This window comes from Sphingomonas sp. (assembly GCF_036269755.1).
Taxonomy (GTDB): Bacteria; Pseudomonadota; Alphaproteobacteria; order Sphingomonadales; family Sphingomonadaceae; genus Sphingomonas.
Window position 1 is genome coordinate 1 of sequence record NZ_DATBDV010000005.1, and the last position, 80,922, is coordinate 80,922.

The 80,922-nt window shown below is 66.6% G+C and carries 88 protein-coding genes and 1 tRNA gene; 30 read left to right on the plus strand and 59 right to left on the minus strand.

Annotation, left to right across the window (positions count from 1 at the left end; genetic code table 11):
- The 3 genes from VH326_RS05540 to VH326_RS05550 form a co-directional block, all read right to left on the minus strand.
- A partial coding sequence (locus tag VH326_RS05540; protein ID WP_329630807.1) for a terminase large subunit domain-containing protein occupies nucleotides 1–871 on the minus strand: 871 nt, incomplete at its 3' end.
- Entirely contained in the window at nucleotides 861–1,388 is a 528-nt protein-coding gene (locus tag VH326_RS05545) for a hypothetical protein (RefSeq protein WP_329630808.1), read from the minus strand. The genes VH326_RS05545 and VH326_RS05540, both read right to left, overlap by 11 nt.
- Nucleotides 1,389–1,507: 119 nt before the next feature.
- The gene (locus VH326_RS05550; protein ID WP_329630809.1) at nucleotides 1,508–3,205 is read right to left on the minus strand and encodes a M20/M25/M40 family metallo-hydrolase; all 1,698 of its coding nucleotides are present in this window, start codon (nucleotides 3,203–3,205) and stop codon (nucleotides 1,508–1,510) included.
- 118 nt (nucleotides 3,206–3,323) lie between these two features.
- On the opposite strand from VH326_RS05550, the gene VH326_RS05555 reads away from it, so the two are divergent.
- The 5 genes from VH326_RS05555 (at nucleotide 3,324) to VH326_RS05575 (ending at nucleotide 8,408) form a co-directional block, all read left to right on the plus strand.
- On the plus strand, nucleotides 3,324–4,202 hold the full coding sequence (locus VH326_RS05555; RefSeq protein ID WP_329630810.1) for a hypothetical protein: 879 nt from the start codon (nucleotides 3,324–3,326) through the stop codon (nucleotides 4,200–4,202).
- Nucleotides 4,203–4,458: 256 nt separating this feature from the next.
- A complete protein-coding gene (locus VH326_RS05560; protein WP_329630811.1) occupies nucleotides 4,459–5,088 on the plus strand; it encodes a hypothetical protein in 630 nt (209 codons plus the stop codon).
- A 170-nt stretch (nucleotides 5,089–5,258) separates the two neighbouring features.
- Nucleotides 5,259–5,645 (plus strand): hypothetical protein, encoded by a 387-nt coding sequence (locus VH326_RS05565; RefSeq protein ID WP_329630812.1) that lies wholly within the window; start codon nucleotides 5,259–5,261, stop codon nucleotides 5,643–5,645.
- Nucleotides 5,629–6,885 (plus strand): hypothetical protein, encoded by a 1,257-nt coding sequence (locus tag VH326_RS05570; protein WP_329630813.1) that lies wholly within the window; start codon nucleotides 5,629–5,631, stop codon nucleotides 6,883–6,885. Before VH326_RS05565 ends, VH326_RS05570 begins: the two co-directional genes overlap by 17 nt.
- A gap of 857 nt (nucleotides 6,886–7,742) precedes the next feature.
- Complete coding sequence (locus VH326_RS05575) at nucleotides 7,743–8,408, plus strand: DUF6975 family protein (protein ID WP_329630814.1); 666 nt, start codon at nucleotides 7,743–7,745, stop codon at nucleotides 8,406–8,408.
- A 9-nt stretch (nucleotides 8,409–8,417) separates the two neighbouring features.
- On the opposite strand, the gene VH326_RS05580 is transcribed toward VH326_RS05575, so the two are convergent.
- Nucleotides 8,418–9,215, minus strand: a complete 798-nt coding sequence (locus VH326_RS05580) for a class I SAM-dependent methyltransferase (protein ID WP_329630815.1) — start codon at nucleotides 9,213–9,215, stop codon at nucleotides 8,418–8,420.
- 162 nt (nucleotides 9,216–9,377) lie between these two features.
- On the opposite strand from VH326_RS05580, the gene VH326_RS05585 reads away from it, so the two are divergent.
- A complete protein-coding gene (locus tag VH326_RS05585; RefSeq protein ID WP_329630890.1) occupies nucleotides 9,378–10,238 on the plus strand; it encodes a MoxR family ATPase in 861 nt (286 codons plus the stop codon).
- Between the two features lie 63 nt (nucleotides 10,239–10,301).
- Here VH326_RS05585 and VH326_RS05590 read toward each other — a convergent pair whose 3' ends face one another.
- Nucleotides 10,302–11,786 carry a hypothetical protein gene (locus VH326_RS05590; protein ID WP_329630816.1) on the minus strand — a complete coding sequence of 495 codons (1,485 nt, stop codon included), beginning with the start codon at nucleotides 11,784–11,786 and terminating at the stop codon, nucleotides 10,302–10,304.
- A gap of 233 nt (nucleotides 11,787–12,019) precedes the next feature.
- Between VH326_RS05590 and VH326_RS05595 the strand changes: the two genes are divergently transcribed.
- Together VH326_RS05595 and VH326_RS05600 are read left to right on the plus strand one after the other, a co-directional pair.
- Nucleotides 12,020–12,583: a CHAP domain-containing protein gene (locus tag VH326_RS05595; protein WP_329630817.1), complete on the plus strand. Its 564-nt coding sequence runs from the start codon at nucleotides 12,020–12,022 to the stop codon at nucleotides 12,581–12,583.
- A 113-nt stretch (nucleotides 12,584–12,696) separates the two neighbouring features.
- On the plus strand, nucleotides 12,697–13,875 hold the full coding sequence (locus VH326_RS05600; RefSeq protein ID WP_329630818.1) for a vWA domain-containing protein: 1,179 nt from the start codon (nucleotides 12,697–12,699) through the stop codon (nucleotides 13,873–13,875).
- A 3-nt stretch (nucleotides 13,876–13,878) separates the two neighbouring features.
- Here the strand turns inward: VH326_RS05600 and VH326_RS05605 are convergent, their stop codons facing one another.
- From VH326_RS05605 to VH326_RS05625, 5 genes are all read right to left on the minus strand, one after another.
- The gene (locus VH326_RS05605; RefSeq protein ID WP_329630819.1) at nucleotides 13,879–14,022 is read right to left on the minus strand and encodes a hypothetical protein; all 144 of its coding nucleotides are present in this window, start codon (nucleotides 14,020–14,022) and stop codon (nucleotides 13,879–13,881) included.
- A gap of 124 nt (nucleotides 14,023–14,146) precedes the next feature.
- The gene (locus tag VH326_RS05610) at nucleotides 14,147–15,013 is read right to left on the minus strand and encodes a hypothetical protein (protein WP_329630820.1); all 867 of its coding nucleotides are present in this window, start codon (nucleotides 15,011–15,013) and stop codon (nucleotides 14,147–14,149) included.
- A gap of 7 nt (nucleotides 15,014–15,020) precedes the next feature.
- Entirely contained in the window at nucleotides 15,021–16,217 is a 1,197-nt protein-coding gene (locus tag VH326_RS05615; protein ID WP_329630821.1) for a DUF1343 domain-containing protein, read from the minus strand.
- Nucleotides 16,218–16,321: 104 nt separating this feature from the next.
- Nucleotides 16,322–16,735: a DOMON-like domain-containing protein gene (locus VH326_RS05620; RefSeq protein ID WP_329630822.1), complete on the minus strand. Its 414-nt coding sequence runs from the start codon at nucleotides 16,733–16,735 to the stop codon at nucleotides 16,322–16,324.
- Nucleotides 16,736–16,937: 202 nt separating this feature from the next.
- Nucleotides 16,938–17,234, minus strand: coding sequence for a GIY-YIG nuclease family protein (locus tag VH326_RS05625; protein WP_329630823.1), 297 nt, complete (start codon nucleotides 17,232–17,234; stop codon nucleotides 16,938–16,940).
- Nucleotides 17,235–17,332: 98 nt separating this feature from the next.
- Here VH326_RS05625 and rimO point away from each other — a divergent pair, with 98 nt between their 5' ends.
- Entirely contained in the window at nucleotides 17,333–18,661 is a 1,329-nt protein-coding gene (gene rimO / locus VH326_RS05630; protein ID WP_329630824.1) for a 30S ribosomal protein S12 methylthiotransferase RimO, read from the plus strand.
- Between the two features lie 12 nt (nucleotides 18,662–18,673).
- On the opposite strand, the gene VH326_RS05635 is transcribed toward rimO, so the two are convergent.
- Nucleotides 18,674–18,943: a hypothetical protein gene (locus VH326_RS05635; protein WP_329630825.1), complete on the minus strand. Its 270-nt coding sequence runs from the start codon at nucleotides 18,941–18,943 to the stop codon at nucleotides 18,674–18,676.
- Nucleotides 18,944–19,183: 240 nt separating this feature from the next.
- On the opposite strand from VH326_RS05635, the gene VH326_RS05640 reads away from it, so the two are divergent.
- The 3 genes from VH326_RS05640 to VH326_RS05650 all read left to right on the plus strand — a co-directional run bounded on the left by VH326_RS05640 (nucleotide 19,184) and on the right by VH326_RS05650 (nucleotide 23,127).
- Nucleotides 19,184–20,176 (plus strand): hypothetical protein, encoded by a 993-nt coding sequence (locus tag VH326_RS05640; RefSeq protein WP_329630826.1) that lies wholly within the window; start codon nucleotides 19,184–19,186, stop codon nucleotides 20,174–20,176.
- A gap of 162 nt (nucleotides 20,177–20,338) precedes the next feature.
- Nucleotides 20,339–21,742, plus strand: a complete 1,404-nt coding sequence (locus tag VH326_RS05645) for a serine hydrolase domain-containing protein (protein ID WP_329630827.1) — start codon at nucleotides 20,339–20,341, stop codon at nucleotides 21,740–21,742.
- On the plus strand, nucleotides 21,739–23,127 hold the full coding sequence (locus VH326_RS05650) for a leucyl aminopeptidase family protein (protein WP_329630828.1): 1,389 nt from the start codon (nucleotides 21,739–21,741) through the stop codon (nucleotides 23,125–23,127). Before VH326_RS05645 ends, VH326_RS05650 begins: the two co-directional genes overlap by 4 nt.
- Nucleotides 23,128–23,226: 99 nt before the next feature.
- Here VH326_RS05650 and VH326_RS05655 read toward each other — a convergent pair whose 3' ends face one another.
- Both VH326_RS05655 and tpiA read right to left on the minus strand, forming a co-directional pair.
- A complete protein-coding gene (locus VH326_RS05655; RefSeq protein ID WP_329630829.1) occupies nucleotides 23,227–23,769 on the minus strand; it encodes a cupin domain-containing protein in 543 nt (180 codons plus the stop codon).
- Nucleotides 23,766–24,512: a triose-phosphate isomerase gene (gene tpiA, locus VH326_RS05660; RefSeq protein ID WP_329630830.1), complete on the minus strand. Its 747-nt coding sequence runs from the start codon at nucleotides 24,510–24,512 to the stop codon at nucleotides 23,766–23,768. The genes VH326_RS05655 and tpiA overlap by 4 nt, the downstream gene beginning before the upstream one ends.
- Before the next feature lie 122 nt (nucleotides 24,513–24,634).
- On the opposite strand from tpiA, the gene VH326_RS05665 reads away from it, so the two are divergent.
- Together VH326_RS05665 and VH326_RS05670 are read left to right on the plus strand one after the other, a co-directional pair.
- Nucleotides 24,635–26,620, plus strand: a complete 1,986-nt coding sequence (locus VH326_RS05665; RefSeq protein WP_329630831.1) for a peptidylprolyl isomerase — start codon at nucleotides 24,635–24,637, stop codon at nucleotides 26,618–26,620.
- Entirely contained in the window at nucleotides 26,617–28,131 is a 1,515-nt protein-coding gene (locus VH326_RS05670) for an anthranilate synthase component I family protein (RefSeq protein ID WP_329630832.1), read from the plus strand. The genes VH326_RS05665 and VH326_RS05670 overlap by 4 nt, the downstream gene beginning before the upstream one ends.
- A gap of 79 nt (nucleotides 28,132–28,210) precedes the next feature.
- Here VH326_RS05670 and VH326_RS05675 read toward each other — a convergent pair whose 3' ends face one another.
- Nucleotides 28,211–28,639, minus strand: a complete 429-nt coding sequence (locus VH326_RS05675; protein ID WP_329630833.1) for a hypothetical protein — start codon at nucleotides 28,637–28,639, stop codon at nucleotides 28,211–28,213.
- 147 nt (nucleotides 28,640–28,786) lie between these two features.
- Between VH326_RS05675 and VH326_RS05680 the strand changes: the two genes are divergently transcribed.
- Genes VH326_RS05680 through moaC form a run of 4 tightly spaced genes read left to right on the plus strand, consistent with a single transcriptional unit; the run spans nucleotide 28,787 to nucleotide 31,718 of the window.
- Nucleotides 28,787–29,371 (plus strand): aminodeoxychorismate/anthranilate synthase component II, encoded by a 585-nt coding sequence (locus VH326_RS05680; protein ID WP_329630834.1) that lies wholly within the window; start codon nucleotides 28,787–28,789, stop codon nucleotides 29,369–29,371.
- Complete coding sequence (trpD, locus tag VH326_RS05685; RefSeq protein WP_329630835.1) at nucleotides 29,368–30,363, plus strand: anthranilate phosphoribosyltransferase; 996 nt, start codon at nucleotides 29,368–29,370, stop codon at nucleotides 30,361–30,363. The genes VH326_RS05680 and trpD overlap by 4 nt, the downstream gene beginning before the upstream one ends.
- Nucleotides 30,360–31,151, plus strand: a complete 792-nt coding sequence (gene trpC, locus VH326_RS05690; protein ID WP_329630836.1) for an indole-3-glycerol phosphate synthase TrpC — start codon at nucleotides 30,360–30,362, stop codon at nucleotides 31,149–31,151. The genes trpD and trpC overlap by 4 nt, the downstream gene beginning before the upstream one ends.
- A gap of 48 nt (nucleotides 31,152–31,199) precedes the next feature.
- A complete protein-coding gene (moaC, locus tag VH326_RS05695) occupies nucleotides 31,200–31,718 on the plus strand; it encodes a cyclic pyranopterin monophosphate synthase MoaC (RefSeq protein ID WP_329630837.1) in 519 nt (172 codons plus the stop codon).
- Here the strand turns inward: moaC and VH326_RS05700 are convergent.
- Nucleotides 31,715–32,359, minus strand: a complete 645-nt coding sequence (locus VH326_RS05700; RefSeq protein ID WP_329630838.1) for a hypothetical protein — start codon at nucleotides 32,357–32,359, stop codon at nucleotides 31,715–31,717. The two genes, moaC and VH326_RS05700, sit on opposite strands and share 4 nt — an antisense overlap.
- A 58-nt stretch (nucleotides 32,360–32,417) precedes the next feature.
- Nucleotides 32,418–32,810, minus strand: a complete 393-nt coding sequence (locus tag VH326_RS05705; RefSeq protein WP_329630839.1) for a (R)-mandelonitrile lyase — start codon at nucleotides 32,808–32,810, stop codon at nucleotides 32,418–32,420.
- 94 nt (nucleotides 32,811–32,904) lie between these two features.
- On the opposite strand from VH326_RS05705, the gene glp reads away from it, so the two are divergent.
- Together glp and lexA are read left to right on the plus strand one after the other, a co-directional pair.
- Nucleotides 32,905–34,095, plus strand: coding sequence for a gephyrin-like molybdotransferase Glp (gene glp / locus VH326_RS05710; protein WP_329630840.1), 1,191 nt, complete (start codon nucleotides 32,905–32,907; stop codon nucleotides 34,093–34,095).
- Nucleotides 34,096–34,152: 57 nt separating this feature from the next.
- On the plus strand, nucleotides 34,153–34,821 hold the full coding sequence (gene lexA / locus VH326_RS05715; protein ID WP_329630841.1) for a transcriptional repressor LexA: 669 nt from the start codon (nucleotides 34,153–34,155) through the stop codon (nucleotides 34,819–34,821).
- Here lexA and VH326_RS05720 read toward each other — a convergent pair.
- Nucleotides 34,712–37,129, minus strand: coding sequence for a ComEC/Rec2 family competence protein (locus tag VH326_RS05720; protein ID WP_329630842.1), 2,418 nt, complete (start codon nucleotides 37,127–37,129; stop codon nucleotides 34,712–34,714). The genes lexA and VH326_RS05720 overlap by 110 nt on opposite strands.
- A gap of 26 nt (nucleotides 37,130–37,155) precedes the next feature.
- Here VH326_RS05720 and gltX point away from each other — a divergent pair, with 26 nt between their 5' ends.
- Genes gltX through VH326_RS05735 form a run of 3 tightly spaced genes read left to right on the plus strand, consistent with a single transcriptional unit; the run spans nucleotide 37,156 to nucleotide 40,077 of the window.
- Nucleotides 37,156–38,589, plus strand: a complete 1,434-nt coding sequence (gene gltX / locus VH326_RS05725) for a glutamate--tRNA ligase (protein ID WP_329630843.1) — start codon at nucleotides 37,156–37,158, stop codon at nucleotides 38,587–38,589.
- A gap of 22 nt (nucleotides 38,590–38,611) precedes the next feature.
- Nucleotides 38,612–39,889 (plus strand): citrate synthase, encoded by a 1,278-nt coding sequence (locus tag VH326_RS05730; RefSeq protein WP_329630844.1) that lies wholly within the window; start codon nucleotides 38,612–38,614, stop codon nucleotides 39,887–39,889.
- Nucleotides 39,889–40,077, plus strand: coding sequence for a hypothetical protein (locus VH326_RS05735; protein ID WP_329630845.1), 189 nt, complete (start codon nucleotides 39,889–39,891; stop codon nucleotides 40,075–40,077). Before VH326_RS05730 ends, VH326_RS05735 begins: the two co-directional genes overlap by 1 nt.
- Before the next feature lie 159 nt (nucleotides 40,078–40,236).
- Here the strand turns inward: VH326_RS05735 and VH326_RS05740 are convergent, their stop codons facing one another.
- Genes VH326_RS05740 through VH326_RS05755 form a run of 4 tightly spaced genes read right to left on the minus strand, consistent with a single transcriptional unit; the run spans nucleotide 40,237 to nucleotide 44,190 of the window.
- Nucleotides 40,237–41,586: a HAMP domain-containing sensor histidine kinase gene (locus VH326_RS05740; RefSeq protein ID WP_329630846.1), complete on the minus strand. Its 1,350-nt coding sequence runs from the start codon at nucleotides 41,584–41,586 to the stop codon at nucleotides 40,237–40,239.
- Nucleotides 41,583–42,647 (minus strand): hypothetical protein, encoded by a 1,065-nt coding sequence (locus VH326_RS05745; RefSeq protein ID WP_329630847.1) that lies wholly within the window; start codon nucleotides 42,645–42,647, stop codon nucleotides 41,583–41,585. Before VH326_RS05745 ends, VH326_RS05740 begins: the two co-directional genes overlap by 4 nt.
- 35 nt (nucleotides 42,648–42,682) lie before the next feature.
- A complete protein-coding gene (locus VH326_RS05750; RefSeq protein WP_329630848.1) occupies nucleotides 42,683–43,861 on the minus strand; it encodes a hypothetical protein in 1,179 nt (392 codons plus the stop codon).
- 38 nt (nucleotides 43,862–43,899) lie between these two features.
- Nucleotides 43,900–44,190, minus strand: a complete 291-nt coding sequence (locus tag VH326_RS05755) for an Hpt domain-containing protein (RefSeq protein ID WP_329630849.1) — start codon at nucleotides 44,188–44,190, stop codon at nucleotides 43,900–43,902.
- An 82-nt stretch (nucleotides 44,191–44,272) separates the two neighbouring features.
- Here VH326_RS05755 and VH326_RS05760 point away from each other — a divergent pair, with 82 nt between their 5' ends.
- The gene (locus VH326_RS05760; protein ID WP_329630850.1) at nucleotides 44,273–46,048 is read left to right on the plus strand and encodes a hypothetical protein; all 1,776 of its coding nucleotides are present in this window, start codon (nucleotides 44,273–44,275) and stop codon (nucleotides 46,046–46,048) included.
- 2 nt (nucleotides 46,049–46,050) lie between these two features.
- Here VH326_RS05760 and VH326_RS05765 read toward each other — a convergent pair whose 3' ends face one another.
- From VH326_RS05765 to thiE, 32 genes are all read right to left on the minus strand, one after another.
- On the minus strand, nucleotides 46,051–46,338 hold the full coding sequence (locus VH326_RS05765) for a DUF1467 family protein (protein WP_329630851.1): 288 nt from the start codon (nucleotides 46,336–46,338) through the stop codon (nucleotides 46,051–46,053).
- 10 nt (nucleotides 46,339–46,348) lie between these two features.
- Nucleotides 46,349–47,989 (minus strand): ribonuclease J, encoded by a 1,641-nt coding sequence (locus VH326_RS05770; RefSeq protein ID WP_329630852.1) that lies wholly within the window; start codon nucleotides 47,987–47,989, stop codon nucleotides 46,349–46,351.
- A gap of 102 nt (nucleotides 47,990–48,091) precedes the next feature.
- Nucleotides 48,092–48,868, minus strand: coding sequence for a type III pantothenate kinase (locus VH326_RS05775; RefSeq protein ID WP_329630891.1), 777 nt, complete (start codon nucleotides 48,866–48,868; stop codon nucleotides 48,092–48,094).
- Nucleotides 48,869–48,971: 103 nt separating this feature from the next.
- Entirely contained in the window at nucleotides 48,972–49,703 is a 732-nt protein-coding gene (locus tag VH326_RS05780; RefSeq protein ID WP_329630892.1) for a biotin--[acetyl-CoA-carboxylase] ligase, read from the minus strand.
- Nucleotides 49,704–49,750: 47 nt separating this feature from the next.
- A complete protein-coding gene (gene nuoN, locus VH326_RS05785) occupies nucleotides 49,751–51,199 on the minus strand; it encodes an NADH-quinone oxidoreductase subunit NuoN (RefSeq protein WP_329630853.1) in 1,449 nt (482 codons plus the stop codon).
- The gene (locus tag VH326_RS05790) at nucleotides 51,199–52,719 is read right to left on the minus strand and encodes an NADH-quinone oxidoreductase subunit M (RefSeq protein WP_329630854.1); all 1,521 of its coding nucleotides are present in this window, start codon (nucleotides 52,717–52,719) and stop codon (nucleotides 51,199–51,201) included. The genes nuoN and VH326_RS05790 overlap by 1 nt, the downstream gene beginning before the upstream one ends.
- A gap of 109 nt (nucleotides 52,720–52,828) precedes the next feature.
- Nucleotides 52,829–54,943 (minus strand): NADH-quinone oxidoreductase subunit L, encoded by a 2,115-nt coding sequence (nuoL, locus tag VH326_RS05795; protein WP_329630855.1) that lies wholly within the window; start codon nucleotides 54,941–54,943, stop codon nucleotides 52,829–52,831.
- A gap of 106 nt (nucleotides 54,944–55,049) precedes the next feature.
- Nucleotides 55,050–55,355, minus strand: coding sequence for an NADH-quinone oxidoreductase subunit NuoK (nuoK, locus tag VH326_RS05800; RefSeq protein ID WP_329630856.1), 306 nt, complete (start codon nucleotides 55,353–55,355; stop codon nucleotides 55,050–55,052).
- Nucleotides 55,356–55,458: 103 nt separating this feature from the next.
- Nucleotides 55,459–56,070: an NADH-quinone oxidoreductase subunit J gene (locus VH326_RS05805; protein WP_329630857.1), complete on the minus strand. Its 612-nt coding sequence runs from the start codon at nucleotides 56,068–56,070 to the stop codon at nucleotides 55,459–55,461.
- A 132-nt stretch (nucleotides 56,071–56,202) separates the two neighbouring features.
- Nucleotides 56,203–56,688 carry an NADH-quinone oxidoreductase subunit NuoI gene (nuoI, locus tag VH326_RS05810; protein WP_329630858.1) on the minus strand — a complete coding sequence of 162 codons (486 nt, stop codon included), beginning with the start codon at nucleotides 56,686–56,688 and terminating at the stop codon, nucleotides 56,203–56,205.
- A gap of 1 nt (nucleotide 56,689) precedes the next feature.
- The gene (locus VH326_RS05815) at nucleotides 56,690–57,160 is read right to left on the minus strand and encodes a hypothetical protein (protein ID WP_329630859.1); all 471 of its coding nucleotides are present in this window, start codon (nucleotides 57,158–57,160) and stop codon (nucleotides 56,690–56,692) included.
- Nucleotides 57,157–58,203, minus strand: a complete 1,047-nt coding sequence (gene nuoH / locus VH326_RS05820; RefSeq protein ID WP_329630860.1) for an NADH-quinone oxidoreductase subunit NuoH — start codon at nucleotides 58,201–58,203, stop codon at nucleotides 57,157–57,159. Before nuoH ends, VH326_RS05815 begins: the two co-directional genes overlap by 4 nt.
- A gap of 124 nt (nucleotides 58,204–58,327) precedes the next feature.
- Complete coding sequence (gene nuoG / locus VH326_RS05825) at nucleotides 58,328–60,343, minus strand: NADH-quinone oxidoreductase subunit NuoG (protein WP_329630861.1); 2,016 nt, start codon at nucleotides 60,341–60,343, stop codon at nucleotides 58,328–58,330.
- Entirely contained in the window at nucleotides 60,343–61,020 is a 678-nt protein-coding gene (locus VH326_RS05830) for a hypothetical protein (protein ID WP_329630862.1), read from the minus strand. The genes nuoG and VH326_RS05830 overlap by 1 nt, the downstream gene beginning before the upstream one ends.
- Before the next feature lie 68 nt (nucleotides 61,021–61,088).
- Nucleotides 61,089–61,685 (minus strand): hypothetical protein, encoded by a 597-nt coding sequence (locus tag VH326_RS05835; protein WP_329630863.1) that lies wholly within the window; start codon nucleotides 61,683–61,685, stop codon nucleotides 61,089–61,091.
- A 63-nt stretch (nucleotides 61,686–61,748) separates the two neighbouring features.
- On the minus strand, nucleotides 61,749–62,447 hold the full coding sequence (locus tag VH326_RS05840; RefSeq protein WP_329630864.1) for a hypothetical protein: 699 nt from the start codon (nucleotides 62,445–62,447) through the stop codon (nucleotides 61,749–61,751).
- Nucleotides 62,444–63,748 (minus strand): NADH-quinone oxidoreductase subunit NuoF, encoded by a 1,305-nt coding sequence (gene nuoF, locus VH326_RS05845; protein ID WP_329630865.1) that lies wholly within the window; start codon nucleotides 63,746–63,748, stop codon nucleotides 62,444–62,446. The genes VH326_RS05840 and nuoF overlap by 4 nt, the downstream gene beginning before the upstream one ends.
- A gap of 1 nt (nucleotide 63,749) precedes the next feature.
- Nucleotides 63,750–63,914 (minus strand): hypothetical protein, encoded by a 165-nt coding sequence (locus VH326_RS05850; protein ID WP_329630866.1) that lies wholly within the window; start codon nucleotides 63,912–63,914, stop codon nucleotides 63,750–63,752.
- Nucleotides 63,914–64,579, minus strand: a complete 666-nt coding sequence (locus VH326_RS05855; protein ID WP_329630867.1) for an NAD(P)H-dependent oxidoreductase subunit E — start codon at nucleotides 64,577–64,579, stop codon at nucleotides 63,914–63,916. Before VH326_RS05855 ends, VH326_RS05850 begins: the two co-directional genes overlap by 1 nt.
- A complete protein-coding gene (locus VH326_RS05860) occupies nucleotides 64,572–64,787 on the minus strand; it encodes a hypothetical protein (RefSeq protein ID WP_329630868.1) in 216 nt (71 codons plus the stop codon). Before VH326_RS05860 ends, VH326_RS05855 begins: the two co-directional genes overlap by 8 nt.
- Complete coding sequence (locus tag VH326_RS05865) at nucleotides 64,784–64,963, minus strand: hypothetical protein (protein ID WP_329630869.1); 180 nt, start codon at nucleotides 64,961–64,963, stop codon at nucleotides 64,784–64,786. Before VH326_RS05865 ends, VH326_RS05860 begins: the two co-directional genes overlap by 4 nt.
- A complete protein-coding gene (locus VH326_RS05870; protein ID WP_414714252.1) occupies nucleotides 64,960–66,207 on the minus strand; it encodes an NADH-quinone oxidoreductase subunit D in 1,248 nt (415 codons plus the stop codon). The genes VH326_RS05865 and VH326_RS05870 overlap by 4 nt, the downstream gene beginning before the upstream one ends.
- Before the next feature lie 23 nt (nucleotides 66,208–66,230).
- Nucleotides 66,231–67,136, minus strand: a complete 906-nt coding sequence (locus VH326_RS05875) for an NADH-quinone oxidoreductase subunit C (RefSeq protein WP_329630871.1) — start codon at nucleotides 67,134–67,136, stop codon at nucleotides 66,231–66,233.
- Nucleotides 67,133–67,618, minus strand: a complete 486-nt coding sequence (locus VH326_RS05880) for a hypothetical protein (protein ID WP_329630872.1) — start codon at nucleotides 67,616–67,618, stop codon at nucleotides 67,133–67,135. The genes VH326_RS05875 and VH326_RS05880 overlap by 4 nt, the downstream gene beginning before the upstream one ends.
- Before the next feature lie 82 nt (nucleotides 67,619–67,700).
- Nucleotides 67,701–67,928 carry a hypothetical protein gene (locus tag VH326_RS05885; protein ID WP_329630873.1) on the minus strand — a complete coding sequence of 76 codons (228 nt, stop codon included), beginning with the start codon at nucleotides 67,926–67,928 and terminating at the stop codon, nucleotides 67,701–67,703.
- A complete protein-coding gene (locus VH326_RS05890; RefSeq protein WP_329630874.1) occupies nucleotides 67,925–68,449 on the minus strand; it encodes an NADH-quinone oxidoreductase subunit B family protein in 525 nt (174 codons plus the stop codon). Before VH326_RS05890 ends, VH326_RS05885 begins: the two co-directional genes overlap by 4 nt.
- A gap of 29 nt (nucleotides 68,450–68,478) precedes the next feature.
- Nucleotides 68,479–68,853 carry an NADH-quinone oxidoreductase subunit A gene (ndhC, locus tag VH326_RS05895; RefSeq protein ID WP_329630893.1) on the minus strand — a complete coding sequence of 125 codons (375 nt, stop codon included), beginning with the start codon at nucleotides 68,851–68,853 and terminating at the stop codon, nucleotides 68,479–68,481.
- Nucleotides 68,854–68,967: 114 nt separating this feature from the next.
- The gene (locus VH326_RS05900) at nucleotides 68,968–70,164 is read right to left on the minus strand and encodes a diguanylate cyclase (RefSeq protein WP_329630875.1); all 1,197 of its coding nucleotides are present in this window, start codon (nucleotides 70,162–70,164) and stop codon (nucleotides 68,968–68,970) included.
- A gap of 50 nt (nucleotides 70,165–70,214) precedes the next feature.
- On the minus strand, nucleotides 70,215–71,093 hold the full coding sequence (locus tag VH326_RS05905) for a hypothetical protein (protein ID WP_329630876.1): 879 nt from the start codon (nucleotides 71,091–71,093) through the stop codon (nucleotides 70,215–70,217).
- Entirely contained in the window at nucleotides 71,093–71,905 is an 813-nt protein-coding gene (locus tag VH326_RS05910) for an inositol monophosphatase family protein (protein ID WP_329630877.1), read from the minus strand. Before VH326_RS05910 ends, VH326_RS05905 begins: the two co-directional genes overlap by 1 nt.
- Nucleotides 71,906–71,911: 6 nt before the next feature.
- Nucleotides 71,912–72,475, minus strand: a complete 564-nt coding sequence (efp, locus tag VH326_RS05915) for an elongation factor P (protein ID WP_329630878.1) — start codon at nucleotides 72,473–72,475, stop codon at nucleotides 71,912–71,914.
- 36 nt (nucleotides 72,476–72,511) lie between these two features.
- Entirely contained in the window at nucleotides 72,512–73,225 is a 714-nt protein-coding gene (thiE, locus tag VH326_RS05920) for a thiamine phosphate synthase (protein WP_329630879.1), read from the minus strand.
- Here thiE and VH326_RS05925 point away from each other — a divergent pair.
- The gene (locus VH326_RS05925; protein WP_329630880.1) at nucleotides 73,225–73,974 is read left to right on the plus strand and encodes a DUF72 domain-containing protein; all 750 of its coding nucleotides are present in this window, start codon (nucleotides 73,225–73,227) and stop codon (nucleotides 73,972–73,974) included. The two genes, thiE and VH326_RS05925, sit on opposite strands and share 1 nt — an antisense overlap.
- Here VH326_RS05925 and VH326_RS05930 read toward each other — a convergent pair.
- Both VH326_RS05930 and VH326_RS05935 read right to left on the minus strand, forming a co-directional pair.
- On the minus strand, nucleotides 73,971–74,645 hold the full coding sequence (locus VH326_RS05930) for an O-methyltransferase (RefSeq protein WP_329630881.1): 675 nt from the start codon (nucleotides 74,643–74,645) through the stop codon (nucleotides 73,971–73,973). The two genes, VH326_RS05925 and VH326_RS05930, sit on opposite strands and share 4 nt — an antisense overlap.
- A complete protein-coding gene (locus VH326_RS05935) occupies nucleotides 74,645–75,550 on the minus strand; it encodes a fructose bisphosphate aldolase (protein WP_329630882.1) in 906 nt (301 codons plus the stop codon). The genes VH326_RS05930 and VH326_RS05935 overlap by 1 nt, the downstream gene beginning before the upstream one ends.
- 124 nt (nucleotides 75,551–75,674) lie before the next feature.
- Here VH326_RS05935 and VH326_RS05940 point away from each other — a divergent pair, with 124 nt between their 5' ends.
- Nucleotides 75,675–76,169 carry a TlpA disulfide reductase family protein gene (locus VH326_RS05940; RefSeq protein WP_329630883.1) on the plus strand — a complete coding sequence of 165 codons (495 nt, stop codon included), beginning with the start codon at nucleotides 75,675–75,677 and terminating at the stop codon, nucleotides 76,167–76,169.
- On the opposite strand, the gene VH326_RS05945 is transcribed toward VH326_RS05940, so the two are convergent.
- The 3 genes from VH326_RS05945 to gap are packed head-to-tail and all read right to left on the minus strand — an operon-like array spanning nucleotide 76,170 to nucleotide 78,822.
- Entirely contained in the window at nucleotides 76,170–77,363 is a 1,194-nt protein-coding gene (locus tag VH326_RS05945; protein ID WP_329630884.1) for a phosphoglycerate kinase, read from the minus strand.
- Nucleotides 77,360–77,815: an MOSC domain-containing protein gene (locus VH326_RS05950; RefSeq protein ID WP_329630885.1), complete on the minus strand. Its 456-nt coding sequence runs from the start codon at nucleotides 77,813–77,815 to the stop codon at nucleotides 77,360–77,362. The genes VH326_RS05945 and VH326_RS05950 overlap by 4 nt, the downstream gene beginning before the upstream one ends.
- Entirely contained in the window at nucleotides 77,815–78,822 is a 1,008-nt protein-coding gene (gene gap / locus VH326_RS05955) for a type I glyceraldehyde-3-phosphate dehydrogenase (RefSeq protein WP_329630886.1), read from the minus strand. The genes VH326_RS05950 and gap overlap by 1 nt, the downstream gene beginning before the upstream one ends.
- Before the next feature lie 146 nt (nucleotides 78,823–78,968).
- Between gap and VH326_RS05960 the strand changes: the two genes are divergently transcribed.
- The 4 genes from VH326_RS05960 (at nucleotide 78,969) to VH326_RS05975 (ending at nucleotide 80,495) form a co-directional block, all read left to right on the plus strand.
- Nucleotides 78,969–79,142, plus strand: coding sequence for a hypothetical protein (locus VH326_RS05960; protein ID WP_329630887.1), 174 nt, complete (start codon nucleotides 78,969–78,971; stop codon nucleotides 79,140–79,142).
- Nucleotides 79,135–79,443 (plus strand): cell division protein ZapA, encoded by a 309-nt coding sequence (locus VH326_RS05965; protein WP_329630888.1) that lies wholly within the window; start codon nucleotides 79,135–79,137, stop codon nucleotides 79,441–79,443. The genes VH326_RS05960 and VH326_RS05965 overlap by 8 nt, the downstream gene beginning before the upstream one ends.
- A gap of 285 nt (nucleotides 79,444–79,728) precedes the next feature.
- Entirely contained in the window at nucleotides 79,729–80,271 is a 543-nt protein-coding gene (locus VH326_RS05970; protein WP_329630894.1) for a 5-formyltetrahydrofolate cyclo-ligase, read from the plus strand.
- On the plus strand, nucleotides 80,268–80,495 hold the full coding sequence (locus tag VH326_RS05975; protein ID WP_329630889.1) for a DUF2842 domain-containing protein: 228 nt from the start codon (nucleotides 80,268–80,270) through the stop codon (nucleotides 80,493–80,495). The genes VH326_RS05970 and VH326_RS05975 overlap by 4 nt, the downstream gene beginning before the upstream one ends.
- A gap of 103 nt (nucleotides 80,496–80,598) precedes the next feature.
- On the opposite strand, the gene VH326_RS05980 is transcribed toward VH326_RS05975, so the two are convergent.
- A tRNA-Asp gene (locus VH326_RS05980) sits at nucleotides 80,599–80,676 on the minus strand.
- Between the last annotated feature and the right edge of the window lie 246 nt (nucleotides 80,677–80,922).

Genomic DNA, 80,922 nt, shown 5'->3' on the forward strand with positions numbered 1-80,922 from the left:
GGGGCGCCCCCACCACCGCTTCGCGGTCCCCCTCCCCGTCCCGGGGAGGATTTAGGCGGCATCTCGCGATCAGTTCCACGCTCCACAACGCGCCGGCCGCATCCGGCAGCAGCTCGCCATCGAGCTCCTGACGCCCGAGCCGCGAGCCTTCGTAGAGCTCGGTCACGCGCTGCTTGTACGCGGCCGAGATGTGCGGGTTGGCGCGGGTCGGGCCGCCGGTGACGACCGAGCTCTTCTCGGCCATGATCGCGCTCAGCACCGGGCCGGGGCGCGGGGTGGTGGTGACGAGCGTTTGCGGAGCGAGGCCGAGGCGCAGGCCGAGCTGGAGCATGTCCCAGCTGTCCTGCGGCTTTTCCCACTTGGCGAGTTCGTCGCACCACGCGGCGTGATGCTCCGGGCCGCGCAGCATTTCGGGCGACGCGCCGGAGAACAGGATCGCCTCCGCGCCGGTGCGGAACTTGAGGCGGCGAAGGCTCGGGTGCCATTCGGTCAGCCAGGCATCGGCGACGGTGAGCAGCCCGCTGCGCCCCTCGACCATCACGCGGCGCGCATCCTCCAGCGTCGCGCCGATCAACGCGATGCGCAGGTCGGCGGGGCCGAGCGCGATCAGCCGGGTCACCCAATGCGCACCAGTCAGCGTCTTGCCGAACCCGCGCCCGGCCTTGAGCACCCAGGTCGACCAGGGGGTGCCGTCGGGAAGGCCTTCGGGCGGGTGCTGGCCGTGATGCGCCCAGCTCGTCCAGTCGCGGTCGAGCGAATCGCCCTCCTGCTCGCCGAGCATCCGCACCGCCTGCTCGCGCAGATGCGGCGGGAGCGAGCCGAGATACGCGGCGATGTCGAGGTCGGGCGGGAGCAGGCGCTCAGGCTTCATCGGGCACCGGTGCGGGGAGCGCGCGGCGCGCCGCCTCGATCGCTTCGAGCTTGGTGAGGATCGATTCGCGGACCTGGTCGAGGCTGCGCGGGCGCGCGCGCCAGCCGGGGCGGCGCCCTTCGCCCTTGACGCTGGCGCGGTGCAGCCCGAGCACCGCGATGGCGTCGCGCACGGTCATTTCGGGGATCGGCGTGTCGGGATCGGGCACGAGGCCCTCCATCGCGTCGGCGGCGCGGCCGACCAGCGCCATTTCGATGCGGGCATAGCCTTGCGCGAGCGCGGCCTGCCAGCGTTCGGCGAACACCGGGTCGGCGCTGCGGCGGCGGTAGATCGCTTCCTTGCTGAACCCGCAGGCGGCGGCGGCGGCGGTGACGTTGCAGCTGGCGGCGAGGTGATCGAGGAATTTCGCCTCGGCCTCGTCGGTCCAGCGGTGGCCGGTGATGGTGACGACCTGCGGCCCGTCCTTGCCGTGTTTGACTCGCGTGCTGCCGCTGCGTCCGTCGCTCGCCGAGCCCATTGCATTCTCCCGTCAGGCGGTTATGTGTTCTCCTTTTGTTTCACGCGAAATCCTACATTGCAAGGATTCCGTGGGGCGTGGGCGTGGGCGTGGGCGTGCGCTTGGGGGCGGGGCGCGGCTCAGTGATCGCTGCTGTACACCGCGATGCTCGGCGCGACCGGATCGAGCAGCACCCAGAGCGCGATGCCGAGCGCTGCGGCGAGCAGGAGTGCTGCGGCGAGGTCGCTGCGGCGGCGTGCCACCGGCGGGGTCAGCGGGAGCAGGAGCAGCGCGCTGACGCCGAGCGGGAGCGCCGCGATCATCGGCGTCTTGGGCCCGACCGCCTCGAGCAGGAAGAAGCCGAAGCCGAGCATGTAGCCGACCCCGAGCATCGCCGCGACGGCGCTGGCGATCACGCCGGTGGTCGTGCCGAACCAGCGCCAGCTCGCCGCCGCCAGCCCGCCGAGCATCAGCGGCACCGCGAGCGGGTACGCCGCGGTCGGCGCGGTCGCCTGGGCGAGGATCGCGAGCAGCACGAGCGGTAAGGCCGCCCCCGCAATGCTTCCCGCGTTCGGCCGCAGCCACCGCCCGCGCGCCACCACCAACGCCGCGAGGCAGACGAGCAGCGCCTGCGCCTCGAGCCGCGGGATCGCCGCGAGCCGGTCGTAATAATTGACCGCACCGCCCGCGCCCGAGACGAGGTTGACCAGCCACAGCAGCAGCCCCGCGCCGAGGATCAGCGCGAGCATCGCCCCCGCGCCGGTCGCGACCTCGCCCAGCGTCCCGCGCCGCCACGCCGCGCCCGCATAGCCCGCGACGCCGACCAGCAGGATCAGCCAGCCGACCCATGCCGCATAGCTCACGAACACCAGCCCGAATGCGTCGAAGAACACGCGATCGGGCGCCGCACCCGGCAGCGCCGGCGCCGCGAGCAGCCCGCGAGTCAGATCGAGCACTTGCCGCCCCATGTCCTGCAACGCGCCGTGGTCGAGCGCATCCGGAGTCGCGGTCGGCGAATGATATTGCGACGGGCGGCCGATGAACGCGTAGTTGAACCCCGGCACACCGAGCCGCTTCGCCACCGTGTAATCGGTCGAATTGGGCAGCTTCTTGTAGATGAACACGCTGAGCGAGGTCGCGACCGGCCGCGCGACGCTGCGCCGCATCAGGTCGATCATCGCGCCATTGTCCGCGCCGGTCTCGAACATCTGCGCGCGGCCGCCGCCGCCGCGAGTCTCGAGGTTGACGATCACCCCGACATGCCCGCGGCGCGGGTCGCTCGCGAAGAACGCCTTCACCCCCTCCAGCCCCAGTTCCTCGCCGTCGGTCAGCAGCACCATCAAGTCGCGCGCCGGCTGATGCCCGCCGGCGCGGATCGCACGCACCGTCTCGAGCAGCGACACCACACCCGCGGCGTCGTCCGCAGCGCCCGGCGATCCCCACACGCTGTCGTGATGCGCCATCAGCAGCACCGCCGGCGCCGAGCGGTCGCGTCCGGGCAGGACCGCAACGATGTTGGTCAGCGGCGGCGTGGCGTCGGACTTGCTCCAGTTCGCCAGCCGCTTGGCGCCTTCGTCGTCCATCGTGCCGGTCGCCTCGGCAACCTCCATCCCCATGCCGCGCAGACGCTGGATCAGGTAGGCGCGCACCGCGGCGTCCTCGGCGCTGCCGGTCGGGTGCGGCGCTCGGCCGATCACGCGGTCGTCGGTCATCGCGCGTGCAGCGGAGAAGTCGGTCGCGGGCGCATCCGTCCCGGCCGGCCCCGGCGGCGTCGTCGCCACCACCGCCAGGATCACCGCGCCGACGATCGCCGCCAGCAACGCCCACCAGTTCCGCATCCGCCCGCTCCTCTATTTTCGGCGCACGCTAGGGGCGCACGCGGCGGCGCACAACAATCGTCTCCGCTTCGGTCGCATCGCCTTGTCGCGCCCGCGCGCTTGTGCCGATGACGGCGGCATGGATGTGCCCCAGTCCCCTGCCCCCGGTGACGTCGTCACCGCGTCCGAACTCGTCCGCCGGTTCGGATGGTGGCGCGAGCGCGCGCTCGTATCGCCCGTCTACGTCCTCCACCGCGGCAAGCCGCGGCTGGTGCTCGCTTCGGTCGAGCTGATCGAACGGCTGTGCCGGACGCACCAGCCCGAAGGCGACGAGGACCGCCGACTCACCGCCCTGCTCGACGGTTCGCCCGACATGATCGTGATCGCCCACCCAACGGGCGCGATCGTCGCTGCCAGCCGATCGGTCCGCGCGCGGTTCGGCGACGATGCCGCGCCCGGTGCCCCCGTCGCAGCGCTGGTCGCAGCCGATGCAGCGGCGGCCTTGCTCCAGTCGATCGGCCGCGTCGCCGAATTCGCGCTGGCGGAGACGGTCGAACTGACCCTCGCCGGCGAACCGGCGCGCCCGGTAACGCTGGCGATCGCGCCGCATCCCGACGGGGTCGCGCTGTTCGGACGCGACGCCGCGCATGCCGTGGAGGATCGCGATTCGTTCGACCAGACTTTTGCCATGTCCTCCGGCGCCGCGGTCGCGCGGATCGACGAGCACGGCTTCCTCGACGGCCCGCACACCACGCTGTCGGCGCTGACCGGCGTCCCGGGCCCGATGCTGTCGTCGATGCGGCTGGTCTCGCTGTTCGCGCTTCCCGCGCGCGCCGAAGTCGCCGCCGTCATCGCCGCGGTCGCCACCGACGGCACCCCCCGAGCGGTCTCGGCGCCGTTGCTCACGCAGGACGAACCGCGCCAAGTCACCGCTTCGTTCGCCCCGCGCCGCCGCGGCGACTGGATCCGAGGCGTCGTCGCGCTGATCGTAGCCAGCGCTCAGGCGGACGACTCTTAGTCGCAGCGCTTTACCCGACGCCCAACCGGGGTCATGCGAACCACGTCTGCTTTGCGCCCCAATGCCGGTCGTACAGCTCTGCCTTGAGCGATCCCGAAAGCGGTCGTTGAACTAACACCGATTGCTTATGTCCTAGCGAAGATCGGCAGCGAACCGAATCCTGGAGAATGGAGCGTTCTCTGATCGATTGATGGTGGTCGGAAGCAGGCTGCATACCACCTTTTAGAATATTGTTGACGAAGGAGAATGATCAACAATGGCGAGGCGCGGAAGAGAGCAACATCCGTGGACGAACCAGCCGGGCAGGCTGGTGATTCATGATAACCCCTACGACATTCTTGCGAAGCTGAACTGGGAGGCGAACGAGTTCGAGCTCAAGCGCGCCGATCCCGAAAAGCCGATCGACGTTGATGGTATGGTCTATCTTCTGCAGAACGCCTGCATCTCGACCGCATCACTCGTCGAATGGCTTGAGAAAGCCGCGCACGCCGAGGCGCGCAGTCAAGGAAGACAAATTGACATAGCGCTGTTCGATAAAGAGGTCCTGACCTGGTTACCGGACCTCGCGTTGGCAAGGGCGATCGCCAACACGTTCAAGCATGCGACCTACCGAGACGAGGGATGGGGTGACGCCGAAGTCAGGCTGGAAGTTCTCTTCTCGGCCGAGCAACTCCAACGGCTGAAGGTTGCGGAAGGCACCGAGGGCTTTGCCGCTCTCTATGAGGAAGAGGCCGCCGAAGTAGATTTCGCGCTTACGTTCGTGCGCAACCACGACAAGCACCAGCTTGCTGCCGGCGTTTTTGTGGTCGGTCTTGCCCATGGGGGGCTTCGACTTCTCGACCACACCTTCCAGGAGTTCGATCGCTTCTTCGCCAGCAAGACGTGACGGCAAGCGCGGGCGATTGAATGCGACGCCATCACCGGAGCTAATTTTTGGTGGGTTACCGTGGTCGCCAGTCCCTGCCGCTCATAGACATCCCATATTCTCGGCCGACGTCTTGTTGCAGGGTGGGCGTTTTAATCGCTATCCTCGGGACGATGCCCAGGCCGAAACAAATGCCTCCACGCGCCCCTCTCACCAAGGAGCAGATCGAGCTAGCAAGCTACCTCGGCAGCCCCGAGCATAAGGTGAAGCGCTTCTGGGGCGGATTGCCGCAGGCGTGGATCGGTCCCGATGGCAAGGCAAAGCGGCCAAAAAAGCAGAAGACCAATATTTGCCACCGGACGACCGAGGAAGAGCGGGATGAAGCAAGCGGCTGGGTGCAGGCAGCGCTGAGCGCGGGACAGCTTCGCTTTTGCGACGGCGATGGTACTTTTCCGAAACATATCTGGTATCGAGACAAGGAAGGGCAGTTCTGGTTCGGATTCGCTGTCAATCAGACGGCAGGAACATATAAGGGCTGGCCCATCACTGAGGCTGAGAAACTTGAAGCATTCGATTGAATGGCTGGACGATGCGGAGAACGCCGTGCCCGAGGAGCGCGCGACGGTTGGAGACCTGCGTCTTTGGCTCAACGGGCAGAATGTCACCACCCATATCAGCGGCAGCGATCTTGATGACCATGTGACGGTCGCGCTGTTCGGGTTGGTCAACGGCTTGGCTCATGACTGGTGGACGATCTTCGGATCGCGCGACCGAGAGTTTTCGCTGCGCCGCTATCGCACTGGCTACCTATTGCCCGATGTCCGCTTCTATTTCGACGGCGCCGCCTTTGAAGTGAGTGCGCATGAATGCGCCTATGTCGATCCAGATCTCCGGTTCCTGAGCGGGACGCAGGAGGTCCTCAGCCGGGCGGATGGTGAAGCCTGGCTGGGTGGACTGATTACCGACACGCTGGCGCGATTAAAGGATCGCGGCCTGCCAACGAACAGCGCGGCGATCCGGTGGGAGCGGGTCCAGTCCTCGCGCCGCTCCCGGGAGCGGTTCTTCTGCGAGGCGGCCGGGAGCCTCGGCCTCGATCCTTATAATATCGCCGACAAGCTCGCCGGATTTATCGAAAGCGCGGAATTGGTCTTCGACGATGAGCCGCTTATCGAGTTCGTTAGCGACGCCGCGAATGTCGATCAGGCCCGGCTCATCGGCTGGGTCGAGAGGATGATGCGGATCAAGGGGCACCAATATCGGCTCGCCGAACTTCGCCCGATCGTCGACCAGCTCGCCAGAAACGCGCAGCCGCACGCGAGCGGGCAGGCCTGGGCTATAGGCTATCGGCGCGCCCGCGCGATGCGCCGCGCGCTCCACCTCAAACCGTCCCAGGCATTTGCTAGCTTCATCGAGTTGGCCGAGAAGCTTGGGTCGAAGAACTTTACGCTTGCACCCAAGGTCGACGGGATTAATGCCCTGCGGCGGGAAGGTGCGCACGGAATCAATGTCCATATCCGGAACCACGGCGAGCGCGATTTCGCACCGTCGATGCACCTTTTTGCACTGGCTCGGGCGGTCGGCGACGCTGCCTGTTTTCCGTCTGAGGAAGCCGCGCCGATCAACAGCCTGCAGAATGCCTATCGTCAGGCAGCCGGTCGCGCTTTCGCCGCTGAATTCCTCGCGCCCATCGACGAGATTCAGTCGATGCGGGCGGACGACAAGGACCAATATACGATCGCCAGCACCTTCAGCGTGGCTCCGCAGGTCGTCTATCACCAGCTCGAGAATAAAAAGCGCATCGCCCAAGCCTGCGCCTGAGCAATAGACCTCACGCAGCGATTGCGGTTACCCGCCCGAAATGCCTGGATCACGGCCATTAGCCCCGCGGAGATATATCGGCGCGTTGGGTAGCTGCCCGGCCGCTATCAGCCTTGCAATGGCCGGTTTTGGTGGGAGCGGACTTCCCACAGCCCAAACGGAAAGGCGTGAGTTGGTCGGGACCTCCCGGTGTGAACCATCAGCCAGCAGCGGCAGCAATTACATCAATCGTCTGAAAGCCGCCTGTCTGAAAGCGGCCCAGAATTCCGCCTAATTACGAAGAGCTTCTATTGTGGCAGCTTTCGGGCGCGCCTCACACCATCGTCGACGACACTGTGAGGCCGATGCTCTTAGGACCTTGCATTGGATTCATTAGCTCCCCAAATGCCGCAATGCGCGGATGCAAGCTCGATCGCCAACGCGCCTTGAATCTCTCGCCCGATGGGATCGTTGGGTGGCCGGTGCATTTATTAGATGCGCCAGCATCGAGCCGCTCAACGCTCCGGATTCGGAGCCGAAAAATGAGCAAATTGAGCTCTTTTGCGTTCAAAATCGGACATGACGTTCTCGTGTCCGTGGTTGTTGTACTTATCTTGAGCATCTTTAAATAAGTGGTGGAGCCCCGCTCGCCTATGCCAGCGGGGCTTTTCACGTGCTAGGCTTATAAAGCAGGTTGTTTGCCCTAGTCCGCTTCCTACGCCGGGCCACCGAAAGCCGTCAGACCGCAACCGGCCCACGAGCCGACCCGAAGCCACGACCCTTGCGACATGCTTAAGCTCGCATAAACCGGGTCTTTACGCGCTTCGGTATAGTCCTTGCCCCACAAAGCCCGAAATCCGTTGGGCAGATGGGGAAGCATGCCAGTCGAAACCGTCCCGTTCGATCGCCGTCCTGGCAGCTGGAGCGTGCTTGCCACGCTCGCCGATGCCGACGGCAGCGCGCATCACCCGTACGTCCAGGCGATGTGTGCGCCCAAGGCGACGACTCGCGACCTCGCCGATGCGATCCACTTGCTGTGCGCGTTGCACGGCCGCCATCCTGGGGTGATCGATCATGCCCTGTCGCATGGCCCCGGCGCGGTTGCCGAATCGTGGCTCGAGGAAGCCGCGTCGGCGTTTGCCGAGGAGCGCGCGTTGCTCGCGCGGCTGACCGCCGCCGCCGGCCCGATCCCTTCCACCCCCGGCCAGGCCGAATCCGAAGCCGCGGTCACCGCGCAATGCCGCGCGCTGGACATGCTCGCGCAATCCGACCGCACCGGCTGCGCGATGGGCGCGACGATCGCGCTGGCGCTCGATTGGCGCGCGGTCCGGCGCTTGCTCGACGCGGCAGCCGAGCGTGCGGGGTTCGGCGCGCTGCCGTCGACGCTGCCGCTCGACGCCGAGACCGAGACTCTCGCCGCTGCGCTCGCGGCCGATCCCGCAGTCGAGCGCGCGATGAGTTTCGGCGCGCAGCAATTGCTCGCGCAGCACCGCGCGCTGTGGGACTTGGCCGACGCCAGGAAGAGCGCGCGCGACCGCCACTGAGCGCCGCCTTCAGGTAAGCGAGAGCACGCGGCCGGTCACGGCGTTGGCGCGCGATGCGTAGGTGACCTGGCCCGACGCGTCGGCGGGCATGCGGGCGCGCAGATGCCGCTGGATCGCGGCGCGATCGTCCGCGCCCAACGGGCTGCCTGCCGAGATCATGCCGAGCGCGATCTGGACCGACGCCCAGAAATCGTCGAAATCCGCGAAGCTGCGCGACACGGTGATCTCGCGCGTGGCGACATCGCTCAGCCCCGCTGCGACCCAGCAGGCACGCAACGCGTCCATCCGCGAAACCTCCGCGCTCGGCGGCAGCATCGGCGAAACGCCGAGCGCGCGCAGCTCGTCCTGGAGCGGCGCCATCGGGAAGCCTTCGGGCTCGAGCAGATCCCAGACATAGGCCGAGATCGTCCCGCCGGGCTTCACCACGCGCCGCATTTCGGCGACGCCCTGCGCGGGATCGGGGACGAAGAACAGCACCAGCGCCATGACCGCGGCGTCGAAACTGTCGTCGTCGAACGGCAAAGCGGTGGCCCCGCCGCACCGGAACTCGGCCACGCCCGCCGTGTGCCGCGAGCGCGCGAAGTCGAGCTGGCCTTCGGAAGGGTCGACGCCGACCACCCTGGCGGGGGCGCAGCGTTCGACCAGCAGCTCGGTGAACGCGCCGTTGCCGCACCCGACGTCGATCCAGCTTTGGCCCGCCGGCGGCGCCAGCCAGGCGAGGAATTGCTCGCCGACGAGGCGGCTCCACACCCCCATCATGCGCTCGTACGCCGCGCCGTCGTCGAACCGTATCTGGTTTTCGCTCATTGCGAACTCCCCTCTTTGCCATGGAGGATCGCCGATATCCCGGTGCGAGGCAATCGCGCTCGACGCTCGGCGTCGCGAATCGGCGCACACGGCTAGGGCTTGCGCGCGCTCGACCCCCTGCCTAACCAAACCCGACATTCGAAAAAGCCGGGACCGTCCATGATTCGCTTTGCAGGCACCGAAAGTTACGTCGCGACCGAGGACCTCAAGGTCGCGGTCAACGCCGCGGTGACGCTGCGCCGGCCGCTGCTGGTCAAGGGCGAGCCTGGGACGGGCAAGACCGTGCTCGCCTACGAGATCGCCAAGGCGGTCGGCGCGCCGCTGATCGAGTGGAACGTCAAGTCGACCACCAAGGCGCAGCAGGGCCTGTACGAATATGACGCGGTGGCGCGGTTGCGCGACGGCCAGCTCGGCGACGAGCGCGTGCACGACATTTCGAACTATATCCGCCGCGGCAAATTGTGGGAGGCGTTCACCGCGCCGGAGGTCCCCGTCCTGCTGATCGACGAGATCGACAAGGCCGACATCGAGTTCCCCAACGATCTGCTCCAGGAACTCGATCGCATGGAATTCCATGTCTACGAGACCAAGCAGACGGTGCGTGCCGTGGAACGCCCGATCGTCGTGATCACCTCGAACAACGAAAAGGAACTGCCCGACGCGTTCCTGCGCCGCTGTTTCTTCCACTATATCAAGTTCCCCGACCGCGAGACGATGCAGGCGATCGTCGACGTGCATTTCCCGGGCATCCAGAAGATCCTGGTGTCGAAGGCGATGGACATTTTCTACGACGTTCGCGACGTGCCGGGGCTCAAGAAGAAGCCGTCGACCAGCGAATTGCTCGACTGGCTCAAGCTGCTGCTCCACGAGGACATGCCGCTCGACGTGCTCCAGAACCGCGACCCGACCAAGGCGATCCCCCCCTTGCACGGCGCGCTGCTCAAGAACGAGCAGGACGTGATGCTGTTCGAGCGGCTGGCGTTCATGGCCAAGCGCCAGCAGGGCGGCGGAGTGCGGCCCTAAGGTCGGGCGGCGCCGCAACCGCCGCGCCGGATCCCTATTCCCCCCAAGCGGCTCGCCGCGCGCTTACTCGCGCGCGGGCGCGCCCGAATATTGGTTGGTACGCCGGCCGGTGAACTGGATTCGAGTCAGCATCGGCATCGGCTGGTTCTTCGGCCCGACCGCACTCCACCACAAAGGCAGCGACTTGAACGCGAACACCTCGTCGAAATCGGTCGCCGTAGCGCCGGCGTCCATCGCTTGCGTCCCGAGCCGGTTCTGGAACCACTTCATCCACAGCGCCGATCCCGGCGCCGGCGAACAGATATTGGGGGCGCCGCCCTTGACCGGCTTGCCGTCATTCCCGCAGGCGAGGAACGGCGGGTTCGACTGTCCCTTGGGCGGCGGGAAAGACGGCAGCAGGAAGGTCGGGAACGCATGGTTAGCGGCGTTCCATTGCGACGTGCTGTGGCAGCTCATGCAGCCCGAATCGGGCGCGTTGGGCAAGACCTTCCCGTTGACCGCGATGGCGTTGGTCGCGCCGTCGTTCGGGCCCGACAGCCGACCGCCGAACCCCAGGGTTTGAGTCGCGTAAAGCGGCGCGGCGGGGTTGATCCAGTTCTCGGTCAGCGTCGCGGTCGACGAGGTCGCCTGCGGATCGTTGCCCCATTGCGCGCCGAGCGGCACCATCTTGTCCCAGATATCGCCCGGACGCGTCGAATCGTAGACCAGGGTCATGAACACCCAGCCGGTCTTCGGCGCCGACTGGCTGTCCTTCACGACGATGTCGAACTGCGCGATATAGCCTGGAACGACGGTCGGGGCGGCAGGGACGTCGGCGTTGCAGTCGATCGGAATGAACATGTTCCATTGCTGCGCGCCGGTCATCGCGTCCCACCAGCCGGTCGGTTGGTTCGGGTCGATCGACTGGAACAGCGCCGCCTTGACGACGATCGCGCCCTCGGCGAACTGGAAATTGGCGGTCTGGACGTTGGGCCGCATCGCGGTTTTGCCCCACACGCTGTACAAGGATGCCGCCGCGCGCTTGTCGTAATAGGTCAGCACGCGCGTATCGAACGACGCGCGCAACCCGGTATTGGGAAAGAAGCTGGGGCCGAACGCGCCCGCGCAATAGGTGCCTTGCAACGGATCGCGCAGGCTGCCGACCCATGGCTCGTTATACCAGCCCGCGGCGGCGGCATCGAAGCCGCTGCCCTGGGCGATCAGCGCGCGCGCGTTGGTGGCGACGGCGGCCTTGAGCGCTTCGGCATAAGCCGGCGCGTTCTTGGTGGTGATCAGCCCGTTGCCGATCGCCGTCCGCCATGGCGCATTGGTGATCGGCGGCAGCGGCGCCGTCGGCCAGTCGTGGCTCAGCGTGAAGGTGGTCATCCCCGGCGGCGGCACGCTGCCGTCGCTGTTCTGGAACGGCGTGGCACCGCGCAGCGCCGCCATCCGCACATTGGCGGCGGCGCCCAGCGACTTGCTCGCGGTCTGCGAATACGTCGCGTGCCAGGCAACGAACGATCCCGAAACCAGCATCGACGCGACCAGATATTTGCTGAACCTGCCCATGATCTGCCTCCCTGTCTTCACAGTCGTACTTCGTCACGACTTAGAGGCACAGCATCACGACGATGATCAGAAAAGATAAGCGCGCAAACTCTATTTGGTCAAGCTTGGATTTTACCTCATCATCCATTGCCGATCCATCGGCAGCCCTCGCCGCCCGCGAAACCCGGTCAACGCCGCGTTAGGGATATCCGCCAACGCTATCGTCAACCATGCCGCCTTATCCGGGTCGCGGCATGAGGGGCGGGACCATCCTTTTCTGTGTGACGACGGCGATCCTTGCTGGGATCGCGACGCTCCCCGCGCAAGCCAGCTCGCTGCTCGATTATGTCGGCCAGTGCGTCCCGTTCGCGCGCGCGGCTTCGGGCATCCAGATCTATGGCGACGCCTGGACGTGGTGGGACCAGGCGGAGGGCCGTTACAAGCGCGGCGATGCGCCCCGGGTCGGTGCCGTCGCGGTGTTCCGCAAGACCAGCCGGCTGCCGCTCGGCCATGTCGCGGTGATCAGCCGCGTGATCGACAGCCGCGTCGTGATGGTGACCCACGCCAATTGGTCGCGCCAGAACGGCGAGCGTGGGCATGCCGAGCAGGACGTGACGCTGACCGACGTCAGCCCCGACAATGACTGGAGCGAAGTCCGCGTCTGGTACCGCGACGCCGAAGGGCTCGGCTCGACCACCTTCCCGCTTTACGGGTTCATCTATCCGGCGACGACCGACGGATCGCGGGTAAAATCGGCGCCGGAACTGACCAGCAGGCAACCCGACTATGTCGGTGCGCTGATCGACGCGTATCGCTGAATTCTCCTCTCCCGCTTGCGGGAGGGGCCGGGGGTGGGCATGTCTCAAGCAGACAAGTTATACAGGCCCACCCCTAACCCCTCCCGCAAGCGGGAGGGGAACGAAAGCCAGCGATGTTCTTCAACTTCCTAGACGAGCTTCGCGCCGCCGGCATTCCGGCGAGCCTGAAGGAGCACCTCATCCTGCTCGAGGCGCTCGACAAGGACGTGATCGGCCGCACGCCCGAGGATTTCTATTACCTCAGCCGCGCGGTGTACGTGAAGGACGAGGGGCTGCTCGATCGCTTCGATCAGGTGTTCGCCAAGGTCTTCAAGGGAATCGCGACGAGCTATGGCGCGCAAGCCGCGGAAATCCCAGCCGATTGGCTCAAGGCCATCGCCGAAAAGTACCTGACGCCCGAGGAAATGGCGGCGATTCAGTCGCTCGGTTCGTGGGACGAGATCATGGAGACGCTCAAGCAGCGGCTCGAGGAACAGGAAAAGCGCCACCAAGGCGGCAACAAGTGGATCGGCACCGGCGGGACCTCGCCCTACGGCAATGGCGGCTACAACCCCGAAGGCGTGCGGATCGGCGGCGAGTCGAAGCACGGCAAGGCGCTCAAGGTGTGGGATCAGCGCGAGTTCAGGAACCTCGACAACACCCGCGAGCTCGGCACGCGCAACATCAAGATCGCGCTGCGCCGCCTGCGCCGTTTCGCGCGCGAAGGATCGGCCGACGAGCTCGACATGGACGCGACGATCGAGGGCACCGCGCGGCAGGGCTGGCTCGACATCCATATGCGGCCCGAGCGGCACAATGCGGTCAAGCTGCTGCTGTTCCTCGACGTCGGCGGATCGATGGACCCGTGGGTCAAGCTTTGCGAGGAATTGTTCTCGGCCGCGACCTCGGAGTTCAAGAACATGGAGTTCTTCTATTTCCACAATTGCCCGTATGAAGGCGTGTGGAAGGACAATCGCCGCCGGTTTGCCGAGCGCACGCCGATGTGGGACGTGCTCCACAAGTTCGGCCACGACTACAAGCTGGTGCTCGTCGGCGACGCGTCGATGAGCCCGTACGAGATCACCCATCCGGGCGGGTCGGTCGAGCATTTCAACGAGGAATCGGGCGCGGTGTGGATGCACCGGCTGACCAATACCTATCCCGCCGCGGTGTGGCTCAACCCGATCAAGGAAGAGCAATGGGGCTATTCGCAGTCGATCAAGATCATGCGGGAACTGGTCAACGACCGCATGTACCCGCTGACGCTGGCTGGGCTGGATGATGCGATGCGCGAGTTGACGCGGAAACGGTGAGGGTCAGCCGCAGAGCGACGCCAGTTTCGCCTCGAATTTCGCCGCCAGCGCGAGCCGGCGGGCGCGCGCTTCGACCGTCAGCGCGGTGCGTGCGGCGACTTGCTCCTGCGCCAGGCGGCGCGCGTAAAAACGAATGTCCGATTCCATTGGGCTGGTCCCCGCCCCGCGATTCCCTGAGCTTGATCCATGTCAGGTATCGAAGCGAATGCACCTGCTTTGGGACTAAGCGACAGCGACTCGCGCCAGAGCGTTGGAATGACTCGGATTTCGGTCACTTTCCCTTGGCGATACGCCGCGCAATGGCGTTGCGCTCGCTCACCGCGCCGTCGAGACCGTCGCTCGCATAGAGCGCGCGGAGATACGCCGTGTCGGTAGCGGTCAATCCGCGCGGGTGAGTCGCGGTGCCGTCGAGCAGCGACAGGATCGTTTCGGTCGCCCCGCCCGGCGCGGGCGTGCGCGTGACCGCGAGCCCGCGCATCGCGGCATAATCGGCGATCTGGCGCAGGCTCAGCCCCACCGTCGCGGCCTGATCGATGACGACGAACGATCCCTCGACGTCCTGCCGGTTGGGCTGTCGGACGATCGACGCCGAGCGGACGCGAAACGCGGGCGCGGCGCCCAGCGGGTCGCGGGTCGTCGCGCCGCGCGGCGCGCCGACGCCTTCGCCGTCTTCGTTGCGCAACGACGTGATGCTCCACGCCCGCGCCGGGCCCGGAGCGGCCAACGCGTCGACATCCGCGCTGCTCAGGCCAGTCAGCCAGCCCGGACGGTTGACACGCATGTCGCGGACCAGCGCCGCGCCGTCGCTCGCCACGATGACGATCAAATTGGCCGAGCATTTGGCGTTTTTCGCAACCGGCGCCTTCACCGCCACGGCGTCCTCGCGGATGCGGCTTTCGACGATCGCCGTATAGTCGCGCGGCAGGCCGATCACGCTGGGGCAGACCGGCTGGTGGAACCGCGCGAGCTGGCCGTCGCTGCGCACCGAAATATTGGCGACATAGGTCTGGGCGGCCTTGCGGTCGGGCAGAGAGCGGCCGCGGATGACGATTTCGTCCTGCCGCCCCGCGGCAGCTTGCGCGAGCGCCATGCCGGGGCCGATCGCCAGCAGGGTAGAAAGCAGGAAACGCACGACCATCATCGGCTCAATACAGCAAATGCGGCCGGCGAACGTCCGCCCAGGCGATTTCGTCAGGGGCGGTCGCGGCATTGAGGTCGCCCGGTTCGGCCGCGGCATCGTCGACCCAGGAGCGCAAGCCCGGTCCGGCGTTGATGACGTCGATCGCGAGCTTGTCGAACTCGTATTCGTACGGGAAATCGCGCCACAGATCGTAATCGGGATAGAGTGCGCGGATCGCCTTGAAGCCGAGCGCCTGAAGCCGCCACGGCTGGAACGCTTCGTGGTCGTACGCGGCGCCTTCGGCATGGATGAACACGCCGTTGCACAATTGGCCGGCATGCTTGTGGAAGGTCGGCTGGAACCAGATGTCGCGCAACGTGCAGCCGTTCAGCCAGTGCGGGGCGATCCGGCGCATCTCGGCGATCACCGCCTTGGCATCCACGTCGGGCGCGCCGAACAGTTCGAGCGGACGCGTGGTGCCGCGCCCTTCGCTCAAATTGGTGCCTTCGAGCATCACCGTGCCCGCATAGGCGCGCGCCATGTTGACGTTGGCGGCATTGGGGCTCGGGTTGATCCAAACGCGCTCCGGCGGCCAGCCGAAGCCAGGCGCGGTGTCGGGCGCCCACCCCTCCATCGTGATCACGCGGTAATCGAGGTCGAGCTTGAAGTGATCGACGAACCAATGGCCGAGCTCGCCCAGCGTCATGCCGTGCCGCATCGGCATCGGCCCGGCGCCGACGAAGCTTTCCCAGCCCGGCAGCAATGTAAGTCCCTCGACAGGGCGCCCCGCGGGGTTAGGGCGATCGAGCACCCACACCGACTTGCCGTGCTCGGCGGCGGCTTGGAGCACGTACAGCAGGGTCGTGACGAAGGTGTAGATCCGGCACCCGACATCCTGCAGGTCGATCAGGATCGTGTCGAACGTGCCCATCGACTGGCCGCAGGGACGCCGCACCTCGCCGTACAGGCTGAACACCGGAATGTTGTAGGTCGCGTCGGTGAAGTCGGGCGACTCCATCATATTGTCCTGAAGGTCGCCGCGCACGCCATGCTGCGGTCCGAACATCGCCGAGACGTTGACGCCGGCCGCGACGAGCGCGTCGAGCGAATGCGTCAGGCCGGCAGTGACCGACGCCGGGTGGGCGAGGAGCGCGACGCGCTTGCCCTCGAGCGGCTTGCGGAGGTCTGGGTCGGCGAGCAGGCGGTCGATACCGAATTTCATGGCGCGCCGTACAACCTTCTCTACGCTTCCCCGGCGAAAGGCCGGGGCCCAGCCGCGACCCGCCCGATGCTGGGCCCCGGCCTTCGCCGGGGAAGCGTGAGGGGTCAAGAGCGTTCAGGGGCCGGGAGCGTCGCGATAAAGCAATCCGGGTTGTGGAAATCGGGTGGGCCGGGGGCATGCGCGAGCGCCCAGTACGATTTGGTGCCGTCCTTGGCTTCGATCACGGCGGCGAGGTTGAGGCGCCAATCCGCCAGCGTGTCGACGAGATCGACCGACGCCCTCAGCACGGGTGACCGCCAAGAAAAAACGGGTGCGAATGGCGCGTGCCGCATTCCTTGTCGGCAGGCATCGAACGAATAGGCCGCCCACTCGCCAGACGGAGAGAAGTTCAATTCTGTATAGGCTGGCGATGCCGCAGGCTGCACGAAAGCTTCGAAGCAGGTGTGTTTCCATAATTCGTCGGCGCGTGCGGGGCCGACGGGGCCGGGCCACTGCACCCGATCGAGTTCGCCCTCCACCGAATAGAGTATCGCGAGCGTCGTGCCGGCGCGTTCGAGCGATGCACGGATTGCGGATACCGCTGAACTTGCGAAATCGGGATGCCGCGTAAGAGACAATTGCACCGTTACGCCTCCCCGGCGAAGGCCGGGGGCCAGCATCGGGCCGCTCGCAGCTGGACCGCGGCCTTCGCCGGGGAAACGTATGGAGGTTGAGCGACGTTCAAGGCCGCGCGATCCTCTCGTACAAATCCTCCCATTCGGGATTCATCCCTTCGATCTCGCGCAATTTCCACGCACGGTTCCATTCCCTCATTCTGCGTTCGCGCAAGCGGGCCGAGGCCAGGTCGCCATGTTGTTCGTACCAGACCAGCAACTTGCAGCCATGCCGTTTGGTGAAGCCTTCGACCAAGCCTTCGCGGTGTTCCCAGGCGCGGCGGATCAGGTCGTCGGTTGAACCGAGATAGATCGTGCCGTTTCGCCTGCTGGCCATGATGTAGACGTAGGACGGCGTTTCCATAACCAACGCTCCGCAGCTGGCCCCCGGCCTTCGCCGGGGAGGCGTAGATTGTGGCGCTGGAAAATTCCCCCGACAATCGCTATGTGCCGCGCCTCCCCATGGCAACAATTCTCCCCCCCCCGCCCCGTGTGGGCATGGTCTCGCTCGGCTGTCCCAAGAATCTGGTCGACAGCGAGCGTATCCTGACCAAGCTGCGCTCCGACGGCTATCAGATGTCGCCCGATTATGCGGGCGCCGACGTCGTCTTGGTCAACACCTGCGGCTTTCTCGATTCCGCCAAGGAGGAGAGCCTCGAAGCGATCGGCGAGGCGATCGCGGAGAATGGCCGAGTCATCGTCACGGGCTGCATGGGCAAGGAAGCCGAGGTCATCCGCACCCGCTTCCCCGACGTGCTCGCGATCACCGGCGCGCACGAATACGAGCAAGTCGTCGGCGCGGTGCACGACGCGGCGCCGATGCCGCCCAACGCGTTCCTCAACCTCGTGCCCGAAGGCGGGCTCAAGCTTACGCCGCGGCATTACAGCTATCTCAAGATTTCGGAGGGCTGCAACCACCGCTGCGCGTTCTGCATCATTCCGTCGCTGCGCGGCGACCTGGTGTCGCGCCGCCCCGACGCGATCCTGCGCGAGGCGGAGAAGCTGGTCGAGGCGGGCACGAAGGAATTGCTGGTGATCAGCCAGGATACCTCGGCGTACGGCGTCGATATCCGGCATCACCCGCGCATGTGGCATGGCAGCGAGGTTCGCGCGCACATGACCGATCTAGCGCGCGAGCTTGGAAAAATAGCCCCCTGGGTACGCCTCCACTACGTCTACCCCTACCCGCACGTCGACCAGGTCATCCCGCTGATGGCCGAGGGGCTGATCCTTCCGTACCTCGACATCCCGTTCCAGCACGCCAGCCGCAACGTCCTCAAGCTAATGCGCCGTCCGGCCAATGAGGCCAAGGTGCTCGAGCGCGTCCACAAGTGGCGCGAAATCTGTCCCGACATCGCGATCCGATCGACCTTCGTCGTCGGCTTTCCCGGCGAGACCGAGGAGGATTTCCAGTATTTGCTCGACTGGCTCGACGAAGCGCAACTCGACCGAGTCGGCGCGTTCCGGTTCGAACCGGTCGAGGGGGCGGCCGCCAACGCGCTGCCCGATCCGGTGCCCGAAGCGGTCAAGGAAGAGCGCTATGCCCGGATCATGGAGAAGACCGCGGCGATCAGCGCGGCGAAGCTCGCGGCCAAGGTCGGGCGAACGCTGCCGGTGATCATCGACGCGGTCGATGAAGACGGTGGCGCGACGGGTCGTTCGCAGGCCGACGCTCCCGAGATCGACGGCGAGGTGTTCCTGCGCGACGCCGGGCACCTAAAGGTCGGCGATATCGTGCTCGTCGCCATCGAGGATGCCGACGAGCACGATCTCTACGGTGTTCCGGCCTGAGCGCCGGAGCGGCTAGCGCTTGCCGCCCATCGCCATCAGCGACGCTATCGCGGTCGCGACGAACGTGCCGCCGAAGAACGCGGCGGTCGCGGTGGCCATGAACCCGCCGTCACGGAGTTCCGGCGCGAACACGCTGATCGCGACGATTCCGCCGATCGCGCCGAGTATGCCGTAAGCGAGGTCCCACCACGGCTCCGGATCGGGAACAGGATGCGGGCCGCGCCACCAGCCCGGCCATTTCGTCCCGCACCAACCCATCATGGCGGCGAATGCGTATAACATAGGAGACCTCCCCTTCTCTGATCGGACAGGACATTCCGTTTTTCCCGCCCCGGCTGAGCATCTACAGTATTTTTGCCAATCAGGAAACTATTGAGGCCGGTCTCGGCTGGTCTCACCATCAACAGCGCTACAACATTCAGTTGGTCGCGCATGTTGGACCTTTTATTTGCCACGCTCTTCGTCCCGTTTCCGGACGCCGCCGATTTGCCCTTCCGGCAACAGCTGAACTAGGGTCGCGGCATGAATCGGGCGTGGACCACCCTGTTCGGGCTGCTCGCAGCGTTGCACGCGGTGCCCGCGGTATCGGCGCAAACCGCGGCGCCGCCGCGCGAAATCGTCTCCGGCGTCGATCCGCTCCAGATGGGGACTGACGATTTCATCCGGCTCGCCGATCCCGCCTTATGGACCGACCTGAAGGTCACGCGCATCGAGTTCCGCGACGACCGCGCGTTCTGGCGGCTGTATCGGATCGTCAACCTGCGCAAGCCCACCGGCCCGCTGTGGTTCGTCCCGCACGATAACGAGAATGCGGCGTTCGAGGCGGCGGTCTACGCGGTTCGCTCGTACGGGGGCGAAGTGGTCGCGGTGGAGGAAGCGCGCTCGGTCTCAGGCCCCGACAGCCGGATGAACGGCGATGTCGCCTACGGCCGCTCGATCGATCCCAACCGCAATTTCCGCGACGACACGCCTGCTTATGCCGATGCGGTGCTCGCCGATCTCGGCAGCCCTGCGCGGATGATCGTCGCGCTCCACACCAACGAGGCTGGGTACGATTCGAAGGAATCGACCTGCGGCCCGCCGCCGCCGGCCTATACCGGCAGGGGCGAGATTTCGGTGCTGCTGTGCAGCGACCTCTATACGCCGCGCCGCTCGGTCAGCGGGCGCTGGCCGTTCGACGACACCGACAGCGTCGCGATCGTTTCGTACCTCGGCGACCGCGCGCCGATGAGCGGATTCTGCGCGCGGCCGCTCGCCGATGCCGACATGAACATCATGTTCGAGCATGTCGTGACCTCCGACGGGTCGCTGTCCAACTACGCGCTGTTCCGCGGGCTGCCCTACGTCAATTTCGAGACTCAGGATCGCGGGGTTTTGTCCGAAGGACTTGGCGATTCGCGCAGCCGGTTGCTGGCGATGATCGGCACGGCGATGGCGCGGTGCGCGCCGATCGAAGGGATCGCGCTGCGGGTGCCTGAGCGCCAACGGCGGGGCAAGCACAAGAAAGGGCGCTAGCGACGACACACGCTTTCCCGGCGAAGGCCGGGGCCCAGCATCGGGCCGCTCGCAATTGGGCCCCGGCCTTCGCCGGGGAAGCGTTTATGAACTGAATGCGCTCTAGCACCCGCCAATCGAGCGGCTATGGTGCACGCCTCTCTGCCAGTCACAGGACCGCCGATGCTCCGTTTCCGCGCACTCGCCCTTCCCTTCGCCCTGATCGCCGCGCCTGCCCTCGCGCAGGATTTGAGCGCGGCCGATGCCGCCAAGGCCGACGCCATCGTCACCGACACGTTGGCCAAGACCGGCGTTCCCTCGGCGTCGATCGCGATCGTGCGCGACGGAAAGATCGTGTTCGCCAGAGCCTATGGCAAGCAGTCCGAAACGCTCGCCACCGCCAGCGCCGACCGCCCCTACCAGATCGCTTCGATCTCGAAGCAATTCACCGCCGCGGCGATCCTGCTGCTCGAGGACGAGGGCAAGTTGAGCCTCGACGACACTGTGTCGAAATGGGTGCCGGGCGTCACCGACGGCGACAAGATTACGATCCGCGAATTGCTCAGCCATACGTCCGGGCTGCAGGATTACTGGCCGCAGGATTACAGCTTCGCGCTGATGGCGACACCGACGACGCCGCAGGGGATCGTCGATCGCTGGGCGAAGAAGCCGCTCGATTTCGCGCCTGGCTCGCAATGGCAATATTCCAACACCGGCTACGTCGTCGCAGGAATGATCGTCGAAAAGGCGTCGGGCAAGCCGTTGCTCGTTTTCCTCCAGGAGAGAATCTTCAAGCCGCTCGGGATCAAGGCGATCGATCAGGATCTCGCGGTCGGCAAGGATTTCCCGCAAGGCTATGGCCGCTTCGCGCTCGGCCCGGTGCGGCCGGAGAAGCCCGCCGGCCGCGGCTGGCTGTACGCGGCGGGCGAACTGGCGATGTCGGCGAGCGACCTCGCCAAATGGGACATTGCGCGGATCGACCGCAGCGTGCTCCCGCCCGACGATTGGAAGGCGCAGGAAACCACGGTCAAGCTGACCGACGGCAAGGACACCGGCTATGGGCTCGGCGTGTTCGTCGGCAACGCCAATGGCCACCGAGTCATCGAGCATAGCGGCGAAGCGGTCGGCTTCATCTCCGAGAATCTGGTCTATCCCGACGACAAGGCCGCGTTCGTGGTGCTGACCAATTCGTGGTCGGCGGGCGCCGCGTCGCAGATCGCGGGGAAGCTCGCGACGACGTTCCTCCCGAATTCGGCGCTAACCGCCTCGACCGAGGATGCGCAGGCCGCCGCCAAGGCGCGGCAAGTGTTCGACGAGCTGCGCGGCGGCACGCTCGACCGCTCGCTGCTGACGGAGGATGCCAACTATTATTTCACGCCCACCGCGATCGCCGATTATCGCACCAGCCTCGCCCTGCTCGGCGACCCGCAGAGTTTCGCCCAGACCGGCCGCACCAATCTGCGCGGCGGGTTCGTGTTGCGCGGCTATACGATCAAATATCCCGACCGCACGCTGCGGCTGAGCACCTTCTTCGATCCCGCGACTGGCAAGATCGAGCAGTTCCTGGTCACCCCGAGCGGCCAGTGACCGACTTCGCCGCTTTGCTCCAGCCCGACCGCGGGCAACTCGCGCGGGACATCGAGGTCGTCTACCCCGATGCCTTCGCCGATTGGCTGAAGGCGCAGCCGCCGCGCGTGCGGGCGACGCTCGGCGCGCACCAGGTGACGGGCAAGGCGGGGAACAAGGCGATCCTGCCGGGCGATGCAGCGGACGACTGGTCGGTGCTGCATGTGTGCGACGAGGATGTCGCGTCGCCGTGGCGGATCGCGTCGCAACCCGATTTCCTGCCCGAGGGGACATATCGGCTGAAGCATGGCGAGATCGGCGCGGCGGGGCTCGGCTGGCTGCTCGCGCAGCATCGGTTCGAGCGGTACGCCAAGGCCGAGAAGGATGCCGGTTCGCGAGTCCTGCTCACCAGCGACCCTGCCGCGATCGACGAAACGGTCCGGCTGGCGCAAGCGACCGCCTTGGTCCGCGATCTCGTCAACACTGGCTCGTCCGACATGGGCCCGGCCGAGCTCGAGGCCGAGGCGGACAAGCTCGCCAGAAAGCACGACGCGACTCTGACCGTCACGCGCGGCGATGCACTCCACAAAGGTTATCCGATGATCGACGCGGTCGGCCGCGCCGCCGCCAAGCACCGCGCGCCCCGGCTGATCGAACTCGAATGGGGCAACCCCAAGCATCCGCGTATCGCGGTGGTCGGCAAGGGCGTGTGCTTCGACTCAGGGGGCCTAGACATCAAGCCGGCGGCGGGCATGCGGCTGATGAAGAAGGATATGGGCGGCGCGGCGCACGCGCTGGCATTGGCGAGCCTGGTAATGGACGCGCGGCTCAAGGTGCGGCTGCATCTGCTGATCCCGGCGGTCGAGAACGCGATCTCCGCCGATGCATTTCGTCCTGGCGATGTGCTGCGGACGCGCAAGGGTCTGACGGTCGAGAACACCAATACCGACGCCGAAGGGCGGTTGGTGCTCGGCGATGCGCTGACCAAGGCGGGTGAGGACAAGCCGGCGTTGGTGATCGATTACGCCACGCTGACCGGTGCCGCGCGTGTCGCGCTAGGCCCGGATCTGCCGGCGACGTTCGTCAACGACGAGGCGCTGGCGAGCGAACTGCTCGCGGCGGGTACGGCGGCGTACGACCCGCTGTGGCGGATGCCGCTGTGGGACGGCTATGACGACTACCTCAAGTCCGACATCGCCGACCTGATCAACGCGCCCGACAATGGCTATGCCGGCGCGGTCACCGCCGCCCTCTTCCTCCGCCGATTCGCGCCCGAGGGTGTGCCCTGGGCGCACCTCGATACGTTCGCGTGGCGTCCGAATGCGAAACCGGCGCGGCCGAAGGGCGGTGAGGCGTACGGACTGCGAGCCGCGTGGGCGATGTTGAAGGGGCGGTACGCAGCCTAACCAATACGCTTCCCCGGCGAAGGCCGGGGCCCAGTTTACTACCGGCCCGATGCTGGGCCCCGGCCTTCACCGGGGAAGCGTTTGCATTTCGTGCCCGGTTCAGCGCGCCGCGTCGATCAGCACGAACGCCACGCGACAAATCGCGTTGCCGCGATTCTCCCAGCCGTGCGCCGTGCCGCGCTGGATCAGGATGTCGCCCGCGCGGAGCACGGCTTCGCCCAAGTCCATCACCGCGACGATCTCGCCCGACAGTATGATCGCATAGTCGATCGTGTCGGTGGTGTGCATGCTCGCCGAGCGCGCGCTGCCCTCGTGGTGCGTCGCGTCCGGATAGAGCGCGGCGAACACCGCTTTGGCGGCGGCGGCGCGTTCCTGCGGCGTCGAATCGCCGATCGGCGGGAAGTCGATCACGCGCAGCACGGTGCCGCCGGGCGGCGGGAGCACGCCGCGATGTTCGGTGATGTCGTCGGGCGCGTTGATCGCACTGGGAGCGGCGGCGGTGCGCCACATGTTGGTGCTGCGGTAGGTCGTGCCGGGAAGCGTGAACTCGGCGGGGCTGGCGCCGTCCTCCTCGATGTACGACCGGCCGTCATCGTCGATCGCGGTCAGCGCGCGGCGCGGCGTCGGCAGCGCTTCGCTCACAGCTTGGCCGCGGCCTCGATGATCGGCACGAACTTGGCGGCGGTCAGGCTGGCGCCGCCGACCAGCGCGCCGTCGACATCGCTCGCACCCAACAATTCGGTCGCGTTGTCGGGCGTCACCGAACCGCCATAGAGCAAGCGCATCTTGTCCGCCTCGCCCCCGATCAGCGCGCGAAGCTTGGCGCGGATCGCGCCGTGCATCGCCGCCACGTCGCCCACCGTCGGCGTGCGGCCGGTGCCGATCGCCCAGACCGGCTCGTAGGCGATCGACAGCCAGTCCGCCGCCGCGCCTTCGGGCAGCGAGCCCGCGATCTGCGCGGTCACCACCGCTTCGGCGTGCCCCGCATCGCGCTGCTCGAGCGTCTCCCCGACGCACAGGATCGCGGCGATGCCGTTGCGCCGCGCGGCCTCCGCCTTGCCCCTCACGTCGGCGTCGGTCTCGTGCTGGTCGGCGCGGCGTTCGCTGTGGCCGACGATGGTGAAGCTGGCGCCCGCCTCCTTCACCATCGCCGCCGAGACGCAGCCGGTATGCGCCCCCTTGTCCGCGGCATGGATGTCCTCCGCGCCGATGCTCAGCCCCGGCACGCGCGCATGCGCCGGCGCGATCAAGGTCGCCGGCACCGCGATCGCGACATCGACCCGAGGCGCGGCCTTGGCCGCCGCGGCGATGCCGTCGAGCTCGGCCAACGCCGCTGCGTCCCCGTTCATCTTCCAATTGCCCGCGATCAGCTTGCGACGAGTCATCGGTCCTCCAGCGCTTTATCGATGCGATAGCGCGCACGGGCCGCGAGGCAAGCGTCCGCGCTTGATGCAGCGACGGACGCCCCCTAAAGCGAGCGATCATTTTACTATTCTGATCGGCTTTCATGCTCACTCTTCTTCGCGGTATGCTGAGTTCCACCGCCGGCAAGGTCATCGCGCTCATTATCGTCGTCGTCATCGGGCTGGCGTTCGGGCTGGGCGACGTGACCGGATTGCGGTCGAGCGCGCTCGGCGGGGGCAGCACCGGCGGCGACACGCTGGCGAAGGTCGGCAGCCAGTCGATCAGCGCGGCCGAGACCAAGGCCGATGTCGAGCGGACGATGGACATCTATCGGCAGCAATATCCGCAGCTGACGATGGAGGAGTTCGTCACCAAGGGCGGCTTCGACCAGCCGCTCGACGACAAGATCAACCAGCTCGCGCTCGAGGAGTTCGGCCACGATCAGGGGATCCGCGTCGGCCGCGCGCTGGCGGACAGCGATCTGACCACCAATCCGCGCTTCAAGGGGCTCGACGGCAAGTTCGACAGCGAGGCGTACAAGGCGTTCCTCGCGCAGTCGCGGATCAGCGACAGCCAGCTTCATCAGGAGATTTCGCGCCAGGTGATGGCGCGGCTTCTGGTCGGCCCGATGGTGCCGCCATCGCTCGGCAAGGTCTTGGCACCGGTGACGATCGCCACCCCCTATGCGTCGATGCTGCTCGAAAAGCGGACCGGGACGATCGCGTTCATCGACACGCGCAAGATCCCCGCGGGTGCGCCGGTTACCGATGCCGAAGCCGCCGATTACTATAAGCGCAATATCGCGCGCTACACGGTGCCCGAGCGGCGCATCATGCGCTACGCGGCGGTGACGCTCGATGCGCTCAAGGCGAAGTCGGCGCCGACCGATGCGGAGGTCGCCGCGGCGTACAAGGCGCAGGCCGCGCAGTTCGCGCCGTCCGAGACCCGATCCTTGCGCCAGGTCGTGTTGCTCGACCAGAAGAGCGCGGAGGCGCTGGCGGCAACGGTGCGCGGCGGCACCACGATCGAGGCGGCGGCGAAGGCGGTCGGGCTCGATGCGGGCTTGCTCGCGGACCAGACCAAGGCGGGCTATGCCGGCCAGACCTCTCCCGCGATCGCCGACCAGGTGTTCGCCGCGGCGCAGGGCGCGACGATCGGCCCGGTCAAGACTCCGCTCGGCTGGGCGGTGGTGCACGTCGAAAAGATCACCAAGAACCCCGGCAAGACGCTCGACCAAGCCAAGCCCGATCTGGTCAAGCAATTGACCGAGCAAAAGACGCAAATCGCGGCGAGCAACATGCGCTCGCAGATCAGCGACGCGATTTCGAACAGCGCGACGCTCGACGAGATCGCGAAGAACTTGGGGCTGACGCTGCAAAGCTCGGCGCCGCTCGACGCGCAAGGGGTCGATCCCGACGCCAAGACCCCGCCGGCGCAGCCCGATCCGCTCAACGCCTCGCTCTCCGAACTCGGCTTTCAGTCCGAGGTCGGCGACGATCCGCAAGTCGCGCCGGTCGGCCGCGACGGCAGCTTCGTGCTCGCCAAGCTCGACAAGGTGGTGCCAGCCGCGCCGCGCCCGATCGCGGCGGTGATGGACCAGGTCAAGAAGGACTTCCTCGTCGACCGCCAGGTCAAGCAGGCGCGCGCCGCGGCCGTCGCCGTGGTCGACAAGGTGAACAAGGGCGTGCCGCTGTCGAAGGCGCTGGCGGAGACCGGGCTCAAGCTAGATGCGACCAAGCCGATGGCAGCCAATCGCGGGCAATTGGTGGCGTCGCGCCAGCCGCCGCCCCCGCTCGTCCTGCTATTCAGCATGAGCCAGGGCACCGCCAAGATGCTCCAGGCGCCGTACAAGGGCGGCTGGTTCGTGATCGTCGAAGATTCGATCGAGCGCGGCGACGCGCGCTCCAAGCCCGATCTGGTCGCAAAGATGCGCGGCGACCTCGGCGCGACCGCGGGCGACGAATACGCGCAGCAATTCCTCCGCGCGGTCCGCAACCAAGTCGGCGTCAAGCGCAACGAAGCGGCGATCAGCACGTTGCGCGCCAGCCTGCTCGGGCAGAACCAGGGCGACGCGACCGGCGGCCAATGAGCGAACCGGAAGGCGCCGAGGCAGCGCGGTCGGCGCTCGCGAACGGCCGGCCGGCGCTGGTCTGGCGGCGGCAGGTCGCCGATACCGAGACCCCGGTCGCCGCCGCGTTGAAGCTGATCGAGCCGGGGCGTGGCGACTTCCTGCTCGAATCGGTCGAGGGCGGCGCGGTGCGCGGGCGGCACAGCCTTTTGGGGCTCGCGCCCGACCTGCTGTTCCGCGCGCACGGTCGGACCGCCCAGATCAACCGCCACTGGCTGACCGACCGCTCCGCGTTCGCGCCGGCCGGACGGCCGACGCTCGATGCGTTGCGCGACCTCGTCGCGGCGTGCCGGATGGACACAGTGCCCGCGGAGCTGCCGCGCGCGCTCGCCTGCCTGGTCGGCTATTTCGGCTATGAGACGATCGGGCTGGTCGAGGATTTGCCGCGCGCCGGCGACGGCGGGATCGGCTTGCCCGACATGGTGTTCGTGCGCCCGACAATGGTGCTGATCTTCGACCGGCTTGCCGATCATCTGTTCTTCGTCGCGCCGCTCTGGCCGGATTCGGGCCTCTCGCCGGAACAGGCAGTGGCACTGGCCGAAGAGCGGATCGACGCGGTCGCCGCGAAGCTTGTCAGCGCCGCGGTAGCGCCTGCCCGCACGATCGACCTCGCCGAACCGGTGCCGACCCCGGTGTTGCCCGCCGGCGCCTATCGCGAGGTGGTGCTGAAGGCGAAGGCGTATATTGCGGCGGGCGACGTGTTCCAGGTCGTACTCGCGCAGCGCTTCACCGCGCCGTTCGCGCTGCCGCCGTTCGAGCTGTATCGCGCGTTGCGGCGGATCAATCCGTCGCCCTTTCTCTATTTCCTCGATCTCCCCGGCTTCGCTTTGTCGGGATCGAGCCCCGAAATCCTCGTCCGCGTGCGCGACGGCGAAGTGACGATCCGCCCGATCGCGGGCACGCGGCCGCGCGGTACGTCGGCGACCGAGGACGAGGACAACCGCGCCTCATTGCTCGCCGACCCCAAGGAGCGCGCCGAGCATCTGATGCTGCTCGACCTTGGCCGCAACGACGCCGGCCGAGTCGCCGCGCCGGGCAGCGTGGCCGTGACCGACAGCTATGCCGTCGAATTCTACAGCCACGTCATGCACATCGTCTCGAACGTCACCGCGCGGCTCGATGCCGGCAAGGACGCGCTCGACGCGCTGTTCGCCGGCTTTCCGGCGGGCACCGTGTCCGGCGCGCCAAAGGTGCGCGCGTGCGAGATCATCGCCGAACTCGAGCCCGAAGCGCGCGGGGCGTACGCCGGCGGCGTCGGCTATTTCTCGCCCGACGGATCGATGGATTCGTGCATCGTGCTCAGGACCGCGGTGGTGAAGGACGGCGTCATGCACGTCCAGGCCGGCGCCGGGATCGTCGCCGACTCGACTCCGGAATACGAACAGCGCGAGTGCGAGGCCAAAGCCGGCGCGCTGTTCGCCGCCGCGCGCGAAGCGGTGGCGCGGGCGCAAGACACGCGGTTCGGGCAATAGTTTACGTCACCCCAGCAAAAGCCGGCGTCTCTTCGTTACAAAAAGATACCGGCCTTCGCTGGCATGACGTTTCGGGCGATCACTCCCCGTTCGACTCGTTCGGATCCTGCCCGTTCGCCTTGGCGCGCCGCTCGGCGGCGAACGCGCGCGCCGCGGCTCGCGCACAGCCGGTCTGGCCGCCCGTACCCACCGGGGAACACGTATCGGGCAGCCCAGCCGCCTCACGCCCGGTTTGCTCGTCGGCGGCGACTCGGTTGGTCCACGCCTGGCGGTTGGGCGGGATCGGCCCGGCACCACGCAGCGCCTTGGGGATCCGATAGGGCTCGTCGACCGTGGTGCAGACAACGATCTCGTCACCGGTCGAGGGCGGGCATTTCTCGTCGGGAGTCGTCAGCGTGACCGACCGGATCCGCTTGGGCGGCTGGCTCGAATCGGCGGACTTGTCCTGCGCGATTGCGGTCGCGGGGAGCGCGAGCAACGTCAAAGCGGCGAACGCGGTGCGGATCATGGCTTGCGACCTTTCTTGTGCGTCATCAACGCCCCCGATTTGGGATCGATCCCGTATCATTCGAGCCCCCCGGCGTCCAAATCGCGGCGAAACAAGGGCGCGAGGCCGATTGTCGTCGCAGGCCATACCGGCTAGCGCGCGCTTCGCATGATCCTCGTCCTCGACAATTACGACAGCTTCACCTGGAACCTCGTCCATTATCTGATGGAGCTGGGCCAGCAGGTGAAGGTCGTGCGCAACGACGCGCTCACCGTGCCGGAGGCGATGGCGAGCGGTGCGGATGCGTTCCTGATCTCGCCGGGGCCGTGCACCCCCAACGAAGCCGGGATCAGCCTCGATCTCGTCGCCGCGTGCGCCGACGCGCGATGGCCGTTGCTCGGCGTGTGCCTGGGACACCAGGCGATCGGCCAGCATTTCGGCGGGCGCGTCGTGCGCGGCGGGCTGATGCACGGCAAGACCTCGGCGATTACGCATGACGGCAGCGGAATATTCGCTGGCCTGCCCTCGCCGTTTCGCGCGACTCGCTACCATTCGCTGGTGGTCGAAGATGTGCCGAGCGAGCTGATCGTCAACGCGACGGCGGACGACGGCTTCACGATGGGATTCCGCCACGCCGAACTGCCGATCCACGGGGTGCAGTTCCACCCCGAAAGCATCGCGACTGAGCATGGCCATGTAATGCTCGCGAATTTCCTCGAGATTGCCGGCCTGAAGCCGAAGGCGCTGGCGTGACCACCTTCACTCCCCTCCCCGACCCCTCGACACCGCTGAGCCACGAATCCGCGCGGCAGGCGTTCGCCGATATCCTCGACGCGAAGACCAGCGAGGACGCGGTCGCCGACTTCCTGATCGCGCTGTCGGATCGCGGCGAAACGAGCATCGAGATCGCCGAGGCCGCGCGCGCGCTGCGCGACCGGCTGATCCCGATCGACGCGCCACCCAATGCGATCGACGTGTGCGGCACCGGCGGCGACGGGCACCACACGCTCAACGTCTCGACCGCGGTCAGCCTTGTCGTCGCGGCCTCGGGCGTGCCGGTCGCCAAGCACGGCAACCGCGCCGCCTCGTCCAAGGCGGGCGCCGCCGACACGCTCGAGGCACTCGGGCTCGACATGGAGCGCGCGGGCAATCTCGCGCAGGCGACCCTCGACGATCTCGGCATCTGCTTCCTGTTCGCCGCCAACCACCACCCCGCGATGAAGCGGATCACCCCGATCCGCCGCCGCATCGGCAAGCGCACGATCTTTAACCTGATGGGCCCACTCGCCAACCCGGCGCGCGTGACTCGCCAGCTGATCGGGATCGCGCGCCCCGATTATGCCGAAACCTATGCCGAGGCACTCGGCGCGCTCGGCACCGAAGCCGGGCTGATCGTGGCGGGCGAGGAAGGGCTCGACGAAGTGTCGGGCGCCGGGCCGACGATCGCCATCGCGGTCGGCCAGCTTTGCGTCGCCCCCCGCATCGCGCCCGAAGACGCCGGCCTCCCCCGCCATCCGATCGCCGCGATCCATGGCGGCGACCCGGCCTATAACGCCGCCGCGCTGCGCCGGCTGCTCGAGGGCGAGCCCGGCGCGTATCGCGACGCGGTGCTGCTCAACGCCGCCGCGGCGTTGCTCGTGGCGGGCAAGGTCGAGGATTTGCGCGAAGGCGCCGAGGAAGCCGCCGAAACGATCGACAAGGGCTTGGCCAACGCCTTGCTCGACTGCTGGATCGCGTATCGATGAGCACGATCCTCGACCGCATCCTCGAGACCAAGCGCGCCGAGGTCGCCGCCAAGAAGGCGACCATGTCGCTCGCCAGTCTAGAGGCGATGATGGCGCGCCGCGACAGCCCGCGCGGGTTCAAGCGCGCGCTCGACAAGAAGGCCAAGTCGGGCCCCGCGCTGATCGCCGAGATCAAGAAAGCTAGCCCGTCGAAGGGCGTGATCCGCGCCGAATTCGACCCCCCGGCGCATGCCCGCGCGTATCAGAAGGGCGGCGCGACGTGCCTGTCGGTGCTGACCGACGAAACCTATTTCCAGGGCGACGATAGCTATTTGAGCCAGGTCCACGACGCGGTGCCGCTGCCGCTGCTGCGCAAGGACTTCATGATCGACCCATGGCAAGCGCATGAGAGCCGCGCTCTGGGGGCCGACGCGATATTGATCATCGTCGCCGCGTTGGACGATTCGCGGATGGCGGAGATCGAGGCGGCAGCGATCGATTGCCGGCTCGACGTGCTGGTCGAGGTCCATGGCCAGCGCGAGCTCGACCGCGCGCTGCGGCTCAAGTCGCGCCTGATTGGAGTCAACAACCGCGACTTGCGCGATTTCACCGTCAGCTTCGACCGCACCTACGAGCTCGTCGGCAAGGCGCCCAAGGATTGCACCTTCGTCGCGGAAAGCGGGCTGACGAGCCACACCGACCTCGCCGCGATGCGCGAACACGGGGTTAAGTGTTTCCTGGTCGGCGAGAGTTTGATGCGTGCGGATGACATCGCGGCGGCGACGCGGGAATTGCTTGGCGCACCCTAAACTCCCCTCCCGCTTGCGGGAGGGGCTGGGGGAGGGCATGTCTTCACAATGTCCTTCGTTGGCAGTCCCTCCCCCGACCCCTCCCGCAAGCGGGAGGGGAATTTGACCCATCTCGACGACACCGGCGCGGCGCGGATGGTCGACGTATCGGGCAAGCCCGACACGCAACGCCGCGCCGTCGCCACCGGGCGCATCGCGATGTCGACCGAGGCCGCCGCCGCGATCCGCGATGGAGCGGTGCCGAAGGGCGACGTGATCGCCGCCGCGCGGATCGCCGGCATCATGGCGGCCAAGCGCACCGGCGATTTGATCCCGCTCTGTCACCCGTTGCCGATCACTAGCGCGAACATCCACTTCGCGCTCGACGACAGCGGCGTCACCGCCACCGCAACGATCACCACCACGGGCAAGACCGGGGTCGAGATGGAAGCAATGACCGCCGTGTCGGTCGCGCTGCTGACGATCTACGACATGGCCAAGGCGATCGACAAAGGCATGACGATGGGCGGGGTGCGGCTGCTCGAAAAGAGCGGCGGCAAATCGGGCGAGTGGCGCGCCAACCGCTAGCGCTTCACCACCTTGCGGAATCGGATCGAGCGGCCGTAGCGGTCGAGCAACAGATCGGCGCCCGCACGGCGGAGCGGGACGCCACGGAAATCGACCTTGCCGATATCGTTGGGCTCGAAGCGGAAGTCGAATTGATATCCCTTGGCCGGATCGATCGTCACAACGTCGCTCCGCAGTTCGAACATGTCGAACGACAGCGCGATCCTGGTCGGCGGGTTGGCCGTCTCGATCGGGACAGAAGTGTCATCCTCGCCCAGTTGCTGGTCGATCTGGCGGCCGTCCTTGAGCAGGATGTGCACGTCGAACAACTGCTGGTTGATCTCTCCGGGCAGGTCGAGCGCGACTCGCAATGTCCCGGGTGCGGCCGGCTTCTGACCGACGAGGCTGAATCGCGGCGGAGTCACCTTGTCGCTGGTCAGCAGCACCTGGCGATCATCGGCGGTCCATTGCCCCACCGCCTCCTCGTCGAGCGCGCCGTACGAAAGCCCGTATTCGAAGCGGCCGTTCGCCTTCAGCGAGATCCCCGCCGCCATCTCCATCTGGCTGCCGTTGTAATCGCCCACCAGCTTGGCGGGATGAGAGCCGGGCGCGGTCGCGGGCGCCGCGGCGACGAGTCCCAGCAGGATCAGCGATTTGAGCATCCGGCGCACTCCCCCTGCCCGGCCGATGCGCCTCGCCTACGCCTTTCCAGCGTGCCGATCACGCATATTGTTCGTCGCTGACCTTCTCCATCCAATCGACCACCTTGCCGTCGAGCGCCTCGGCGATCGCGACGTGAGTCATTGCGGTGGTCGCGGTCGCGCCGTGCCAGTGCTTTTCGTGCGGCGCGAACCAGACGATGTCGCCGGGCCGGATTTCCTCCTTCGCGCCACCCTCGCGCTGCGCCCAGCCGAGCCCGCCGGTGACGATCAAAGTCTGCCCCAGCGGGTGGGTATGCCACGCCGTCCGAGCGCCGGGCTCGAACGTCACGATTGCCCCGCCGATACGCGCGGGCTCTTCGCCCTTGAACGGCGAATCGAGCCGGACGGTGCCGGTGAAATAGTCTGCCGGCCCCGGCGCCGAGGGCTGCGATCCGTTGCGGGTGATACGCATGGGAGTTCTCCGATCGTGGCGGCTAACGTTCGATCGCCATGTTCTGCTCCGTAAAGGCTGTCGCACGAGGCCGTGGCTGTGGCATGGCGAGTCGATGACTTCCAACTCGCTGATCTCGGTCGATGAAGCGCGCGCGCGGCTGTTCGCGATGGCGCCGCAAGTCGCCAGCGAAACCGTGCCGCTCGGCCAAGCAGCGGGTCGGTGGGCGGCGGCGCCGGTTATCGCGTCGCGGTCGCAGCCCGGCGCGGACGTGTCGGCGATGGACGGCTATGCGATCCGCTTCGCCGACCTGCCCGGCCCGTGGCGAGTCGTCGGCGAAAGCGCGGCGGGCCGGAGTTTTGCGGGGCCGGTCGGCCCCGGCGAGGCGGCGCGGATCTTTACCGGGGCGGGCGTGCCCGACGGTGCCGATACCGTGTTGGTGCAGGAAGAGGCGGCGCGGGAGGGCGACACCCTGACGCTGACCGGCGAAGGGCCGCCGTGGCTCGGCCGTAACATCCGCCGCAAGGGACTCGATTTTTCGCAGGGCGACACGTTGATCGAGGCCGGCGCTCGGCTGACTCCGGCGCGGATCGCGCTGGCGGCGACCGGCGGGCACGGAACGCTGGCGGTCAACCGGCGGCTTCGCGTCACGATCATGGCAACCGGCGATGAACTGGTCGCGCCGGGCACCGAAAGCAGCGATCCGCTCGCGCTGCCCGAAGGCAATAGCGCGATGATCGCCGCGATGATTGCCGACCTCCCGGTAAACGTCACACTGCCCGAAATCGTACCCGACCGCCTCGGCGCGCTCACCGCCGCGTTCGCCGAGGCGCAGGCCCACATCATCGTCACCACCGGCGGCGCGTCGGTGGGCGACCACGACCTCGTGCGACCCGCACTCGAAGCCGCCGGCGGCAGGATCGATTTCTGGCGGATCGCGCTCCGCCCGGGCAAGCCGATGCTCGCCGGGCGGCTCGGCGAGGCGGTGGTGCTCGGTCTGCCGGGCAACCCCGTATCGGCGTTCGTCACCGCGACGCTGTTCCTCCGCCCGCTGATCGCCGCGATGGCGGGCGCCGCCGATCCGCTCCCGCGGCGCCTTACCGCGACGCTCGGCGAGCCGCTCCCCGCCAACGATCATCGCGAGGATTATCTGCGCGCGACGATGGTCGACGGCCGCGCCCACACCGCCGTCCAGGACAGTTCGATGCTCGCGACGCTGGCGCGCGCCGACTGCCTGATCATTCGCGAAGCGCATGCTCCGGCCGCGCAAATCGGCGATACGGTGCAGATCATTACGCTCGCTTGACTTGGTCCGCGATGTTCCATATTAGTTCCACGTCTGTTCTGGACGGAGGAACACGGGATGCTCACCAGGAAGCAGCATGAGCTGATCTGCTTCATCAACGATCGCCTGAACGAAACCGGCGTATCGCCCTCATTCGAGGAGATGAAGGAGGCACTCGACCTCAAGTCGAAATCGGGCGTGCACCGGCTGATCTCGGCGCTCGAGGAGCGTCAGTTCCTCCGCCGCCTGCCCAATCGCGCCCGCGCCCTCGAAGTGCTCAAGATGCCCGAGCGCGCGGAGAAGCGCGGCGGCACGGCTTTGCCCAAGGGCAACAATTTCCGCCCGATGCCCGAGCCCGCCAACGACGTGGTCGAGATCCCGTTGCACGGCCGCATCGCCGCCGGCGTTCCGATCGAGGCGTTCGAAGGGTCGGCGATGCTCGCGGTGCCTGCTGCACTGCTCGGCAGTGGCGAGCATTACGCGCTCGAAGTCGCGGGCGACTCGATGGTCGAGGCCGGCATCCTCGACGGCGACTATGCGCTGATCCGCCGCACCGACGTCGCGCGCGATGGCGAGATCGTCGTGGCGCTGATCGAGGAAGAGGAAGCGACGCTCAAATATTTCCGCCGCGAGGGCGCTATGGTCCGGCTCGACCCGGCCAACCGGGCATACGACCCGCAGCGTTATTCGCCCGCCCAGGTGCGCGTGCAAGGCCGGCTCGCGGGACTGTTGCGGCGCTACGACTGAGCGCGCCCGCGACCGCCCAGGGATGCGTGTCGCCGGGCTGGCGGACGGTGACGATCCGCCCGCTCGACAGCGCGATCGCGATGCCGCCGGTGTTGCGCAAGGCGGTGCTGTCGAGCTTGAGCCAGTGCGGCGTACAGCTACGTGGCAAGCGGCGGTCGCTGACGACGATGTCGGCGGTGCGGCACGCGGTCGAAAGCTGGTCCATCGGCAGCTGATAGAGGCTGCGAGTCGCGAGGATTCGGAACGACCGCCCCCCGGACGCGATCACCGCCAGGCAGGCATCGGGCGAGCAACTGGCAAAGGGTTGTTCGGACAAGAGCATGGCATCGCCATCGACCCCGGCATTCTCCGCCATCGTTTGCCTGGCATAGTCCCCCGATCTGTCGCGCAGCATCGCGATGCCGCCGTCGGGGGTGCGCACCGCGAGATGCTCGCCGTCGCCCGAGATCAGCAGGTCCGGCGCCGGCGTCGCGAGCGCCCACGCCGCCCCTGCAAGGAACGGGAGGACGCCTGCCATTCGCGCCCGCGTCCGCCACAGCGTGATCCACAACCCGCCGACGATCATCAGCCCGTAGGCGCCGAGCGGCATTGCCGGAAGCATCGCGAGCGACCCCGGCGCGCCCGCGGCCAAATGCGCGATCCACAGCAGCAACGCGAGCGCCTTGCCCGCCAGCCACCAGAACGGCGCGCCGAGCCCGATCGAATCGAACACCAGCGCCAGCGCCTCGGCCGGCATGATCACGAAGGTCGTCAGCGGGATCGCGAAGATGTTGGCGAGTGCGCCGTACAGCCCCTCCTTGTGAAAGTGGTACAGCGCGATCGGCGACAGCGCGATCTCGACCACGGTCCCCGTCAACAGCAGCGAAGCGATCTCGCGCCTGACCTTGCGCCACCGCGATTCGTCGCGCTTCATGAACCAGCCCTTCACCGTCGGCTGCTCGTGTAGCGCGACGATCGATCCGACCGCCGCGAACGACAGCTGGAAGCTGGGACCCATCAGCGCTTCGGGCCATACCAGCATGACCAGGAACGCGCCGGCCGCGACGAGCCGCAGCGTAATCGCCTCGCGCCCCATCGCCAGCGCGGCGAGCACCAGCAACGCGGCGATACACGATCGCATCGTCGGCACCTGATCGCCCGTCAGCATCGTGTACCCGATCGCCGCCAGCGCCCCCGCCCCCGCCGCGATCACCGGAATCCGCGCGCGGAGCGCGAGCCACGGCCACAGCGCGAGCAACCGAGTGACGATCCAGATCGTGAAGGCCACCGCCGCGGTGATGTGCAGCCCGCTGACCGACAGCAGGTGCGCAAGCCCCGATCGGCGCATCGCGGTCGAATCCTCCTGCGTGATCGCGCCCTCGTCGCCCGCCGCGAGCGCCGCGGCGATTCCGCCGGCGCTACCCGGCAACTCGGCCTCGATATGTGCGGCGAGCGCGGCACGCAGCCCGTTCGACGGGGCGCCGCGGGTGACGAGGGCGACGGGGGCAATGCCCTTCCCCGTCGCACCGAGGCCATCGAACCACGCCACGCGGCGGAAATCGTACGCGCCGGGGACGGTGGCTTCGTTGGGCGGCATCAGCCGCGCCTGGAGCTTGATCACCGCGCCGGAGGAGAGGTCGGCAGGCATATCGGCTTGTGCGAGATTGATGCGGATATGCGGGGGTAAGGTCACGGCTTGGGGCTCGTCTCCGACGCTCTCACACCCAACGCTTCCCCGGCGAAAGCCGGGGCCCGGTTGGGAACGGCCAATTGGAGAGCGTTGCGCGTCGTTACATCCGTTCCCCCAACTGGGCCCCGGCCTGCGCCGGGGAGGCGCGAAAGAGGGTGGCGTCGAGGTGTTTTGCACAGCCCTCTCCGCCGCAATCGGCGCCAGCCGCAATCGCACGACCTCGCGCGCCGGCAGCGGTTCGACGCTCTCGACCCGCGCGGTCATCGTAACGATCGCCGGCCGCGCCAGCACCGGCGCCGCGACTCTTTCCGCGCGCCACCACGCCAGCGCTATCCCCAACGCCATCACCGCCGCGCCGATCGCGATCGCTCGCCCAGCGCGCCCGTGCCGTCCGACCGCGACCGCCGCCAGCGCCACGGCGGTCAGCGCCACGATCATCGCGCGCCATTCCGCCGGATCGGGCAGGACGAACCACGCGGCGATCCCCGCGCCCAACGCGACCGGCAGCCACAACGGTAGCTGATCGCGCTCCGCTTCCAGCCAGTTTTCGAGTGCATGGCGCGCACGCAGACCCCTCGCGGCCTGCGTTTGAAGCCACGGAACGTGCGTGCTAGAGGCCCCCTCGGCGATCGTCGCCATACAGTTCAGCTTGGGAGCACGCGCGGTTGAGCGCAAGTTCTGATCCCGGGTCGCCCGTCGGCGCGCCCGCCAACACGGTCGTAACCCGGTTCGCGCCCTCGCCCACCGGCTTCCTGCACATCGGCGGCGCGCGCACCGCGTTGTTCAACCTGCTGTTCGCGCGGCATCATGGCGGCAAGTTCCTGCTCAGGATCGAGGACACCGATCGCGCGCGGTCGACCCAGCCCGCGATCGACGCGATTCTCGACGGCATGCGCTGGCTCGATTTGAACTGGGACGGCGACGAATATTACCAGTTCGCCCGCGCCGACCGCCACGCCGCAGTGGCGCGCGACATGGTCGAGAAGGGCGCGGCGTATCGCTGCTACCTGACGCAGGACGAGCTTGCGCAAATGCGCGCCGAGGCCGAAGCCGCGAAAAAGCCGCTGCGCATCCGCTCGCCGTGGCGCGACCGAGCGAACAACGACGCGGACGCGCCCTACGTCATCCGCCTCAAGGCGCCGACCGAGGGCGCGACCACGATTGACGACCGAGTGCAGGGCGAAGTGACGGTCCAGAACAGCGAGATCGACGATCTCGTCCTGCTGCGGTCGGACGGGAACCCGACCTATATGCTCGCGGTGGTGGTCGACGATCACGACATGGGCGTCACCCACGTCATCCGCGGCGACGATCACCTCAACAACGCGTTCCGCCAGCTGCCGATCTACCGCGCGATGGGATGGCCCGAGCCGACCTACGCGCACATCCCGCTGATCCACGGATCGGACGGCGCCAAGCTGTCGAAGCGCCACGGCGCGCTCGGCGTCGACGCGTATCGCGACGAAATGGGGCTGCTGCCCGAAGCGGTCGACAATTATCTGCTCCGGCTCGGCTGGGGGCATGGCGACGCCGAGATCATCAGCCGCGAGCAGGCGATCGAGTGGTTCGACCTCGACGGGGTCGGCAAGTCGCCGAGCCGGTTCGACATCAAGAAGCTCGAGAATCTCAACGGCCATTATATTCGCGAGGCCGACGACGCTCGGCTGGCCGATCTGGTCGCGGCGCGCCTGCCCCTCGAGCTCACGGCGACGCATCGCGATCTGCTGCAACGAACGATGCCGGTGCTCAAGCCGCGCGCTGCCAATCTCAACGATCTCGCGGACGGTGCGATGTTCCTGTTTCGCACGCGGCCGCTGCCGGTTGACGCGGACGCCGAGCCGTTGTTGCAAGGCGACGCGCCTGCAATTCTGGCGCGCGTCCACGCCACGCTTGACGCCGTCGCCGGCTGGGATACGGAGGCGCTCGAACCAGCGGTTCGGCAGGTCGCCGAGGATTCCGGGGTCAAGCTCGGCCAAGTCGCGCAGCCCTTACGCGCGGCGCTGACCGGCAAGCGCACCTCGCCCGGCATCTTCGACGTGCTGGCATTGCTCGGCCGCGAAGAGAGCCTGGGCCGCATCGCCGACCAAATGGCAGCCTGAACAAGTTTCGAAGGGAAGTACGATGACCGACACCCCCACCATCAAGCTCGGCAACCACGATTATGCCGTCATGTCGGGCAGCGTCGGCCCCGACGTGATCGACATCCGCAAGCTGTATGCCGACACCGGGATGTTCACCTACGACCCCGGCTTCACCTCGACCGCGAGCTGCGAATCGGCGCTGACCTATATTGACGGCGACGAAGGCGTGCTGCTCCACCGCGGCTACCCAATCGGGCAGCTCGCCGAGGAATCGAGCTTCATGGAAGTCAGCTACCTGCTGCTCAACGGCGAGTTGCCGTCGAAGGCGGAGCTCGACCATTTCTGGTACACGATCAGCCGCCACACGATGGTCCACGAGCAGCTCGCGACCTTTTACCGCGCGTTCCGCCGCGATGCGCACCCGATGGCGATCATGTGCGGCGTGGTCGGCGCGCTCAGCGCCTTCTATCACGATTCAACCGAGATCCACGATCCGCGCCAGCGCATGATCGCGTCGCACCGGCTGATCGCGAAGATGCCGACGATCGCGGCGATGGCGTACAAATATTCGATCGGCCAGCCGTTCCTCTATCCCGACAACTCCCTGTCCTACACCGGCAATTTCCTGCGCATGACGTTCGGCGTTCCGGCCGAGCCGTTCGAGGTGAACCCGGTAGTCGAAAAAGCGCTCGATCGCATCTTCATCCTCCATGCCGATCATGAGCAGAACGCGTCGACCTCGACCGTCCGCCTCGCCGGATCGTCGGGTGCCAATCCGTTTGCGTGCATAGCGGCGGGGATCGCGTGCCTGTGGGGGCCCGCGCATGGCGGTGCCAACGAAGCCGCGCTCAACATGCTGCGCGAGATTGGGACACCCGACCGAATCCCCGAATTCATCGCGCGCGCCAAGGACAAGAACGACCCGTTCCGCCTGATGGGCTTCGGCCACCGCGTGTACAAGAATTACGATCCGCGCGCGACGGTGATGCAGCAGACGGTGCGGGAGGTGTTCGACGCGCTCAAGGTCAACGATCCGGTGTTCGAAGTTGCGCTCCAACTTGAACATATGGCGCTAAACGACCCATATTTCATTGAAAAGAAGCTGTTCCCCAACGTCGATTTCTATTCCGGCGTGATCCTGTCGGCGATCGGCTTCCCGACGACGATGTTCACCGCGCTGTTCGCGCTGGCGCGCACCGTCGGCTGGGTCGCGCAGTGGAACGAGATGATTTCGGACCCGGCGCAGAAGATCGGCCGGCCGCGGCAGTTGTACACTGGCCCGACGCAGCGCGATTACATGCCGGTGGGACAGCGCTGATGAAGCTGCTTCTCCAGATCGTCGGTGCGATTGCAATCGCGTTCGGAGCGCTTTTTTTCCTGCAAGGCGCCGGCATCGTCCACTGGCCCTCGTACAGCACGATGCTCGACGTACGGATCTGGATGCTGTGGGGCGGATTGCTCGCGGCGTTCGGCGCGATCCTGATCGGCTGGGCGCGGCGGCGATAAATAACGCTACCAATGCAGGATTTCGCATGACACGCCCGTCATGCGCATCGTCATCCCGATAGCTCGCCGGCGTCGTCATCGACGCCGCCCCGTCGGGTGCACTCGGGCGGCAGAGAAACACTTCGATAGTGTGACCCTGGTGTCAGCTTTGCCTCTTTTTCAGGCAATCTGCGCAGGAAGGGTCAGCATGAACCGCGCGCCCTCGCCCGGCGCCGAATCGACGGTCAGGTCGCCGCCCATCGCTCGCGCCAGCCGGCGAGCGATATACAGACCCAGCCCGCTACCGCCCGGCTCGGTCGGGTCGACTCGCTCGAACTTCTCGAAAATGCGAGAATGTTCCTGCTTGGCGATGCCCTTGCCCTGGTCGGCGACGATGATCACCGCGGTGTCGCGGTCGCGGTGCGTGCGGACCCACACCATCCCGCCGTCGGGCGAATAGCGTACGGCATTGCCGATCAGGTTGACCAGAATCTGGAGCACGCGCTTGAACTCGCCGATCGCGGGGGCGGTATCGATGTCTTGCGGCTTGTCGATCCGGACGCCGCGCTCGGCGGCGCGCACGTTGAGCAGACCGGCGGCGCGGCGGCCGACATCGGCCAGGTCGACCGGCTCGGCGGCGACGACGAAATCGGGCCGCTCGATCGCCTGCAAGTCGACCAGATCGTCGACCAGCGTCATCAAGTGGCGGCCCGCGCTCGCGATATCGGCGGCGTAATCGGCGTAGTCCTGGCGGATCGGGCCGTCGGTCTGGGCATTGATGCTGTCGGCATTCGCGATGATCCGGCCGAGCGGCGCGCGCAACGCGCGGTCGAGCCGGGCGCCGAACGCCTCGGTCAGCGCATCGTCGCCACCGATAGGCGCAGCCGGCGCCGATACCGCGCGCGCCGCGCCGACATAGCCCGCGAAATTGCCCGCCGTGTCGAGCCGCGGCCGTGCCGACAGCATCATCGTCGCGCCGCTCGCGCGCACGGTGGCGGGTTGATCGTCGAACGGCCCATGCGCGAGCAGCACCGCGAACATCGGCATCGCGCCATTGTCGTCGGGCTTGGGCGTCATCAGCGCGTCGAGCGGCTTGCCAAGTAGCTTTTTGGCGTCGATGCCGAACCGCACCGCGCCCTCACCGATCGCGGTCAGGCGAAGCGTCGCGTCGGTTTCCCAGCTCCAGTCGGCATCCAGGACCAGCAGATCGCGGTCGCGCCGGGCGGTGTCGGCCGGCGGGGTCCACGGCGCGCGCACGCGCCAGCCGCTGATAGCCAGCCGAACCCCCTGCTCGACCGGATCGGCGCGCACCCACAATTCGATCTCGTCGGGGCCATCCGCGGCGACGACGTGGCGCGACACCGGAATCCCGAGCCGCTGTGCCAACCGTGCGAGCACCGCGACTTGCGGCACCGCGAACGGCTGCCCCAATGCGCCGCCGGCACGCGTGTTGAGCTCGTCGAGCGGACGCTCCGCCTCGACCAATCGGCCATCGCGGTCGACCAGGCCATGTGCGACGGGACCGCTCATCGCGACCCCAGCGCCTGGATCGCCGCGCGAAAATCTGGATGGAGCGAAAGCGGGGCGAGCGCCGCGCGTGCCTCGTCTGCTGTAACGGTCATGATCTCATCGAGTTGATCGGCGAACGATTCGACGTCTTTGCTCAACGCAAGCGCGATCCGGGCGATCGTCGCACGGTCGAGGTCGATCGCGCGCAAGGCGAGCCATAGCGGATCGTTGCCGCCGACCACAAGATCGCGCGCGGTCGCGAAATCGATCCGCAACGCGCGCGCCAGCAACGCCGCGAAGAACGCCACGTTGCGGTCGCCCAAGGCGTGCGTGAGTAGCACCGGCAGCTCGCTCGGCTGCGGGTCGATCGCGGCGGCGAGGCGCATTGCCGCGCCCTCGAGGCAATCGGCTTCGTCATGCGTGCTCAATGCGCGCAACGCCGCGTCGCCGAGCGCACGGTTGGCGGCCGTTCCCGCTCGCTCGCTGATCGCCGCGGCAACCGGCCAGACCAGGAGGTGGTGCAACTCGGCGGGCAATTCGCTCTGGCCCAGCCGGCCCGTGTCGAGGAACTCGCGCCGCCGCGCCGCCATCGCCATCAGGTCGAGCGCGGCGCTCGCGACTTGCGTGTCCGCGCTCGCGCTCAACCGCGCGAGCAAGCTCGATCCGCCGCCCTCGTCGGGCGCCATCGTCGACAATCCGTCGGCGAGCACGTCCTGCCGAGTCCGCCCGATCAATTCGCGCATCAGCCGCGGATCGCGCAGCACCCCGGCATCGGCGAGCTGATCGAAGACCGAACCGCCCTCATTCACCCTGTTTGCCGACACCTCGTCGCCGGCCACCTTGAGCAACCGCGCGGCCTCGCGTCGCAAATCATCCTCGGTCGCCGCCACCACGCCCAGCAACGCCGCCGCAAGCGTCGCGCGAGTCCGGTCGTCGAGCCGGTCGTCGTCCGATACGAAGAAATCGTCGATCGCCGCGGCCAGTCCGCGATCGGCGCGACCCAGCGATGCCGCCGCGCGCGCGAGCAGCTGACTGGCGCCGCCGTGGGCGCCGTCGTCGATGTCGCCTTGGTCGATCGACATGCCGTGCAGTCTAGACCCGCGTCGTTAAATTGCGGTTAGCCAGACGCTTTTGCTCGCAGGCGCTCGATGGCATGCGCCAGCGTTGCGACGGCATAAGCCGCGCCCAGCCCGAGACCGATCACCGGCTGCCCGGCAATCGCAGCGGGAAGCAGGATCAGCGGATAGGCCGGCGGCACTGCCCACCACAGCCGCCGCTGGACCGTGCTCGCCGCGCGCTCGGCGAGGCCGCCCGCCACCACCGTGCCCAAGGCGAGCAGCAGCGCGGCGGCGGTTCCGGCGTCCAGCGCCGCATGCTGGGCGAACAGGATCGTCGCAAGCGCCGCGCTGCCCGGCATCAGCCACTTGCCGGCCGCGATCAACGCTCGCTCGTCGCGCAGCCACGCCAGCACATCGGCCAGCGCAAACAGCGCCAGCGCGGCGATCACCGCGACCAGCCCCGTCACTGACCATCCCAGCAGCAACCCCGCCAGCCCGCCGACCGCGGCGACCACGCCCCCGGCCATCAGCATCAGTGCCGGCACGCCACGCGCGACGAGCGGGGGCAGCGCGATGCGCGCCAATGGTGCGATCAGGAAGCGATCCACCCAGTTCGACCGCGCGCCGAGCGCCGCGACCAACGCCGCGCGACCCTTCACTGCGAGCGCGCGCGAATCGCGCTGTACGCCGTGCCCGTCGCGGACCGCCGCGTCGGGCAGCGCCACTTGCTCGGCGCCGCGCTGTGCCGTTACGCGGAGCAGCGACGAGGTGAAATCGTAATCGTTGGGCAGCTTGGCGACTTCGGCGATGCGCTGCGGATCGAGCGTCGCGACACCGGCCCACAGGACGCCGGGCCCGATTCGCTCGAGTTCGCCGCCCTCACCCGTGACCAACAGGGTATCGTGGTCGCGGTCGCGCATCGCCTCGACCACGCCGCTGGTCGTCACCAGCCCGTCGGCGAGCCAAATCACGCGTGCCAGCGGATGGAGCTTGGCGATCGCCTCGGCAGGGGTGCGCACCGCATCGACCGCGACCCCGCGCCGCCCGAGCCGATTGATCGCGCCGAGCAATTCCGGGCTCAGCCGCGAGACGACGATGACGATCTGCGACGCCCCCGCCGCGATCAGCAACCGCGCTTGGAACTCGACCAGAGTCACCCCGCCGACCGGCAGCGTCGCCGCGAGCGTGTCGTGGCGATCGGACGCTTCGGCAGTCGCGAACAGCAGCCCCGCAATCATCCGGGGCTGTTACGAAGCTTTCAGGCGTAAGGCAAAGATTAGAGGCGCTCGATCGCCCGGCGCAGCTTGCGGATATGCTCTCGGTCGCCGGGCGCCTTCGCGGCGTCGGCGGCGAGCGCCATCAGCCGCACCGCACCAAAGCTGGCCGCCAGCCCCTTGAGCCGTGCCGCATTGACCGCCCAGCCGGCGTCGTCCGTCGCGTTCTCGATCGCCGCCAATGCGCGTTCGGCGCTGTCGATAAAGGCGATACGCAGCTCGGCGATCAGCACGGGTTCGTCGCCCACCGCCGCCGCCAGGGTCGCGTCGATTGCTCCGGGATCATAGGCCATCGGCTCGTCATAACCGCGCGGGCTTTAACGGATCGTTGCGTAATCGCTTTGATCCGCGCCATTTCATGGTAAACAGCGGATCATGAACGGGGGTTCGAAAATCGTCGATTTGCGCGTGAGCGATGTCGATTTCGCTACGCCGGCGGCCACCGGCCCGGCCGATTATTCCGGCACCGAGCCGAACGACGATGCCGAGCCGATGCTCGAACTCGACGATTATCATGCGCCGACCAGCGTCTGGGCAAAGGTGTTTTCGATCGTCGCGGTGCTGCTCGCGATTGGCTGGATCGGGTTCATCGGCTGGTATGCCGGCCCCGCCTTGCTCGCCAACCCGCAACCGATGGCGCTCGCGCAATTCGCCGCCGCGCTTGCCGCGCCGCCGGCGTGGATCGGCGTGCTGTGGCTGATCGCGCGGCGATCGAGCAAGGCCGAGGCGCAACGCTTCAACGCGACCGCCCGATCGATGCGCGCCGAGGCGGACCATCTCCAGGCCGTGATCGCAGCGATGGCGCGGACGATCGAGACCAACCGCCTCGCGCTCGGCGACCAGATTACGTCGATGATGGCGGCGGCGAGCGGCATGGCCGAGCAAATTGCGCACGCCGAGACGCAAGCCGCGGGACTCGACGCGGCAGCACATACCGCGGAAAACAAGCTCAACGTCCTGCTCGCGACGCTGCCCAAGGCGCATGCCGAGACCGAGGCGCTGGCGGCCAAGATCGAGCAGACTGGCCTGACCGCCAGCGAACGCGCCGCCGCGCTCGATGCGCAGATCGTCGCGCTCGGCGAACGCGGCAAGGAAGCCGATTCGCTGACCAGCGGCGCCGCCGAGCGCTTGGCGGCCAATATCGCGCGGATGGAAGCGACCAGCGAGACCGCCGGTGCACGCCTCGAAAGCGTAACCGCGTCGATGTCCGAAGCGGTCGACGGCCTGCTCGACCGCACCGCCAGCGCGGTCGACGAAGCGCGCAAGGGCATCACCACGCAGGGCGATGCGATGCTGGCGATGCTGTCGGCCAACCAGGCGACGCTCGACCGCACCGCGACCGACAGCGCCACCGCGCTCGCCGAGCGGATCGCGGCGATCGAAAGCGTGGTGAACCACGTCGCCGAGGTGCTGACGACCGGACAGGCGCAAGTCGATGCGATCGCGCGGTCGATCGACGATTCGAGCGAAGCCGCGCAACGTTTCGTCGGCGAATCGGCGCCGCAATTGCTCGAAGGCCTGATGCGGATCCGCGACACCGCCAACGCCGCCGCTGACCATGCGCGTGAGGCGATCGAGCGCATCGTGCCCGATGCCGGCGCGGCGATCGAGGCGGCGGGCAAGCACGCGCTCGAAAAGAGCCTGGCAGCGATCGCCGAGGCGCAGGGCAACGCCGCCGCGTCGGCGACCGAAGCATCCGAAAAGCTCAACCGGCAAATGCTCGCCATCGCCGAGGCTTCGGGGGCGATCGACGACCGGCTGGCCGACACGCGAGACGCCGACGGCTTTGCGCGGCGTGTGTCGCTGCTGATCGAATCGCTCAATTCGGCGGCGATCGACCTTGCCGGTATCTACGCGACCGAAGCGCCCGATTCGTCATGGGCCGCCTATCTCAAGGGCGATCGCGGCGCATTCACGCGGCGTGCGGTCAAGCTGCTCGACGCCGGCGATATGCGCGCGATCGTCGAGGCATATGAGAGCGACGACGTCGCCCGCGAGCGGATCAACCGCTACATCCACGATTTCGAGGCGATGCTGCGCGCGGTGCTGGCGCAACGCGATAGTGCGCCGATCGGCGTCACCCTGCTTTCGTCGGACATGGGCAAGCTCTACGTCGCGCTTGCCCAGGCAATCGAACGGTTGCGGACCTAGCGTCAGCTCGGCGCGAACGCGCTGTTGCTCGGATCGAAGAAGTCGAACATTTGCGGCGTGATCCAGCCGAACTGGTAGTTGAGCACGAACAGCAGCCACAGGATCGTCGCGACGATCGTCACGCGCAACGCGGTGCGGCCGAAGCGGAATTCGTGCGGCGCGCTTTCTGCCTGGCCCGGCACGTACTCGCCCCCGGCCTCATGCGTGGTGCGCACGCCGAACGGCAGGACGAGGAAGACCGAGAACGCCCAGCACAGGAAATAGATGGCGAGCAACGATGTCCAGCGCATCCCCGGGTCCCTAGACCTCGATGACCAACACGTCGACGACGGGCTTCTTGCCGGTCCACTTAGTCGCCACTCGGCGCACCGCGAGACGCAGCGATTCGCGTAACGCCGCGAGGTCACCCTTGTGCTTGCGCACCGCGTCCGCCGCGGCGTCGCACGCCTCGTCGAGCAAATCTTCCTTGTCCTCCTCGACCGGCACGCCCTGCAGGCGAACCTCGGGCGTGCCGACCAGCCGGTAATTGCCGTCGATCGCCACGGCGACCGACATCTGGCCGAAGCTCGCAAGTCGGCGGCGCTCATTCATCGTCGCACCGTCGGCGGGAAGGATGACGTCGCCATCGAGCATCAGCCGCCCGACCGCCGCATGCCCGACCTTCTCCGGGTCGCCCGGCGCGAGCCGCACGATCTCGCCGTCGCTCTGGACCAACGCGCGCGGAATGCCGTTGGCGAGCCCGAATCGCGCCTGCTCCATCATGTGGCGCATCTCGCCGTGGACGGGGATGAGTGTCTGCGGTCGGATCCAGCCGTACATCGCCTCAAGCTCGGGGCGGCCGGGATGGCCCGAGACGTGGACATGCTCCTGCCGCTCGGTGACCATCTCGACCCCCTTGGCGGCGAGCTGGTTCTGGATGCGCCCGATAGCCAGCTCGTTGCCGGGGATTTGCTTCGACGAGAAGATCACCGTGTCGCCGGCGGTGAGCTTGATCGGATGCGTGCCCTCGGCGATGCGGCCGAGCGCGGCGCGGGGCTCCCCCTGCCCGCCGGTCGCGACCACCAGCACCTCGCGGCCTGGCAGCATCATCGCCGCGTCGGAATCGATCGGCTCGGGAAAATTCTTGAGATAGCCCGTCGCGCGCCCGACGGTCAGGATGCGGTCGAGCGAGCGCCCCGTGACGCAGATGCGCCGCTTGGTCGCCTTCGCCACTTCGCCGAGCGTCTGCAGCCGAGCGGCGTTCGACGCGAAGGTGGTGACGACGACTCGACCTTTGGCCTTCTTGACCGCGGAGATGAGCCCTTCGCGGACGCTCGATTCGGTGCCCGACGGTGCCGAATTGAACACGTTGGTCGAATCGCACACCAGAGCGAGCACGCCCTGGTCGCCGATCGCCGCGAGTTGCTCGGGGGTCGACGGCTTGCCGAGCACCGCATCGCTGTCGTCGAGCTTCCAGTCGCCGGTGTGGAACACCTTGCCCAGCGGCGTATCGATCAGCAGCGCGCTCGCCTCGGGGATCGAGTGCGCGAGCGGGACGAAGGTCACGCCGAACGGCCCGACCTGCACCGCCTCGCCTGGCTTCACGATGTTGAGCTTGACGCGCTTGGCGATGCCTTCCTCTTCCAGCTTGCCGCGGATCAGGCCGGCGGTGAATCTGGTCGCATAGAGCGGTACACCGAGATCGTCGGCGAGGTACGGCAGCGCGCCGATATGGTCCTCGTGCCCATGCGTCAGCACGATCCCGACGAGATTCTCGCGCTGCTCCTCGATGAATTGCAGATCGGGCAGGATCAGGTCGATCCCCGGATAGGCCGGATCGGCGAAGGTTACCCCCATATCGACCATCAGCCATTTACCCTGGCAGCCGTACAGGTTGACGTTCATCCCGATCTCGCCCGATCCGCCGAGCGCGAGGAAAAGCAGTTCGTTCTTCGGTATCAAAATCTATCTTCCAATTTCGTCATCCCGGCGAAGGTCGGGATCGCTGAGTCGGGTAGCGAAGCTCAAGCCGCCAGCGGCCCCCGGCCTACGCCGGGGCGACGCTCATTTCTGGGCCCGCTCCCACATCATCGCCAGCCCCTGAATCGTCAGGTCGGGCTCTATGCAATCGAATATGGGGGTGTTCTTCTCGAAAAGAACCGCCAATCCCCCGGTGGCGACCACGGTTACCGGGCGGCCGACCTCGGCCTTCATCCGCGCGACCAGCCCTTCGATCATCGCGATATAGCCCCAATAGATGCCGATCTGCATCTGGCTGACGGTGTCGCGGCCAATCACGGTCGGGTCGGCGGGCGCCTCGATCCCGATCCTCGGTAGCTTGGCGGCGGCGGCGACCAGGGCGTCGAGCGACAGGTTGATGCCGGGCGCGATAATCCCGCCCTTGTACGCGCCGCGGAAATCGACCCAGTCGACCGTCGTGGCGGTGCCGAAATCGATCACGATCAGGTCGCCCTCGTGGAGCGCGTGCGCCGCGATCGTGTTGACCGCGCGGTCGGCACCCAGGCTCTGCGGCTCCGGCACGTCGATCGCCATGCCGTATTCGACCGGAGGCTGGCCCGCGATCAAGGCGGTCGTCTTGAAATATTTTTCGGCGAGCACCTGAAGGTTATGCGTCGCGCGCGGCACCACGGTGGAGACGATCACGCCGCCAACGTCGCTGCGCTCATAGCCTTCGAGGCTCAGCAACTGAACCAGCCACACCGCATATTCGTCGGCGGTGCGTCGCGGATCGGTTGCGATCCGCCAGCGGCCCTTGACCGTGCGCCCGTCGAGTAGCGCGAAAACGACATTGGTGTTGCCGGCATCGATCGCGAGCAGCATCGACTTCAAGCTCCCATCCGTTCGTGTCGAGCGAAGTCGAGACACGATGAGGTTCGCGCCTTTGGCCGTTTCTCGACTTCGCTCGAAACGAACGGAGAAGGAGTCACAGCAGGAACACGTCGCCGGCGTGAATGACACGCCGCGTGCCGTCCGCCAAGCGAAGGATGAGCGCACCTTCGGCATCGAGCCCGTCGAACAAGCCGTCGATCGCCGATCCGTCGGGCAGGCGTGCGGTGAGCGGAGCGCCAGTCGGATGCGCGCGGTCGACCCAGCGTCGGCGGACGACCTGAATCCCCTCGCCGCGCCAGCGTTCGACCCAGCGCGCGAACGCATCGGCGAGCGTTTCGGCGAAGTCCTCGGGCGCGACCGCCGCACCGTGCGCCGCCAGGCTAGTGGCGACGCGGTCGGTGTCGGTCGGATAGTGGGCAAGGTTTACTCCGAAGCCGATCACGACCGCCTCGCCCGCGCGCTCGAGCAGCACACCCGACAGCTTGGCACCGTCGATCAGCAGGTCGTTGGGCCATTTGAGCTGTAATGCCTGAACGCCTCCCCAGCGAAGGCCGGGCCCCAGTTGCGATCGGTCCGATACTGGACCCCGGCCTTCGCCGGGGAGGCGTTGTAGGTAAGCGGCCACAACCTCCTCCAGTGCAACCGCCGCGACCAGCGCCAGCGTCGCGGCGGGCGGATCGCTCGGGCGCAATCGCACCAGGGTGCTCGCATAGAAATTGCCGGGCGGCGACACCCACGCTCGCCCCTGCCGCCCGCGTCCGCTGGTCTGGCGGTCGGCGCGCAGCCAGACGCCCTCTTCCAGCCCCGTCGCCGCGAGCGCGATCATGTCGGCGTTGGTCGATCCGGTCTCCGCGACCGAACGGATTTGCGTAGTCAGAACAGCGCCTTCGCGGCGGCCATCGACCACAGCCCGATCGGCTTCAACGCAAACCAGCCGACCGGCGAGATGAACAAGGCGAGCACGGTCAGGATGGCGTATTCGACCGCGGCGTCGCGGCTGCGCTGGAAGGCCGGTGCAGGCGCGTCGAAATACATCACCTTGATCACGCGCAGATAATAATAGGCGGCGATCACCGATCCCACGAAACCGACTACCGCGAGCGGGTACAGTCCGGCGGCGACAGCCGCGCGGAACACCTCCAGCTTGGCGAAGAACCCGAGCAAAGGCGGAATACCCGCCAGACTGAACATGAACACCGCCATCGCCGCCGCGAGCCCGGGGCGCGTCTCCGACATTCCGGCCATGCTCTCGATACTCTCGATCGCCCGACCCTCGCTATCGCGCATCTGGAGCACGACCAGGAAGCTGCCGAGCGTCATCGCGAGGTAGATCGTCAAGTACAGCAACACCGACGCAACGCCCGCGGGAGTCCCCGCGGCCAGCCCGACGAGCAGGAACCCGACATTGTTGATCGACGAATAGGCCAGCAGCCGTTTGATGTTGCGCTGCCCGATTGCGGCGACGGCGCCGAAGATGATCGAGGCGAGGCTGGCGAAGATCAGGATCTGGCGCCAATCGGCGATCGCCGGGCCCATCGCCGAGATCGCGACTCGCACGCCGAGCGCGATCGCCGCGACCTTGGGCGCCGAGGCGAAGAAGGTCGTGACGGGGGTCGGCGCACCTTCGTAGACATCGGGGGTCCACATGTGGAACGGCACCGCCGACATCTTGAACGCTAATCCGGCGAACACGAATACCAGCCCGAAGATCAACCCGAGCGAGTGCCCTCCGGCATAAGCCGCCGCGATCCCGGTGAAGAGGGTCGTGCCGCTGAACCCGTAGACCAGCGAGATGCCGTAGAGAAGGATGCCCGAGGCGAGCGCGCCGAGGACGAAATATTTGAGGCCAGCCTCGGCCGAGCGCTGGTCGCGCCGCATAAAGCTCGCCAGCACGTAAGCCGCGAGGCTCTGCAACTCGAGCCCGACATAGAGCGTCAGCATGTCGCCCGCCGACACCATCATCCCCATGCCCACCGCCGAGAGCAGGATCAGCACGGGATATTCAGGGTGAAGCCCGTCATCGTCGCCACGATTGAAGAAGCGCGGCGCGATCACGATCGAGACGGCGGCGGCGAAATAGATCAGCACCTTGGCGAACGCCGCGAAGGCGTCGGCACGATACAGCCCGCCGAACACCGGCCCGGCGTACGACGCCGGTCCCGCGAGCGAAATCCCGGCGCCGATCAGCACCGCGATCGCGGTCCAGCTGACCATCGCGGTCGAGCGTTGCCCGCCCCACGCTGCGACCAGCATCAGCGCCAGCGCGCCGACCGACAGCACGAGCTCGGGCATCGTCGCCTGGAGTGCGAGCACCCAATCCATCACTTGGTCTCCGCAGCGGCAGCCGCCACCGGTTTCCCGGGCGTCGGCGCCGCATCGCCCTTGGGCTGCGCGCGGTCGACTCGGTCGAGCAGAATTTTCACGTCGCTGCGCATCGGCGCGAGGAAGCTTTCTGGATAGACGCCCATCCACAAGACCGCCGCCGCGATCGGGACGAGCAGCCACAGCTCGCGCGCATTGAGGTCGGGCATCGCCGCGACATCGTCCGACTTGATCTCACCGAACACTACTCGGCGGTAGAGGTAGAGCATGTAGGCCGCGCCAAGGATGATGCCGGTGGTGCACAGCAAGGTAATCGTCGTCGACACCTTGTACGTCCCCGCCAAACTGAGGAACTCGCCGACGAAATTGCTCGTGCCGGGCAAGCCGACCGAGGCCATCGTGAACAGCATGAACAGGATCGCGTAGCGCGGCATGTTGTTGGCGAGCCCGCCGTACCGCGCGATCTCACGCGTGTGCAGCCGGTCGTAGATCACGCCGACGCACAGGAACAATGCGCCCGACACCAGGCCGTGGCCGAGCATCACCATCATCCCGCCCTCGATCCCCTGGCGGTTGAACGCGAACAGGCCGATCGTCACGATCGCCATGTGCGCGACCGACGAATAGGCGATCAGCTTCTTCATGTCCGACTGCACCAGTGCGACCAACGAGGTGTAGATCACCGCCACCGCCGACAATGCGAAGATCAGCCAGACGAGCTGGCTCGACGCTTCGGGGAACATCGGCAGCGAAAAGCGCAGGAAGCCGTACCCGCCCAGCTTCAACAGCACGCCCGCCAGGATCACCGACCCGGCGGTCGGCGCCTGGACGTGCGCGTCGGGCAGCCAGGTGTGCACTGGCCACATCGGCATCTTGACCGCGAACGACGCGAAGAAGGCGAGCCACAACCAGGTCTGCGCCCACACCGGGAAGTCGTGGTTGAGCAAGGTCGGGATGTACGTCGTCCCCGCCTCGTTCGCCATCCACAGCATCGCCACTAACATCAGCACCGAGCCGAGCAAGGTGTAGAGGAAGAATTTATAGCTCGCGTAGATCCGGTTGGCGCCGCCCCATACGCCGATGATCAGGAACATCGGGATCAGCCCGCCTTCGAAGAACACGTAGAACAGGAACAAATCCTGCGCCGCGAACGTGCCGATCATCAGCAATTCGGTCAGCAGGAACGCCGCCATATATTCGGGCACGCGCTTCTGGATCGCGCTCCAGCTCGCGCCGATGCAGATCGGCATCAGGAACACGCTGAGCATGATCAGCAGCAACGCGAAGCCATCGATGCCGAGCGACCAGCCGAAGCTTCCCGCGATCGGCACATTCTCGACGAACTGCCATTGCGGACCGCCGATGTGGAACTGGCTCCACAGCACCACGCCGAGCGCAAGATCGACCAACGTCGCCGCTAGCGCCAGCCAGCGCGCGTTGCTGGCGTTGAGGAACAGACACGCGACCGCGGCGATCGCGGGCACCGCGAGCATGACGGAGAGGATCGGGAACCCACTCATAGTGCCGTCGCTCCGGCGAAGGCCGGAGCCGCCGCGTTTGTCACGATCCGCTCACCAAGCTTTCCAGCGGTCCCGGCCTGCGCCGGGACGACGATAGCGGGAAGCCCGCTCATCGGCTGATCGCCCAGGTAACGGCGGCGGTCAGGCCGATCAGCATGACGAAGGCATAGGTGTAGAGATATCCCGATTGCAGGCGACCGGCGACGCGGCTGCTCAGCCCGACGACCCACGCCGATCCGTTGGGACCGAAGCGGTCGATAATGCCCTCGTCGCCCCCCTTCCAGAACAGCCGCCCGATCGCGAAGGCGGGGCGGACGAACAGCAAATGATACAGCTCGTCGAAATACCATTTGTGAAGCACGAAGCCGTAGATCACGCGGAACGTGTCGGTGAAGCGCGCGGGTATGTCGGGCCGGCGAATATAAGCGAGCCAAGCGCCCCACAGCCCGAGCAGCATGACGATCGTCGCCGACAGCTTGATCGGCACCGGCACCTGGTGCGCGGCGTGATAGAGATGCTCGTCGAACGCGATCGCGCCGCGCCAATAGGCCTCGCCCGATGTCGGATCGATGAAGACATGCTGGAACGCGAACCCCGCCGCGACCGCGCCGATGGCGAGCGCGACGATCGGAATGAGCATCGTGAGCGGGCTTTCGTGCGGGTGATAGCCGCCGGTGCCGAGCGACAGGTCATGCTGGCCGGGCTCGTCGACGTGCGGGACCGATCCCTGCCCTTCCTCGGCTGCTTCGCCATGATATTCGTGCGCGGCGTCGGCACCCTGATGATGGCCGTGCGCGCTGTCGCCCTGATGGTGCGCGTCGTGAATGGCGTGCTGGATATGCTCCGAATGCGCCCAGCGCGGCTTGCCCCAAAAGGTCAGGAACATCACGCGCCACGAATAGAAGCTGGTCAGCAGCGCGGCCAGCACGCCGACCCAGAACGCGCCGGTGCCGCGGCCCGAGGCGTAAGCCAGCTCGAGGATGCCGTCCTTCGAATGGAACCCGGCAAAGCCGATCTGCGGCAGGCCGAAGATGCCGGGGATGCCGACGCCGGTGATCGCCAGCGTACCCGCCAGCATCACCCAGAAAGTGACCGGAATCTGCTTCCTCAGACCGCCGTAGAACCGCATGTCCTGTTCGTGGTGCATCGCGTGGATCACGCTACCCGCGCCGAGGAACAGCAAAGCCTTGAAGAAAGCGTGGGTGAACAGGTGGAACATCGCCGCGCCGTATGCGCCGCTGCCTGCCGCAAAGAACATGTAGCCGAGCTGCGAGCAGGTCGAATAGGCGATGACGCGCTTGATGTCGGTTTGCGTGCAGCCGATCGTCGCGGCGAAGATGCAGGTCGCGGCGCCGATCGTGACGACGAAATTGAGCGCGACCTCGCTCGTCTCGAACATCGGCGACAGGCGGCACACCATGAACACGCCCGCGGTCACCATCGTCGCGGCGTGGATCAGGGCCGACACGGGGGTCGGGCCTTCCATTGCGTCGGGCAACCAAGTGTGGAGCCCGATCTGCGCCGACTTCCCCATCGCGCCGAGGAACAGGCACAGGCACAAAACCGTCATCGTGTCGAAGCGGTAGCCGAGGAAGCCGATCGTCGATCCGACCATGTGCGGCGCCGCCGCCAGGATGTCGGGGATCGAGACGGTGCCGAACACTAGGAAGGTGCCGAAAATGCCGAGCATGAAGCCGAGGTCGCCGACCCGGTTGACGACGAATGCCTTGATCGCCGCAGCGTTCGCGCTCGGCTTCTTGTACCAGAACCCGATCAGCAGATAGCTGGCGAGCCCGACGCCTTCCCAGCCGAAGAACATCTGGACCAAATTGTTCGCGGTCACCAGCATCAGCATCGCGAAGGTGAACAGCGACAGATAGGCGAAGAACCGCGGCTGGTCGGGGTCCTCGTCCATATACCCCCACGAATAGAGGTGGACCAGCGCCGAGACGGTGGTGACCACCACCAGCATCACCGCGGTCAGGCTGTCGACGCGCAAGGCCCAGGCGACGTCGAGGTCGCCCGACTTCATCCATTCGAACACCGGTGCGACGGTGGCCTCGGCGCCGCCGAGATAGTGGAGGAAGATCGGCCAGCTGAGGATGCACGACACGAACAGCGCGCCGGTCGTGATCACCTTGGCTGGCACGTTGCCGATCGCGCGATTACCGAGGCCAGCGACGATCGCCGCGAGCAGCGGCAGGAAGACGATGAGCTGAATCATGACGGGGAACCCGTCACCCCGGCGAAGGCCGGGGCCGTTATCGTCATTGGACGTGCCCTAAACTCAGCGATCCCGGCCTTCGCCGGGATGACGGAAATTTTCATCATCACCCCCGCATCCGGCTGGGATCGTCGACCGAGATCGTCCCACGCCCGCGGAAATAGATGACCAGGATGGCCAGCCCGATCGCCGCCTCGCCCGCCGCGACGGTCAGCACGAACATCGCGAACACCTGACCCACGAGATCGTGGAGGTAGGCAGAGAAAGCGACGAGGTTGAGGTTCACCGCGAGCAGGATCAGCTCGATAGCCATCAGCATGATGATCAAATTCTTGCGATTGGCGATGAGCCCCATCACCCCCATTCCGAACAGGATGGCGGCGACGACGAGATAGTGCGTGAGGCCGATCATGCGCGCACCTCGTCACCCCGGCGAAGGCCGGGGCCGGCGAGTTGATGCCCGGCGCGCTTGGTCGTGCAGCGGTCCCGGCCTTCGCCGGGATGACGATTGCGGCTCACAGCTCCACCCCCTGCCCGACCGGCGGCTGCGTGTTGCGCGTCGAATCCTGCGGCCGGCGGGCGACCTGGCGGCTGATATTCTGGCCGCGCACGCCGCCGCGAGTGCGATGCGTCAGCACGATCGCGCCGATCATCGCCACCAAGAGCACGAGCCCAGCGCCTTCGAACACGTAGAGGTAGCGCGAATAGAGCAAGTTGCCGATCGCCTGGATGTTGGGGATCGTATCGGGCGTCGGCGAGATCCGCTGGTCGAGCTTGAGCCCGCCCGCGCTCCACGCGCCGATCGCGATGAAAATCTCGCACGCCAGCGCGATCGCGAAGGCGAGCCCGATCATCGCGTACCGCGCGAACCCCGCGCGAAGCTCGGCGAAGTCGATGTCGAGCATCATCACGACGAACAGGAACAGCACCGCGACCGCACCCACGTACACGATCACCAGCAGCATCGCGATGAACTCGGCGCCGACCAGCAGCATCAGCCCCGCGGCGTTGAAGAACGCCATGATCAGCCACAGCACGCTGTGGACCGGGTTGCGCGACGTGATCGTCAGCGCGCCCGACAGGATCACCATCGCGGCGAACAGGTAGAAGGCGATGGTCTGGATCATGCGGCCACCGTCGCCGCGGCGGAGGCCGGGGCCGCCAAGCTGCATGGCGCGTCCTTGCCGCCAGCGATCCCGGCCTGCGCCGGGATGACGATTGAGAGGTGAATCACTGAGCGTCCCACTGTTTCGCGCCGCCTATCGATACGGCGCATCGGCGGCAAGGTTCGCGGCGATCGCGCGTTCCCAGCGGTCGCCATTATCGAGCAGTTTCGCCTTGTCGTAGATCAATTCCTCGCGAGTCTCGGTCGAGAATTCGAAGTTCGGCCCCTCGACGATGGCATCGACCGGGCACGCTTCCTGGCACAGCCCGCAATAGATGCACTTGGTCATGTCGATATCGTAGCGAGTCGTGCGCCGGCTGCCGTCGTCGCGCGGCTCGGCCTCGATCGTGATCGCCAGCGCCGGGCACACCGCCTCGCACAGCTTGCACGCGATGCATCGCTCCTCGCCATTGGGATAGCGGCGCAGCGCGTGCTCGCCGCGGAAACGGGGCGAGACCGGGTTCTTCTCGTACGGATAGTTGATCGTCGCCTTCTTCTTGAAGAAGTAGCGCAACGTCAGCATGTGCGCCTTGACGATCTCCCACAACGTGAAGGATTTGATGATTTGGGCGGGACTCATATCAGCGCGCGTCTTCCGTTCTCGAGCAGCTACCAAGCAGCGACACCTGTAAGAGGTCCATTGGCCGGTCGGCACCTGCCGAGATGATACCAGCAGGAGTCACCGCGACGTGTGCCTTGTCCTTTCCGACATCGCCGACCTGCACCGTGGCAAGGCAGACATGCTCTCCGAACAGGCAGCCGCCGGGCTTTGCAATGATGAATGCGAACACACCTTCAGCCAATGGGAGGACCTTCGCAGAACCGGCGATATTGGCGAGGTCCTTATCCCAAATAACCGTCGCTGTCCGATCCGTGCCTCCAGATACGTCAATCGCGAAACGCCAACTGTCCCTCTCCAGTCCTGGAAAATTGGGCTGCGTTCGTTTCCAACCCGTATCCGTTGCGCTTGCGGCCGATACGTCGGTGATCGTGCAATCGTAATGCACGGTACCGGCGGCCGCGGCGAGCATCATGAGGCTGGCGGAGATCACGACCCCACCCCCACGCGTATCCACATCAGGAAACCGCTCACCAGAAACACCCAGAACAGCGACAGCGGCAGGAACACCTTCCAGCCGAGCCGCATCAGCTGGTCGTAGCGATAGCGCGGCACGGTCGCCTTGACCCAGCTGAACAGGAAGAAGAACGCCAGGATCTTGACGAACAGCCAGATGATCCCCGGCACGGCGTAGAGCGGCGCCCAGTTCACCGGGGGCAGATACCCGCCCCAGAACAGGATCGCATTGAGCGCGCACATCAGGATGACGTTGGCATATTCGCCGAGCCAGTAGAGCGCGAAGCTCATCGACGAATATTCGGTCTGATAGCCCGCGACGAGCTCGCTTTCCGCCTCGGTGAGGTCGAACGGCGCCCTTTGCGTCTCGGCCAGACTGGAGATGAAGAACACCACCGCCATCGGGAACAGCAACGGGTTGAAGCAATTGCCGTTGAGCAGCCCGTAATAGCCGCGCTGCGCATCGACGATCATCGACAGGTTGAAGCTTCCCGCCCACAGCACGACCGAGATCAGCACGAACCCGATCGACACTTCGTAGCTGACCATCTGCGCCGCCGCGCGGAGAGCGGAATAGAAGGGATATTTCGAGTTCGATGCCCAGCCCGCGATGATGATGCCGTAGACGCCGAGGCTCGACGCCGCGAGCACGTAGAGCAGCCCGACGTTGATGTTGGCCAGCACCACGCCCGTCTGGAACGGCACCACCGCCCAAACGATCAGCGCCACCGTGAAGGTGATGATCGGCGCGATCAGGAACAGGCCCTTGTTCGCGGCCGACGGGATGATCGTTTCCTGAAGGAAGACTTTGAGCCCGTCGGCGAACGACTGCATCAGTCCGAGCGGGCCGACCACGTTGGGGCCGCGGCGCAACGCCATCGCCGCCCAGATCTTGCGGTCGGCATAGATGATCATCGCGACCGCGAGCATCAGCGGCAGCGCGATCAAGAGGATGTCGATGATTGTGGCGACGAACCACGCCCAACCGTAGGGCAGGAAGCCGGTGAACCAGGAGGTCATGCCGAGGCACCTCCGCGCTCAACGATATACGCCTCCCCGGCGAAGGCCGGGCCCCAGTTGCGAGCGGCCCGATGCTGGACCCCGGCCTTCGCCGGGGAAGCGCGATTATTCACAGCGATCGCCATCACTCCGCCGCCTCCGCAAAGGCTTGGCCGTGCACCAGTTCCGCCGAGCATTGCTGCATCGTCGGGCTGGCGCGGCAGATCGCGTTGGTTAGGTAGAAGTCCTTGATCGGATAGGCAATCTTGCCAGCCGCCTTGCCGTCGAGCTTGGGCGGGCTCCACTCGAAACTCGCGAGCCCGAGCTGACCGAGCGCCGGCGTGTCGAGCGCCATTGCCGCGCGGAGTTCCTCGAAACTGTCGAACGGCAAGGTCGCTTTCAATTTCTCGCTCAGCGCGCGGAGGATCGTCCAATCCTCGCGAGCGTCGCCGGGCGGGAATACCGCGCGGTCGCCACGCTGCACGCGACCCTCCAGGTTGACATAGGTGCCCGACTTCTCGGCATAGCTCGCGCCGGGCAGCACGACGTCGGCCGCCGCGGCGCCCTTGTCGCCGTGATGGCCGACATAGACCTTGAAGCTCTTCGACAGCTGGGAGAAATCGACCTCGTCGGCGCCCATTAGGAACACCAATTTGGGCGCCGCAGCGACCACGTCGGCGATCCCGCCGGGCTGCGCGAAGCCGAGCATCAGCCCACCCATCCGCGACGCCGAGAAGTGGAGGACGTTATAGCCGTTCCAGGCGCTGCCGTCGTCGAGCGTGCGCACCAGGTTGAGCGACTTGGCAAGCGCAAGGCTCGCCGCTTGCCCGTTCTTCAACGCAGCGCCGCCGACGATCACCATCGGGCGCTTGGCCGCGGCGAAGGCTTCTGCCGCCGCGCTGGGCAAATCGCCGAGCAGCGAGAGATCGTCGCCGACCCACTCGACCTCGTACGTCAGGTCGGTTTTCGGCCCGATCGCAAAGACCTTCGCGCCTTTCTTGATCGCCTTCCTGATCCGCGTGTTGACCAAGGGCGCTTCCCAACGGACGTTCGACCCGACGATCAGGATCGCGTCGGCGCGCTCGGTCCCGGCGATCGTCGTGTTGAAATTGACCGCCGCGAGGCTCGTCACGTCATAGGCCATGCCGGTCTGGCGGCCCTCGAGCAGCGAGCCGCCCATCGCCTTGACCAGCGCCTTGGCCGCGAACAACGTCTCGCAATCGACCAGGTCGCCGGCGATCGCCGCGACGCTGCTGCCAGCCTTCACCGCCGCGATCGCCGCGAACGCGTCATCCCAGCTTGCCTCGATCAGCTTGCCCCGCTTTCGGATGTACGGCCGGTCGAGCCGCCGCCGCACCAGCCCGTCGACGTGATGCCGAGTCTTGTCGTTCGCCCACTCCTCGTTGACGTCCTCGTTGATCCGCGGCAGCGCGCGCAGCACCTGACGGCCGCGGCTGTCGAGCCGGATGTTGGTGCCGACCGCGTCCATCACGTCGATGCTGAGCGTCTTCGACAATTCCCACGGCCGCGCCTCGAACGCGTACGGCTTCGACGTCAAGGCGCCGACCGGGCACAAGTCGACGACATTGCCCGACAATTCGCTCGTCACCGCCTGTTCGAGATACGAGGTGATCTGCATGTCCTCGCCGCGATAGATCGCACCGATTTCCTCGACCCCGGCGACTTCCTCGGCAAAACGGATGCAGCGGGTGCACTGGATGCAGCGAGTCATCACCGTCTTGACGATCGGACCCATATATTTCTCGGTCACCGCGCGCTTGTTCTCGTCGTAACGCGAGTGCCCGCGGCCATAGGCGAGGCTCTGGTCCTGCAAGTCGCACTCGCCGCCCTGATCGCAGATCGGGCAGTCGAGTGGATGGTTGATTAGCAGGAATTCCATCACGCCTTCGCGCGCATTCTTGACCATCGGCGAATTGGTGATGACCTCCTGATTGTCCGCGGCCGGCAGCGCACACGACGCTTGCGGCTTGGGCGGCCCGGGCTTCACCTCGACAAGGCACATCCGGCAATTGCCCGCAATCGACAGCCGTTCGTGATAACAGAAGCGCGGGATCTCCTTCCCCGCGATCTCGCATGCCTGCAGGACGGTGGCGCCCTGCGGGACTTCGACCTCGATCCCGTCTACCTTCAGCCTAGGCATCAGTTGGCGCCCGTCGATTTTGAAGCATCCGCTTCACGGAAATAGGCTTCGGCGAGGTAGCCGATCAGATTGCCCTTCGAAAACGCCATTTGCTCGCCCGTCGGCGTGCACTGCTCGAGATGCGGCCGTAGCGCGCCGATCGCCGCTGGTTCGGCATCCGTGCCCGCCGTCGCCAGTACCAGCTTGAGCGTGTCCGCAGGGTCGGCGCGCACCACACAATCGGCGAACCGGTGAATCGGCGCGTTGTCACCGGTGATCTCCAGCGGCGCGGCCCCCATCGTCCCCGGGCGCCGCGAGAAATCCTTGCGGACGAGCGCTTTGTACAACGCCCCGCGAAACGACACCGGGTTGGTGTTCAACTCGACGTCGCTCGTGCCGTAGCTCCGCCCGACAGAGGCACTGCCGGTGAAGCATTCGGCGTCCATCAGCTTGGGCAGGAATTTGTAATCGTGCATCGCGTCCTGCGGGCCGGCCAGCGTCTTCAGCACCTGCGGATAATGCCGCTTGACGATGCACAGCGCGAAATTGTCCGAAATGGCCCGCGCCGCATCGCCCGTCGACCGCCCGTCGGGCACGTCGATCGGCGCCGTGTCGCGCCGGATGCTGCCCGTCATCTGGCCTCGCGCGGCGGCAGCGATACCACCGATCGCGGCAAGCAGGATTAGCCCGCGGATCATATCGCGGCCTCGGGCAGCAGGCGGCGCGCGCCGGTCGTGGGCAGGTGGTGCGTGGTCATCGCAAACTTCTATCTCGACACCATGTGATAAAGCGGTTCGGCAACGATCAACCGAAGGTCGTCGCGCTTCACCCTGAAATTCTTGCCTGGGGCCAGGCAATCGTTGAGCGCCGGCGCCAATGCGCCGATCGCCGCGCGCTCATCGGCGCTGCCGCGCGCCGAGCGCGCGAGGTTCAACGCGCCGGCCGGGTTCAATGCCACGACACAATCACCGAACTGACGGATCGACACCAGGTGGCGGTCATAATTCGACCCGCCGTCTGCCACTGACAGCGCCCAGCGCGCCCGCGGCGGCGGCGATGCAACGTCGAACCGGCCGCCGTCCAGCCAGGTCAGCAGCGCCGCGTTGGCGATCTCCGCGCGCTCGCGCCACGCGATCTGACCAGTCGCCAGGCGGTTGTCGTTGCACCCGCCGTACAGGTCCATCAGCTTGGCGCCGACGCGACGTTCGCCGTCCGAACCGGGCAAAGTCGACAGCAGCATCTTCGCGTCGTGCGCGTCGTTGTCGACGACGCATTGCGCGACATCGTATTCATCGGTGGCGGCATGCGCCGGCAGCGCCGCAAACGCGCCCAGCAATGCTGCGATCACAATCGGATATTTCATGTGCCTACCTCCCTGCACCAACGACCACGCCCCGATCGACGCCGCTGAATGTTGGCGTCACCATCACTTGACTGCCGGCGTTCGCACGAACCGGCTCCACATCGCATAGGCGATCAGCGCTCGAATTCCGCCCGGTTTCAAATTCACTTTCTGCCCCGTCCGCAAGCATTGCCCGAGCGCGGGCGCAAGTGCCGCAGCAGCATCGTGTTCGCGATCACTGCCCGGCATCGTCCGCAGCAGCGCGTCGGCGCCGGCCGGGTCAACGCGTACCGCACAATCGGTGAATTCGGTCAGCGCCGCCGCCGTGGCAGGCTGGGTGTCCGACGGAATGACAAATGGCACGATCGCAGCAGCATCGGCGGCAAGACTGGGCGCGGCAGGATTGCGCGCCAGATAGACTTCCTCGGCCATCAAGTCGCGCAATACGACCGGCGAAAACTTCAGGCTCAGCGCCAACTGATCGACCCCGACTTGCATGCCGAGGCAACGACTCATGCCAAGCTCTGTGTTGACGTCCTTGATGCCAGCCGCCTTGAGGTCGATCCACGCCGGATCGCTGTGGTCGAGCATGGTGAGCACCTTGGGCGTGGCGCTGCGGTAGACGCACTGCGCGAAGTGCTTTCGGACATCGCCGGCGCGCTTCTCATCCAGCGGTTGCGGCTTCACCGGAATCATCGATCCTGTCTGTATCTCGGGCTTGAGCTGCGCTTGCGCCGGTGTCGCAATCACGAGAGCCGCGAAGAGGCCTAACACGATCTTCACTCTGCCGCCTCCTGCATCGGAGACAAGTCTCCAACTTGGCGTTCGGCGATGCGGCGTTCCATCTCAGGCCGGAAGTGCCTGATCAGGCCCTGGATCGGCCATGCCGCGGCGTCGCCGAGCGCGCAGATCGTGTGGCCTTCGACTTGCTTGGTAACGTTGTAGAGCGTGTCGATTTCCGACACGTCGGCGTCGCCGGTGCGCAGCCGCTCCATCACGCGCCACATCCAGCCGGTGCCCTCGCGGCACGGCGTGCACTGGCCGCAGCTTTCGTGCTTGTAGAAATAGCTGATCCGGCTGATCGCGCGGACGATGTCGGTCGACTTGTCCATCACGATCACCGCCGCGGTGCCGAGGCCCGAACCGAGCGCCTTGAGCCCGTCAAAGTCCATCGGGCACTCCATGATCTCCGCCGCCGGGACCAGCGGCACCGACGATCCGCCGGGGATGACGGCGAGGAGGTTGTCCCACCCGCCGCGGATGCCGCCGCAATGTTCGTCGATCAGCTGGCGGAACGGGATCGACATCGCTTCCTCGACCACGCACGGTTTGTTCACGTGCCCGCTGATCTGGAACAGCTTGGTGCCGCGATTATTCTCCGCGCCGAAGCTCGCGAACCATTCGGGGCCGCGGTGCAGGATGGTCGGGACGACAGCAATCGATTCGACGTTGTTGACCGTGGTCGGGCAGCCATAGAGCCCGGCGCCCGCCGGGAACGGCGGCTTCAATCTCGGCTGGCCCTTCTTGCCCTCCAGGCTTTCGAGCATCGCGGTCTCTTCGCCGCAAATGTACGCGCCCGCACCGCGATGCACGAACACGTCGAAATCGTAGCCCGACCCGCAGGCGTTCTTGCCGATCAGGCCGGCGTCATATGCCTCGGCGACTGCGGCGAACAACACCTCCGCCTCCGGGATATATTCGCCGCGAATGTAGATGTACGCGGCACGCGCGCGCATTGCGTAGCCCGCGATCAGCGCGCCCTCGATCAGCTTGTGCGGATCGTGGCGGATGATCTCGCGGTCCTTGCATGATCCCGGCTCGGATTCGTCGGCGTTGATCACCAGGAAGTTGGGGCGGTCGGGCCGCGGTTCCTTGGGCATGAAGCCCCATTTGGTCCCGGTCGGGAATCCTGCCCCACCGCGCCCGCGTAGGCCCGACGCCTTGATCCGGTCGATGATCGCGTCCTGCCCGATCTCGAGCAAAGCCTTGGTATTGTCCCAATCGCCACGCGCCTGCGCCGCCTTCAGCCCCCAAGGCTGAAAGCCGTAGACGTTGGTGAAGATGCGATCCTTGTCGGCGAGCATATCAGCGCCGCCCGCCCATCGCGTTGCGCACGAAATAGAACAGCACCAGCACGATCCCGACCGCGACCGCGAGGCCAATCAACGCGAATGCGACCTTGAGGATGATTCCGAGGATCACCAGCGCGCCGATGATCGCAAAAACCGCGATGATTGGATTCATGCGCATCACCATTCCCCGCGGTAATCGTGATTGGCATCGACCATCGCCTTGAGACTGGTCGGCCCGCCTTCGGGGCAGCTCGACTGCCGCCCAATCGTCGAGCCCGGCTTCGGCGTCTCGCCCCGCGCCAGCGCCTCGAGCACCGCGATCGTGCGGTCGTAATCCAGATCCTCATAATTGTCGTCGTTGATCTGGACCATCGGCGCGTTGGCGCACGCGCCCAGACATTCGACCTCGGTCAGCGTGAACAGCCCGTCGGGGGTCGTCCGCCCCTTGGCAAGGCCGTGGTTCCGGCACGCCGCGAGCACGTCGTCCGAGCCGGCGAGCATGCACGGCGTCGTGCCGCATACCTGAACATGATAGCGGCCGACCGGCGCCATGTTGAACATCGTATAGAAGGTCGCGACCTCGTAGACGCGCATGTACGCGACGCCGATCTGCTTCGCGACGAACTCGATCACCGGCACCGGCAGCCAGCCCTGCGTGTCCGTCTCCGCCCCCACCTGGCGCTGCGCCAGGTCGAGCAGCGGCAGCGACGCCGATTGCGCGCGCCCCGGCGGATAGCGGCCGATGATCTCCTTGGCCTTGGCGGCATTCGCCTCGGTCCACGCGAAGTCGGGCCAGCGCGCGCGGACTTCGGCTTCGTCGGGAATGTGGGGAGCTTCAGCCATCGTTGTTCTTGTCCCTGCGACGGCGCGCAGCCGCGGCGTAGACCGGGATCAGCGACGCGTAGAGCACGATCAGCACGCCGAACGTCGAATGCGATCCGCTCGACGGACCTGACTGGTTCGATGGGACGAGGAACGCGACCAAGCCGCCCGCCACCAATGCGACGAGGGCAACGGCGATCAGCACCATTTTCTTGCGCGAAAGCGTCACCGCGCGCTCCCCGGTTTGTTGCGCGACATGATCACGACCATCAGCAGGATGATCGCAGCCGGTCCGATGATCTCGAACGTGTCGCCCGCGCCGTGCCGCATCAGCCGCAGCACGATCGCCACGGCAGCGAGCAAAGCCGCGAACAGCGCGATCCAGAAGGTGGCGTTACGCTTCACCGGTCGCACTCCCCAAACACGATATCGAGCGCGCCCAGGATCGCTGTCGTATCCGCCAGCATGTGCCCCTTCGACATGAAGTCCATCGCCTGGAGGTGGCTGAACGCGGTCGGGCGGATCTTGCAGCGGTACGGCTTGTTGGTGCCGTCGGACACCAGATAGACGCCGAACTCACCCTTGGGGCTCTCGGTCGCGACGTACACGCTGCCCGCCGGCACGTGATAGCCTTCGGTGAACAGCTTGAAATGATGGATCAGCGCTTCCATCGACTGCTTCATCTCGGCGCGCTTGGGTGGCGCGACCTTGCGGTCGTCGGTTATGACAGGGCCGGACGGCATATCGTTGAGGCACTGTTTCATGATCCGCGCCGATTGGCGGACTTCCTCGACCCGCACCATGAAGCGGTCGTAGCAATCGCCGCGCGTGCCGACCGGCACGTCGAAGTCCATGCGGCTGTAGACGTCGTACGGCTGCGACTTGCGCAAATCCCACGGGATGCCCGATCCACGGATCATCGGCCCGGAAAAGCCCCAGCGAACGGCATCTTCGCGGCTGACGATCGCGATATCGACGTTGCGCTGCTTGAAGATGCGGTTGTCGGCGACCAGGCTGATCGCGTCCTCGAATAGCCGGGGCACGCGCGTGTCGAGCCAGTCGGCGATGTCGGCGAGCAGCTTGAGCGGCAGATCCTCGTGCACGCCGCCGACGCGGAAATAATTGGCGTGCATCCGCGCACCCGAGATCCGTTCGTAGAAATTCATGCAGTCTTCGCGCAGCTCGAACAGCCACAGGTTCGGCGTCATCGCGCCGACGTCCATGACGTGGCTGCCGAGGTTGAGGAGGTGGTTCTTGATGCGCGTGAGCTCGGCGCATAGCACGCGGATATATTGCGCGCGCAACGGCACTTCGAGGTCGAGCAATTTCTCGATCGCGAGCACGAAGGTGTGCTCCATGCACATCGGCGAGCAGTAATCGAGGCGGTCGAAATACGGGATCGCCTGCTGATAGGTCTTGTACTCGATCAGCTTTTCGGTGCCGCGATGGAGCAGCCCGACATGCGGATCGACTCGCTCGACGATCTCGCCGTCAAGTTCCATCACCAGGCGGAGCACACCGTGCGCAGCCGGATGCTGCGGGCCGAAATTGATCGTGTAGTTCTGGATCTGCACATCGCCCGGCAGCGGCGAATCCGCGCCCGCTTCATGCAGGATATCCACGCGCGCATCCTCGGCGAGGTGGAACATCGGGTCGGCCATAGCGGGCTCGCTCATTGGTTCTGCCCCTTGCCCTTGGTCGGGACCACGTCGGGGTCCTTCGGCTTCGACTTGCGGCGGTTGCCCGGCGAGGCCTCACCCGCGCCGGTCTGCGCGGTGCTGTCGACGGTCTTGGTGGTCTTGGCGCGGGGGCTCGACCGTTTCGGCGTGGCGTCGGCGTTCTGCAGTTCGTCGGCGCTTACCGGTGTCGGCGCGCCCTTCGCCTCGGGCACGGCCGGCGCGGCTGGGGGCGGCGGCGGTGGCGGCGCAGCCTTGGCTTGCGGGGTTTCCGCCGGCCCCGGGCCGGTCGACTTCTCGTCGCCCGGCAGAACGTATTCGGCGCCTTCCCACGGGCTCATGAAGTCGAAACTGCGGAAATCCTGCGCGAGCTGGACCGGCTCGTACACGACTCGCTTGGCCTCTTCCGAATAGCGCATCTCGACATAGCCGGTCAGCGGGAAGTCCTTGCGGAACGGATGGCCGACAAAGCCGTAGTCGGTCAGGATCCGGCGCAGGTCCGGATTGCCGTCGAACAGCACGCCGAACATGTCGTACACTTCGCGCTCGAGCCACCCGGCGACCGGCCACAGGCACGTCACCGACGGCACCGGCTTGACCTCATCGGTCTGGACATGAACCCGGATGCGGTGGTTGCGGGTCAGCGAGAGCAGGCAATAGACGAGCTCGAAGCGGTCGGGGCGGTCGGGATAATCGACCCCGGCAATTTCCATCAGCTGTTGGTATTCGAGCCCCGGCGTGTCGCGCAGCAGCGTCATCGTCTCGACCAGGCTCTGGCGGTCGACGGTGAACGACACTTCGCTGACCGCCTCGCGGCTCGATAGCACGCGCTGGCCGAGCGCGCGCTTGGCCGTCTCTATCACGCCATCGTTGGGGGCATACGTATGCGCCGGCGCTCTCATTTGCGGACCACCTTGACCGAGGCGTAGAAGCGATCAACGATCATGCCCTGTTCCGCCACGCTCATGCCGCTATTCTCCTCGGCACCAGCCAACAGCATGATAATCTTCGAGCGACTCAACTCGACGAAGCCTGTCTGCGCCACGACACCATTTGCAACCTGTCGGTTCGTGAAGGCACGGTGGCCATTGATTGTCGTTGCGGCAGGCGTACCCTCTGCGGTCTCGTCGCCCTTAATCGACTCAACGAACTGATCGAAAAACGATCGACCAGCGGCGGGAACGGCCGGCAGATCAACCTCGCCCGCCAGTAACATGATCTTCCCGCGCCGGCAGATCACGCGCGAGTCCGGTGCAAAGGTGACATTCGCGATCGCGCTGTCCGGAACGCGCCGCAACGATATGATATCGGCTTGGGCGCAGGGCGTCTCGACCACGAAAGCGCCGTTCGGAGCAGCGGCAAGCGTCCACGCATTGTCGCTCACTGCTGCCGCCCCCGTGGTGCCCAGCCATGCAGCGCACGCCATCGCGACAATTAGCCCACGCTTCATGGCTCGATTGTCCCGGCTACGCATGGCGCTTGCGCTCGCGACGCCACGTCAACACGCCCGCCATGATCGCCGCGAGCAGACAGACGCCCGCCGCAAACAACGTGAATTGCTCGATCATCGCGCGCCACAGCGGCCATGCCGCCACCACGTCGGAGCGGTGGACTCGCATCAAGGCCACCATCGCCGGCGTCAGGAACGCCGGCATCAGCGCGAGCAGATACCATTTGTTCGGCTTGTCGCTCACCGCTCGATCGTCCCCGAACGGCGGATTTTCCGCTGCAGCTGCATAATGCCGTAGAGCAACGCCTCCGCAGTCGGCGGGCAGCCCGGAACGTAGATGTCGACCGGGACGATGCGGTCACAGCCGCGCACTACCGAATAGCTGTAATGGTAATAGCCGCCGCCATTGGCGCAGCTGCCCATCGAAATGACGTATTTGGGCTCCGACATCTGGTCGTAGACCTTGCGCAGCGCCGGGGCCATCTTGTTGCAGAGCGTTCCGGCGACGATCATCACGTCGGACTGGCGCGGGCTCGCGCGCGGCGCCGCGCCGAACCGCTCGAGGTCGTAGCGCGGCATGTTGACGTGGATCATCTCGACCGCGCAGCACGCGAGGCCGAAGGTCATCCACCACAGCGAGCCGGTGCGTGCCCACTGGAACAGATCCTCAGTCGAGGTGATGAGGAAGCCCTTGTCGGTCAGCTCACCGTTGAGGCCGTCGAAGAACGTCTGGTCGGGCTGGATCGCGCCCGCTCCAGTGCTCATCGGCAGCTCAACCGGGCCGGCGTGAGGCGTCATTCCCAATCCAACGCTCCCTTCTTCCAGGCATAGACGAGGCCGAGCGCGAGCTCGACGATGAAGATCATCATCGATCCCCACGCTACCCAGCCGAGCTGGAACACGCTGACCGCCCAGGGATAGATGAACGCGGCTTCGAGATCGAACACGATGAACAGGATCGCGATGAGATAGAAGCGCACGTCGAACTGGCTCCGCGGATCCTCGAACGCGGGGAAGCCGCATTCATATTCGCTGAGCTTTTCCGGATTCGGCTTGTGCGCGCCCGTGAAGCGCGCGGCGATCATCGGCAGGAACACGAACGCGCTACTCAGGGCGAGTGCGACCCCTAGAAACAGCAGGATCGGAAGATATTGCGACAAGTCGACCAATTGCATTCTCTTACGGCAGCAAAGTGCTGGCGCGTCTCTAGGCCCGCACCCGGAGTCGGGCAAGGGTGCGGCGCGTGAGAATGACTCGCAACTAGAGGCTTTTGGGGTCGCCGATCAGGCGGCGTCGGCGGCCGGACTCGTCATGCCGATCTCGTAGCGGTTCCGGCCGGCGAGCTTCGCCTGGTACAAGGCGGCGTCGGCCGCGATCGTCAATTCGTGCACCGACCGCCCCGGCGCGGGTTCGATCGCCGCGACCCCTAGGCTGATCGTCACCTTTTCGGGCAAGGGACACGCCGGGTCGCAATGGCATTGCGCGACCAGCACGCGGACTCGCTCGGCGATCGATGCAGCGCCGGCCAGCCCAACGCCCGGCAGGATCAGCATGAATTCCTCGCCGCCGTGCCGCGCCGCCAGGTCGATCGGCCCGCGCACGCCGGCTTGCAGCATGTCGGCGACCGCCTTGAGCGCGCGATCGCCCTCGCCATGGCCGTGCGTGTCGTTGAACCGCTTGAAGCGGTCGACGTCGATCGCGATCACCGCGAGCGAGCCGCCGTTGCGCAGCGAGCGCGCCCATTCGTCGGCCAGTCGCAAGTCGCGCGCGCGCCGATTGGCGAGCCCGGTCAACGGATCGGTATTGCTGACGCGTTCGAGCGCATCGCACGCCATTTCCAGCTCGCGCCCGCGCTCGCCGAGCGAGTCGATCAGCGCCTGGTTGGCGGCGGCGAGATGATGCGCCTCGAGCACGTAGCGCGACAGCCGCCGGCTTGTGCCGAGCAGCGCCACCGCCATGATCGAAGCCGCGCCGGCGAGCATCCAGTGTCCGGGCTTGCCGCTCAGCGCGAAACCGCCCGCGGCCGCCAGCATCACCGGCAGCTCGAACGCGACATAGACCGGCCAATAGGCGATGTTGGCGATTGACAGCGTCAAGCCGCTCAGCGCGATGCACACCACGAACATGATTTGATTGTCGTTGCCGGTCGCGACCAATCGCAGCAACGCGGCGCCCCACAACAGTCCCGACATCGCGGCGAAGCCGACCAGCGCGATCGCCCAGACGCGGGGCGACACGGTCGGCCAGCCCCGCGACCGATAGGCATGCGTGAAAATCGCGCGCCCGGTGACGACGAGGACGCTGAGCACGACCCAGACCGCCAGCCAGGCATGGCTGCCGAGTTGCCAGAACAGCCCGGCGATCATCGCCGAGCCGAGCGCGTCCATGCCGATCATCGCGAACGCGATCGAATAGACGGCGTCGATCCTGACCTTGAGGAAGGAATCGGTCTCGACCGAAGGGGGGCTGAGCCACGCCATCCTGCGCGCATAGTCGCGGCATCGTTAAGGCGGCGTTATGGCTGTTTGAGTCAGTGCGGCACCGCGAACCGCGCGATCGTCGCAGGCGCCGCGCGCGGCCCCGGCTTTTCGACCGTCGCCCAGCCCGAATCCGCGACCACCAGGATCGAATCACGGGTAACGAGCAATTGGGTCGGATTGGCGAGCACGCCACCCTCGCCCAACACTTGCACCTCGAGCGCGCCGCTCGCGATCCGGAACGCGAGCAATCGCCCCACCGCGCCGCCATTCTGCACGCCGACATACCACCCGCCGGCCCGCGCCAACCCGTCGACACCGCGAAGCGGCTTGCCGTCGAGCAACACCGGCGTCCGCGCGCCGGTCGCGAGGTCGATCATTATGACGCCTTGCGAATAATCGGCGACGATCAGCGACTTGCCATCGGCGGTCAGCGCCGACCCTTGCGCGCTCTTGCCAATACCCGGCGCGACCAGCGGCACCAGCCGGTCGCCGGCGACGCGATACACCGCGCCGTTGCGGGAATCCGAGACGAACACCTGCCCGTCGGTCGCCGAGACGTCGCCGATATGGAACGGCGTCGGCGCGCTGAGGCGCCGCCGCACCATTCCGGTGCGGTCCAACGCGATCAGCGCGCCCTGGTCGCACTTGCGGAGGCCGGCGAGATCGAGACAATCGGTCGCGATCCACAGTAACTTCGCCTTGGCGTCCCATGCCATGCCGAGCGGCTGCACGACATCGTCCGGCAAGGTCGACTCGACCTGCCTGCCGTCGCGCCGCGCGATGATGGTGCGGTCGATCACGCTCGACACCCACACGGTCCGCCCGTCGCTGGCGATACCCTCGATGAGCCGGTGGGTGACGGGAACGGTGAAATCGACCGACGGTGGGGCTGCGGCGGCGGCGAACAGGAGCGCCGCCAGCCGACGCATCAACGCAGCGCGCCTGCGACCAGTTTGTGCAGCTTGGACTGCAAGGCGTCGTTCGCGGCGAGGAATTCGCTGCGGTCGATCATCTTGTCGCCGCCGCGGAAATCGGTGACGAACCCGCCCGCCTCGCGGACCAGCAGCATCCCCGCCGCGACATCCCAGGGCTGGAGCGACGATTCCCAATAACCGTCGAAGCGCCCGGCAGCGACCCAGGCCAAGTCGAGCGACGCCGCGCCGAAGCGGCGGATGCCGGCGACCTCGGGAGCGACCGCACCGAAGATCCGGCTCCACTGCGCGAAATCGCCATGGCCGAGGAACGGGATGCCGGTCGCGATCAGCGCTTCGGACAGGTCGCGCCGCGACGATACGCGCAGCCGCTGGTCCTGGAGCCACGCGCCCTTGCCCTTTTCCGCCCAGAAGCTCTCGTCGGTCAGCGGCTGATAGACGAGCGCGGTGGTCACTTCGCGCTTGCCCGACGCCACCGGCTCCTCGACCGCGATCGACATCGCGAAGTGCGGCAGCCCGTGGAGGAAGTTCGAGGTGCCGTCGAGCGGATCGATGATGAAGCGCGGCTTGCTGGGATCACCCGCCAGTTCGCCGCCCTCTTCGGCCAGGATCGCCCAATCGGGCCGCGCATGGCGCAGTTCGTCGACCAGCGTCTGCTCGGCGCGCTTGTCGGCCATCGACACGAAATCGGCCGGCCCCTTGCGGCTGACCTGGAGGTGCTGGACCTCGTTGAAGTCACGCCGGAGACGCGGCGCCGCCTTGCGCGCGGCACGCTCGATGACGGTGAAGATGCCTGAGTGGCTGGGCATTTTGGTTTAGTCCGCGCGCCTTACGTACGTTTGCTCATAAACGTCGACAACGATCCGCGTGCCCGCGGCAATGTGCGGCGGGACCATGATGCGCACGCCGTTGTCGAGGATCGCGGGCTTGTAGCTCGACGACGCGGTCTGGCCCTTCACCACCGCGTCGGCCTCGACGATCGTCGCCTCGATCTGGTCGGGGAGCTGGACCGAGATCGGGCGCTCCTCCCACAATTCCATCACGACATCCATGCCGTCCTGCAGGAACGCCGCGGCGTCGCCCAGAATGCCGGCGTCGAGCGTGATCTGCTCGTAATTCTGCTTGTCCATGAAGGTCAGCGTGTCGCCGTCGCGGAACAGGAACTGGAAGTCGGTGGTGTCGAGGCGGACGCGCTCGATGCTCTCGGCCGAGCGGAAGCGGACGTTGTTCTTGCGCCCGTCGATCAGGTTCTTCATCTCGACCTGCATGTACGCCCCGCCCTTGCCCGGCTGGGTGTGCTGGATCTTGACGGTCTTCCAGATTCCGCCCTCATATTCGAGGATGTTGCCGGGACGAATCTCGACCGCGTTGATCTTCATGCAATGTACCTGACGGGAAAGTTGGAAGCGCGGCCTTTAGCCAGCGCTGCCGTTTCCGGCAAGCACAGCGGCGAACGCCTCGACCGCCTTCGCTTCGCCGCCGCCCCACACCGCGTTGCAGATGGCGAGGAAGTCAGCCCCCGCCGCGACCAGCGGCGGAGCGTTGGCGGGGGTGATCCCGCCGATCGCGACGCTGGGCAGCTCGAATAAGGTCGTCCACCAGCTGAGGATCGACAGATCGGGACGGTGCGTCGTCGCCTTGGTGCTCGTAGTGTAGAACGCGCCGAACGCGACATAATCGGCGCCAGCATCGCCCGCTTCCATCGCGAGGTGGCGGCTGTCGTGGCAGGTCACGCCGATCTGCACATCGGGGCCGAGCACCGTGCGCGCCTCGCGCGGATCGCCATCGCCTTGGCCGAGATGGACGCCGTCGGCGCCGAGACGCTTGGCAAGGCTCACGCTGTCGTTGACGATGAACGCCACGTCATGATCGGCGCAGATGCGCTGGAGCGGCTCGGCGAGCCGGGCGGCTTCGTGCTGGTCGATATCCTTCACGCGAAACTGGAACGCCGCCACCGGCCCGGCATCGAGCGCACGCGCCAGCCGGTCGGGAAACGCGCCGCCGACATCGAGCGGGGAGACCAGATAGAGCTGGCATGGCGGACGGCGATCGTCGCGCACGAACTGTTCGGCGAACCCTTCGACGCCGATCGCCGTTTCGTCTTCGTCATCCTGATCGGAGATTGCCATTGTCGTCCTCATCGCCCGCCGCGATCCGCATCGGCTGCTCGGGCTGGGTGTATCAGCACTGGCGCGGCGCCTTCTACCCGCAGGACTTGCCGGTCAAGCGCTGGTTCGCCTTCTATGCCGAGCATTTCGACACGGTCGAGATCAACAACAGCTTCTATCGCTTGCCCAAGGCGGGGACGTTCGATGCCTGGCGCGAGCAGGCGGCGCCGGGATTTTGCTATACGGTCAAGGCGAACCGGTTCCTGACGCAGGCGAAGAAGCTCAAGGACTGCGAAGAACCACTGGCGCGGATGATGACCCCGGTGCGGCATCTCGGCGGCGCATTGGGCCCAATCCTCTACCAGCTACCGCCGCGGTTTCGGATCAACCTCGACCGGCTCGAATCCTTCCTGCGGCTCGCGCCCAACGACGTCACCAACGTCTTCGAATTCCGCGAGCCGAGCTGGTACACCGAGGACACGCTGGCGCTGCTCGACCGCTACGGCGCGGCGTTCTGCGTCCACGACATGCCAGGCCTGGCGAGCCCACGCTGGGCGAGCGGGCGGGCCGCTTATGTGCGATTCCACGGCGGCGTAGGGAAATATTGGGGCCGCTACAGCGACGAAGCGCTGCTCGGATGGGCCGATTGGATGACCGAGCAAGCGCGGTCTGGCCGCACGGTGTGGGGCTATTTCAACAACGATATGGAAGCGCACGCCATCCACGACGCGCTGACGCTGAAGGCGATGCTGCGGCAGGCCGAGCGCTAGCCCGTCACCAGCGCGAGCAGGAAGCCGTCCCACTTCTTGGCGCCCACCGTCTGGACGGCGGTCGCGGTCAGGCGCGGGTTGGCGGCGACCGCTTCGAACAGCCGGCGCGTGCCCTGGATACGCACGTCGGGGCTGTCGGCATCGAGCACGTTCCCCTCGCGGATCACGTTGTCGACGACGATCGCCGTTCCAGGCCGCGACAGGCGGATCGCGTGCTCGACATAAGCCGCGTTGCTCTCCTTGTCGGCGTCGATGAACACGAAAGCGAACGGACCTTTGAGTGTCGCGAGACTGTCGAGCGCGGGACCGGTGATCACTTCGCAGCGATCGGCCAGCCCGGCTGCCGCGATGTTCGCGCGCGCGATATCGGCGCGGTGCGGATCGATCTCCAGCGTCACCAGCCTGCCATCACCAGGCAGCGCCCGCGCCAGCTCGATCGTCGAATAGCCGCCGAGGGTGCCGATCTCGAGAATCCGGCGTGCGCCCGCCATCCGCGCGAGCAGATGGAGCATCCGCCCTTGCGCCGGCGATACGTCGATATCGGGCAACCCGCCCGCCGCGTTCGCCGCCAGCGCCTTCGCAAGCGCGACATCCTCGCCGAGCAGATGATCGCCAATATAGCGATCGACCGCCGCCCAGCGCTCGTCCTGCGGCTGGGTACGCTCGACCATCAAGCCGCAACCGGAGTCTTTTCGGTGGAAGCCGCATAGATCTGGTCGATCGCCGCGCCCAGCGCAGCGTCGAATTCGGCATCGCTCATCCGGTAGCGCAGACCCTCGAGCAGGGCGCGGCTAAAGCTCGCGATCATGCCGGGGTTTTTCGCCAGCTCGGCGCACGCTTCGGCGCGGTGGAACCCGCCCGACAGCGCGACGACGCGGAGCACGCGCGGATGATCGACCAGCGATGCATATTGCCCCGGCTGGTCCGGTAGCGAGAGCTTGAGCATCACCTTGGCGTCGCCCGGCATTGCGTCGAGTGCCTTCCGCAACTCGTCGGTCAGGATCGCATCGCTGTCGCCGCGGTCGGCGCTCTTGATGTTGACCTCCGGCTCGATGATCGGGACCAGGCCATGGCTCAGCACTTGCTGCGCCACTTCGAACTGCTGCTTGACGATCGCTGCGATCCCGTCGCGATTGGCGGTGTTGATCACCGACCGCTCCTTGGTGCCGAACATGCCGCGCTTGGCCGCACGCGCAAGCAGATCGGCGAGCCCCGGCATCGCCTTCATCAGCTGAACGCCTTCCGCCTCGTCCTCCAATCCCTTGTCGATCTTGATGAACGGCACGACGCCGCGATCGTGCAGCTCCTGCGGAACCGGTTTGCCATTGGCTTCCCCGTCCATCGTCCGCTCGAACAGGATCGCGCCGACCACCTTATCGCCGGTAAAGGCGGGCGAGGTGATGATCCGCACGCGCATTTGATGGATCAGGTCGAACATCTCGGCGTCGCTCGACCAGGCGCCATTATCGATCCCGTAGCCCTTGAGCGCCTTTGGCGTCGACCCGCCCGACTGGTCGAGTGCGGCGATGAAGCCGTGGCCGGCGGCGATCTTGGCGGTCATCTCGGCAGTGTTCATCCGGGGGCTCCATCGCGCATTCGTATGTGGCGCGCTGTTAGCCAGCCGCGCGCCCGGCGGCAATGCCATTGACCGACACGATGGAGCGGCGCACGATGCGATGCTGTAGGGGGATGAAATCGTGATGAAATTTCTGCGCGCGCTGCTTCTCTTTGGCGTGCTGATGGCGGCGCCCGTCAGCGCCAAGCAGCCCAAGGTCGGCGAACAGGCGCCCGATCTCCAGCTCACCCTGATCGACGGCAGCAAGGTGACGCTGGCGGAGCTCAAGGGGCAGGTGGTGGTGCTCAACTTCTGGGCGACGTGGTGCGTACCCTGCAAAACCGAGTTGCCGCTGCTCGACCGGTATTACGAGGTACAGAAATCGCACGGCCTTCGCGTTTTCGCCGTCACTACCGAGGATTCGCTGCAGCCCTATCAGCTCAAGAAGCTGTTCGCGGTCATGCACATCCAGCCGGTGCGCAAGATTAAAGGACCGTATGACGCGATGGGTGCGGTGCCGACCAATATCGTGATCGGTCGCGACGGCGTCGTCCGCTATGCCAAGGCCGGTGCATTCGACCTCGATGCGCTCAATTCAATCCTGATCCCACTGTTGCGCGAGCCCGCGCCGGCAAGTTGATCAGTCGGCGGCGAGTGCCTTCACCCCCGGCAAGTCCCTCCCCTCCATCCATTCGAGGAAGGCGCCGCCGGCGGTCGAGACGAATGTCATCTCATCCGCCACGCCAGCCTGATTGAGCGCCGCCACGGTGTCGCCGCCGCCGGCGACCGACACCAGCGAGCCGTCGCGGGTCAGCGCCGCCGCGGTCCTGGCCAGCGCCATCGTCGCGGCGTCGAAAGGCGGGGTTTCAAACGCGCCGAGCGGACCATTCCAAACCAGCGTGCGGCACGTCTTGAGCACATCGCCGAGCGCCTCGGTCGCGGCGGGGCCGATATCGAGGATCATCTCGTCGGCGGCGACTTCGTGGACGTTTATCGTGCGCGTCGCGGGATTCGGTTTGAACTCCTTCGCCACCACCACGTCATAGGGCAGATGGATCGTGCAGCCGGCGCGGTCGGCGGCATCGAAAATCTCCTCCGCCGTGCCAGTCAGATCGTGCTCGGCCAGGCTCTTGCCGACCTCGACCCCGCGCGCGGCAAGGAAGGTGTTGGCCATCCCGCCGCCGATGATCAAATGATCGACCTTGCCGACCAGATGCTTGAGCACGTCGAGCTTCGACGACACCTTGGCACCGCCGACCACCGCCGCGACCGGGTGTTCGGGTGCGCCGAGCGCCTTGTCGAGCGCGTCGAGCTCGGCTTCCATCTGGCGACCGGCGAAGGCGGGTAGGCGATGCGCGAGGCCTTCGGTCGAGGCGTGCGCGCGGTGCGCGGCGGAAAAAGCGTCGTTGACGTAGAGATCGCCGAGGGCGGCGAGGCGCTCCACCGTCGCGGGATCGTTCTTTTCCTCACCCGGGTCGAACCGCATATTCTCCAGGATCGCGACATCACCATGCTTGAGCGTCGCGATCGCCTCCGCCGCGCCGTCGCTGTCGATGAAGCGGACCGGGCGACCGAGCACTTGCTCGAATGGCTTGGTGACGAGCGCGAGGCTCATTTCGGGATTGCGCTGCCCTTTGGGCCGCCCGAAATGCGCGAGCAGCACCACCCTCGCGCCCTTGTCGGCGAGTTCGGCGACGGTCGGCACCGCAGCGCGCAGTCGGGTATCGTCGGTCACCGCGCCTTCGGCCATCGGTACGTTGAGATCCTCGCGCACCAGTACGCACCGGCCGGCGATATCGCCCATGTCGTCGAGCGTCTTGAATGGCCGTGTCATGCTTCGATCCCGATTGCGTCGCCCACCGCGATCGCGCCTTCCTCGATCACCTTGGTGCACACCCCGCCGCGCCAATCGGGCGTCAGCGCGGCGCGCAGTCCATCGGCGAGTGCCTCCATCCGGTCGCACGGCGCGGTTTCGATTGTCACTTCGAGCAACGCGGTCCCGACGCGAAGCCGCGCGCCCGGCCGTTGTGGGAGGTCCAGCCCTTCGACCAGAAGGTTCGCCCGCCGCTCCTGCCAAGGCTGATTGTGCCCGACCAAGGCTTGCGCCGTCGCCCAATCGCCTGCTTCGATCAATGTCACCTGTCGCTTGTGCGGTTGGCCCTTCATCGCGCCGCGAAAGTCACCCTCGACCCCGCCAGCCAGGGTAATCGTCGCGCGCTCGATCACTTCCATCGGCGCCTTGGACCGGACGTGCCGCGCGATCCCGGCCAGCACGCCCGTCGTCATCAGATCAGCGCCGCCATCGCCCGCGCGGTGTCAACCATGCGGTTCGAGAAGCCCCATTCGTTATCGTACCAGCTGACGACGCGGACGAGCTTGCCCTCGAGCACGGCGGTCTCGAGGCTGTCGACCGTCGACGACGCCGGATCACCCTGCAGGTCGATCGAGACGAGTGGCTCGTCGGTATAGGCGAGCACGCCCTTGAGCGGCCCATCGGCGGCCGCCTTCAACACCGCATTGACCTCGTCGCGAGTCACGTCGCGCGACGGCGTGAAGGTCAGGTCGATCAACGACACGTCGGGGGTCGGCACGCGGATTGCCGAGCCGTCCAACTTGCCCTTGAGTTCCGGCAGCACTTCGGCGACCGCGCGCGCCGCGCCGGTCGTGGTCGGGATCATCGACATCCCCGCGGCACGCGCGCGACGCAGGTCGCTGTGGATCTGGTCGAGGATCTTCTGATCGTTGGTGTAGGCGTGGATCGTCGTCATCAGCCCGCGCTCGATGCCGAACGCTTCGTGCAGCACCTTGGCGACCGGCGCGAGGCAGTTGGTGGTGCACGACGCGTTCGACACTATGTGGTGCCCGGCCTCGAGCTTGTCGTGATTGACGCCGTACACCACGGTCAAGTCGACGCCCTTGGCCGGGGCCGAGATTAGCACCTTCTTCGCGCCGGCATCGATATGCTTCTGCGCGCTCTCGCGATCGGTGAAGAAGCCGGTGCATTCGAGCACGAGGTCGACGCCCAATTCCTTGTGCGGCAACTTGGCCGGGTCACGCTCGGCAGTGACGCGGATATGCTTGCCGTCGACGACCAGATCCTGGCCCTCGTGATGGACGTCGCCGTCCCACTTGCCGTGGACCGAATCGCGCTTGAACAGGAACGCGTTGGACTTGGCGTCGCCGAGGTCGTTGATAGCCACCAGGTCGAGCTCGGGATTCTGCTGCGTCAGGATCGCCCGCGCCACCAGCCGCCCGATCCGCCCGAACCCGTTGATCGCAACCTTAACCGCCATGTGATGCTCCTTGAAGCTCGCCGGCGCACGCTGGAAAAGGGGCCGGCCTGTCGCGGGAGCCTTTGGGGACGCGCGCGCGACGCGTCAACCGTTACGGGCGGCGAATCGACTTGCCGCACCCGGTCCCCGTGCTATTCCGCTTAACCATGGCAGACGCATCACCGACCGACCGCATCGACGCCGCGCTTTCCCGGATCGAACGCGCGGTCCAGGCGCGGGATCGCTCCGCCGCCGAGCTCAAGCAGCGCCACGACGCGCTCCGGGCAAAGGTCGGCGAAGCGATCGCCGCGCTCGATGCACTGGGGGCGCGGAATGGCTGAAGTCACGCTGACGATCGGCGACCGCCGCCACAATGTGACCTGCCGCGACGGCGAGGAAGCGCAATTGCGCCGCCTGGGCGACATGCTCGACCAGCGCTGGTCGGCCGCCAACCGCGCGTCGGGCGGACTCAACGCCGAACGCACGATGCTGCTCGTCGCGCTGATGCTCGCCGACAGCCTCGACAATGCCGAGAATCGCCCGGCCAGCGATGGCGGGCCGAGCCCGGTCTTTCTGACGCGGATTGCCGAGCGGCTCGAAGGGATTGCCAGCGCCCTTGAGAAACCGGTCGCGGACGCCTAGATTGCTCCGCGGCGGGCACTGCCCGGTACGAGCCTTTATTATCCCTGAGGCTATTCATCATCCATGGGGGCTGTCCCTGCCCGGATCCTGGTCCGACGTATATGGTCCCCACCTGACGTACCGTGCGTCAGAGGATAACCCGGCCAACGGCCACGGCGGTCCCGCCACCGCGAAGACGACACGCGGGCAGCGAAGCAGCCCGCGAGATCGCCGAGCGCGGCCGGCGGGACGCGAAGCGCTCCCGTCCGACGTCACGACGCGGCTTTGCCGCGGCGCGCTTTCGTGATGATTGATAAGGTCGCATTGCGAACACGTATCCGCGCCGCACGCGATGCGTTCGTGGCCGGCAACCCTCCAGCGATCGCCGTGCCAGACCAACTTCGCGAACGCTTCGGGCACGGCCTCACCGTCACCTCCTACGTCCCGATGGGCAGCGAAGCCGACCCCTCACCGCTCGCGCGCGCCGCAACCGAGGCAGGCTGCGTGCTCGCCCTCCCCCACATCACCACCCGCAGCGAACCGATGCGCTTCCTCGCCTGGGAAACCGAAGCGGCGCTGGTCGCGGGACCGTTCGGGCTCAGCCAGCCCGCCACCGACGCAATCGAGTTGCGCCCGGATATCATCCTGACTCCGCTCGTCGCGTTCGACGCCGAGCTCGACCGGCTCGGCCAAGGCGCGGGCTATTACGACCGCGCGTTCGAACGCTTCCCAGACGCGTGGCGTGTCGGCGTGGCGTGGAGCGTGCAGCAGGTGGATGACCTGCCGGTCGAGCCGTGGGATATGCGCCTCCACGCAGTCGTCACCGAACAAGGATGGATCACCCGATGAGCCCGCCACCCCGCCCACGCTGGCAAAAGCCAGTCGGGATGCTCGCGATCGTCGCGATGATCGTCCTGTGGTGCGTCGCCATCGCCAGCCTGTCGCGCTGGATCGGGCAATGGCCGGAAATCGTGCAATTGCTGTTCTACGTCGCCGCCGGCGTCGCGTGGCTGTGGCTGCTGCCGATGCGGCGGATGCTGAGCTGGATGGAGACCGGGCGGTGGCGGCGTTGATTTTCCGCCGCGGCAAAGCCGCGTCGTCGGCCGGAGCGATGCTCCGCCGGCCGAGCTTGCGCGTCTTGGAACCAGCTTCGCTGCTGCCATGCGCGCTGCGCAATGGCGCGAGTGACGGGGCTCGAACCCGCGACCTCCGGCGTGACAGGCCGGCGCTCTAACCAGACTGAGCTACACCCGCGTTCCGACGGGCCCGGATCGAAGGGCCCGCGAAAGAGGCGCGTCTGATAGGCGTGGGGGGGCGCCCCGTCAATGGCGGAGGCAGAGCGGAACCGGCGGCAATTTCGCACCCCCGCGAGGTTTGAACGGGCCGGCGCCTTCGGCTAGAAGTCCCGCGCGACTCCACTGGCCGAGGCTCATGAACGCATTCCTGCTGCAGTACCTGCCGATCGTGATTTTCCTGGGCATCGGCGCGGCCCTCGGTATC

Bases quoted from the DNA above. Each gene is read 5' to 3' on its own strand.
- VH326_RS05545 (WP_329630808.1), bottom strand. From the start codon at position 1,388: ATGGGCTCGGCGAGCGACGGACGCAGCGGCAGCACGCGAGTCAAACAC.
- VH326_RS05550 (WP_329630809.1), bottom strand. From the start codon at position 3,205: ATGCGGAACTGGTGGGCGTTGCTGGCGGCGATCGTCGGCGCGGTGATC.
- VH326_RS05555 (WP_329630810.1), top strand. From the start codon at position 3,324: ATGGATGTGCCCCAGTCCCCTGCCCCCGGTGACGTCGTCACCGCGTCC.
- VH326_RS05560 (WP_329630811.1), top strand. From the start codon at position 4,459: ATGGCGAGGCGCGGAAGAGAGCAACATCCGTGGACGAACCAGCCGGGC.
- VH326_RS05565 (WP_329630812.1), top strand. From the start codon at position 5,259: ATGCCTCCACGCGCCCCTCTCACCAAGGAGCAGATCGAGCTAGCAAGC.
- VH326_RS05575 (WP_329630814.1), top strand. From the start codon at position 7,743: ATGCCAGTCGAAACCGTCCCGTTCGATCGCCGTCCTGGCAGCTGGAGC.
- VH326_RS05580 (WP_329630815.1), bottom strand. From the start codon at position 9,215: ATGAGCGAAAACCAGATACGGTTCGACGACGGCGCGGCGTACGAGCGC.
- VH326_RS05590 (WP_329630816.1), bottom strand. From the start codon at position 11,786: ATGGGCAGGTTCAGCAAATATCTGGTCGCGTCGATGCTGGTTTCGGGA.
- VH326_RS05595 (WP_329630817.1), top strand. From the start codon at position 12,020: ATGAGGGGCGGGACCATCCTTTTCTGTGTGACGACGGCGATCCTTGCT.
- VH326_RS05600 (WP_329630818.1), top strand. From the start codon at position 12,697: ATGTTCTTCAACTTCCTAGACGAGCTTCGCGCCGCCGGCATTCCGGCG.
- VH326_RS05605 (WP_329630819.1), bottom strand. From the start codon at position 14,022: ATGGAATCGGACATTCGTTTTTACGCGCGCCGCCTGGCGCAGGAGCAA.
- VH326_RS05610 (WP_329630820.1), bottom strand. From the start codon at position 15,013: ATGGTCGTGCGTTTCCTGCTTTCTACCCTGCTGGCGATCGGCCCCGGC.
- VH326_RS05615 (WP_329630821.1), bottom strand. From the start codon at position 16,217: ATGAAATTCGGTATCGACCGCCTGCTCGCCGACCCAGACCTCCGCAAG.
- VH326_RS05625 (WP_329630823.1), bottom strand. From the start codon at position 17,234: ATGGAAACGCCGTCCTACGTCTACATCATGGCCAGCAGGCGAAACGGC.
- rimO (WP_329630824.1), top strand. From the start codon at position 17,333: ATGGCAACAATTCTCCCCCCCCCGCCCCGTGTGGGCATGGTCTCGCTC.
- VH326_RS05635 (WP_329630825.1), bottom strand. From the start codon at position 18,943: ATGTTATACGCATTCGCCGCCATGATGGGTTGGTGCGGGACGAAATGG.
- VH326_RS05640 (WP_329630826.1), top strand. From the start codon at position 19,184: ATGAATCGGGCGTGGACCACCCTGTTCGGGCTGCTCGCAGCGTTGCAC.
- VH326_RS05645 (WP_329630827.1), top strand. From the start codon at position 20,339: ATGCTCCGTTTCCGCGCACTCGCCCTTCCCTTCGCCCTGATCGCCGCG.
- tpiA (WP_329630830.1), bottom strand. From the start codon at position 24,512: ATGACTCGTCGCAAGCTGATCGCGGGCAATTGGAAGATGAACGGGGAC.
- VH326_RS05665 (WP_329630831.1), top strand. From the start codon at position 24,635: ATGCTCACTCTTCTTCGCGGTATGCTGAGTTCCACCGCCGGCAAGGTC.
- VH326_RS05670 (WP_329630832.1), top strand. From the start codon at position 26,617: ATGAGCGAACCGGAAGGCGCCGAGGCAGCGCGGTCGGCGCTCGCGAAC.
- VH326_RS05675 (WP_329630833.1), bottom strand. From the start codon at position 28,639: ATGATCCGCACCGCGTTCGCCGCTTTGACGTTGCTCGCGCTCCCCGCG.
- VH326_RS05680 (WP_329630834.1), top strand. From the start codon at position 28,787: ATGATCCTCGTCCTCGACAATTACGACAGCTTCACCTGGAACCTCGTC.
- trpC (WP_329630836.1), top strand. From the start codon at position 30,360: ATGAGCACGATCCTCGACCGCATCCTCGAGACCAAGCGCGCCGAGGTC.
- moaC (WP_329630837.1), top strand. From the start codon at position 31,200: ATGTCCTTCGTTGGCAGTCCCTCCCCCGACCCCTCCCGCAAGCGGGAG.
- VH326_RS05700 (WP_329630838.1), bottom strand. From the start codon at position 32,359: ATGCTCAAATCGCTGATCCTGCTGGGACTCGTCGCCGCGGCGCCCGCG.
- VH326_RS05705 (WP_329630839.1), bottom strand. From the start codon at position 32,810: ATGCGTATCACCCGCAACGGATCGCAGCCCTCGGCGCCGGGGCCGGCA.
- glp (WP_329630840.1), top strand. From the start codon at position 32,905: ATGACTTCCAACTCGCTGATCTCGGTCGATGAAGCGCGCGCGCGGCTG.
- lexA (WP_329630841.1), top strand. From the start codon at position 34,153: ATGCTCACCAGGAAGCAGCATGAGCTGATCTGCTTCATCAACGATCGC.
- VH326_RS05720 (WP_329630842.1), bottom strand. From the start codon at position 37,129: ATGGCGACGATCGCCGAGGGGGCCTCTAGCACGCACGTTCCGTGGCTT.
- VH326_RS05730 (WP_329630844.1), top strand. From the start codon at position 38,612: ATGACCGACACCCCCACCATCAAGCTCGGCAACCACGATTATGCCGTC.
- VH326_RS05735 (WP_329630845.1), top strand. From the start codon at position 39,889: ATGAAGCTGCTTCTCCAGATCGTCGGTGCGATTGCAATCGCGTTCGGA.
- VH326_RS05740 (WP_329630846.1), bottom strand. From the start codon at position 41,586: ATGAGCGGTCCCGTCGCACATGGCCTGGTCGACCGCGATGGCCGATTG.
- VH326_RS05745 (WP_329630847.1), bottom strand. From the start codon at position 42,647: ATGTCGATCGACCAAGGCGACATCGACGACGGCGCCCACGGCGGCGCC.
- VH326_RS05750 (WP_329630848.1), bottom strand. From the start codon at position 43,861: ATGATTGCGGGGCTGCTGTTCGCGACTGCCGAAGCGTCCGATCGCCAC.
- VH326_RS05755 (WP_329630849.1), bottom strand. From the start codon at position 44,190: ATGGCCTATGATCCCGGAGCAATCGACGCGACCCTGGCGGCGGCGGTG.
- VH326_RS05760 (WP_329630850.1), top strand. From the start codon at position 44,273: ATGAACGGGGGTTCGAAAATCGTCGATTTGCGCGTGAGCGATGTCGAT.
- VH326_RS05765 (WP_329630851.1), bottom strand. From the start codon at position 46,338: ATGCGCTGGACATCGTTGCTCGCCATCTATTTCCTGTGCTGGGCGTTC.
- VH326_RS05775 (WP_329630891.1), bottom strand. From the start codon at position 48,868: ATGCTGCTCGCGATCGATGCCGGCAACACCAATGTCGTTTTCGCGCTA.
- VH326_RS05780 (WP_329630892.1), bottom strand. From the start codon at position 49,703: ATGATCGCGCTCGCGGCGACGGGGCTGGAAGAGGGCGTCTGGCTGCGC.
- nuoN (WP_329630853.1), bottom strand. From the start codon at position 51,199: ATGGATTGGGTGCTCGCACTCCAGGCGACGATGCCCGAGCTCGTGCTG.
- VH326_RS05790 (WP_329630854.1), bottom strand. From the start codon at position 52,719: ATGAGTGGGTTCCCGATCCTCTCCGTCATGCTCGCGGTGCCCGCGATC.
- nuoL (WP_329630855.1), bottom strand. From the start codon at position 54,943: ATGATTCAGCTCATCGTCTTCCTGCCGCTGCTCGCGGCGATCGTCGCT.
- nuoK (WP_329630856.1), bottom strand. From the start codon at position 55,355: ATGATCGGCCTCACGCACTATCTCGTCGTCGCCGCCATCCTGTTCGGA.
- VH326_RS05805 (WP_329630857.1), bottom strand. From the start codon at position 56,070: ATGATCCAGACCATCGCCTTCTACCTGTTCGCCGCGATGGTGATCCTG.
- nuoI (WP_329630858.1), bottom strand. From the start codon at position 56,688: ATGAGTCCCGCCCAAATCATCAAATCCTTCACGTTGTGGGAGATCGTC.
- nuoH (WP_329630860.1), bottom strand. From the start codon at position 58,203: ATGACCTCCTGGTTCACCGGCTTCCTGCCCTACGGTTGGGCGTGGTTC.
- nuoG (WP_329630861.1), bottom strand. From the start codon at position 60,343: ATGCCTAGGCTGAAGGTAGACGGGATCGAGGTCGAAGTCCCGCAGGGC.
- VH326_RS05830 (WP_329630862.1), bottom strand. From the start codon at position 61,020: ATGATCCGCGGGCTAATCCTGCTTGCCGCGATCGGTGGTATCGCTGCC.
- VH326_RS05835 (WP_329630863.1), bottom strand. From the start codon at position 61,685: ATGAAATATCCGATTGTGATCGCAGCATTGCTGGGCGCGTTTGCGGCG.
- nuoF (WP_329630865.1), bottom strand. From the start codon at position 63,748: ATGCTCGCCGACAAGGATCGCATCTTCACCAACGTCTACGGCTTTCAG.
- VH326_RS05850 (WP_329630866.1), bottom strand. From the start codon at position 63,914: ATGCGCATGAATCCAATCATCGCGGTTTTTGCGATCATCGGCGCGCTG.
- VH326_RS05855 (WP_329630867.1), bottom strand. From the start codon at position 64,579: ATGGCTGAAGCTCCCCACATTCCCGACGAAGCCGAAGTCCGCGCGCGC.
- VH326_RS05870 (WP_414714252.1), bottom strand. From the start codon at position 66,207: ATGTTCCACCTCGCCGAGGATGCGCGCGTGGATATCCTGCATGAAGCG.
- VH326_RS05875 (WP_329630871.1), bottom strand. From the start codon at position 67,136: ATGAGAGCGCCGGCGCATACGTATGCCCCCAACGATGGCGTGATAGAG.
- VH326_RS05890 (WP_329630874.1), bottom strand. From the start codon at position 68,449: ATGAGCACTGGAGCGGGCGCGATCCAGCCCGACCAGACGTTCTTCGAC.
- VH326_RS05900 (WP_329630875.1), bottom strand. From the start codon at position 70,164: ATGGCGTGGCTCAGCCCCCCTTCGGTCGAGACCGATTCCTTCCTCAAG.
- VH326_RS05905 (WP_329630876.1), bottom strand. From the start codon at position 71,093: ATGCGTCGGCTGGCGGCGCTCCTGTTCGCCGCCGCCGCAGCCCCACCG.
- VH326_RS05910 (WP_329630877.1), bottom strand. From the start codon at position 71,905: ATGCCCAGCCACTCAGGCATCTTCACCGTCATCGAGCGTGCCGCGCGC.
- efp (WP_329630878.1), bottom strand. From the start codon at position 72,475: ATGAAGATCAACGCGGTCGAGATTCGTCCCGGCAACATCCTCGAATAT.
- thiE (WP_329630879.1), bottom strand. From the start codon at position 73,225: ATGGCAATCTCCGATCAGGATGACGAAGACGAAACGGCGATCGGCGTC.
- VH326_RS05930 (WP_329630881.1), bottom strand. From the start codon at position 74,645: ATGGTCGAGCGTACCCAGCCGCAGGACGAGCGCTGGGCGGCGGTCGAT.
- VH326_RS05935 (WP_329630882.1), bottom strand. From the start codon at position 75,550: ATGAACACTGCCGAGATGACCGCCAAGATCGCCGCCGGCCACGGCTTC.
- VH326_RS05940 (WP_329630883.1), top strand. From the start codon at position 75,675: ATGAAATTTCTGCGCGCGCTGCTTCTCTTTGGCGTGCTGATGGCGGCG.
- VH326_RS05945 (WP_329630884.1), bottom strand. From the start codon at position 77,363: ATGACACGGCCATTCAAGACGCTCGACGACATGGGCGATATCGCCGGC.
- VH326_RS05950 (WP_329630885.1), bottom strand. From the start codon at position 77,815: ATGACGACGGGCGTGCTGGCCGGGATCGCGCGGCACGTCCGGTCCAAG.
- gap (WP_329630886.1), bottom strand. From the start codon at position 78,822: ATGGCGGTTAAGGTTGCGATCAACGGGTTCGGGCGGATCGGGCGGCTG.
- VH326_RS05960 (WP_329630887.1), top strand. From the start codon at position 78,969: ATGGCAGACGCATCACCGACCGACCGCATCGACGCCGCGCTTTCCCGG.
- VH326_RS05965 (WP_329630888.1), top strand. From the start codon at position 79,135: ATGGCTGAAGTCACGCTGACGATCGGCGACCGCCGCCACAATGTGACC.
- VH326_RS05970 (WP_329630894.1), top strand. From the start codon at position 79,729: ATGATTGATAAGGTCGCATTGCGAACACGTATCCGCGCCGCACGCGAT.
- VH326_RS05975 (WP_329630889.1), top strand. From the start codon at position 80,268: ATGAGCCCGCCACCCCGCCCACGCTGGCAAAAGCCAGTCGGGATGCTC.